Origin of the sequence: Chryseolinea lacunae, assembly GCF_016735595.1 — a bacterium.
GTDB lineage: Bacteria > Bacteroidota > Bacteroidia > Cytophagales > Cyclobacteriaceae > Chryseolinea > Chryseolinea lacunae.
In genome coordinates, this window is the sequence record NZ_JAERRB010000007.1 from 173,015 (window position 1) to 288,357 (window position 115,343).

Below are 115,343 nucleotides of genomic sequence, written 5' to 3' on the forward strand. Positions count from 1 at the left end.
TTTTCATTTCGCGCCGTGTTGACGCGGTAAATCTTTTCGTAGTCCGCATGAAAACGGTCGAACGACAATTGATAGGAAACAAAGAGTGCGATAACCAGGAAACTAAACAACGCCAGCGTGAGGCCGCCCAGTTTGAACGTGAAGTTCACTTTGCTTTTTGAAATGTGCCGATACGTTGTCTTGAAATAGTTGGCGAGTATGGCCAGTGCATTCGACTGAACCGTGAACGAGTTGCGCAGCAATATGCCCGGTCTGAAAAAACGAAGTGCGGCCCAAATGAGTCTGCGGTTGGCGCGCCGTTCGCCATGGCGTGTTTTGTCGCGTTCAAATTTCTGAAGCAGATCGCCTTCAATTTCTTCCACCAGACTTTCGGGGCAAATGGCCCGGAGAAACCGCAGAACCCAGCGGGGAGGAGTGGACGTGTTGCGCGACATAGTCAGGATATTTTTAGTTGAGGCACCATGCTCCACAGGTCGAGCCGTGTTTCTTTCATGGCCTTTAGCAAGGCAAGGCCGGCACTGGTCACGGTGAAGATTCGTTTCCTGCGGCCACCGCGTTCTTTGGTGGCACCACCTACTTTTGACTTCACATAACCCTTGTCTTCCAACCGATACAGAGTCACGTGCACGGCGCTCAGGGTAACGTCGCGCCTGAGGCGTCGTTCAATCTCGTCCGAAATGGCAGCACCATAGGCATCCTCCTGGAGTGCAGCCACGAGTGTGAGCACGAGTTCTTCAAACTCGCCAAGGTATTCTTTTGCCATTTACTTCTATTTTGTTAAGTAAATAAGCAAATTGTTTTTTCATTTGCAAATCCATCGATGCCGGGCCCAGTGGCAAAAAAAAAGTCTACCAATCAATGCTAAGAAACTAAGATACCGTAATTTTATTTTTGAATGGGGTGACACGTTCAGGTTGGCTAACAGTCGATAAATATTGGTGCCTCATTGCTCGATTCCAGCGTCATTAGAAAAGGTGTATTGTCATAATTAAGGCCTGAACGAAAGTGAAATATCTGGTTGCGCTATTCACGGTGCTATTGTTCGGTTGCGATCACGGTCAACCATCCATCATTGACATCGAGGTGCATTTTTTGCTCAAAGACAAAAGTGGTAATAATCTATATGATTCAGCCACTGTTGGTCACTATCACTTCGGCGACATTCGTGTTTACTACATGGATGGCGACAAAAAAACTGAGGTTTATCATTCCAACTATGATGCTCCACGAAATGTATTTTCAATTCAGGAAGGGCCAGTGCCAGCAATCATCAGGTTCTTTCCATATGAAGGTGCGACTTCACAAACAGAGGAGACCATCAATTTAATTCAATGGAAGGTCGGCGATGTAGACACTGTGGTAACCAAGATCAGAAAGGTTGATCAGTCAATGTTTATCGATGAGGTTACCATTAATGGAAAGGATTTGTACATAGAAGGAGTGACCACTCCGTTGGTCATGTTTGGGAACGCGTATGTCGACAGGCTGATCGAACTGATAAAGTAGACTAGAAGGAGCTTCCGGAATGTGTTTTAATAACGGTTTCGAAACAATGGGAGAAATCTAAACGAAAAAACCCGCTTAGAATTAGCTTCTAAGCGGGTTCTTTTCTTTCTGGCGGTCCGGACGGGACTCGAACCCGCGACCTCCTGCGTGACAGGCAGGCATTCTAACCAGCTGAACTACCGGACCAGTTTGTTGTTTTTGTGTGGGTGTGTCCGTTAAGGGAGTGCAAAGATAGCTTTGCCTTTGTTTTCTCCAAAATTTCGGTGGAAAATTTTAACATAAAAGTTCAGCTTCTTTTCAACATGGCTCACTTCGCGCCACTGCTTTCCTTGTGCATCAGCAGCTCCCGCGCCGGTTTCACAGCCAGGCGTGGTCGTGACCGAAGGGTGACAACCAGCAGATCGTGGTCGTTCTGGTGCGGCTTCAATTTTCGAGAGAAGAATGCTGTCTCTCACCAGTTTAGACACCGGTGGATCGTGCCGGTTTGCCGGCGCGTTCAAACGCTTCGATGTCGAGATTTCCATTGACAAAAGCTTTCCTGTGGCCTTAACCATGGAACGCGGTGACAATGATTTTTTTTGTTCTTCGGCGGTCTATGAAAATCTTTTTTTTGCGAAATATTTTTTTGATCACGCAGTCGAATTTATTTCGAAGGGAGCATTTATTGGTGTCGTAGCAGGAGAGAACGACGATGCGCTGTTCACTGAATGTTCAAAGTGAAACGCGAGGACGCCGATAATTCGAAGGAGGGCTACTGATTTTTTTACGTTTTAACCTAACTTTATTTAAGGTAGTTTAGAGTGTTGACCCTCTTCGTTAGAAGACGCAGCGACTCCGACTAACGAAAGTGCTCAAGCTTTCGTTTGCCGGTGTAAAGTATTGAAAATCAAACCAGACCCGATCCATGACAAAAGCATTTGGCTACGTGGCAGCATTGCTGTTGACAACCTTTGTAGCACATTCCCAGCAAACGCCGTCTTTCACGCCCGATGTCTATCGCGAACTTCCCCTGGGCAGCATCCGGCCGCAGGGGTGGCTTAAGGATCAGCTCGTCATCATGCGCGACAACTCTTCGGGGCATCTCGATGAAATTCATCCCAAGATTGGCAACGACAACGGTTGGCTTGGGGGCCGCGGCGATGCCTGGGAAGAAACGCCCTATTGGCTCGACGGCGCCGTGCCCTTGGCCTACCTGCTCGACGACCCCGCGCTGAAAACAAAAGTGCTGAAATACATCAACTGGACACTCGACCATCAACGGCCGTCGGGCTACTTCGGCGGCATCACCAAAGAAGAACGCGAAAAAGGAACACAGGTCACGCCCGACAACTGCGCAGCAGGCGACGACTGGTGGCCCAAGATGGTGATGCTGAAAGTGCTGCAACAATATTATGAAGCCAGCGGCGACAAACGCGTGGTGCCGTTCATGACGCGCTACTATGCCTATCAAAGCAAATCGCTGAAAGCCTGCCCGCTGGGCAAATGGACAGAGTGGGCCACCTCGCGCGGCACGGAGAACGTGATGATGATTCAATGGCTCTACAACATCAACCACGACGCAAATCTGTTGACACTGGCCAGCGAGATTGAAGCACAGTCGTTTCCCTGGAGCGACTGGCTTGGCGGGCGCGATTGGGTGATCGATGCCGCCGCCAACCAAACCGACCAACGGTGGATGAGCCGCCACGGTGTGAACGTGGGCATGGCCCTGAAAGCACCAGCCATAAACTACCAGCGAACGGGCAACAAAAAATACCTCGCCCAACTGCAGACCGGATGGAAGGATCTCATGACCCTTCACGGATTGCCCATGGGAATTTTCTCCAGCGATGAAGACCTTCACGGCAACGACCCCACCCAGGGCAGCGAGCTGTGCGCAATAGTGGAGTCGATGTATTCACTGGAAAAAATCATCGCCATCACTGGCGACATCCGCTATATGGATGCCCTGGAACGGATGACCTTCAACGCCCTGCCCACACAAACCACCGATGACTATAACAACAAACAATACTTTCAAATCGCCAACCAGGTGCAGGTGTCGCGTGGTGTGTTCGACTTCTCGTTGCCATTCGATCGTGGCATGAACAACGTGTTCGGCCTGCGCAGCGGCTACACCTGCTGCACCGCCAACATGCACCAGGGGTGGACCAAGTTTGCCACACACCTTTGGTATGCCACGGCCAAAGGTCTTGCGGCATTGGAGTACAGTCCATCGGATCTGAAAACCAAAGTGAACGGGCAAGACATTGTTATCCACGAAAAAACAAACTACCCTTTCGGCGACGCCATTGTCTTCGAGTTTGAAACGGCCACTCCGGTAGCCATGCCCTTGACCCTGCGCATTCCGTTGTGGTGCAAGGAGGCCACCATCGACATAAACGGACAATTGCCGCGCTTCGTGAAAGGAGGTCAACTGCTGACACTTGAAAACACCTGGAAAAACGGCGACAAGCTCACGTTGAAACTTCCCATGGAAGTGACCACTTCCAACTGGGCGAAGAACTCACGGGCGGTGGAGCGCGGGCCGCTGGTGTATGCACTAAAAATTGAAGAGCGGTGGGAGAAAGGAAACGAGGCTACAGAGGGCGACTACTTCAGCGTCTATCCCGCCAGTGACTGGAACTATGGTGTGCTGGAACAGATCGTGAAAAATCCTGCCACACTGAAAGTGACGGAGGTTTCTGTCGCGACTCCTTTTGTATGGAACCAGGCCCATGCGCCAATATCCATTGCCGTGCCGGCGCGAAAAATTCCGAATTGGAAATTGATAGATGGTGTGGCTCATCAGCCCATCACCACGCGGGTGAATGTGTATCAAGGCGATGTTAGTGCACAGGAGGAAACAGTGACCTTAATTCCGTATGGGTTCACCAAGGTGCGTGTGGTGGCGTTTCCGGTGGTGAAATAAGGACCCCTAATCGATACCGTTTGCGCCAGTAAGATTTAGACTTTCCGGCGCAAGCGTTTTCGGTTATGGTTGTGGCATTTTCGCCGGCGTAACGTGAATGTTATGCCAGCATGAGTAGGATAATATTTTGATAATACGTTTTTGTTTTCGTTGTCTTAAAATCCGTTGACTTTCGCGTTCGGTGAAAGCCTTTTTCTGAAGCAAATGTCGTTGCAGGAAGCAGGCGTCTGTCGAATACGTATGGAAGCAGAATTGAAATCAACCCGGCGAAAACTGAACAATGCCCTGGAGCCGATCAAGGTGATGATGGTGCATCAGAAGCACAAATTGCTGCACGACGAGTGGCTCGTATTTGTGGAGCGTACCCGGTTCAGCGTGCTCAATCATCCCGACGAATACTTCGGTACAGACCTCACCACGGTGCCGGACCTGTCTATGCTGGTAACAAAAATATTCGACGACTTCCTTTCCGAAAACAAAGGGGCGTGACCCCGTCTGTCGAAAATCTGTGATATTTTCAAAGGGCAACTGGCTGTCGCCCGGAATTGTGATTACCTTTCCGGGATTAATCTAGACTAGTGTTGAATGCGCCGGATCATATTGATTCTTTTCCTCTTTGTTAGCCGTTTTTCCACCGCACAACAAGCCTCCCAACCCTATGTGCTCCTCGTGTCGTTCGACGGCTTTCGCTACGACTATGTGTCGCGTTTTCATCCGCCGAATTTTGAGAAGTTCATTCGTCAGGGCACCGCGGCCGAAGGGTTGATCCCTTCCTTTCCAAGCAAAACATTTCCCAATCACTATACCCTGGTCACAGGTCTTTATCCCGGTCATCATGGCCTGGTAGACAATCAATTTTACGATCCACAACTGCACATCCGCTATGCCACGAAAGACAAATCGATCGTGCGCAATCCCGCGTTCTACGGAGGCACACCGCTATGGGTGTTGGCCCGGCAGCAGGGACTCAAAGCAGCATCCTATTTTTGGGTAGGATCGGAGACTGCCATCGGCGGCTATCTTCCCGACTACTATCTTTCCTATGAAGAGTCAATGCCCAACCTGAGCCGGGTGGAACAAACCCTGGCCTGGCTAAAGCTCCCCGAAAAAGAAAGACCTCACTTCATCTCACTCTATTTTTCGTTGGTAGACTATGAAGGCCACAAGACCGGCCCCGACTCCGAAGCATTGAAGCAAACCGTGTTGAAGGCCGACAGCATTCTGGGCCATCTCATGCAAGGCATCGACGCGCTTAACCTTCCCGTGAACGTGGTCATCGTTTCAGACCACGGCATGTCCGATCTCAAAGAAGGCGACGATACCTATGTGACGCTGGGCCAGCTGTTCAACATTGCCGACACCAGCGTGGTCATTTCCAATGGTGGCACACAGGCGCATCTCTACACCTCCAAACCCGATTCGCTCTATGAAGTGTTGAAGCGGCAGGAGCATAACTATACAATCTATAAACGAAGTGCGTTGCCAAAATCGTGGCACTACGATCACCCGCGCGCGGGCGACTTGCTGATGGTGGTGGAACCGGGGCATTACATCCGCCTGGTGCGCGACCCTGCGGTGATCTGGAATCCACACTTCGGCGGCCATGGTTTTGATCCCTACCGCGTGAAGGAGATGCAGGGAATTTTCTATGCGAAAGGCCCCAACATCAAGGCAGGAAAAACCATAGAACCTTTCGAAAACATTCACGTCTATCCCTTCATTGCCAAATTGCTGGGACTGAAAATTACGAGCCAGATCGATGGCCAGGAAAATGTATTGAACGCGGTGTATAAAAAATAGCCGTCCGTCTCTATTGCATGTTCCAGCCTAAGCCAGCGACAACACTTCGCCGTCGCGTGGAATGAGGCATTGACGGGTGAGTTTCTTTTCATCCACTATTTTCTGCAGGTCACTGCGTTTCAGCAGGCAGTGGTTCACGGTGTTCATGTGCACGGCAATCACCGTGGCGTTGGGCTCCTGCTGGCAGACGGTGACCACATCGTTGCCCGACATGGTGATGGGGTCGCCTTGCAGAAACTGTGCAGCGCCGGCATTCACCACTATAAAATCGGGTCTGTGTTCTTTCAAAGCATCGGCCACTTCGGTGCACCAGATGGTGTCGCCGGAAATGTAGATCCGATGCTTGTTGTGTTCCACCACAAAGCCCGAAACCTTTCCCATCTTCGCGCCAATTTCGCCTGTGCCGTGCTGGCCGCCGGTGCGGTATATTTTCAATCCTTTGAAGGTGATGGACTGCTCCACCGGCAACAGGTTTTTGAAGCCGGCCGCAGCCATGGCCTCCGTATCGGAAGGTTGGCAGATGAGCGGAAGGTCTTTGGCAATGAGTTCCTTTGCACGTGCGTCCCAATGGTCGCGGTGGGTGTGGGTCACGGCCACGGCATCAAGGTCCTGAAGAAGCGATTGAAGCGCCTTGTCGTCGAGTGGAAGGTCTACCATGGGGATGCGTTCGGTGGTGGCGGCATTGCCCACCGGGTCCATGGCGTCCTTGGAACTGAGCATGGGGTCTACCAGAATTTTAACGCCACCGGCCTCCAACAGAAATGTGGCGTGTCGCAGAAAGTGAATCTTCATTGCGTCGGTTTTTGCAGACGCTTCGCGCGCCATAAGCGCAGCACCGGGAAGGAGGGTAGCACTGCGAAGAAAATCTCTTCTGTCCATAGGGTAAAAGTATTGATGGAGTTATAAACTTTGAACCTTCACGATGGGTTTCATTCCCTTCTAAATTCACGAACTGCAAACGTTCACACGATGTTGGTTTCTATCAAGCCAATGATTCGTGCTGAAAAATCAAAACAGATTGAACATAAAAAAAAAGCAGATCCTAACGACCTGCTTTTTTCTATTTATGATTTTCGTTTCAGCCAGCGCATTCACACACACGTGCTGCAACGTTTTGCTTATTTCTTTCTCTTCAAAACCTTCTCAACAGCGGCCACAATGTTCTCGGGGCCGAGGCCGTATTTCTTCAGGAGCTGTGTGGGTGTTCCGCTTTCGCCAAACGAGTCGTTCACGGCCACCATCTCAATAGGGGTGGGGTTGAAGCGCGACAATACCTGGGCAATGCTGTCGCCAAGACCGCCGTTGATCTGGTGCTCTTCGCAGGTCACCACGCAACGGGTTTTCTCAACCGATGCCAGCACGGCTTCCACATCGAGGGGCTTAATGGTGTGTATGTTGATGAGCTCCACGCTAATGCCTTTCTCGGCCAGCACAGCTTCGGCTTCAATGGCGTTCCACACCAGGTGGCCGCAGGCGAAGATGGTCACGTCTTTGCCTTCAATCATCTTGTCGGCTTTGCCGATGGTGAAGGGACGGCCGGTGGTGAAGATGGGCCAGCTGGGGCGGCCAAAGCGCAGGTATGTCGGGCCCACGTGACTGCCCAGGGCAATCGTGGCGGCTTTGGTCTGATCGTGATCGCAGGGCACGATAACGGTCATGCCCGGGAGCATTTTCATCATGCCAATGTCTTCGAGTATCTGGTGAGTGGCACCGTCTTCGCCAAGGGTCAGACCCGCGTGTGATGCACAGATCTTAACATTCTTACCGGAGTAAGCGATTGATTGACGGATCTGGTCGTATACGCGGCCGGTCGAAAAGTTGGCAAACGTGCCGGTGAAGGGAATCTTTCCGCTAATGGTCATGCCGGCGGCAAGGCCCATCATGTTCGCTTCTGCGATGCCCACCTGATAGAAACGTTCGGGGAATTCCTTCTTGAAAGCGTCCATCTTCAGGGAGCCGGTCAGGTCGGCGCAAAGGGCCACCACACTGCCGTTTTCTTTTCCTAACTCATGTAAGCCGACGCCAAAGCCGGACCGTGTATCTTTCTTTTCGGTGAAGGTGAATTTTGTCATGAGGTGATGAACGCGTTTAAAGGTTGAAATCGATGGTTGATGCCCGCGATGAGCGTTGCGAAAGTCGCAAAAGTTTTGGACTCTTCCCACAGGCTTTTTTATAAATAATTACTTACAAAATCGGTGTCAGCAGGCGGCATATCGAGTCCACAATCCGGTAGAGGATGAAGCGGTCGGTCCACATGTTGTAGTTCAGTACCCGCGAATACTGAAGGTCTTCGTCGAAGGCCTGGTCCAGGTCGTGGCAGAACTTCGGATCATAGACGAGGGCGGCCATTTCGAAGTTGATGTAGAAGCTCCGGGTGTCCATGTTCACCGTGCCCACAATGGCCAGCTGGTCGTCTATGGTGATGGTCTTTGCATGCATGAACCCGCGCTCATACAGGAACACCCGCACGCCGCCCCGCAGCAAGGGCTTGAGGTAGGAGAACGAGGCATGCTGCACGATGTAGGAGTCGGTCTTGCCCGGCAACATCAGCTGAACATCCACACCATTCGACGCGGCCATCAGAAGGGCTGTCATGATCTGGTCTGACGGAATAAAGTAGGGCGTGGCAATGCGTATGGATTTGTTGGCGCGGTTGATGGCCGCCAGTATAGCCTCCATGCAAAACGGCCGTGGCGAGTCCGGGCCACTGGCCACCATGGTGGCGCGAACGGTGCCGTTTTCGGGGTTGCTGTTTTCGAAGTAGGGCGGCGTGAGCGGAAATGTTTTCCTGGCCGTGAAATGCCAGCTCAGCAAAAACTGCAACTGCAGCTGACTCAGCAACGGACCTTCTACCCGCATGTGGGTGTCGCGCCAGAAGAGCTTGTGTTTGCCGTTGTTCAGGTAGCGGTCGTCCATGTTGATGCCCCCCAGGAACCCCACCTTGCCATCGACCACGATAATCTTCCGGTGATCTCTGAAGTTGGCCTGCGCAGCAAAGGGAAATGTGACGGGCATGAACCGGTGCACGTCTATGCCGGCCCGCTTGAGCCTACGCACCATGCGCTTGTTGTTCTTCGACCCCATGTCGTCTATGACGAGGCGCACTTCCACGCCCGCCTTGGCCTTGCGCATGAGGATGTCTACCACTTTGCGGCCCACGTTGTCGTAGGTAAAAATGTAATACTCGATGTGGATGTGATGCTGGGCGGCCTCAAGCGCTTCGAACACCCGGGGAAATTTCTGTTCGCCGTTCACCAGCAGCTCCACCGTGTTGTTCTCGCTCAGCAAACCCTGGTGCAGGTTAAAGATCAGCTTAGCGGGTGCAATCAGGTCGCCCACGTGCGCTTCGCAGCGTTCGAACCGTTTTTCGAACTCGGGCATGTTGGTGCTCCAGAACCGTTCCATCAGGGGCAACGCACCCACGGCTTTCAGGTTGAAGATGCGCTGCTTGCGATAGTCTCTTCCGAAAAAGTAGTAAACCACCAGGCCCAACACCGGCAGAAACGTAAGCAGCATGATGTAAGCAATGGACTTGACCGGGTTCCGGTTGTCGAGCAGAATGGAGATGATGATGCCAATGTAGGCGAGGAGCAGCGGCAGCCAATACCAACCGTGGATGAGGTCATAGAGCCACTCCCAAACTTCTATTACAGGACTATTCACAACGGTGAAGATAATCCCAATTCCCGATTGAAGGCCACAAAGTTGTTAATGATTTGTTAATCGGCGAAAATCACCCAATAGGTTACAAACCCTGGTGGGGCACAGTGCGTAAAGAACAAGCAGTTAACCCGCCACCACCATGTCGAAAGAAGCCGTTCAAGAAGACACAACAAAAGCCAATCGAAAACTCCTGCTTTGGTTTGTTGTGGCCCTCATCATTGCCGTGCTGCCCTGGATTGTTGTGAGTGTCCTGTAAGTTTCCGGCTCACTTAAACACGTTCACCGACACGGTTTCGCCCGACTGCACGGCGAATTTTTTCAACCCCGTATACTTGCTGCCTGTGGTCTGCTTCACGCGGAAAACAATCTTGTATTGGCCCGGCAAAAGCGTTAGGGCAAACTGCGACTTGAGCTCGTTCAGGTTGCAAACCCATTCCTGCACACCATCATCGCGCAACACATAAAGACTTCCATAGCCCGTGGCGGTGGTGTTGAAGTTCACAACCCCCGGGGCGGGCAAAAGAATGTTCTCCGTCTTGTTGGCTTGGATGTCGATCGTGAAAATTCTGCGGGGCAGGGTCAGCGTTTCAATTTCATATTTGCCTGTGAGGTAGCGAAAGGTTTCGTTGCTTTGTTGTGTGTTGATGATCTCGGCTTTTCCTTTTTCGCGCACCACCGACTGCAGGCCATTGTCTCTTCTTCCTTCCTGTTTAATGATGAGGTTTCCCTGTGGCGCGGGGATGCGGATCACGTTGTGTTTGCCTGGGATGAGGGTGATGTTCCGTTTCACCACGGGCGGCACGGTGTTCACCGTGAGGTCATAGTCCACCACCGGGTCGATCTGCACGGTGTCGGGGCGACCGAGTTTGTCGAGGTAGTGCACAAAGTCATACATGGGTGCGCCGGTAAACGTGTTGGCAAACGTCACGTTCACATTGGTTTCCACGGGCTTGCCGCCGGCATCCAGCAACTCGATGCTCGCGGTGGTTTTGGCGAAGCTGGTTTCGATGGCTTCGTTCAGCACGTTGCTGAATTTTCCGGGCGTGTCGGCGTCGATATACTTGCCCGCACACTCCAGTGTTTTCTCCGAACGCAAGCCCAACCCGATAATGTAGGGACGCAAAAACACACCCTTCTTCTGCATGGCCCGCGACATGGCACACAAATCGCCACCACACGATTCAATGCCGTCGGTAATAAGAATCACAATGTTTCGATAGCCCGGTCCCGCCGGAAAATCGTTGGCCGATTGCTCCAGCGAATAGGTGATGGGCGTCACGCCTTTCGGCTTTATTTCCTTGAGCTTGTCGATGATGAGGCTGTGGTTTTTTCCTTTGAAGGGCACCTCCAGGTAGGTGTCTTTGCAGTTCTTGATTTCCTGTGGCGAACGGTGTCCATACACGCGCAGGGCCAGCTCGAGCTTGCTGTTGCGGCTCAGCGAATCCACGATGTGCGTGAGGATCGATTTGGCCACGCTCCACCGTGTTTGGTTGGGACGTTCCCATTGTTCCAGCATGCTGCCCGAAGCATCGAGCAAAAACAGGATGCGCGTTTTGTCGGGCAACTTCTGTTGCACTTTGGTTTGTGCCATCACGCCCTGCGCCAGGGCGCAAAGTACAACCACGAATAGCATACGTTTTAAAATACCCGCGCGAACCGTTCTCATTGGGGAAAGTTAAGATGCCGGGCCAAGGATACCAAGGGCAAGGGCATAACTGTGTTGCGCGGTAAATTCAGGCATAAAAAAAACGCAACGGCTTTGATTCACCGTTGCGCGTTGCAATGTTATTCGAAGATGGCGTCTTAATAGTCGCCCAGTGTCAATTCAAGTTGTGCGAGGGCTTTGGCCAGTTCGTCGTCGTTGGGAGCCACGCCGTGCCATTTGTGCGAGCCTACCATGTAGTCTACGCCGAAGCCCATTTCGGTTTTCATAAGGTTCATCACCGGCTTGCCTTTTTTGGCTTGTGTCTTGGCAAACTCCAGGGCCTTCACAATTTCGTCCATGTTGTTTCCGTTGCTGTCGATCACCTCCCAGCCAAATGCTTCCCATTTGGCTTTCAGGTCCAGCAAGCTGAGGATTTTGTTCACGGGGCCGTCAATCTGCTGGCCGTTATAGTCGATAGAGGCAATAACGTTGTCCATTTTGTTGTGGGCGGCATACATGGCAGCTTCCCATACCTGGCCTTCCTGCAATTCGCCATCGCCCATAAGCACAAACACAAAGCGGTCGTCGCCGGCCAGCTTTTTGGCTTGCGCGGCGCCGAGGGCCACCGAAAGGCCCTGGCCCAGCGAGCCGGATGCAATGCGGATGCCGGGAAGATGTTCGTGTGTGGCCGGGTGACCTTGCAGGCGTGAGTTCAACTGACGGAACGTGGCCAGCTCTTTCACGTCGAAGTAGCCCGAACGGGCCAGCACCGAATACCAGACCGGAGAAATGTGACCGTTGCTGAGGAAGAACATGTCTTCACCTTCGGCCTTCATGTTAAACTTGGGATCGTGTTTGAGGATGTGAAAATACAAAGCCACAAAAAAGTCCGTACAGCCCAGCGATCCACCGGGGTGACCCGATTGGCAGGCGTGCACCATGCGCACAATGTCGCGGCGCACTTGCGAAGCAATTTTCTTCAGTTGAGGGATGTCGGCAGTTTGGCTCATTGATTTCTCACAGTTTTGCTGCGAATATACCGCACGCCCTAGCCTTCACCAAATGGAGTGGGAAGAATACTTGTATTTTTTACACACCGCTTTTAACCTCTACCTAGATGATTTCCCGGACGCTGTTGCCTATGCGGGGTGGTGAGGGTTATTCATCCGGTTCGCGTTGTACCCGCTTAGCAGGTATGTACGGCTGAAGTATTTAGGAAGAACCGACAACCCGGATTTTAACCACAGATAACCCACACCTTTATAAGACTGGGTTATCTCTGGATTATCTATGGGTCATGTGTGGGTTATCTCTGGGTTATCCTACCATGTGTTTGGTAAAAACCATGGCATAGCCATGATGCGGTCAACCGCTTTCCTGGAATGACAAGAATGTAAATCTGGAGATGAGGTTAATAGACGCCCGCCGTTATTGGGTGTTACTCAAAGACGCCATGATCAAATATCCGCGACTATTTCTTTTTCGGCGCCGTTTTTTTCGCCGGGGCTTTCTTGGCGGCTATGCTCTTTTTTGCGGGTGATTTTTTAGGCGCAGTCTTCTCTGCCGGTGTGGACACGGTTTCTTTTTTCAGAATCTGATCGGTGTGATTTTTTGTGTTCACCTTCTCGATGATGTCTTCAATGACACCGGCTTCGTTGATGATGAACGTGACGCGCGCGGTGCCCATATACTTGCGGCCATACATGGATTTCTCCACCCAGGTGTTGTAGGCTTCGTGAAGTTTTTTGTCGGTGTCGGCGAGGAGCCGGAAGGGGAGCTTTTCTTTGGCGATAAATTTCTGGTGGGCCTTTTCGGTGTCGGTGCTCACGCCCAGCACTTCATAGCCTTGCTTCAACAGCACGTTGTAGTTGTCGCGGAGGTTGCAGGCTTCGGCGGTGCAGCCGGGCGTCATGTCTTTGGGATAGAAATAGAGGACGAGCTTTTTGCCTTTGAAGTCAGCCAGTTTCACGTCGTTTCCATCCTGGTCTTTCACAGAGAAAGCAGGAGCTTTGTCGCCAATTTTGAGTGCCATAGGGTTAGAGGATTTTTTGCCTGTAAGTTGATTTGTTTCCGGCATTGTCCGTCACCACCAACTCCAGCATTCCCTTCAGCGGCACCGTGTTGTCAAGGCGCTCAGACCAGATCGTTGCCGATTTGCTATCGTACATCATCAACAGCCATTTGCCGTCGATGTTTGCTTCAAAGTTTGATATTCCCGAAAGGTTGTCTTTGATCTTGAAGCGGGCGCTGGTCTTGTTCACCGACACCACGCGAATGCTCGGGGCTTCTATGTCTTTCAATATGGTGAAGTCGCCCAGCTCGCGCGTGTTGAACGCGATGCGTCCGTTGATCCACTCGCCACCCAGGTAGGTATAACCTTTGCCGGCCGTGCGGTAGACGCCGAGCTTTTTGTCCGCGACATATTCACGTCCGGGTTTCAGCGATACACTGATGCTCTTGTTCAGGGGCACGGTGCGTGTGCCGATGGTGAACAGCTCCTGACCCGACGCGTCCTTCACGTAGTCGGTGTTGAGATAAAGCGTGTCGTAGATGGCGTTCATGGGGAACTCGATGTCCATCGTGTTGCTGTAGTATTTATACTCTGTGCCCGACGGGATGCTGATGCTGATTTTGGGTGCGATCATTTTACGGCACGCACCAACGGAATCGGGAATGCCTTTTCGAAGGTCGAGTAGATAGACCGCGCGGTTGGCGTTGAAGTAGGCCGGCTCGATTTCGGTCATGGTGCCTTTTGTGAATATCTGTGCGAGGTTGTTTGTTTCCTTGCAGGGTTTTGCAATCACCAGCATGGTGTTTTCTGAAACGTCGTAGGTCAACTCGGTGCTGATGTAGGGCTCCAGTGAAATCACGTCTTTGGTGAGTGCGCTGGGTTTCAGGCGGAACGAAAGGGTGCTGGCGTTGCCGTCGCTGTCTTTCATCTTGATTTGAACTGCCGATTCTTTCGCAGGGTTCACGCTGATCTTTCCGGTTCCGGGCGATGCGCCATAGAACTTCAGGTCGTTGCCGTCGTCGATGTAGAGCTTGTAGAACCGTGTGCCCTTGTTGCGCATGGTTTTGAAATCCATGAGCGTGTAGATGGTGCGTGTCTCGGCCACGTTCAGGCGCTCGATGGCCTGGTTGAACACGACCTGACTGTCGACGCGCATTTCGATGTAGTTCACACCGCCAAAGAACTGGCTTTGCGAGGCCAGCTTGTCTTTGGCCACAAGTTCCACCCCGATGTTGCCGGTGGCGAGGATGGGGCTGGTGATTACATAGTTGTTGCCTACACGCTGGGCATAGAACTCAAATCGTCCGAAGCGGTCGTTGATGCGCGAGTTGATGTCCATCGTCTTCAGCGCGATCTTCTCGGCTGCGGGCGGAAACTTGTCGATCAGCTCGGGGAAGCCGGCGACCTTTAAGGGGTCAAGTGCAAAATTTTCGGGATCGCGAATGTCGAAGTGCAGGTGAGGACCGGTGGAACCACCGGAGTTTCCCGACAGGGCAATGGTGTCGCCTTGTTTTACTTTAAACTGGTCTTCGGTGAAGTAGAGATCAATCTCGCTGGTCTTCTTGGCATACTGTTCCTGGCGAACGTGTTTGGCCAGCGGACCGAGAAATTCGTCGAGGTGAGCGTAGAGGGTGGTGTTGCCGTCTCGGTGGGTGATGTAGATCACGTTGCCATAGCCGGAGGCGGTCATGGAGATACGCGAAATGTAGCCGCTCTTCGACGCCCTCACCGGCAAGCCGATCATGTTGTTGGTGCGGATGTCGATGCCCGAGTGAAAGTGGGTGCTGCGCAGTTCGCCCATGGTACCAGCCAGCGACCCCGGTTGCCCGGGATAGATGGGGTAGAGGTACCGCTCGTCGTCTGCCGGAAACTTTTCCAGTGGCTTGCTGAATTGCCCGTGAGCAAAAAATGGTACGATCGCAAAAAGTGCAGTTACGACCCTACTTGACTTCAAATTCCAAAAGTTTTTCATCTTCCATATAAGCTGATAACACATTGCCAATCTTGACTGGGCCAACGCCTTTTGGCGTCCCCGTAAAAATCAAATCTCCCGTCCGCAGCGTAAAAAATCTGGATAAGTACGAAATTATATAATCAAAACTGAAAAGCATAAGACTTGTGTTGCCTTGTTGCTTTATTTCTCCATCAACCTGCAAACTGAAGTTGATGTTTTTTAAATCTTTGAACTCGCCCACGGGGCGGAACGTGTTCGACAGTGGTGCCGAGCCGTTAAAGCCTTTGGCGATGTCCCACGGCAAACCTTTCTCTTTTGCTTTCTGCTGCAAATCGCGTGCAGTGAAATCGATTCCGATGCCTATGGCGTCGTAGTATTTGTGGGCAAATTTTTCCTCAATGTTCTTTCCTTCTTTACACACCCGGAGCACCAGCTCCACTTCGTGATGGATGTCTTTCGAAAACTCGGGATAATAAAACGGTGCGTTGTCGCGAATGACGGCTGTGTCGGGTTTTGTGAAGATAACGGGTTCGTCGGGCCGTTCATTGTTCAATTCCTTGATGTGCTCTGCATAATTTCTGCCGATGGCGAAGATTCTCATGGGGTGCTTACGTTTTAAGGTTCAGGTTGACTTGGGCTGGCGGGTCTGTGGCATGATGTGTGCGATAGACCAACCGGTTTCCGGCGAACAACGATTTCAAGCGCTCGATGTTCCGTGCCCAGGCTCGCCTTTGCAGACGAACAATTTCACGGTCAACTTCCAGCAAATCTATGAAACAATCCTCGCCCGGATTTGTATTTTTATGCAAAAATAAGTCATATGCTAAAGAAGCTATTCATCTTTTCCATTACTGGTTTAATACTGCTCGCCTGCGCCTCCGTGGCTGTAACAGGCCGTAAGCAATTAAGCCTTGTTTCCAATTCAGAAATCATCCCGATGGCCAACACAGAATATGCGGACGTCATCAAGAAAGGACCGCTTTCCACAAACCAGGAGCAAACGCAATTGGTGAAAAAGGTCGGCGTCAAAATACAAAAAGCAGTAGAAGAGTACATGGCCAGCAAGGGTCTGTCGTCAGAGCTTCAGGGCTTTGCGTGGGAATTTAACCTCATCGACGATCCCAAGACGGTGAACGCCTGGTGTATGCCCGGCGGCAAGGTAGCGTTCTACACAGGCATCATGCCCATCTGCAAAGATGAAACCGGCATTGCTGTGGTGATGGGTCACGAAGTGGCACACGCCATCGCCAACCACGGCCGCGAGCGCATGAGCCAGCAGATGTTTGCGCAGTATGGTCTCAGCACCATTGGCGCTGTGCTGGGTCAGAACCCAACGGCCGGTCAGCAGTTGCTCATGCAGGCGGTAGGCGCCGGCACCAACATCGGCATGCTCAAGTTCAGCCGCGAGCACGAGTCGGAAGCCGATCACATCGGGTTGATCTTCATGACCATGGCCGGCTATGACCCCAACCAGGCACCCATTTTCTGGGAGCGCATGAGCTCGATGAGCGGTGGCTCCGAACCCATGGAGTTTCTGTCCACTCACCCTTCGCATGCCACACGCATTGCCGATCTGAAAGGCTGGATTCCCGAAGCACTGTCGTACAAGAAAAAATAAGCTTGCCGGAAATATGACCCTCGGGCAACATCACATCTTAAAAAGGTCGGGCGCTATCATGCTCCTGACCTTTTCTTTTCTAACAGGGTTCGGCCAGTCGGATGAAGACGCCATCCTGGAGATCAGGGAGCACCGTAAAAAACAGGAGAAGGAGTTTCGCGACCCCGACACATCCCCGCTCGAAAAGCGCGACCGTCGCCATTTCGCAGGCCTCAAGTATTATCCCATCGATCTTTCCTATCGCGTGAAGGCCACGTTTGTGAAAACGGAAAACCCGGTGTTGTTCAAAATGCAAACTACCACCACACGGCTGCCCGAGTATGTGAAGTATGGCGAAGTACATTTCAACTTGCAGGGCAAAGACCTGGTGCTGGAAGTTTATCAAAGCCAGGATCTCAAGAAGCGGAAGGAGTATGAAGACTACCTGTTCATTCCGTTCACCGACGAAACCAACGGTGAAGAGACCTATGATGTGGGACGCTATATCGACTTCAGAATTCCGAAGGGCGACGAGGTGATTATCGACTTCAACAAATGCTACAATCCTTCGTGCAGCTACAGTCCGAAGTTTTCATGTCCCATTCCGCCGGTGGTCAATGCGGTGCCGTTGTCCGTGCGGGCAGGAGAGAAGCGTTTCAAGGAAAGTCACTAGTTTCTATTTCTTGAAACCGCGAAGCTTGATTTCGGTGAGCTTGCGTTTGGTGTCCATGGGGAAGTCGCCGTTCATCATCCATTCATAATACGCGGGCTCCTGTTTCAGCACCTCGGTGACGAGCCGGCTTTTGTGTTTGCCAAAGTTGAACATCTCTTCGCCTTTCTGATTAAAGATCATGCGCCCGGCCAGGTCTACCGTGTCGGTGGCGGTGATTTTGTGTAGCACCTCCATGTCGTTTTTGATTTCGCCCAGCTTTCGGTTCAGGCCATCGGTCACGGTTTGCCCGTCGTATCGCTCAACCTGGGCCAGCAACACTTCCAGGGTGGCCTGGGTGTCGGCTTCGGCCGTGTGCGAGTTTTTAATTTCTTTGCCCACATAGAACCGATAGGCGGCCGTGAGGGTGCGCTTCTCCATGAGGTGGAATATTTTTTGCGCGTCAATAATTTTCTTGCGCTGATAGTCGAACTCCACGTCGGCGCGAAGAAACTCTTCTACCAGAATGGGCACATCAAATTTTTGAATGGCAAAGCCGGCAAGGTCGGCCCCTTCAAAGAACCGGGCGTATTCTTTGGCCACTTCCTTAAAGCTTGGTTTGTCTTTCACATCGTCGTCGCGAAGTCCGTGGATGAGCGCGGTTTCTTCGGGGATGGGAATGCCCGGGTTGAGCACGTTCGACTTGCGGAGCACATCCCCGTTGGGCATCATTTTGATGACGGCAATTTCGATGATGCGATCGTGTGTGATGTTGATGCCGGTCGCTTCAATATCGAAAAAGCAAAGGGGGTTCCGTAGGTTGAGCTTCATGAGGGCAAACGCTTGAAAACGTGGATTAAGTCTACACTAAAAAATGGTGAAGGTCAGGAAACCTTCAGTTGGTCGGCCAACTGCACAAGGTCAAGCCCGCCAAACTGGCCGGAGCTCATGAAGAGCAAGTTCTTGTTCTTCCACGATTGTTCGAGCAGATATTTCTCCAGGGCTCCTTTGTCGCTGAACACCAGCAGGCTGGGTGCGGCAAATGCCTTCCGGATGTCGTCGTCGGTGAGCACGTCCATGCCTTTGCTTTTCATCTTTTCGGGGTTGAAATAGACGATCTGCACCTGCGCGGCTTTCATGCTGTCTTTATACTGTGGAATGAATTTCTTGTTGAGGCTGCTAAAGGTATGTAGCTCGAACACAGCCACCAGATCGCGCGAGGGCGATATCTCTTTCAACGCTTTCACCGTGGCCTTCACCTTGGATGGCGCATGGGCAAAATCCTTGTAGACCGAGGTGGACGCATAGTCTTTCACTTTCTGTAACCGGCCCGCGGCGCCTTCGAAGCTGCTGATGGCCTCGAAAAACTGTTCCTGGGTGATTCCGATTTTCTTGAGCACCTCTTTGGCACCGCTGATATTCTGGTAGTTATGGCTTCCGAAAATTTTGATCGGGTAGCGTTCCTTGCCGTTGGTGAGGAAGAACTGCCCGTTGTTGTCTGACGTGTGGGGATGGCTTTTGTAGGAAATCTCCAGCAGGTCGCCGCGTTCTTTTTTGCCGATCATGAGGGCCAGCGAGTCCTGCTCGCAATAGATGAGGATGCCGCCTTTGGGCGTGGTGTCGGCAAAGCTATCGAACTGTTTCACGTACTCTTCTTCGTCGGGAAACACGTTGTAGTGATCCCACGCGATGCCGCTAATTAAACCGATATGATGCTGATAGCGAATGAATTTTGGTGTCGGATCTAAAGCCGAGGAGAGGTATTCGTCGCCTTCAATAACAATGATGGGAGCGTCTGAAAGTTTGACGGTGTTTTCGATGCCTTTCACCTTGGCCCCCAGCACGTAATCAAATTTATGATGAAAATAGTTGAGCACATGGATGATGATGGCCGTGATGGTGGTCTTGCCGTGGCTGCCCGCGATGACCACGCGCTGTTTGTTGCGCGAGTGTTCGTAGATGTATTCGGGAAACGAAAAAATCCGCAGGCCCAGTTGCTGTGCTTTCAGCAGTTCGGGGTTGTCGAGTTTGGCGTGCATACCCAGGATAACGGCGTCGAGGTCGGCCGTTATTTTGGCCGGGTTCCAACCCTCTGTCTCAGGCAGTAAGCCATGCTGTGCTAATGTTGTTCGTGAAGGGTCAACGATCTCGTCATCCGAACCGCTCACCTCGTGGCCACCCTGCTTCAGCGCAACGGCGAGGTTGTGCATAACGCTGCCACCGATGGCGATAAAATGAATCTTTTGTTTCTTTTGCTGCATCGAAAAAAATTCCGGTTAAAGTAAATGAAAATGTTTGGTGTTTGAAAGTCCTCACCACCTGATCACTCAGCCTTCTTTGCCGGTCCGGTATCTTTCCTGGCGATTAGTTTGGGGACTTTATTAACATTTAATTTGTTGGTGAATTGTGTATAGTTTGTGGGTAGACTGATTTGTATTGATTGTACGTTTGTCGCCTTTACAAAGAAAACACGTACAACAACCACTGTATGGAGCAAGGAAGATCAACGTCGCTGAGGGTAGGTAACAAGTCAAACAAATTCGTACCGAGAGAGATCACGGAGGGTTTGGGCAAGTTACCCCCTCAAGCGCTTGATCTTGAAGAGACTGTGCTCGGTGCGCTCATGTTGGAGAAGAATGCGTTGAATTCTGTGGTGGAATTTTTGAAGCCCGAACACTTCTACAAAGAATCCCACAAAGAAGTCTACACGGCCATCATCGAGCTCTTCAAGTCTTCCGACCCGGTAGATATGCGCACGGTAGTGAACCAGTTGCGCAAGACCGGCAAGATCGAGTTGGTTGGGGGTGCTTATTTTATAGCGGAGCTCACCTCGAAAGTGAGTTCGGCGGCAAACATTGAATATCACGCCCGCGTCATCATGGAGATGGCCATCAAGCGTGAACTCATTCAGGTGTCGTCACAAATTCAGAGCGACGCCTACGAAGACACGACCGACGTGTTTGAACTGCTCGACAAAACCGAGCAATCCATTTTTCAAATCTCCGATTCCAACCTTCGCAAGAACTACGAGAGCATGCGCAATTTGATGACGCGTGCCATCCAGGAATTGCAAACCCTCAAAGAACACAAAGACGGTCTCACCGGTGTGCCCAGCGGGTTCACGGCGCTCGACCGTGTTACGTCCGGCTGGCAGCGTTCCGACCTGGTTATCATCGCGGCACGTCCCGGTATGGGTAAAACGGCGTTCGTGGTTTCTGCCCTCCGGAACGCGGCCGTGGAATTCAAAATACCCGTGGCCATCTTCTCGCTCGAAATGGCGTCTATCCAGTTGGTTAACCGGATGATTTCTGCCGAAGCCGAATTGGACAGTGAAAAAATCAAGAAAGGCACACTGGCCGATCATGAATGGACCCAACTGGTTCACAAAACCAACAAGCTGGCTACTGCGCCGGTGTTCATCGACGACACGCCGGCCATCTCCGTGCTGGAGCTTCGGGCCAAGTGCCGGAGGTTGAAAGCCGAGAACAACATCCAGATCATCGTGATCGACTACCTGCAGCTGATGCGGGGCGACCAGGGCGGTAACCGCGAACAGGAAATCGCTTCCATCTCGCGGGCGCTCAAGGGCATCGCCAAAGAACTGAACGTGCCGGTGCTGGCCCTGTCGCAGTTGAGCCGGGGTGTTGAAACCCGCGGTGGCGACAAACGTCCGCAGCTTTCCGACTTGCGCGAATCGGGTTCCATCGAGCAGGATGCCGACATCGTTATGTTCTTGTATCGTCCTGAATATTATAAGATCACCGTCGACGAAGAAGGTCTGCCCACACAAGGCATGGGTGAGGTAATCATTGCCAAACACCGGAACGGTTCGGTGGGCAGTGTGAAACTGAAATTCATTGGCAAGTATACCAAGTTTGCCGACTTCGACGAACCGGCGTCGTCATACGACAATCCATTCTCGGGCATGGTGACACGCGAGAGCCGCCTCAACACGTTTGCCCCCGACGCCGAACCTCCAATGTTGCCGCCCATGAGCGATGACGAAACGCCGTTCTAAAATTACCCTGCCGGCCAACTCCCGTTTTTTCTCGACAAGCCTCGCGTTTCACGAGAAGTGAGCCCCTACATTTTCCAACAGATCTCGCTACCTTTAGCCGGTTGATGAGACAAAACTATCGTATGCAAAAGTTTTTAGGATGGGCCGCCCTGGCATGCTTCGCCGTGGCGTGTTCAAAAGAAGAAGACCCCATTGATTGTGAGAAATCGGGATTGTTCATCAGCCTCGGCACCGTGGTTGACGCGACCGCCTGCGGCACTGCCGACGGTAGCCTGAAGGTGTTTGGCAGCGGCGGCAAAGAGCCGTATCAGTTTTCGTTGAACGGACAAACGCCCCAGGATCTCGGGCAATTTAATAGCCTTACCGCGGGCATCTATAACGTGACCCTCAAAGACGCCAACGGCTGCAGCACCTCCGTTGACAACGTGACCATTAAAGCACTCGACTTCTCGTTTGCCGCCAACATCCTCGAAGACAAGTCGTGCCTGGGCAGCAATGGGGAAGTGACCATCGACGTGAACAAAGGCAACGCGCCCTATCAGTATAAACTGGGCACCGGAAGTTTTGGCGACAGCAACACGTTTACCGGATTGGAAGCGGGCAATCACAGCATCACGGTGAAAGACAACACCGGCTGCCTGGTGACCCTGAGTGTGACGGTGCCCCGCGGTTTTTCGGGCACCAGCTGGACCACCGACATCAAGCCCATCATTGAAACCAAATGTGCGCTAAGCGGCTGCCACAACGGAACACGACCCGACCTCCGTGTTTTTGACAATGCAAAGTTGTATGCCAAATCCATCAAGTCAAAAACGCAAGACCGCAGCATGCCCTTCGAAGGGTCGCTCACCGACGCGCAGATAGCCCTCATTGCCTGTTGGGTAGACGATGGTGCGCTGGCCAATTAAAAGAAGGATCAATAATCGAATAACATTTCCTGGTGCGCGGCGTGGAGTTCGCGAAGGGCTTTCAGGTCGTTGTGTCGTCGGGCTTTTTCAATTCCCTTTTCAAAAACCTTAAGCGCCGATTCTCTTTCACCGGCTTCCTGGTAGGCTTTGCCCAGATGATAGTAGGTGGGAATGTAGTCGGCATGTTCCTCCGTGAGGCGGTTAAACAGCGCTATGCTTTTGGCGCCATCGGTTTTCTGATACTCAAGGGCCAGGGCATAGAGATTGAACGGATCAGAAGGATCGTCCGTGTAGAATTGCTCGAGTTGCTCAAGACGTGACGGCATAACGAGTATAGTTTTGAACCTTATGCGAAAATGTGAAAATCAAAACAGACTAGCAATTTAAAAGGGCACCGTGATGAAACGTTTCTCCACGTGAAACCACGCTGCTGCTGTGCGAAAAAGTTCTACGTGATCCACACCTGTAATTTTCAGGTGGTTCAATCGATCCCGGATACACGACTGCATCCGCGACTGCCTTTGTGGGTTAACGCCTCCTTGGTGAATATGTTTGAAAAAAACAGAAGTTTCGGAGTATGGCTGCCGGGTTGCGCGATGGGACAATCTTCACTAGCTTGTGAAGGCCATCCGAATGAACGGACATGACCACAACGTCGTAATGGTTAAAACACACAAGCATGCTCCCCATCGATCACTATTTTCTGAAACACGACGAGCCGACCAAAAGCTGTCTGCAGGCCCTTCGCGAAATCATGCTGGCCAGCGATAAGCGTGTAACGGAAGCTTGGAAATACGGCATGCCTTTCTATTGTGTGAACGGAAAAATGGCCGCCTACCTGTGGACGCATAAGAAATATAAACAACCCTACATCGGCATTGTGGAAGGAGCGAGTCTACACGATCCGGAATTGCTACAGGAGAAACGCGCACGCATGAAAATCCTGCTCGTCGATCCCACGAAAGACATCCCCATCCGAAAAGTGAAGCGAATATTGAAAGAGGTTTTTTCGCTTTATGACTAGATCCCTTAATTCTAAATTGTTTTACTAATCCATTTCGTCGATTGTTGTCCAAGCACAGTATCTCGCCTCGAGAACTGTTCGTTGCTTTTTTGGAACCACATAGTCCTCAAGGCGAGAGACTATGCTACGACGTAAAAGGCTTTTGCTCTCTCAAATAAGTCTTTCACGAGAAGACAGAAGAGGCGCAAAAAACAAAACCACCTTGTCTCATCCGTCAATGGAAATGAAACAAGGTGGTTGCACTTGAAGAACGCTCATACGCTACTTGCGCACGGCATCAACCGATAGATTTTATTTTGTCACCTTCAACGTCCCCTGCATAATCATGGCGTGGCCGGGATAGGTGCAGAGATATGTGTAAGTGCCCGGCTTTGTCGGCGCGGTGAAGTAGATGGTCTCTGCAGTTCCGGGTTGGATCAGGTTGGTGTGGAAGAGTACTTTGGCTGAGTTCGGGATGTAGTTCATCTGCGAACCCTTCAGTCCGAGATTGAATGCCTGGTCGCCCACTTCTTTGGCAGCACCAGGTTCCACCACCACAAAGTTGTGGGTCATGTCGTCGTTGTTGTTGAAGACGACTTTGATTTTGCTGCCTGCCTTCACCTGGAGTTCGGTCACGTCGAACTTCAGTCCGGGCTTTGTGCCGAGCGAAATCACCTGGTCAGGTTGTTTCCAATCGGCGGGCATTTTCAGTTGACGTTTGGCCGCAGCTTTGGCAGGAGCGGGGGTCTTGGTGGTGGTGGCCGTAGTAGCCGCCGTTGTTTTTTCGGGCATGGCCATGGCGTGGTGAGCATGCACCTTTTGTGCTTCTGTCAAGGTTACTTTTTCGCCTTGGGGAATAGCGTTCAGCGTGTAGTAGGCTGTGTTGTGTAGCAACGCCGTGCCATTGTCGGATGTGAAATCGGTGAGCTTCACTTCGTTGATATAGCCTTCGCGAAGGTTGTCAACCACCAGGCGCACTTTCTTGCCATCATCCGAAACGATGATGCCTTTCAATGCGCAGTTTTCGTTGTTGATGATTTCGCTGCCGTATTGATGGTGATAGTGATAGGTGAAACCATTCACTTCATAGTGCGATGCATTTTGCGCAAGGGTCTTGTTCACGGGAAGTGTGAATTCAAGTTCGAAGCCATCGGGGCGGGCTTTCACATTCTTTATTTCGAAGGGCACTTTGCCGGTCCACACCAGGCGTTGCAAAGCGTATAGTTCGGGGCCGGTGCTGCTCCATCCGCGGCTGGTCATGCCGCCAAACATGGAACCGTCGAGGCCAAAACGCAAACGGATCAACCCCGAGGCAAAACCTTCGCGAAACGGGTAGCACGCACCTTGATATTTTCCATTCACCTTCTCCAACGTCATGCGCATAATTTTGGAGTGGCCCTGGTCGCTCACAAAATACTGCCCGGCAAATGGACCAAAGGCGCCGTTGGTGGTGTCTTCCAGAATGTCGGCTGTGGAAATTCCCATGAGTGTATGCGGGAACCACACGGCGGGCAGTTTCAATTCCTTGATCACCTTGGCGGCTTCAAACATGGGTTGGCCGTTGTCTACTTTGGCCAAGTCGGCGCGCGTCAGCTTCAGGGGCGACTCCGGTTCTTTGGTCCAGCGCAGTCCTCCGGCGTTGCCGGCGAAGTCGCCTTTCTCGAGGTGGGTCACGCGACCCGAGCCAACCCAGTCGCCTTGGTTCTCGGCATAGAACACATCGCCAACAGTGTTCAGCGCAATGCCTGCAGGCGAGCGCAGGCCGGTGGCGATGGGTTCCATCGTGCCGTCTTCTTTGATCTTCAGCAACCATCCATGCCATTTGCCAAGGCCTTCGCCATAGCCGATCCAGGCCACGTTGAGCGAAACATACATGTCGCCGGCTTTGTCGAACACAGGTCCGTAGGCATACTCGTGATAGTTGCCGCTGAGATCAAATTTGTAAATGGTTTGATAGAGGTCGGCACGACCATCGTTGTCGGTGTCGGTAATTTTTGTGAGCTCGCCACGTTGTGTGCAATAGAACGAACCGTTGCGATAGTTCAGACCCAGTGTTTCGTGCATGCCCGAAGCAAAACGCGAATAGCGTGGCTCGACACCATAGGGATTTTCGATCATCCAGATTTCGCCACGACGTGTGCTCACAGCAATGCGCCCGTCGGGCAACACGGTGAGGCCGCCCACTTCAAGCTTCACATTTTCGGGAATGGACAAGGTCTTCAATTCATAATAGTCCGCTTCCGACTGCGGACGTGTGGCCTGGGCGTGGCTGTTTGTCGCGAACGCAACGAGACAAAGGCCGACAAATAAGGTTGCTATTTTCATAAGGTTGGTGTAGCGGTAAAACAATCGGTTTGCAAGGCGGGTCATTACCATAGCAAGGTGTATTTAAAGGTTGTGGGCATCGGGGCGCTCCATTCCATCACCAGTTCTTTTTTGCCGCCGTTGTCGCGAATCGAGGGTTTGATTTTTCCGGCTGCGGGCACTTTCACATAATATTTTGAATCGATCACATACACATCGCCCGACACCAGGGTTATCTGATTTCCTTCGGCGATGCGAACCAGCAACACTTTGCCCTGTGGGAATGCGCTCACACTCAGCGTGCGCGCCAGGCTTTTGCCCTGGTCTTCGGGCTGAAACGAATCTTCGAACGCAATGCCGCCATACTGATATTGAAACCGGGGATTACGTTTTTCGTCAAGACGATAGCCTTTGAAGACGAGGTCGGTGCGATCGTTCAGCGTGTCGGGCAATGCTGCCTTGATGTCGTTCACGATAGCCAGTGCACATTTGCCATTCATCGTCACCGGTGCGCCCATGGGTGAAGCCACCTGGGGTTCGCCGCGTTCATACCACATCTCGGTCACGTTCAGAAAATCTCCCTTCCAGCATTGCAGCAAGCCAGCCTGATTGAGGTCGTATGAAAAGTTTGTTCCGGCGGCATCGCCAACCGAAATGACATGCGTTTTCTTTTTGCCTTTGTAGAACATGAACGACCGGATGATCTCGGGCTCCAGTCCTGCACTCACGTTGATGAGCGGCGTGGGAGGGATGGCCGGCAGCGACGTGGGGGCGTGCAATGCCTGCGGACGTGAGTTGAGTTTGCCGAGGAACAACCCGATGCCGGAAGGTCCCCATTGGTAGGGCTTTGCATAGGTGAGCACAATTTTGTGACGACCCGGTTCCAGCGTGCGCGACGCCGCGGCATCGTCGAACCATTCGTTTTGTTCAGCAATGTCCTGGCCGTCGAGATTCAGTTTTGCGCGCCCAACTTTCTTCACCACAAACTGATATTCTGTTTTTTCTTTCAGGTCGAGAAAGCCCGTGAACACGAGCGCCATCTTGCTGGAATTGTCGGCGAGCTTTGCGTCGATTGTTTCCACGGGGCCTTTGCGCACCAGTAGTTCCGGTTTGATTTGGTCGAACTTTTCGAAGAAGCCTTCATAATATTCGTATTGAAGGTCGGCCAGCTTCACGTTGAAGTCGTTGAGCAGTGCATACTGAATGTTGCGGAAGGCCACCGGGCCGTGGTCGCCCTGAATCATGAGCGGACCTTTGTCGGCTTCGTCCTGAAGGCCGGCGGCGCGTGTGGGGCCGTTCACGATCACGTTCTCGTGGATGACCACGCCGTTCAGCACCACTTTCACAAAGCGCGCAGGGGCAATCTTCTTTTTGTTTTCGTCGAAGCGGGGACGGTTGAATTCAATTTCGAGGTGTTGCCACAGGCCGGGCGCGAGGGCTGCGTTGGTGCGGGCGGGATGTCCCTCAAAACCTTTCTTGCCTTCGGGACGCGATTCGTCCCAGCGTTCATAGAGGCTGCCGCAGTCAGTCACGTGCGGGATCTTCACCGCCCAGCTGTCGAACAGCTGCACTTCGTAGCGGCCTTGCAGGTAGATGCCGGAGTTAGATCCTTTGGGTAGCATGAAGTCGAGCGAAAGAAAGATGTCGCCATGCTCCAGTTGGGTGAAAAGGTTGGTGCCTTCCTTGAACCGTTCTTTTTCGTCGAAGGCATTGAGCAACACGCCGGTTCCTTTTTCGCTTTTCAGTGCCGGGCTATCGAAGCTTCCCGAAACAGCACCCACCACCTGCCAGTTTTTAGAGGGGGCTTTGAATGCCGACAGGTCGTTGAGGGGCACCGGCGTGAGGTTGAACGATTGATTTTGCGCTAACGCCACGCCGGCCAGCACAAACAGCAGCAGGGGCGTGAGGAAGATTCTTTTTAGCATGAATGAAAATTGGGTTGTAGAAGTTGTAATAAAAACCAAAGATATTCAAAAAGTCATTTTGACAATAAGACGAAACACTTATTTGACGCTCTTGCCTGGCGGTTTCGCATTGCCCAGAAGGGCATTAAGACCCTTTCCCAGATGTTGCGAAGGCTATATTCCACAAGCGGCTTCGGGAGCGTTCGGTAAATGCTGAATGGCGTGCGTCATGGCATATGGATGAATAAGGTTGAAGGGAAGTCTTATGTTGCTGTAGCCTATACCTCGCGTTGTGATGCGATGTATAAAAATCATGACTCATCACACCGATCAACTTTTGTAACACCTCACGCACGCTGCGTGAGAATTCTATTGTCTGCACCTGAAGCATTTTGTGTATTCAAAAAAAGAATGATTGCAGAACGCGGGGATCGCCGAAAGGCTAGGCACTGAGCGTTTATATCACTACATTAGCTTAAACCGATTTTCACCTTTATGAAACTCACATGGTTCCTATGCACTCTCTTCTTTTTGACACAGGAAGATGTGCCCTACAAGCCGAAAGAAGAATTTGAGATCAAGCTCGACTTTGAGTTTCGCACCCGTCCGCTGCCCGACCCGAACAAGGTTGACATGGAACAAACGCACAAAGAACTTTCGCGTGCTCAATCCACCGGGCCGTTGCCGTATTTGTTTTTGAATGTGCGGGCACTCACGCTACAGCCCACCGAAGTGCGCGTGCGTGTGACGAAGAACGGCGAGAAGGGCGTGCTCAACAAAAAGATCGACACGAAGACCGTGATAAAACTTGACATGGGTTATACCGACGATATCAAAGACCGCGTGTCTCCCTATGAATATACCCTCGTGTTTGTGGACGATGATAAAAAAGGCATCAGCAAAATCGTGATCATGTTTGAAGAAGACGGCACATACCTCGTTAACGGGGAGAAAAGGGGAAAGATCTGAAGGGGATGGTAGAGGCCTTTAACAATTCTTTAACAAATAGGAGTTTGCTTCTTTAATTTTTTTGCCGCTCAAGGGGCAGAGGCTCAAAGGTTGTGTAAAACTCTAGCTGCGAATCAAATTTTCTCCGTTAATTCGCACACCACCAACTTGCCACCAGAATGCGGAGGATTGTTTACCTTATATTCCTATTTCCTGTCATTGCCTTTGCGCAGTATCAAACCACTCCCGATGCCGCCCACATCAAAGCCAAGCTCAAAAAACTCAATGTGCTGGGATCTGTTCTTTACGTAGCGGCACATCCCGACGACGAGAACACGCGCATCATCACCTACATGGCCAACGACCGCCAGGTGGAGACCGCCTACCTGTCGATGACCCGTGGCGATGGCGGGCAAAACCTGATCGGCCCCGAGATCCGCGACCTGCTGGGCTTAATCCGCACACAAGAGTTGCTGGCCGCACGCCGCATCGATGGAGGCAAGCAATTTTTTACCCGCGCCAACGACTTTGGTTTTTCAAAATCAGCCACCGAAACATTTTTGTTGTGGAATAAGAACGAGATCCTTTCCGACGTCGTGAAAGTGTTCCGTCAGTACCAGCCCGACGTCATCATCACACGCTTTCCACCCGACGAGCGCGCCGGCCATGGTCACCACACGGCCTCGGCCATCCTTGCGCAGGAAGCGTTCGATGCCGCTGCCAAAACCGACGTGTTCCCCGACCAACTGACCAGCCTCACACCCTGGCAAGTGAAGCGGCTCTACACCAACACCGGCCGCTGGTGGAACACCACCATCAGCGAAAGCACACCCGGAGTGGTCACGCTCAACGTGGGTGGCTTCAGCCCGCTGCTGGGAGAATCGTTCACAGAAATTGCTGCCGAAAGCCGCAGTCAACACAAAAGCCAGGGCTACGGCTCGCGCGGTGCTCGTGGACAACAACAGGAATTTCTGGAATATGTGAAAGGGGAGAAGGCCGAGAAAGACATGTTCGAAGGCGTGAACACCACGTGGAGCCGTGTGAAAGGCGGCGACAAAATTCAACCGCTCGTAGATGCCGTCATCAAAAACTTTGACGCCGAGAAACCGGCCAACAGCATTGCGGCATTGCAACAAATCCGACAAGCCATTGCCGCACTGCAGCAGGGCGTGTGGCGCGAACGCAAGCTCGCCGAAACCGAACAGCTCATCGTGGACTGCCTCGGTCTCTTCATCGACGTGACAGCCGACAACTACTGGGTTGCACCCGGCCAGCCGGTGGTGGTGAGTTTTGAATTGATCAACCGGTCGACTGTGCCAGTGAAGCTTGAACGCATCCAGTGTGCTACGCTGGCCGTGGATTCGGCCATATCTCAACCGTTGGAAAATAATGTGCCGCTCATATTTAAACGCACCAAAGAAATAGCTCCGGCCACGGCCTACTCAGATCCTTATTGGCTGAAAGAGCCGCACAGCGTAGGCTTGTTCACGGTGACCAATCCGGCACTGATCGGCAAGCCCGAAAACGATCCGGCGGTTCGCTTTTCCTTTCAACTTACGGTGAATGGTCAGCCGCTCACACTCACGCGCGCGCTGCGCTACACATGGACCGATCCGGTGAAGGCAGAGCTTTCGCGACCGTTCGAAATTGTGCCGCCCGTGTTTGTGAACCTCACCGACAACGTGCTGGTGTTTAGCGACGAAACGCCGCGACAGGTAAATGTGAAGATCAAATCGGCAAGCGAGAAGACCGTAGCCGGAAACGTGAAGTTGCAGTTGCCCGCGGGCTGGCGATCCGAACCCGCCACGGCAACGTTCACACTTCCGGCCAAAGGCGAAGAAGACGTGAAGACCTTCACCGTATACCCATCCAAAACCGAGATCACATCCAAGTTGAAAGCCTACGCTGAAGTGGATGGCAAAATCTACGACCAGGCGTTGCTGAACATAGCCTACGATCACATTCCAACCCAAACACTGTTGCCCAAGGCCGAAGCCAAGCTGGTTCGCATCAACCTTAGGAAAGAAGGACACACCATTGCCTACATTAAAGGTGCCGGCGATGACGTGCCCGCGGGATTGCGCACCATGGGCTACACCGTGTGGGAACCCAAGAACGAGGAGCTCACTCTCGAGAACCTGAAGAAAGCCGATGCCATTGTGCTGGGCGTGCGCGTCATGAACACGCATCCACGCGCACCGTTCATCATGCCCGTGTTGCTCGACTATGTGAAGCAAGGCGGAACCCTGGTGGTGCAATATAATGTGAACGACGGCCTGAAGACCGACAAGCTCGGACCCTATCCACTCGCGCTTTCCTATGACCGCGTGACGGAAGAAGATGCCGAAGTGCGTTTCCTCAAACCCGATCATGCTGTGCTGAACACACCGAACAAAATAACCGCCAAAGACTTCGAAGGCTGGGTGCAGGAGCGGGGCTTGTACTTTCCAAAAACCTGGGATGAAAAATACACGGCCATCCTTTCCATGAACGACAAGGCCGACACCCCCAAAGACGGAAGCCTGTTGGTGGCCTCCTATGGCGAAGGTCACTTCGTCTATACTGGGTTGTCATTTTTTCGCGAGTTGCCCGAGGGCGTAGCCGGTGCCTATAAATTGTTTGCCAACCTGGTGTCGCTGGGCAAACCCAAAAAAACCGAGCCTGCAAAGTCAAAGACAAAAGCAAAATAGAATCGAGCGTTCACATTCTCCCGTACGGACAAACCACCACCAAGTCGTCATGCAATCCGAAGAAAAACCTCCTGTGTTCAAAACCTGGCGCCAATGGTATTGGCTGGTGCTGGGTGTGTTGGCCGTTCAGATCGTGCTCTATTATTGGCTAACCCAATCCTTTGCATGAACTACCTGGACTGGATTGTATTGAGTGGCACCGTGATCTTCATCGTGCTGTATGGCATCTGGAAAACGCGCGGCCGCAAGTCGATGGAAGGCTACCTCAAGGGCGACAGCACCATGAAGTGGTGGATGATCGGTGTGTCTATCATGGCCACGCAAGCCAGTGCCGTCACGTTTCTGTCAACACCGGGACAGGCCATTGAAGACGGCATGCGCTTTCTTCAGTTCTATTTTGGATTGCCGCTGGCCATGGTCATCATCTCGGTCACCATTGTGCCCATCTACTACAGGTTAAAAGTGTTCACGGCCTATGAATATCTGGAGACGCGTTTTGATTTGAAAACGCGTTCGCTGGCTGCCATTCTCTTTTTGTTGCTACGCGGCCTTTCGGCAGGCATCACCTTGTTTGCGCCGTCGTTGATCTTATCCACCATCCTGGGCTGGCCGGTGCCCATCACCACCATGCTGATCGGCACACTGGTGGTTGTTTACGTGGTAACGGGCGGCTCCAAAGCCGTGAGCCTCACACAACGCCAACAAATGACCGTGATCATGAGCGGCATGATACTGGCCGGTATTCTTGCATATAGTTTGTTGCCCCAAAACGTTTCATTTGGCGATTCGGTGAAGATTGCGGGCGAGATGGGAAAGCTCAACCTCGTGGATTTGAAGTTCAACCTCACCGATCGCTACAACATCTGGTCGGGTCTCATCGCGGGCACGTTTCTGTTCCTGTCCTATTTCGGTACCGACCAATCGCAAGTGGCCCGCTATCTGGGCGGCAGTTCGGTGACCGAGAGCAGGCTTGGGTTGCTGTTCAACGGTCTTCTCAAAATACCGATGCAGTTCATCATTCTCTTCATCGGCATCATGGTCTATGTGTTCTATCTGTTTGTTCAGCCGCCGGTGTTTCACAACCAGGTGTTGAAAGATCGCGCACTGAAAACCGAACAGGCTTCATCGTTGAAAGCCCTCGAAGAAGAATACAACACGCTCTATGCGCAAAAGCGAAAGGCGGTCGACGGCCTGGTCGCGGCCATCCACGCCGGCGACAACAAGGCCATTGTGACCTCGCGCGACGAAGTGAAAACCTGGCAGCAAAAGGAAGTGACGATACGCGACTCTGTGAAAGCCACCATCGCAAATGCTATTCCCAGGGCCAAGACACAGGACCGCGACTACATCTTTCTCAACTTCGTGCTATCCAATCTGCCACACGGCATCATAGGTTTGCTCATGGCCGTGATGTTTAGCGCAGCCATGTCGTCGATGGCGGGCGAGCTTAACGCGCTGGCGTCTACCACCTGCGTTGACATCTATAAGCGTTCTGTTCGGCAGGACAAGTCGCCGGAGCATTATGTGAAAGCCTCGCGCTGGTTCACGGTGGGGTGGGCGTTGTCGGCCATGGTGTTTGCCATGCTGGCGAGTTTTGCGGAAAACCTCATCCAGTTTGTGAACATTGTGGGGTCGCTTTTTTATGGAACCATTCTTGGCATTTTTCTCGCAGCGTTCTATGTGAAGCGTGTACACGGTCATGCCGTGTTTTGGTCGGCCATTGTGGCCGAAGGAATTGTATTATATTGCTATGCCCAAACCGACATCAACTTCCTGCTCTATAACTTTATAGGATGCGGTGTCGTGATCGGGTTGTCGTTGGTGCTGCAGCTTTTCATGCCACCAAAACCAACGGCAAGGGAGGGGCAATGAGTTTTGCTCCGGCTCACGCAGACACAAATCAGTATCCCATAAAAAAACCAAACCCCATGAAAAAAATCCTGTTTATCGTTCTGTTCTCGGCCTGCACCGCGATCGCCTTTGCACAAACCGCCGATCAAAAAGCCGTAGAGGCTGCCGTAGAAACCCTGCGCCAGGCGATGGTCAGCGGCGACAAAGCCGCGCTCGAAAACATTGCCGCCGATGCCCTGAGCTACGGCCATTCCAATGGCAAAATTGAAGACAAGGCGACGTTTGTGGCGGCATTGGTGAAGTCGCACTTCATCAAGATCGACCTGACCGAGCAAACGGTCTACATCAACGACAACATTGCGCTTGTGCGCCACAAACTCACCGGCGAGAATAACGACAACGGCACACCTGGCAAGGTGAACATTGCCGTGCTCACGGTGTGGCAAAAGCAAAAAGGCCAATGGAAACTTCTGGGCCGTCAGGCTGTGAAACTGGTCCAGCCATCCTAATCCAGCGGGATTCATCCTCACCATCAAGGGCTTTCAATCTCGCTTCAAACAAAAGCGCTGGCTGGCTTTCAACTAATATAATTAGTTTATATATTTGACAGGTCAACTAACTGATTTAGTTATGGAGAGGACGCCGCGCGACGTTGAGCGGGATTTCAAGGAGATCCACATCGAAAAAACCTGGGCGGTTTTGGGTGAGCGCTTTTCATTTAACCTGAAAGCATGGAAACAGGATTTTAGCGTGTATTGCAAAAACCAGACGCGAAACATTTCCGAACCACAGGCCTTCAGCGAATTTGGCAAGAAGAAGATAGAACCGCTGCTCAACACCATTCTGAAGCGCGAACAATATCACCCCACCTGGGCAAACCTGATGCGGTGGATTGCAAAACGTAAATGACAACTATGGAAGATATAAAACAGACCCGGTGGACCGACGACGCAATTGCCGACCTCATTCTTAAGGTGAGGAACGATTTGTTGAAGGACTTTCTCGACGATCGTTTTCTGAAAGACTACGTCGGCCAGCAATTTAAGATGAGAGACCTCTCTGCCGTGAAAGTTGAGTTTATCCGCAAGGACCTGAAAGAACTGTTTGCCACACCGATCGACCGGGCGCACTACGAGCCCATCATCAGCAGCATCCGGGAGTCAGACACAGCATCGCTCTCCGACGGCAACGAACAGTTCTTCTATGCCGAAGTAGAAAAAATACTGAAACGTCACATCTACGGATAGGCAAAAGCCTAACCAAAAGCCTGAAGTTCTCCGGACTACTTTTTTGAACAGGCAGCAACTTTTTTGAACTTTCCATCTTGCCTATTATGCCATACTGAGTTTTTTATTATTTTTGGATGAACTCTTAAATCAAAACAGCCATGTCTAAATCTCAAGATGCTAAGAAGGAAACCAAAAAGCAGCCTCTGAAGACACTGAAAGAAAAACGTGCCGAGAAGAAGGCGAAGAAGGATTCCAAAAAATAATCCTTGCTTTAAACAAAGATTACCTCTCCTGTGTGGGAGAAATAAAAAACCATCCTGGATCCCAGGATGGTTTTTGTTTTTAGGGGATATGTCCCTGTTTTTATTTCAGAGACTTCATCAACTCTTCGTTCATTTTTTGATAGTCGCGGTTGCCGGCTTTCTTCGAAGCTTCCAGCGAAGCGGTAGATGTGGCAAGGGCACCGGCTTTGTCGCCAAGGCCTTTCTGGATTCTGGCCTTTTGATAGAGGATCCAGAACGCGGTGGGGTTGGCTTCGGCTGCTTTGTTCACCCAAGTAAGGGCTTGTTTCAGGTCTTTGCCACTTTCCAGGTAATAGACTGCGGCCGAGAAATAGTTGCCGGGATCAACGGTGGTGTTCTCCTCGATCGACTTCATCACTTTCGCGTCGTAGTCAACGGCGATGCCGAATTTCACAGACGTGTTCTCCCAGGCAAGTTGCACTTTGGCAGTCTTCATGTCGTCGGAGATGTCGCCGATGTTGATGGTGAAGGTCTCCACTTTTTCAGTGAGCTTTTCGGACTTCACTTTGAAGTTTGCGGCTTCGTTGGCTTTGTCATACTTGGCGGTATTTCCACCGAGGGTAACGTCTTTGTAGAGCGAAATGGTCCACTCCGTGGCGCCGGGCCAGCTAAAGATCAGGTATTGGCCTTTGGGAACGGCAACGCCTTCCACCTTCACATCGTCGCTAAACGAAATAAGGGTGCCGCTGTTGGCGCCGGTTCTCCAGATGGTGCCATAGGGCAGCAACACGTTGGCGTCGGTGCCAAAAATTTTTCTGCCCTTCACACGCGGTCGGAAGTAGTCGATCTTAACATCGGTGAGGCCCACCACGGTGGACACAGAACCTGCTGCGCTGGGAGATGGAGTAAGTACCTGGGCATTCGACAGATAGGCGAAGCACCCGAGGGCAATGATCAATAAACACTTTTTCATGGTGGATTAATTTGGTTGTATAAAAGTTAGATGTGTTAAATTTTGGCCATCAAATTTAAAGAATCTTTTCACATCGCCCCGACATTGCGCATGAAGCTGACGGAAACCTTTTATCAACAGACCAACGTCGTGAAAGTTGCCCGCCAGTTGCTGGGCAAGGGGCTGTTCACAAACATAAACGGCATGGTGACCGGCGGCATCATTGTGGAAACGGAAGCCTATTCGTGGAAGGAGCGGGGCAGCCATGCCTACGATGCCAAAAAAACACCGCGCAATGCCATCATGTTCGACAAGGGAGGCAACGCCTATGTTTATCTCATCTATGGCATGCACTACCTGTTTAATGTGGTCACCAACGTTCCGGGCACCGCCGATGCTGTGCTGATCAGGGCGCTCGAACCCGTGGAAGGCCTCGACATCATGACCCTTCGCCGTGGCAAACTGGCCAACCCACTACATCTTACCTCCGGTCCCGGCAAGTTGACCAAAGCATTGGGCATTGACAGAAAGTGGAATGGAAAGTCGTTGCTGGATGACGAAGTTTGGATTGAAGACTTTGGCCGAAAGATCCCCTCCAAAAACATTGAAGCCGGGCCACGCATAGGAATAGATTATGCAGGCGAAGACGCAAAGCTTCCCTGGCGGTTCACCCTCAAGGGCAATCGCTGGGTAAGCAAGTAAAAGTCAAGCATCGGAATCCGTGCCGCACAAGATATGCGAGCGGTGAAGGGGATTATGGTGTCGAAGATTATATTTGCGGATTGTATCAATGAAATTCATGAGAGTATTGTTCCTAGTGGGTTGCGTGTGTACCCTCCACACATTGTCAGCCCAGCGTTTAACGAGCCAGTCGTTCCAGGCAGTCAATTCATCCTACGATGAACTCGACCCTGTGGTTAGTCCCGATGGCCGAAGCCTCTACATCACCGTGGCCAATCACCCGCAGAACATCGGTGGCAAAAAAGATCCGGGCGACATCTGGGTATCTGTGCTCACCGAAACCGGGCAGTGGTCGGCGCCCATTCACGCCGGCACCACCATAAACGACCGGGGCTACAACGCAGTGGCTGGATTTTCGGCCGACGGCAACCAGCTCATCCTCGTAAACCACTACGATGCCTCCGGTGCCACAGCACGCACACAAGGCATAGCTGTTTCCCGCAGCACAGGTGGCAACGGCTGGTCGCGTCCTGAAAACATTTCCATTCCGTATTTTCAAAACAAGTCAAGCATTCTCAGCGGCTTCATGCTGCCCGACCAGTCGGTGTTTGTTTACTCAGCCGAAACCTACGGCACCAAAGGCGTTGAAGACCTCTATGTGACCGTGAAGGGCAGTGATGGCAAATGGACCGAGCCACGAAACCTTGGCAATGTGATCAACACCCCGTTCCAGGAACTGAGCCCTTCGGTGAGCGCCGACGGAAAAACACTCTACTTCTCCAGCAACGGTCGCAAAGGTTATGGCAGCTTCGACATCTACGCCAGCAGCCGCCTCGACGACACGTGGACCAACTGGGCTGCGCCCGTGAACCTTGGCGGGACCTTCAACACCGGCGGTCGCGAACTCTACTTCCGTCCCTACGATCAGTTCGGCTATTCACTCTTCGCCAGCACCACCAACAGCGACGGCTATGGCGACATCAAAATATTCCTGTCAAACGAACCGCTTCCCACCGACAGCGCCATCATCGCGGTGAAACCCGTTGTCGACACAGTGAAGATTGTGGAATTAACCCGGTCGTATGAAGAAGACAAACGCATTCGTGTCTATGGCAAAGTGACCAATTCCAAAACCGGCGAAAGCGTGCCGGCAAAGCTCACCTTCAGTTCGGGCGCCAGGTCTGAAAATGTAGCCTCAGCGACCAACGGCTACACCATACGCATTGCGTCCACCAGCGACTATGCTGTTACCATTGAAGCGGAAGGTTTTGTGAGCACCATGGAAAAGCTGGACATGAACACCTACGAGCTGAAGGAACTCGAAATGAACTTCAGGCTCCAGCCTGTGGAAGTGGGTGTGACCGTGAACCTGAACGACGTGTTGTTCGAGCAAGGCAAAACCAACCTGCTCACACAGTCCTATCCGGAGCTCGACCTGGTGGTGTCGTTTCTGAAAACCAATCCCAAAGTGAAAATAGAACTGGCGGGCCACACCGACAATCGCGGCATACCATCACAAAACGTGAAGCTTTCGCAGGCGCGTGTCGACAAGGTGAAGGCCTATCTGGTGTCGAAAGGTGTTGATGGCAAACGCATCAGCGGCAAAGGCTATGGTGGTTCAAAGCCCATCGCCAGCAACGATACTGAAGAGACCCGTCAGTTTAACCGCCGCGTGGAATTCACCATTCGGAAGTTCTAACGACACCCAATCCAACTATGCCGTTTGGGGAACATTTGGTTGCCATACCGGCAACATGATGGTGAACGTGGTGCCGTGACCCGGCACACTTTGCACCGTTATTTTTCCACCGTGTTTCTCGATGATGCTATTGGAGATGGCCAACCCAAGCCCCGTGCCTTTCCCAACTTCTTTTGTGGTAAAGAACGGTTCGAAGATGCGGCTCAACACATCGCCTGACATGCCCTGGCCTGTATCGCTGATCGTAACAGAAACGGACTTCCCATCGGTCGACGATTGCGTCTTGATTTCAATTTTACCGTTTTCGGCAATGGCTTGTGTGGCGTTCATTACCAGGTTCATAAACACCTGATTGATTTCGCCGATGCGGCACTCCACCAGCGGGAGGTTGGGATCGTAGGCTTTCACCAATTCGATGCGCCCTTTCATTTCGCTTTGCGTCATGATGAGAGTGGCGTCGAGTTGCTCGTTCAGGTTCACACGGCTGAAGGCCTGTTGCCCTTCATGCGAAAATGTGCGCAGGCTTCTCACGATATGCGACGTGCGTTCTACGCCGGTTTGAATAGTCTTTGTCAGTTCTTTGATGTCGGTGAGCGTGCTCGAAAATCCCAGCTTCTTTTTTAATGCGTTCACAGCTTCCAGTTTGTCGGCGGGCAAATCCTGCGCCACGCCTTCATAGTGATTGACCACGGCGATGAGCGTTTCAATTTCCTGACTCAGCCCTTCCACACCATTCGAAATGAAGTTGACGGGATTGTTGATCTCATGCGCAATGCCCGCTGTAAGTTGCCCGAGCGAGGCCATCTTTTCGGAGTGAATCAATACCGCTTGTGTATACTTCAAATCCTGTAGCGACTGTTCCAGCTTGGTGTGCTGCGCGCTCAACGCTTCTTTTTGCGCGGTGATCTCCTCGTTTTGCGCCTTGATCTCTTCGTTCTGAAGGGCGATCTCCTGGTTCTTATTATACAGCTCCTGGCTGTTGCGTTTGTTGATACGGTTGGCGCGGACCAGGAACGCGACGAATAGGGTAGTGATCACCAACACCGTGCTCACCATCAGCAACGTGATGCCCTGTGTGCGCAGCGCGGCCGATTGCATGAGTTGTTTGTTTTTGAGCGCAATGTTCTCTTTTTCTTTTTCTGAGGTTTGATATTGTGCAATGATTTCGGTAATCTCGTTTGATGCCGCCACCGAGTAGATGGAGTCCTGGATAGTCTTCAAGGATTCAAAATAGGTCAACGCTTCTTTGGGATGATTCTGAACTTTGCTGATGGTGTAGAGACCGGCTAAGGCATTGGCCTGGATCTCTGCAAAATTTGAATTATGACTCAGGCCAAGCGCTTTCCGGAATGCCTGCTCGGATTTTGTATAGTCATGCCGTCGGGCAAGCAGCTCGCCCTCCAGGATATAATAAAGAGCAACCTCACGCCGTAGCTCCACATTGGGCAAGTGCTTTTTCAGGAACGTGAGCAAGGCCGTTGCGCTGTCGGTTTCGTGAAGCTTGAGGTGAACTTTGGCGTAGGCTAGCAGCGCCGACACGGAGTCGGTGGCCACTTCCGATTTGCCGGCCAGGGCCACCGCCGCGCGTGCAAAACCTTTGGCCTCGCGGGCATCGTTCAGTTCGAGGGAAGCCTCACTTAACAAGATGAAGGATTCCAGTAACACATCGTTTGTACCCGACGCTCCCTTTTGGGTCGATAGGAAAATTACGTCCTTCAGGTTGTTGATGGCCAACGGGTAGTTTCGCAATTTCATATACGTTTCGCCCAAGGCTTTCCGGGCGTTCATGAGGTTGCTGAGGCGATTCAGTTCGCGATAGATGTCGATGGCTTTCAGTTGAAGGGCAATGGCCCTGGCAAATTTTCCCTGCGCGATAAAGAGATCGCTCAGATCGGAATACGCATCGGCCATGCCGATTTTATAGCCGCGCTTTTCGGTGTCGCTCGCCACGTCTTCGTAGATCGCGATGGCCTTCGCGGTTTGTCCCTGATCGGCATACACGGTGGCCAGCAACACAAGGGTTGACATATACAAATGGCGATCTCGCGCATGAACAAAGTGCGCCAGAGCGTCTCTCAGATACGGCTCCGCTTTGCTGAGATGGTGCTCCACGATTTCAATTTCGCCCAGGTTTTTCAAACAGATTCCCAAGAGACGATGGTCGGCGTGATGTTCCTTGGCGAAGGCCAGATTGGTGTTGCGCACCTCGCGTCCCTTGGCAAGTTGGCCGCGATAGACATAGTAGGCGCCCAGAGCCTGGTTCCATAATATGGTGTATTGAACTTTCAGCTGTTGGTCGGGCAACGCTTCCGCCTTCTTCAACCCAGCCTGGATGGTGGCGAGGTATTGGTCAAGTTGATTGAGACGGAAATAGGTGATGGACACACCCTCGAGACTGCGGTGAATGCCGTCTACAAATTTTAATTGCTCGGCTTCCGCATGCTGTTTGATGAATCGGGCGTTGGCCTCTGCAATTTGTCCGCGCCAGTATAGTGCAAAGCTCTTGTTGATTTGGGCCCGCAGCGATCCTTCGCGATACGGCAAAGTTTGCGCAAGACTGTCGGCACGGTCGGCGTAGCGGTCGAGTTTGCTGAGGTCAGAATACACATTCTCTTCGGCTATGGTGTTGCAGGCGTCGACCCATTCGGTTCCGTGCAATCGCGGCAACAACACCTCCAGGCTGTCTTCAACCGGCGTGAATTGAGCCCGGCCAATCACAACGATCAGCAGGGAGGCGAAAGAAAATGCAATCCTCATAGACCCTTAAAAGATAGAGAAAAATTATGTATGCCACGCAATCCGACCGCTCGTTCAGCGGCGTTGCGTGAGTGGTTGTCTGACAAACTGAATCCAAAAAAGAAGGCCTCACGTCCGAAGACATGAGGCCCTTACGTCGTAAAAACCTGTAACGACTATTTCTTGCGATTTCTTCTTTCTTCGTCGGCTTTGCGTTTGGCTTCTTCGCTCGACTTCATGGCTTCCTGGAGCTTGTTCATGAACTTGGACTTTTTGCCACCGCCGCCCGCGGCGTTCTTCTTCTTGTTCTCTTCCATGATGGCCTTGATCTTGTCTTCGTCGACAAACCGTTTGATGATGGCTTGCTGCGCGAAGGTGACAAGGTTAGACACAAAGTAATAGAATGTGAGACCTGCAGAGAACGAGTTGAGCACGAACAGGAAAATGACGGGCATGATATACGACATCGACTTCATCGGCCCCTGAACAGACGAGAGCTGGTTGTTCTGCCATGTGTAGATCAGCGTAGACGCCGTCATCAACAACGTGAAAAGGCTGAGGTGATTGCCCAGGAACGGCACAACCCATGGAAGCTGAATGAGTGAATCGTAGGTGGAAAGATCTTCGGCCCACAGGAATGGCTGCTGACGCAACTCGATGCTGGCGGGGAAAAGATAGAACATGGCAAACAGAATAGGCATCTGCAACAACACCGGGATACATCCGCTGATGGGGTTCACACCCACCTGCGAATAGAGCTTCATCTGTTCCTGCTGCACCTTAGTCATGTCGTCGCCAACGCGTTCCTTGATCTCGTCGAGCTCCGGCTTCAGCACTTTCATTTTGGCCATGCTGAGGTAGGACTTATACGACAAGGGGAACAATACCAGCTTCAGCAACAACACGAGGATGACGATGATGAGGCCGTAGTTCGGAATGATCTTGGTGAGGAAGTGGAACACGGGGAAGATCACAAACTTGTTGATCCAATACACCGGAGGCCAGCCCAGGTAAACGTTTTTGCGGAAACCTTCCGTTACGTCGCCGGTCTTTTTATAGTCGTTGGGACCAAAGTAGAATTTGAAGTCAGCTTTGCCGCTGGCCAGTTGGCTTTTCGGAATCAGCAGGCTGATGTTGGCACGTTTCACAACCGCGCTGTCGCTTTCGGTCATGGACGTTTCCAGATTTCCACCCGCGAAGTTGCTTTTGGCAATGATCGACGACAGGAAGAATTTTTCTTTCACGGCCACCCATTTCACAGGCTGGGTCAATGCTTCCGACTCTTTGTCTTTCGAGCGGGGCGCCAGTTCGTCGAAGCCCTCGGCTTCTGAATAGTAGGTGATGGTGGTGTTAATGCGCGTGTCGGCAAGATCTTTCTCTACCGGGCGAACAATGTCGGCCCATTCAAGCGAAAGGTTGTCGCCCGAAAGTTGTTGATCCAGTCCGGTGGTGCGCAACTTGTAGCCGATCTCATGGCCCTTCGACGGGATGCTGTAGACTTGCGAAAGCTTGGCGCCGTTGCTCAGGCTGATGGTGTAGACCACTTCTGTGCTGTCGCCGTTATTGCGCTGCTCCAGTTGATAGAAGAGCGTGTACAGATCCAGCGCCTTGCCTTGATATTGTGTTTTGAGGTTGAACCCCGACGATTCGGGTGTCACCAACTTCAGCGGTTGCTGTTTGTAGGTCTTGAATTTCTTCAATTCCACTTCCTTGATCAAACCACCTTTGTTGCTGAAGGTCACTTTCAGGTCTTCATTTTCAACTACCGTAGCCGTTTCTTCGCCTTTGAAAGCCGCAGACAGATCGCCATAGGTTGCTGCCAGAATGCTGTCGGGCACAGCTGCGGGTTGTTGAATAGCATCGGGTTTGGTTTCGGCGGGTGTTGTCACCTGCGGAGCGTTTTGCGCGATAGGCTTGGGCTCGGGCGAAAACCAATAGAAGTAGGCTAGTAATAAAACTGCGATGAGTGTTAGACCAATGGCGGAATTTCTATCCATTATGCGTGTGTGTTTCTAAAGTATAAAAGACGATAAAGTACCGGATTTATTGGTAGCCCAGCAGGGTCCGGAATTTCAATTTCGGGTGAATTAATTAGAGATCTTCACTTTTTTGTGCTCCAGGGCTGCTTCCACAAATTTCACGAAGAGCGGATGCGGGTTCAGCACCGTGCTTTTCAGCTCCGGGTGATATTGCACACCAACATACCAGGGATGGTCTTTCAGTTCAACAACCTCCACCAGGTTCGATTCCGGATTCACGCCCACGGCTTTAAGCCCGGCCTGCTCCACTTGCTCCAGGTATTTGTTGTTGAATTCGTAGCGATGGCGATGACGTTCGTGAATGAGGCTTTCTCCGTAGGCAGCAAACGCCTTCGAGCCCTTTTTCAGCTTGCAGTCGTAGGCACCCAGGCGCATGGTTCCGCCTTTGTTGGTGATCTTTTTCTGCTCTTCCATCATGTCGATCACCGGGTTTTTGGTTTTGGGGTTGAGTTCGGTCGAACTCGCTTCCAGGCCCAGCACGTTGCGGGCAAATTCCACCACGGCACATTGCATGCCCAGGCAGATGCCAAAGAACGGTATTTTGTTTTCGCGCACGTGGCGGATGGTTTCAATCTTGCCTTCCAGACCGCGTTCGCCAAATCCGGGGGCAACCAGAACGCCGTCGAGATTTTTAAGAATATGATCCACAGAGTCTTTCGTCACGTCTTCCGACGAAATCCATTTCACGTTAACCTTGCAGTCGTTTTCAGTGCCGGCGTGCACAAACGCTTCGGCGATGGACTTGTAGGCATCGGGGAGGGACACGTATTTGCCCACCAGGCCCACGTTCACTTCGTTCACGGGGTTTTTCAGTTTGCCCAGAAAGGTCTTCCAGCGGTCCAGTTCAGGCTCTTCTTTAGAAGTCACCTTCAGTTTTGCCAGCACGCGCTCGTCCAGTTTTTCTTTGCGCATCAGGATGGGCACATCATAGATGGTGTCGGCATCCATGGCTTCGATCACCGAGTTGAGATGCACGTTGCAGAACAGGGCCATCTTCTTGCGGATGTCCATGGGCAGCGGCATTTCGGTGCGGCACACTAATATATCGGGTTGAATACCGGCTTCAAGCAGCTCTTTCACAGAGTGTTGGGTCGGTTTTGTTTTCAATTCTTTGGCGGCCTTCAGGTAGGGTACCAGCGTGAGGTGAATAACCATCGAGCTGTTGGGAGCCAATTCCCATTTCACCTGGCGCACAGCTTCAATGAAGGGAAGCGATTCGATGTCGCCCACACAGCCGCCAATTTCGGTGATGATGAAATCGTATTCGCCGCTTTCGCCCAGCAAAAAGATGTTGCGCTTAATTTCGTCGGTGATGTGGGGGATGACCTGAACGGTTTTGCCCAGATATTCGCCCTTGCGTTCTTTGGTGATGACGTTGTTGTAGATCCTGCCGGTGGTGACGTTGTTGGCCTGCGAGGTGCGCACATTCAGGAATCGTTCGTAGTGGCCCAGGTCGAGGTCGGTCTCGGCCCCGTCGTCGGTCACATAGCATTCGCCGTGTTCGTAGGGGTTGAGGGTGCCCGGGTCGATGTTGAGATACGGGTCAAATTTCTGGATGGTCACTTTAAAGCCCCTGGCCTGGAGCAGTTGAGCCAGGGAGGCCGCGATAATGCCCTTTCCTAAAGAAGACGTTACGCCTCCGGTCACAAAGATGTACTTGGCAGTGGTTGACATATGTTGAAAAGGCTAAAAAATTCGGGGGCAAAGGTATAGCTATCAGCTAAAACTACAAGGGGTTATGCCGAGGTTTTGCGCTTGTGCGAAGGTGATTTCGGCGGCTTCATCCGGCACTTGACGGAATAGGGCTAGACTAGGTCGGGTATTACATAAATCTTATTACCTTTGTCCTCGTGTCTGCATAAGTGAAAGCACAGTTGAGGGGAAGAACCGATGCAGACCGCCCGCCAGAAAGCGAGAGCGTGTCAGACCGAAAAAGCGCGTTGATGTGACTATGATTTTGCGGCAACTCTGGCCCTTCATTACAAATCCGGATGTACCATTATCGACATTTTTTAGCCTGTGACTTTGGTTACTTTGATTTTTTGAAACGAATACAGGATTGTCTATAGTTTAGGATTGTTTTTTGGCTTAATCGGCAATACCTGTTTAATTCGCAATTTTTAAATGCATTTGCGCATGCCTAAACTTTTACGCCTACGTTTTTTAGGGCTATTTATTCTTTCCGCCTCCCTTAGCTTGATTTCGGTTGGAGCTTATTCGCAGGGATGTCAGGGAGCTAACGGAACGGGTATCTTCCCCGGGTCAATCGCCAACATCGACAACGGTTCTATCTGCGCCAACCTCCAGACGGACGCCGGCGTGATGGTGATCCAGATCAAGAACATCGACGAGACCGGTCTCATCCAATATGATGTTGACTGGAACGACGGTTCGGCTGTTCAACGCATAAACGCAACCAAAGTTTCGGCCAACACCTACGAGGCACAACCCAACCACATGTTCCCTGCCAACGGTGGACAAGTGAAATGCGAATACAACCCGGTGGTGAAGCTGGTATACAACGGAACCGTTTGCCCCGCCAACCTCGGATCGCCCCCCCGCTTTGTGAAATGGAATACAGACGATCAGAACACCGGTCGCCTCTCGCTTTTGGAAACCGTGACCAACGTAAACGAATACCTGGTCTGCGCCGGAGCCGAAACCAACGTAACCTTTACCGACCGCTCTATTCTAAACTGCGTTCCTCCCGACCTGGTGCAGGGACAAAACGACAAACAACGCTGGAGACAATTCATCTACGGCACCACTAACACCATCACCGGACAAGTTAGAATCGGCGGAGCATCGCCCGGATTTCCCTTCAATGGTGTGGTTGACGCTTCTCCCGCATCGGTTATCAACTCGGGTTTCCCCACGGCTACTACACAAATCATCACCGTTCCAGCCACAGCGCAGGTAGGAGAGGTGTTTGAATTGCGAATGAACTACTGGAACACGTGTAACTCTTTTTTAACAAGTCGTCCTCCTGTATTCACCCTGGCCCGCATCCGTATCGTAGATCAGCCGCCGGCACCGACGGGTAACGATCAAACGGTTTGTAACGGCACAACGCCCTCCAGTTTCACCATCAACGGTGTTCCGGGTGGCAACATCGTGAACTGGTATCGCAACGTTCCCGGAAGCCCTGATGCACCCGGCGTGCTCATCACCTCCGGTACCTCTAATTCGTTAAACATCAATTCCTTGCCTGGGTATTCTAACAATACCACAGCAGGCAGATATATCGTTTGGGCCAGCTACAGACCCAACGTGGCCAACGCCCTGAACTGCGAAAGCCCCAAGATCAAATTGACACGCACCATTCGGGAAGCTATCACCGTACCGAATCCCACGACAGCACCACCAACAGAGATCTGTAATAACAACTCCTTTAATATCGTATTGCCAAACCCGGGCACAACAACATTCGGGGGGACAACAGAATATGTCTATTCAGGCGACACCGGTGTTAACATCGGATCGTCCACTGCGAATTCTGTAACCTTCAACGTGGCCGTTTCATTCACCCCGGGACAACTGTATGTGGACCGCACCGTCCGGGTGAGCCGTCGCTACACCACCAATCCGAACTGTACGTCTAACAGAGACTTTACCGTACGCGTCTATAACGAAGTAGTAGGCGGAACACTGAGCAACTTCCCGGACGTCTGCGAAGGAACTTCTGTGGGGCCCATCACTTTGTCAGGGTACGTGGGAACGATAGATCATTGGGAAGTTGAATTCAATGGAGGAGGATTTACTACTTATACAGGACCTGCTTCCGGTAACTCGATTACACCGGGCGTTCTTGCTTCCGGTCCACCTCCAAGCACGTATCGTTTCAAAGCCATCGTGAAGAACGGAACCTGTCCCACAAAAGAAAGTACGATTGAATCTGTTGCAATCACACCAAACCCCACACCACCAACGGCCGGAACAGATCAGAATTTCTGCGGCGTATTTACCTCTGACCCATTGGATGCAACGGGGTCAGGTACATGGAGTTTTGTTGGCAGTGTCCCGATTGGAAGGCCTGCACCATCGTATTCCACAAATGCTAACGATCCAACTACGCAGTTTATTATTGGTGGACCTGCGCAGGCGGGAGAGTACACAATGCGCTGGACCGTTATAATAGGGTCGTGTACATTTACGGATGATGTGGTTATTGATTTTGGCGCGAACCCTGATCCAATTCCTGTAATAACGCCAATCCCTTTCTGTGGAACTGTCGGCAAAATGACTATGCCTAACCCTTCTATAGGGACAGGGCTTTGGACAGTGACCAGCGGCTCGCCGGCGGCAATTACAATCGACGATGTCAATTCGCCCACATCCGATGTAACACTTAACGGGCCGGGTTTTGCGTATGGACCTTATACTTTAAAATGGGAGGTAACAAGCGGGCAATGTCCGTCTGTTTCTAGAACAGTAGACATCACGTTCTTCGAAAAACCGATCGCTACGGCGCCCGACATCACTGGAGTTTGCCTTCTGCCAGGTGCTGCAGTAACCACACCAATACCTTTGTCGGGGACCTATAGCGGTGGCGCTGTGTCAGGAACCTGGGCGGTTGTTACCGGCAATGGAACGATCACATCGGTGGTTAGCGGCGGCGGTAACGTGACGGCTACCTACAATGCAAACAACGCCGACTATCTGGCCGGCACGCCGATAAAAGTAAAACTGATTGCCATCCCCAGCGGCGCAAGCAACTGTTCTCCCGGCGAGGATGAAGTGACCATAACGGTTGACCGCAGGCCCGAAGTGAACGTCGGGGCCGCAACCTTGGATGTCTGCGAAAGCTTTGTGCAGATGACCGCAGAGAAACCAGCGCCGTTTGGTGCCACAGGCAGGTGGACGACTACCGGTAGCGTTACGTTTGACGACGACACAGATCCTGAAACTTTCGTGCGCAACTTGCCCGCACCCGGTGGGTCAGTTACAGTGACCTGGACGCTGACCAGTATCGGAGGAAACAGCTGTACTGATTTTAAGAACATCCTGATCAGAAGAATAACACCTCCCGCGGCAGCCAACATCACGGCCAACCTCTGCGAGGTGGCACCTGCCGGTGGCCCGGTGACAACCAACGTGTTGTTGACTGACTACGAGACTTTGGTGACCTCGATTCCCGCAGCCAACCGCACCATTCAATGGTATCAAAATGCGCCGCCTCCAGCTGGTGTGGCGGTGGCCGATCCGACCATTCAGCTCACCAACGTGCTGGACGGAAAAATTTATATCGCCGTGATTACCGAGACCGCTACGGGATGTACAAGCAATGCGTCAGTGACGGTTTCTGTAAAACCCTTGCCGGCTGCAAAAGACGGCATCGTGGCGCTTTGTGAAAATGCTTCAGGTTCGAACACGGCCGATAACATCGACCTGCTAGGCGACACACGCTATCGCGACGCCATCACCATTCCCGGTAACATAGTTTCATGGCATGCCACGCCTGGCGATGCCCAAAATAACGTGAACCCGATCACAACACCCATCGTTTCCGTTATTGGAAGCCTGGATGTGTTTGCCCGAATTACTTACTCAACGGGCTTGACCTGCCCCACGGTGGTGAAGCTGACTTTACAAGTGACAAGCATTCCCAGCATCACCGAAATCACAGGTCCTGTCAACGTCTGTATGGGCGCCAACGGACAAGCTCCCAATACGCTTCCTTTCCAAACCTATCAGGTGCCCAGCGTGCCGGGGGCTAAATATCACTGGGATATTCCTACAGGAGCAGGGGAGTTTATCCTCTTTGCCGGTGGAACGGTGAATGACTTCTATGCCTTGATTCAATTCCCCTACGATGCCGTGCATGCCGATCTCGACATCAAGCTGACCGTTGAATTGAATGCGTGTAGCCTGGTGGTTCCCTTCAAGACCGTTCGCCGAAGTGCGCAGCCGGTAGCCCCGACAATTGCCGGCCTTGAAATGGTCTGTGAAAATGAAAGCGGTGTTCAATACTCCATCGTGGGCCCCAACGGAAGCTCGGCTTACACTTGGGATATTTATAGACAATCCGACAATTCTACAGGGGGTGCCTTCATCATCAGCGGGCAAGCCACAGACAAGATCTTTGTAGAATTCACAAACGAACCTGTATACATCAAGGTGAAGGAGTCTGACAACGTATGTATCAGCCCTGAAACGCCTCCCTATAACATCGCGGTGAATCTTCGCCCCATTTTACTGGACAACGATCAGGCTGTGTGTAGCGATTCGCCTACTGGAATTGTATTCGCCGAAGATCCGGCGAGCCCTGTGCTTATCGATTTCTATACCATTACCAGCGCGGTGTATCCTGCCGGGGTGATTTACAAGGTGCCCGCGGGCCCGGAAGCTTTCCCGCAAACGGATTTGCCTGCCGACTTCCTTCAGAACCACGTGTTCAGAAACCCTTCGGCGTTGCCGTTGCCGGTGAACTATACCGTGGAGCCGTTCACCAGAACGCCTTTTCCGAGCAATCCCGCCACGTTCAAACGATGCGTTGGTACGGCTCAAGTCATTACCGTGAATGTGAAGCCCGAGCCGCAATTACCCATCGGGCTGAAGAAGGCGATTTGTAGCGACACGGAAACGGCCATCACGCTGCTTTCGGTTAGCAACACTTTCCCCGCCGACCGGTTTATCTTTACGAACATTCAGATTCCTGCCGGCGTAACAGCCGCCACCCCCATTCCGACCGTTGGAACCGTTCCTGGCGGACCGCTCTATACCGACAACGCCATCTACAACAACAAATGGATCAACTCAACACAAGGCAATCAAACGGTGATCTACACCATTGTGCCCTTCAGCCAGACCTTGAACTGTTCAGGAGCAGGCGTAGACATTGAAGTAGTGATCCACCCGGATGTGGCCATGAATCCTGTTAGCGATGCCGTGGTGTGTAGCGGAGAGTTGGTGAACATCAACTTTACGGCGACAAACACGGATGCCGAATTCCTCTGGTCTGTGAAAAATTATCCGAGCGACATAGGCGTGAGCACGGGTGCCGGCGCGGGCGATATCGACGTGGCCACCAACCTTTTCTTCACCACGCTGAACACCGGCCTGGACCAGGATGTGGACATGAGCGTTTACGCACAAAACTCTGCGCTTGAAGGCGGTTCGGCTTGTACCAGCACTCCGGTTCCTTTCAAGATAAAAGTGCTGCACAAAACCATCGCGAAGAGCCCGACACCGATTGAAGCCTGTTCGGACACGCCAGGTGGCAACACCTTCACGGCCGATCTGAAGGCCATAGAGCCCAGCATCACCACCGTTCCCACAGCAACCATTGCTTGGTATAGAACCAATCCCGACACAGACCCCGCGGCCATCCTCATTCCGCCGGCAAATCTCACGGCGTATGTCGTGACCGATCAGGTGCCTGTCTTCGCTCAAGTGAGCGACGGCGCATCCGTTGGGTCATCAACACCCGGATGTCCGGTGGTGGCTACGGTGAAGTTTAATGTAAACCCCGGCGTTCGCCTGGATACGGTGAAGACGCATTTGACTTGTAATAACATTTTAACGGGTGCCATTCAGGTAACGGTTCTGTCAGGAACAGCGGGCGCCACGGGCTTCCGCTACTCTTTGGATGGCGCGCCTCCCATTGCCACAACAGCGTCGACTTTCACCTTCAGCTCGCTGGCGGCAAAAACGAACTACTTTGTGAACGTTGAAGACTCGAAGGGATGTAAGGCAACCATCACCGACATCAACATCAAACAGCCGGCGCCATTGGTGGCCAACCTGGTCGATGTGAAGGATGTTACTTGTTTCCTGGGCAACAACGGCCGCATCGAAGTGTCGGCAACGGGTGGCAATGCTCCGTATACTTTCACGCTGCTGGAAACCGGCGCGGCCAATAGCACGGGCGTTTTCACGGGCCTGGTGTTGGGATCGTATAACGTGGGCGTTGTGGACAACAAAAGCTGTCCGCAGGCAGTGGTTCACGCCGACATCAAACAACCGACGCAAGTTGAAATTCAGGATCCGATCTTTGTAACCGACGAAAGCTGCCGCGACCGCAAGGACGGAAAACTTGAAACCGTATTCTCGGGTGGTGTTGGACCGTATACATTGACTTTGTCAAAACCGTCGAGCCCTGGCGATCCTGCCTATCCCATCATTGTTCCCAATGTTGGTGACCCCGTGGCAGGAGGAACCTATACGTTCCTTAACCAGGCTGGCGGTAGCTACCGGTTGGTGGTGACCGATGCGCAGGGTTGTGCTTCGAATCCGAGAAACGCATTCCTTATTAATCCTCCTGACTTCCAGGCAGGTTTCACGGGCCCCGATCAGGCTGTTTGTGAAGGATTTGATCCTGCCGTTATTGGGGAACTTGCACCGGCAACAGGTAGCGGAACTACGCACTATACCTATCGTTGGGAATTTAATGACGACAACCCGGCTACTGCCGCCTCGTGGTTAAACCTGACGGGTGTGACAGATTCCATATACAATCCTGGCGTGTTGACGAAGACTACCTACTTCCGCAGGTTTGTGACAGGAGGACTTTGTGGCGAAAAAATGACTCCTATGACCACCATTACGGTCAACCCTACGCCTAAGGTACAATTTGGATTCGATGAGCCCGTTTGCCAGGGAGATGCGTCTAAAACGGTAACCGTTTCTTTGCTGGTAGGAACCGCGCCGATGTTCTTTGACTACACGGTGGACTATGCCGACGGAACTTCCGAAATCAACACTTCCGTATTGGGCAACGCAACATACCTCATCAAAATCCCGAGCTTCCAGCAGGACCAGACGTACACACTCACAAAGCTTAGGGATTTCAACAACTGTTTTGCCGATCTCAGCACTGTGCTTCCGGTGAAGAAGACCCTGCAAACGCTCAACACCGACTTCACGATTGTGACGCCGGATCAATGTGCCGACAAGCCATTCGAATTCCAGTTCAATGCCGAGGCCAATGTGAGCTATGTGCTGAACTTTGGCGATGGTCACAAACAGATTGTACCCAACACAACAGGCCCTGCGGCGCTCTCCATTCCATACACCTATCCGTCCACATCGGTCGATGTCATCAAACCCTACGACGTGACGTTGGAAGGGCAGGGATCGTGCGCAGGAAGCACCACCAAACCGGTTAAAGTGTTCCCCATCATCGCGCTCAACATCGCGGCAGGCGACACGATTCTGTGTAGCGGAGACGACATCACGTTCAAAGACAATTCACTGGGAGTGAACACGGTTTCGTGGTACTATCACGTGGTGGGAGAGACCGATAAGTTTGACGAATACACCGGACCTCAAAAATCGCAGGTTACGTTTGTGATGACCAACAACACCCTGCAAAATCCCCTTATCTATGAGGTGGTGTATCATGCCGAAACTCCTCAGGGTTGCAGCGTGGATTATACGAAACAGGTGAAAGTGTATCGTCGCCTCACGGCCAGCTTCACACATTTCCCCGATCCGCCATCGCCGCTCATCGGGGGCATATCGACCGTGCAGTTCACAAACCTGACGCCGATCGATGCTGACTTCTCTTACACATGGGATTTTGGTGACGTGCGGGCGAAGCCTTCGGGCGCCAGCACAAACCCGACGCCTCCAGCGGTAGACTACACAGAGCCAGGGCCGAAGACCGTGAGATTGTCAGTATTCAACTTCAAGTCCTTTGCCGACGACAATAAGGTTTGTCAGAGTGTGTTTGTTGATCCACTCACCATCAACCTGGGCACGTTAACTGCGCTGTTCACCGCGACGCCGCTGGCCGCGTGTTTCCCGGCCGACATCAGCGTCAAGAACCTTTCAGAAGGAGCCGACACGTTCCTCTGGCAATTGTTTGATGAGACGGGTCTGGTGAGCACTTCGCCGCTGAGCGAGCCGGTGTTCCGGATTTTGAGACCGGGTAAATATTCGATCTACCTCACAGCCTATTACCATACCGACCCCAGCGACTACAGAACGTATCAGGTGAAGGGTATCGAAATTTACGACTCGCCTTCCGCACTCTTCCAATTGCGTCCGAACCCGCTTTATGTTCCCGACACAGAGATGCAGACCTTTAACCAGTCGCTGCGTGCCAGTCAGTATGCATGGGATTTTGACGACGGCGAAACGTCGACCGAATTCCAGCCTCGACACTTGTACAAGCTTGAAGGCAAATACATGGTGACGCTCATCGCGGGCTACGACAATGGAAACAAGGACATCAACGGCGATGGCATCCTCGATGGAAACGTGATCTGCTACGACACGGCCAAGCAGGAACTGGTGGCCCTCGACGGCGGCTTCATCAAATTGCCGAACGCGTTTACACCAAGCCCTAACGGATCTTCAGGCGGTGTGCCGGGCAACGGCACGTTCAACGACGTGTTCCTGCCCATCACACGAGGCGTTGAAGAGTTTGCCATGCAGATCTTCGACCGGTGGGGAAATCTTATCTTTGAAAGCAAAGACAGAAACATGGGCTGGGACGGCTACGACCGGAATGGCAAACTTATGCCGGCGGGGGTATACGTCTTCAAGCTAACCCTGCGGCTATCCGACGGGCAACGAACAACGAAGATTGGCGACGTGACCTTAATACGGTAAACCTTGTTATGCCCTGGGATGGTCTATAATCCCAGGGCGTACTTTTTGACATGGAATTTTGAATGATGAAATTTTGATTTACTGAGCGAATGAAAAAACTTTTACTCATCGTTTTTGTCTGGGTTGGTCTTACTACCGCGGATGCACAGGATCCGCAATTTTCACAATATTATCAGGCACCGCTTTACCTTAATCCGGGATTCACGGGCATCACGCCGCAGCAGCGTTTGGTGCTGAACCACCGCATCCAATGGCCAAGCTTGCCGCAGGCATTTTCGACCTTTGCCTTCTCGTATGATATTTTTGTGAACGAATTGCGCAGCGGGTTCGGCGTGCAGGTCACCACCGACAAAATGGGATCGGCCGGATGGCGCACCACAACGGCCAGCCTGCTGTATTCTTATAAAATCAAACTCACCGAAAAGATCGTGTTCTCGCCAGGCCTCTCGTTTGGCTATGGCACCAACGGGCTCGATCGTTCAAAACTCAGGTTGGGCGATGGCCTTGAGTATGATGGCATTTCGCTTGACCCTGAGTTGAACAAACTCGGTCGTCAAAGCTATTTCGATTTTGGTTCGGGCTTCCTGCTCTATTCCAAAAGCCTTTGGCTTGGGGCATCGTTTATGCACATGAACCAACCCAACCTTTCGGTGCTGAACGACGTGAGTCGCCTCGGCATGAAGACGGCCGTGCACGGCGGGGTGCGCCTGGATCTTAGTGGCAACGTACGCAACAGATCACGAGCTTCTTATCTAACCCCCTCGTTCATCTATCGCATGCAAGGGGGTAGCTTCACACAGCTCGACCTGGGGTTGAACTATCACATCGATCCGATCTCAGTAGGGATCTGGTATCGTGGTAAACCGTTCCAGAAGTCGGTAGTGAATACCATCACGCAAGACGCGTTGATTCTTTATCTGGGTTTATACTTCAAGAGCCTCACCATCGGCTACAGCTACGACTTCACCGTATCGGAATTGCAGACGGCGTCGGGCGGCGCGCACGAAATATCGATCGTCTACGAATTCAATTCGAAGCCGTCGAACAAGAGCGTGAAGAAAAAGTATAAGCTCATTCCATGCCCGACCTTCAACAGCAAGGACGGATTCTGGAACTAGGCCGAGGCAGTCCATTTTTCATCAGGCGCTGGACAAAAGATTGGTCGCGATTTTTCTGACCAGCTAGCTATTCGCGTATCGTTACCTACCTTTGCGAAAACTTTTTTTGTCGCAAATGAATCTTGCTGCGTCACTAGACCATCCCATTTTTAAGCGCATCGGTGCCGTGGCAGACCGGCTCAACCTGAAAACCTATGTGGTGGGCGGGTATGTGCGCGACCTGCTGCTGAAGCGCCCCTCCAAAGACATCGATTTCGTGTGCGTGGGCAGCGGCATCGGGTTGGCTCAGGAGGTGGCCCGCACACTGGGGCCGGATGTGCACGTGGCCATCTTCAAAAACTTTGGCACCGCCCAGGTCCGTTTCGAAAATCTGGAGCTCGAATTTGTGGGCGCACGCAAGGAATCCTACCGCAGCGACTCCCGCAAACCTATCGTGGAAGACGGCACCCTCGACGACGACCAGAAGCGCCGCGATTTCACCATGAATGCCCTGGCCATCAGCCTTAACCACGAGGATTTTGGCGAACTCATCGACCCCTTTGGAGGCCAGGAGGACATGCGCAAGAAAATGATCCGAACCCCGCTCGATCCGGCCATCACGTTTTCCGACGATCCCCTTCGCATGATGCGCGCCGTTCGGTTTGCCGCACAGCTGGGCTACGACATCGAGGCCGACACGTTCCAGGCCCTCAGCACACAGGCGGGTCGCCTCAAAATTGTGTCGCAGGAGCGCATCACCGACGAACTGAACAAGATCATCGCAAGCCCAACACCTTCCTACGGTTTCAAGCTCCTGTTTCACAGCGGGTTGCTGGTGCAGTTTTTTCCTGAACTGGTAGCGCTGCACGGCGTGGAATATGTGGGCAACCGGGCGCATAAAGACAACTTCTTTCACACGCTGCAGGTGCTCGACAACGTGGCCAAGGAATCGAACGATCTCTGGCTGCGATGGGCTGCCATCCTGCACGACATCGCCAAACCGGCCACCAAGCGCTACGACAAAGACCATGGCTGGACGTTTCATGGCCACGAAGACCGCGGCGCCCGGATGACCCCCGGCATTTTTAAACGTCTCAAGCTCCCCATGAACGAGCACATGCTGTTTGTGCAAAACCTGGTGAGGCTGCACCTGAGACCCATTCCGCTTGCCAAAGAAGTGACCGACTCGGCCGTGCGCCGTCTCCTTTTCGATGCCGGCGACGCGATTGATGCGTTGATGACACTCTGCCGCGCCGACATCACATCCAAAAACCTGGAGAAGGTGAATCGCTTCCTGAAGAACTTTGACCTGGTGGAGCAAAAGATTGCCGAGGTGGAACAGAAGGACCACATCCGCAATTTCCAGCCTCCCGTCACCGGCGACCAGATTATGGTCATGTTTAACCTTCCGCCCGGGCGCATCATCGGCGACATCAAGGAGCAGATCAAAGAAGCCATCCTGGAAGGCGAAATCCGGAACGACAAGGAGGAAGCCATGGCGTTGCTCCTGAAAATCGCCGCCGAAAAAGGGTTGGTGCGGACAGACGATGCCGTTCGGGAGCAACCCAATCCATAGACCGTTCACGGTTTTCTTCGTTCCCATGCAACCATTTCCTTTCTACCTTGTCCTTAGAAACTAAAGACGAGGCTTATCCTTTGGATCAACCGGGATTAAACATTCACTACGAACTGATTGTGCGCTGCAAGGCCGGCGACAGGGATGCGCAATACCGTCTCTATAAGCTGTATTCAAGGGCCATGTACAACGTAGGCTATCGCATCACCCGAAGCGAAGAGGAAGCCGAAGACGTGCTGCAGGAAGCCTTCATCAACGCCTTTCGCAACCTCGACAGCTATCGCGGAGATGCGTCGTTTGGCGCCTGGCTGAAGCGCATTGTCGTGAACAAGGCCATCAACGCTCTCAACAAAAAGAAACACGAGGCCATACCCGACGACGAGCAGTGGGATGTTGCCGAGGAGGAGGCACCCGTTGACTATGGTGATGAATTGACGGTTGAACGTGTGAAACGTGGAATAGAACAATTGCCCGATGGCTACCGCGCTGTGCTCTCGCTATATTTGCTGGAGGGCTACGATCATCAGGAGATCGCCGAGATTATGAACATCAGCGAGTCAACATCAAAGTCACAGTTGAACCGCGCCAAAAGTAAATTACGAGCCTTGTTGCTCAATATCCACCAGTAGGGGAGGACGCTAAAAAAAGAATGTTATGAAAGATGCGCTGGAAGATTTTGTCAGGAAAAACCGGGAGGCCTTCGATGATAAGGAGCCGTCTGAAAAGGTGTGGAAAAATATCGCTGTTTCTACGGCGGTAGGCAAGCGAACATCCGTATGGAATTCGGTCGGACTATGGCGCGCAGCTGCGGTGGTGTTCATGGCTCTTTCCGGCTATCTGCTCTGGCAACAAGTGCGCGTGCAAACCAAGCCCGCACACACCGAGGTTGCCGCGAACGACTTCAAGGATGTGGAAGCGTTCTATACGAAGCAGATCTCTGAAAAAGTGGAGATGATTGACGAGTTTCAAAAGAACGAAGGGCTTAATGGCTTCACGCAGGATTTTCAACAACTAGAAGCCATGTATATGGTGCTGAAGGAAGAAATGAAAACGAGTCCCAGTCCCAAGGTGAAAGATGCACTGGTGCTGAACCTGCTGATCAGAATCGATTTGCTCAACCAACAGCTTCACATGCTGGAGAAGCAATATAGCAACAAGCATGAGAAAGAAAATAAGGCGAAAGCTGTATAGAGGAAAAGATTCTACGCTTTCGCTTCGTTGTGTTCTGAATGTTAAGGAAAATTTAAGGTTGCATTTCTTCAAGGCTATAAATGCAAAAAGGCCCAGCGTCTCTGGGCCTTTTTGTTTACCTAAACCTAAACCTATGAGAAGAATTACTCTACTCAAGGAATACTAACGGCACTCGTGGGAGTAGGTTTCAGTAGTTGAAAAAAAAATCATTCTTTTTTCAATTTGTCTTTAAACACCTTCTTAAACTTTTCAACCTTGGGTTGGATAACATATGCACAGTAAGGAGCGTTACCATTCAGGTTGTAGTAGTTTTGATGATAGTCTTCGGCTACGTAGAACTCAACGGCAGGGGAGATCTCTGTCACGATGGGGCGGTCGTATACCTGTTCCTGTGTGAGCTTCGCTTTATAGGATTCTGCTAGCTGTTTCTGTTGATCGTTGTGATAGAAAATTACCGAACGATACTGTGGGCCTTCGTCGTTGCCCTGCTTGTTTAATGTTGTAGGGTCATGTGTTTTCCAGAAGATTTCCAGGAGCTCGTCATAGGTGACCTTCTGGGGATCGTAGGTAAGTCGGATCACTTCGGCATGCCCGGTCAACCCGCTGCATACTTCTTTATAGGTAGGATTTTTCACCTTGCCCCCGGTATATCCGGATTCAACTTTTTCAACACCGTCAACATTTTGGAACACCGCTTCGGTACACCAGAAACAGCCTGAGCCAAATGTTGCCAGCTCCAGACCTTCCTTTTGAATAGAATTTGTCATTTTCTTCGATACAGTTTTGTTTTTTTGACCACACGAAATGCCTGCGAACAGGACAATAAGCGCTAAGGATATGAGGATGGATCGCATATGTTGTGATTTGTTTACTTAACCTAGATACGTGCAAAATAGTTTGGTTGGATTTCGCAAACTGTCGCCGGCACAACAAATCCCCGAAATGTTTAGAAGGTCCCCTGAACATGGGGGTATATTCATAACACAAATCGATACGGCTAAATTCCATTCTGGTTTTTTATAGTCCGTCCGAATCCTAACCCGGAGCTTGCTTCAATTTGAAGTTATGCGATGCTTTGATTCGTCTTGCTACTAAGGTCCACAAAAAAAAGCACCCCCGGATGCAGGTGTGCTTTCCTTAATAACGTTAAGGCTACCGGTCAGTAGCTTTGGTAGAAACTCTTCACGGAGGGGATAAGCTGATTGTAGATAGGCTTCGTGAATTCGAGAAACAAATCCTGCGGGTTAGGCGGTTGTTGTTCGCGAAGCTTGCAAATTCTCAGTTGCTCGTCGGTGAGTGCCCGTTCGTCGCCGTTGAAGCGGGCCCACTGGCTCACCCAAACATACTCGCCACTAAACTTACGGTGCGTCAGCACACCGTTGGTTTTGGCGTCGACCACCACCATGCTCAGCAAGCCATTCGACGATAGCTCTTTGCGATAGGTGGTGAGTTTGGCTTTCACCGTGTTATAGACCGGGATAACTTTGCCATTCACTTTTGTTTCGCCCACCTTCACGCTGTCGCGCGTAACGGTTTCTTCTTTCTCGCGCATCAGCGTGTTGCCCACAGCGAAGTCGTCGAACTGAATGCGCATGATCTGGTCGGCTGCCGGCAGATTGGCAATCTTGGCTTCTTCCGGTGTGTAGAATTGGATGAAGGATTGTTCCGGATAGTTGTTATGCAGAAACTCCTCCACCTTATCCTGGAAAAATCCACCGCTCAGGTTGTAGCGCGCCGGCACCGGGATTTGTTCGATAACGACTTTTAATGTCGCCTCGAATTTGGCTTTCGCCAGATATTCGATCACGTCTTTATAGCCGGGCACAAAAGTCTGCGCATCCGAGAAGTTGAAGAAGGCTTTGCGGGCTTCCATCCGGTTCCCCTTCATGAGCGCGTCGATGCCGGCGTTATAGCTTTCGTCGGCCGCCTTTTCTTTGAGCGGACCAATTTCGGCGTAATAGTTTTTTGGACTGGGCACCACCTTTTTGCAACCCGGGCATTGCCGGATGGCTTCATAGAGGGCATTTATCTGATCGTAGGACTGGATGGCGTTTTTCCATTTAAAGGCCGAGTTGGAGGCGATCTGATTGTTTGCTTCGCCTTCGAAGTACTCCACCGCCAGGGGATAGGCGCTCTTCAGGGTTTCCAGCGATTTGGAGTGATCCGGATTTTGCCGCAGTCTCGAAACGGATTTCATCACGGCGCCATAGTAGTCGCCACGTTCAAAAGCCTGTTTTCCCGAACTGCAAGCCAAAAGGGTGAGGAGTGATAGGAGGGTCAGTACACGTCCTGTGTTCATAAATGTTTTGTGTATTTGAATGTCGAAAGGTAGTCAGTAGTTGGTGAAAATGTAAGCTTAGGTATAGCGTAAACGCCCCAGTGCGACCCTCTTTTGATCGAAAAAATTACATACGTTTCAAGGAGGGTAATCTTTCGGTTTCTGTTGGGGGGATTGGCCTGACTAATCCAGGTCGGCCTGCACCACATCGTCTTTGTCGTCCACAAACCGCACGCAGAACGCCGCGATGAATAGCAGCATCCCCGCCATCATGATGCTGTATATGGCATGCGAGTGGAAGAAGTATTTCACCACAGGGCCGCCGGCCAGGCTCGTCACAATCTGCGGCAGTGTGATAAAAAAGTTGAACATACCCATGTAGATCCCCATTTTGTGCATGGGCACCGAGCCGGCCACAATAGCGTAGGGCATCGCCAGGATAGCCGCCCAGGCCACACCGATGCCGACCATGGGAAAGATCAGCATGATAGGGTCGCTCACAAAATAGATCGACACAAGGCCAATGCCCCCTGCAAAAAGCGAAAGCGAATAGGCCATCTTTCTCCCAAGCTTGAACGCCACGTAAGGCAACACAAGGGCATACACTGCCGACACGCCGTTGTAGATACCAAAGAGGCCACTCACCCAGTTGCCCGCATCCTGGGCGGCTGGTGAACTGTTGTCGCCCACCGGCAAACCATACACGTGCGTTGACACAGCCGAGGTGGTGAACACCCACATGGTGAACAATGCCGACCACGAAAAAAATTGTACCAACCCAAGTTGCTTCATGGTTCTGGGCATCCCAACAAAATCGCGCACGATTTCAGAAAAGCGAAAACCGTGGCTGGCATGTTGATGATCTTCGGATGGATGTTCTTTGGTGGTGACCACCGTCCACAAAATGGCGAGAAGAAAAACAACGGCACCCACATAAAACGAAAGTGTGAGGTTGAATGGAACCTCACCCACCGGCGCATTCTTCTCCACCTGAAAAAATTCTGCAAAGATGTAGGGCAACCACGACCCGATCACGGCACCAAGCCCGATGAGACATGTCTGAATAGAGAACCCCAGTGTGCGTTGTTCAGAAGGAAGCAAGTCGGCCACCAATGCACGAAACGGTTCCATGGCCACATTGAACGATGCATCCATCATCATCAGAATGCCCGCACCAACGTATAGCGGAGGCAGGATGCTCACCAGCAAATTTGCATTGGGCATGAACAGCAATGCACCTGCCGCCAGAATGGCCCCGGCCAGAAAATAAGGTCTTCTTCTTCCAAGCGACGTCCACGTGCGATCGCTATAGTATCCAATGATGGGTTGTACAATCATGCCCGTGAGTGGCGCAGCCAGCCAGAACCAGGAGAGATGCTCTACCTCAGCACCAAAGATGCCCAGGATGCGTGATGCATTTCCGTTCTGTAGCGCAAAGCCAAACTGGATTCCGAAAAATCCGACGCTCATGTTCCAGATTTGCAAGCGCGTGAGGCGCGGGCGTTCGGGTAGGGTGGTCGTGGTCATGGCAAGGGTGGCGACTGCGAAAACAGCCGCCGGTCTTTAGTTGTGGTCGTACACTAAAGTCTATAAAACCCTTGAGATTCCCAAAGAAGTTTTTTGCGGTTACCAGCGGATCACGATAGCCCCGCTGCTATAAGGCAACGACAAACCGTGAACATCTTCTTGCGGTGCCGGCTCCGGATCATAGATCGGATCAAATTTTTCGAGCGGCGAAAAGAACCGGTTCACGCGGTGCTCCAAAGATTTGTCTTCGTTGTTCACGCGCACTTGCCTGCCGCCTTTTTCCAACCCGTGAACAATCACCTCCAGATTTTTCCACGGTGCCGCATAGGTGCCCTCCGACGCTTCCAACCGGAGTTGCCGTTGGTTGTCGTCGTAGGATATTTCACGTTTGGCATAGGCGTCGGTTTGATACGCGAATGTGCTGCCGTCGTCGGTGTAGTATGAGAAGGTCGAGGAGGCCCCGGTGTACACATGCAGAATAAGCGTGTCCGAAATTTGTTGCGTGTGGTTGATGGTGGGTTGCATGGGAAGCAACGCGCCGGCTTTCACAAAAACGGGGAGACGGTGCACCGGGCATTCCACAATAATTTCGGCGTTGCCTTGAAACGTCTTTCCGTCGTAGAGTGAATACCACTTTCCTTCCGGCAAATACACTTTCGCCAGATCTTTCGTGCTCTCTACCGGTGCAACCAGAATGGATGGTCCGAAGAGATATTGATTGTAAAACTGTCCGTCGTAAATTTTATGATCGAAGGCATAGTCCAGCACCAGTGCGCGCTGCACGGGCATGCCGGTTTGAACAGCCTCATAGAACAAGCTGTAGATATAGGGCAACAGCTGATAGCGGAACTTGATGTAGTTGCGCGAGATCTGTTCTGTTTCTTCGCCATAGGCCCAGGGCTCCGAGTCGCGACTGTTGATCATGGCATGGCCGCGGAAGAAAGGCGCGAAGGCTCCGATGGAAACCCAGCGTGCATAGAGCCGGGTGTTGGCATCGCCCACAAAACCGCCCACATCATAGCCTGCAAAGGCAATGCCGCCAAGGCCCATGTTAGACACCATGCGGGCGCCCATAATCATGTGCTCGTCGTAGGCCACATTGTCGCCGGTCCACACGGCGCCATAGCGTTGCACGCCGCTGTAGCCGGAGCGGGTGAGGTTGAACGGACGTTTGCCTTTCAGTAATGCTTTGGTTCCTTCGTAGGTGCTTCGTGCCATTTGAAAACCATAGAGGTTGCGGCCCCGGCGCATCGACGATTTGTCGCCATCAAAATCCATTTCAATATTTTCGGGGAGCATGTGTCCCCAGGTGGCAATTTCATTCATGTCGTTCCAGAAGCCTTCCACGCCCAGGTCGATGTAGTCCTGGAACTGGTCTTGCCACCATTGCCTGGCCTTGGGGTTGGTGAAGTCGGGAAAGTGACACCAGCCCGGCCATACCTGCCCGCTATAGTTGGTGCCATCGGGATATTTAATGAACACATCTTTTTGCACGCCGTCGTCGTAGGCCGGGTAGCCTTCCTCCACTTTAATGCCCGGGTCGCACATCACCACCACCTGAAAGCCCAGGGCGCGCAATTGTTCCAGTAATTTTTTGGGGTCGGGAAAATCCTTTTTGCTCCACGTGAAGATCTTGTATTGCTCCATGTAATGGATGTCAAACACAATCACATCGGCCGGAATGTCTTTGTCGCGAAAGGTGTTGGCCAGGGTCAGCACTTCCTTGTCGGGATAGTAGCTGTAGCGGCACTGTTGAAAGCCGATGCTCCACAACGGCGGCATCTCCATTCTTCCGGTCAGGAAGGTGTATTGCTTCACGATGTTGGCTACCGAAGTGTCGTGAATGAAATAGTAGTTCATTTCGCCGGCATCGGCCGCAAAGCTGGAGAACCGGTTGTTGGAGGCGCCGAAGTTGAAAAATGATTTATGCGAATTGTCGAAGAATATCCCGTACGCCAAAGAATGATGAAGTCCGATGTAGAATGGAATGGTGACATACAAGGGATCGGTGCCTGTTGAATAGGCAAAGCTATCGGTGTTCCAGTTCGTGTATCCCTGGCCGCGGCGGTCGAGGGGGCCTGTTTTCTCGCCAAGGCCAATGAAGCGTTCACCATCCTGCAATTTCTTATAAGTAGTTACCTGGTCGCCGTTCCAGCTAGTGCCAAACGCGACATCGTCTTCGTTGATGATGGCGAGGTCGGTTGTTTGAAAGGTGAAACGCACCGGGTGCTTGGAGACGACCACGCGTAGGGCAGGGGTGGTAACAATCAATGCCTGGGCCTCGTCCGAAACCTGAAACTCAGTTGCCTCCGGCGTGCCCACCACGGCATACGAAAAGTCTTCGAATCCCCGGTCATCGGGTGTCACACTGATGCGCAGCGTGTGGGCGTTGTAGACCAGAAGACGGAAGCTTCCGTGATCGGTTTCGCCCTGTAGCCCGCCCGTAATTTTTGTCCATTGCTTCAATGTGCCGAGAGAACGGCTGAGAGAATTCTGTGAGGTTTTTGCCATGTGCTGGAGTTGTCGGTTACGCCCTGAGTAAATATACTGAAGAACCCCTATACTTCGCAGGAGCCCGGATCACAAGAAACGATTTCGGCTATAAAAAAATACGCAGCGAGGTTGTCGCTGCGTATGCTTTTGGTTGAATGGATCAACGCTTATTTTTTAGCTTTTCCTTTTTTCAGGGAAGAGTCGCGCACGATGAGGCGTGTTTTGAGCACTTTTGTTTCCGGCGCAGGATCTTCGTTGTCTTTCGACTTGAATTCGATCTGGCGGATCAACAGCTTGGCAGCTTCCTGGCCCATTTCAAAACCGGGCTGATCAACCGAAGTCAACGGTGGCTCGAGCAATGCGCTAAAGAACCAGTTGCTGAAACCAACCACGGCAATGTCTTCCGGAATTTTCAACCCCGCTTCCTTGATGGCCTGCATGGCACCCATAGCGGCAGGGTCGTTTGTGGCGAAGATGGCATCCGGACGCTTGGACGATTTCAACAGGATTTCGGTAGCGGCCTTTCCTTCTTCGATGGTTCCAAGTGGACAGGATACAATGAGGTCCTTATCTACGGCCACGTTATTGTCTTTCAAGGCTTCGAGATATCCTTCGAGGCGTTGTTTGGTGATGCCCAGGTTTGGAGGGCCTTCAAGGTGGGCAATGCGCAGGCAGCCCTGGTCGATCAAATGCTGCGTAGCTTCTTTGGCGCCGCTCAGGTCGTCTACGATGACGGTGCTGGAGTTGGCGTTTTCATATACACGGTCGAAGAACACCATGGGCACGCCTTTGGCGAGAATGCTTTCGATGTGCTCGAACGAACTGGTTTCGCGCGACACGGAGATGAGCATGCCATCCACACGGCTATTAAAGAGCGCCTTGATGTCGGTCTTTTCGCGCTGCAGCGATTCGTTGGATTGGGTGATGATAACGTTATAGCCGGCGCTGTAGGCCACGTCTTCAATACCGCTGATTACTGTGGAGAAGAAGAAGTGAACCAGTTCGGGGATGATAACGCCCAGGGTATTGGTTTTGCTCTGGCGCAGGCTCAGGGCGACAATGTTGGGCTGGTAGTTGAGTTTCTCCGCCAGTTCATTCACCGCTTTCTTGGTCTGGGGGCTGATATCCGGGTGATCTTTCAATGCCCGTGATACAGTGGAAGGAGAGATGCCCAACTCGCGGGCAATGTCTTTAATGGTTACCTGATTGTACTTCATACTGCAAGTTTAAAAATACTGGAGACAATCACCGCAATTCGTTGCGCAATTTTTTGAATATCTCCGCAAACGATTGATAAATGTGTCACTAGAGTGCCTGAAAAATCCCAAAACGACAATCGTGTCCCACGGGATCCGCCGCCGGGTTGGGGGTAGTCGAAACGTCACCAATACACGCAAAATTGGATATTTTAATTTTAGGAAACGTTTGCGGTTTCGATTCCTATAAAAATATTCGCTTTTTTGTGACTAATTCTGGCGGACTTTCTAGTACCTTACGATGGAGATTTAATGAGGATTTGTACCCCTTGTTGGACCTCTTATTTATTTCTAACCCAAACAAAAACCGTATGACAAAATTTTATCTGTGCCTAAGCAGGTATCTGGCGGTTTTACTCGTCCTGGCCTCGACTGTGGCCTGGTCGCAAAGTAAGACTGTGACAGGGAAAGTGACTTCTTCAGAGGATGGAGGCACTTTGCCGGGAGTGAACGTTGTTGAAAAAGGAACAAGCAATGGAACGATTACCGATGTGGAGGGGAGATTCTCTATCACAGTCGGAAACGAATCAACGCTGGTATTTTCATTCGTGGGTTTTAAGGCCCAGGAGGTAGCAGTAGGAGGCAGGTCATCTGTAGACATTGTTATTGAGCCAGATGTGACGGCGCTCTCCGAAGTGGTGGTTATTGGTTATGGTCAGATCGAAAAGAAAGATGCAACAGGCGCGCTGGTTTCGTTGAAGCCGGGCGACTTCAACGGTGGGGTAATTTCATCTCCGGAACAACTTATTCAAGGACGTGCGGCTGGTGTACAAATTACATCGGCTAGTGGAGAACCAGGTGCTGGAGTGAACATCCGCATTCGGGGAACGTCGTCTGTGCGCGCGGGGTCAAATCCCTTGTTCGTTGTGGACGGTGTGCCACTCGCGGGCGATGACGTGACCAGTGGAGGATCAGGAGCAGGCCTTGGCATGAGTTCCGCCAGAAATCCTCTGAACTTTATTAACCCAAACGACATTGCCAGCATTGACATTTTGAAGGATGCTTCGGCCACGGCTATCTATGGCTCAAGAGGAGCAAACGGTGTTGTCTTGATCACTACAAAGTCAGGCAAAGGCGGAAGCAAAGGTTCTGTTGATTATTCCTATAACTTAAGCGTTGGAAAAATCACCAAGAAATACGACCTCCTGAATCGCGACGAGTTCTTAGCTGCCTATACGTCTTTCAACACACCCGCAGCGGCCGCAGCGCTGGATGGCGGGGCAAACACCGATTGGCAAAATGAAATTTTACGCACCGCCGTCACCCACCAACACAATCTCTCGTTTGGTGCCGGTGACAAAACCAGTAACTACAGATTTTCTGTTGGCTACATGGATCAGGAAGGCATTGTGCGCATATCAGGCTTGAAGCGCTACACAGCCAGATTTAATGGCAGCAAGAGTTTCATCAATGACAAATTGAAAATATCAACGCAATTGACATTGTCGAACACCAAAGATAGTGGTGCTCCCATCACAGATAATTCCGGTTTTGAAGGCGATTTGTTAGGCTCTGCACTAAAGGCTAATCCCACTCTCCCCGTGAGAAAGCCGGACGGCACGTTCAACCAGATCAGCACAAACGAGCCTAACCCGGCGGCGATTCTTGCCTACACGCGTGACAACACAAACACGCTTCGCGCATTGGGAAATATCTCAGCCGAAGTACAGATTGTAAAGAACCTTAGCTTCAAGTCTGTTGTCGGCTTCGACCGCTCCATGTCAACAAGAAAGACAGCACTTTCGAAAGATTTGCTCGTTTCGGGTGTAAAAGATGCGGGTGGAAGATTGTTCATCAACGACATTCAGACCAGCAACGATCTTTGGGAAAACTATTTCACCTATGACAAGAAAGCCGGCGATATAAGCATAAACGCCATGATTGGTTATTCATACCAAAAATTCAACAAAGCGACAGCGGCCTATCAATTCGCAAACTTCAAAACGAGCGACCTGGATATGATGATCAACAACTTTGCATCGGCCGATCAAAAGCCCACAGGCGATCCTGTTGCCGGCTATAAAGTTGGTGCTGTTGGAACAAACTCGTCTAACGTAACAGACGAATTGCAATCATACTTTGGCCGCGTGAATGTTGGCTTGAGCAACAAATACATTGTCACCGCCACGTTAAGAGCCGACGGTTCAACCAAATTTGGTGGCAATAACAAATACGGCTATTTCCCCTCCGCTGCTGTGAAATGGAGAATCATAGAGGAGCAATTCACCCCTAAGGCATTCTCTGACCTCAATTTGCGTGTAGGTTATGGCATTACGGGTAACCAGGACATCCCCCACAATTTGTATGACAAACGTCAACGGTTTGGCGATTGGGGCATGAACAACACACGCGACATTCAGGTGGGTAGTATTGGCGATGTTGCGCAAGACAATCCCAACCTGAAGTGGGAATCTACTTCTCAATTTAACGTGGGTATCGACTATGGATTCTTTGAGAACAGATTGAGAGGTAGCCTTGACTACTATCACAAGAAAACAAATGACCTGCTTTTGCAGATCTCTGTTGCACAACCTTCTCCAGTAAGTTTCTACTGGACCAATGTTGATGCATCGGTGATTAACAAAGGTATTGAGATTTCTCTCGAAGGCGATGTGGTTGCCAACGACAATTTCAAATGGACTGTTGTAGCAAATGCTGCTTTTAACAGCAACATGGTTAAAGACTACACGGGCATCATCAACACCGGTCAAATTAACGGACAAGGTCTTAGCGGCGCTTATGCCCAACGGATCTACGGCGATCAGCCGCTGTTTGCCTGGTTTGTTCGTGACTTTGTTGGCTACAATGAAAATGGAATCGCGCAGTACCGCGACAACGACGATCGTCAGAAGTTCGTTGGCAAAAGCCCTATTCCCAAAGCGAATGCTGGTTTAACCAACAACTTGAAGTATAAGCACTGGGATTTTAGTGTCTTCCTGAACGGTCAGTTCGGACATTATCTCTATAACAATACAGCCAATGCGTTCTTCACAGCAGGAGCGCTGGCCAACGGCAGAAATACCACGAAGGATGTTGTGGGTAATGGAGAGGGACGATTGAACTCGCCTGACGTTTCCACAAGATTCCTGGAAAATGGTTCATTTGTGCGTTTGCAAAACGTGACGCTTGGCTACAACATACCTGTGGCTAATACGGTAGTGCAGTCTTTACGTGTTTTTGTTACCGGACAAAATCTTTTTGTGATAACAAACTACACCGGTCAAGATCCTGAGGTGAATACCAATAAATCATTGGATGGAGTTCCTTCCTTGAATATTGACTATACATCCTACCCAAGATCCAGAACATTTACATTTGGCGTAAACGCTTCCTTTTAACCAAGACTTGATTGTATTATGAATAAGAGAATTTTTTCAAAACCTTTTTTGTCTGGCTTGCTTGGTGCGACGCTCATGTTCTCAGCATGTACAGATTTGAAGAATGCAGAAACGGATTCCGTGATTGTAGGTTCCGGAGGCGCTAGCGAGAATTTGGATCCGGCAGCTCTCCTCGATGCGATCTATAAATCAGATATCGGCTCGATCACCGATCAAGCCGGGATATACTCGCTTTATGAACACACAACCGACGAAATGATTCCACCAACCCGTGGAACGGACTGGGGCGATAATGGTGTGTGGAGACAATTGTATCAGCACACCTGGGATCCTACCCACGCCTATGTCTTAGGTGCCTGGAACCAGTTGAACCAACGGGTTTACAAGTGCAATCAGATTCTGGCGGCTAAACCGTCGCCCGAGCAGGCAGCGCAAGCCAAGTTCTTGAGAGCCTTCTTTATGTGGCATGTGATGGACTTGTTTGGACAAGTTCCCTTCAGAAACTACGGAGAAGGAGTTGACGTGAATCCCCAGGTATTCACACGTTCTCAAGCCCTGGAATTTGTTGTGAAGGATTTGACAGAAGCGCTTCCCAATCTTGCTTCGAAAGGCCCGGACCCACAAAACTTTGTGCCCACAAAGGCCGCCGCAAATGCCATGCTGGCAAGAGTGTTCCTGAACAAGGCCGTTTATCTCTCCGAGGTGCCGGAAGGTCCCTATACGTTTGCCAAAGCAGACATGGATAAGGTAGTGGAATATGTCGACGCAGTTACCGACGAAGGTTACTCTTTTGAGGATGACTATTTCATGAACTTCTCAAAGAACGCCTCGAAGGAAATTATCTTCACCAGTTCTTCGGGCACGCCCGAAAACAGATATCGGATGACGTTGCATTATGACAACAAACCTGATGGATGGAATGGTTTTGCAACACTTGCCGACTTCTATGGAAAATTTGATGCAAACGACGAACGTCGTGGCAGATATCCAACACCCGATGGAACGGAATTTTCGGGTATTGCCAGGGGCTTTCTAGTAGGTCAGCAATACAACGACAAGAACGAACAGGTGATCAACTCTCGTAGCAAGAAGCCGTTGGCGTTCACTCCCGAGGTTCCTCTTGTTGGTGCGTCTACAGAGCAAGGTATTCGTGTAATCAAATACCATCCCTCGGATAAAGGTCAGTATATCCTGTTGCGATACAGTGATATTTACCTCATGAAGGCGGAGGCCATTTTGCGTGGTGGCTCGGGCGATAAGACCGCATTGGAACTGGTTAACGATTTGCGTGCATCGCGCGGCGCATCTGCCCTTGGCTCACTCGATGAAGCCGCATTGCTCGATGAACGTGGACGTGAATTATATTGGGAAGGCTACCGTCGTGTAGACCTTGTTCGCTTTGGATCTTTTGGAAAGACCTGGCAGGACAAGGACAACGCTGATGGTTATCGCGTGCTCTTTCCGATTCCTCAACAAGCCATTGACTCCAATCCTAACTTGACTCAGAATTCTGGTTACGCTGGAGCAAAATAAGTTCTGAAGGAGTATTGAAATGAAAAGAAAAGAAGGCAAGTTCGATTTACTTGCCTTCTTTTTTTATTTTTCCGTCTTCTAAAGACACAAATGAGATGTGGAAATTTTACGTAATCATACTTGTGGGGCTGTGCGCCTGTGGCGGTCAGCAAGAAGCAGCGAAAAAGAACCCGAACACCCTCTTCAAACTGCTCACCCCCCAACAAACCGGGATTGACTTCCAAAACACCTTGACCTCGCAGGCGGATCTTGATGTTTTTCGGTACCGGAATTTCTACAACGGGGGTGGCGTGGGCATTGCCGATTTTAATAACGACGGATTGCCCGATGTTTACCTCACCTCCAACATGGGGGAAAACAAACTCTACATCAACAAAGGAAACCTGAAGTTTGAAGACATTACGCGCAAAGCCGGTGTGGCCGGAGCCAAATCTTGGTCGACGGGCGTGAGCATTGCCGATGTGAATGGCGACGGCTGGCTCGACATCTACGTAAGCAACTCGGGCGACGTGAAGGGCGGCAATCGCGGCAACGAGCTGTTCATCAACAACGGCAACCTCACCTTCACCGACCGCGCCGAAGAATTTGGACTGGCCGACAAAGGCTTCACCACACACTCTGCATTTTTTGACTACGACAAAGACGGCGACCTCGACTGCTACATTCTCAATAACTCCTTTCGCCCGGTTTCGACACTCGGCTACAAGAACCTGCGCCATCAACGCGACGAGTTGGGTGGCCACAAACTCTACCGCAACGACGATGGCAAGTTTGTGGATGTGAGTGAGGCCGCGGGCATCTATGGCAGCGTTATTGGCTTTGGCCTGGGCGTGACCGTGGGCGACATCGATCAGGACAACTGGCCAGATCTCTACATCTCCAACGACTTCTACGAGCGCGACTACCTCTACATCAACAACCACGACGGCACATTCTCTGAACAGATAGAAAAATACATGGGCCACCTCAGCATGTTCTCGATGGGAGCAGACCTGGCCGACATCAACAACGATGGTTGTTCCGATATCTTCTCTACCGACATGCTTCCCGAAGAAGACTATCGCCTCAAGACGCTTGTGGCGTTCGAGACGTATGATGTTTATCAACTTCGTCTTCGAAATGGATACTATCATCAGTTCATGCGCAACATGCTGCACCTGAACGAAGGCGATGGCACCTTCAGTGAAATAGGGCAACTCGCCGGCGTGTCGGCGACGGACTGGAGTTGGGGGGCGCTCATTTCGGATTTTGACAATGACTCGAACAAGGAGATTTTTGTTTGCAACGGCATTTATAAAGATCTCATCAATCAGGACTTTGTTGAGTTTTTGGGAAGCAGCGAAAACATGCGCTCGGCCATTGAAGGAAAGAAAGTGGACTTTAAGGAGTTTGTAGACAAAATGCCCTCGCAAAAAATGAGCAACTACATGCTTGTGCAATCGGGCGATTTTGAATTCAAGAATCAGTCAAAAGCCTGGGGCCTGGACGAACCGAGTTTCTCTAACGGCGCAGCCTATGGTGACCTTGACAACGATGGTGACCTCGATCTGATTATCAACAATGTGAACCAGGAGCTCTTTGTCTATCAAAACCGCGCCGACTCGTTGCTGCACAACACGTCGTTGCGCATCGGCTTTAAAGGCACGGACAAGAACACGTTTGGTCTGGGGGCAAAAGTGAAGGCCTTTGCCAAGGGTCAGATCATCTACTTTGAAAACATGCCCATTCGCGGCTTTCAATCCAGCATGGACTACACCATGGTGATTGGAACCGGAACGCTTGCATCTGTGGATAGCCTAACCGTTACGTGGCCCGACAACAAATTGGAAATCTTGCGCGACGTAAAAACCAATCAGAAGCTCGTACTCGATCACGCCAACGCTAAAGAAATAAAAATAAAGTCTGCAAAGAAGGTGCAGCCTTTGTTTGCTGAAATTGCCGACACGACAGTGCAACATATTGAAAACGACTTCAATGAATTTGATCGCGACAGGCTGTTGTATCACATGCTCTCTACCGAAGGACCGGCGCTTGCCGTGGCCGATTTGAACAACGACAAGCTTGACGACTTCTATCTGGGCGGATCGGTGGGTCATGCCGGTGCACTCTATGTTCAGCAACCGTCGGGTAAGTTTGAGAAACATCAGCCAGCGTTGTTTGAAGCCGACTCGTTGTCGGATGCTGTGGACGCTGTGTTTTTTGATTTTGATGGCGACAAGGATCTCGACCTTTATGTGGTGACCAGTGGGTCGGAACAAGCCTCTCTGGGTCTTCCGTTGCTCGACATTCTCTATGAGAACCAGGGTCTTAAAAAAGGTGTGCCGCAGTTTGTGAAAACAGAAAAACGTATGCCCGCCATTTATCAGGCAGGAAGCTGTGTGAAGCCGGTTGACATCGATCACGACGGCGACCTCGACTTGTTTGTGGGCACGCGCATGCTGCCTTCCTACTACGGTCTGGCGTGCGATCAGTTTATTCTGCTGAACGATGGGAAAGGGAATTTCAAAGATGCCACCGCTGCCTGGGCACCGCAGTTGAAACATGCCGGCATGGTGACAGACGCGCGCTGGTTCGACTATGATCACAACGATTTTCCGGATTTGATTTTGGTTGGAGACTGGATGTCGCCAACGCTCTTTCAAAACGACGGCAAGAAACTTACAAAGGTTGACAACATTCCCGGCCTCGAAAAAACCGAAGGCTGGTGGAACACCATTACGTCGGCAGATCTCGATGGCGATGGCGACGAAGATTTTGTGTTGGGTAACCTGGGAAGAAATTCAAAATTCAAACCTACTGTGGAGCATCCGATCACGCTCTATGTAAACGACTTTGATCAGAATGGTTCGATCGAACCCATCTTTGCTTTTCAGAATGAGAGCGGAGAAGAAGTCCCGTTTGCGTTGCGTCAGGATATGATCAGGCAGATGAGCAGTCTGAAAAAGAAATTTGTCTACTACAAGGACTACGCGCAGAAATCCATTAAAGACATTTTTGATCCTGTGCTGTTGGAGAAGGCCACGCGTCTCAACTTTAATGAGCCCAACACACTGGTGTTGATGAACCAGGGTGCGAAAGGTTTTGAGCGAAAGGTGTTGCCCGTGCAGGCACAATTTTCGCCGGTGTTTGCCATTGATGTGGCGGACGTGAACCACGACAAAAAGCCTGACCTTATTTTGGGCGGAAATCTATTTTCGGTGAAGCCAGAGGTGGGACGATATGACGCTCTTCATGGTCTTGTGTTGACGGGCGACGGTGCTGGTAATTTCACGCCATTGCATTCCCAACAATCGGGCATAAAACTGAATGGACAGGTTCGTCACATCGTGCGGCTGCGAACGCGCGTCGGCAATGTGGTGGCCTTTGTGCGAAACAATGATTCGATAAAATTTTATAAAGAAAACAAGTGATGTTTAGGAGTTTTATACAGTATAGATTTCTCTTCCTGATAGCGGGTTGCCTGATGGCTTGTTCTGAAAAGAATGACAAGAAGTTCAGGTTTGTGCCGTCGTCTGAATCGGGGATCACCTTCAGGAATGTGTTGAAAGAAAGTGTTGAGTTCAACATATTCAACTACATGTATTTCTACAACGGCGGGGGCGTGGCCACTGGCGACGTGAACGGCGACGGTTTGCCCGACATCTATTTCACCGCCAACCAAGACCCGAACAAGCTCTATCTCAACCAGGGCGACTTCAAGTTCAAAGACATCACACAGGAGTCGGGCGTGGAAGGGTTTCACGGTTGGACCACCGGCGTGACCATGGCCGATGTGAACAACGATGGCAAGCTCGACATCTATGTTGGATACCTCGGCGACTACCTCATCTTCAAAGGAAAAAATCAACTGTTCATCAACGAAGGCAACGACGCCAACGGCGTTCCTAAATTTACGGACCGTGCCATGGAGTTTGGGCTTGACCTGGTGGGCTTTGCCACACAGGCATCGTTCTTCGACTACGACCGCGATGGCGACCTCGACATGTTTATGCTGAATCACTCATTGCACGAGAACGGCACGTTTGGCATGTCCAAAAACTTAAAGTACCAATCACATCCACTCGCCGGGGACAAACTGATGCGCAACGACGACGGTCATTTTCTTGACGTGACCAAAACCTCGGGCATCCTCGACAATGCCATTGGCTACGGGCTGGGTATTGTGGTGAGCGATGTGAACATGGATGGATGGCCCGATGTGTATATCGGAAACGACTTTCATGAAAATGACTATCTCTACATCAATCAGAAAAACGGAACCTTTCAGGAAGTGCTGGAGAAACAAATGAACCACACCAGCCGCTACACCATGGGTGTTGACTTTGCCGACTTTAACAACGACGCCTTTCCCGACCTCATGGCCATGGACATGCTTCCCGAAGATCCCTTCATCCTGAAGGCTTCGGCTGCCGAAGATGCCTATGATCTTTTTGATTTCAAGCTTCGCTACGGCTACAACTATCAATACACCCGCAACGCCCTTCAGCTGAACAATCAGGATGGAACCTTTAGCGAGATCGGTCTCTATGCAGGCGTGTCGGCAACAGACTGGAGTTGGTCTACGTTGTTTGCCGACTTTGACCTCGATGGGCAGAAGGACATCTTCATCTCCAACGGCATTCTGCGCCGTTCGAACGATCTGGACTATATCAACTTCATCACCACCGACTCCATTCAGGATGCCATCAAGTTCAACCTGAGCGAGAAACATTTGAAGCTGATTGAAAAGATGCCCAAGATCAAGCTGGCCAATTTCCTGTACCGCAACAACGGCGACTCAACGTTCACCAATAAAGCTATTGAATGGGGTCTTGACAAAATCTCCTACTCTCATGGAGCTGCCTATGTTGACCTGGACAACGATGGCGACCTTGACCTGGTGACCAACAATGTGGAAGACGAAGCTTTTGTGATGGAAAACCTTTTCCGCGATAAAAACAAAGCGGCTCAGCAAAACCATTCGCTCAAGGTTGTGCTGAAGGGTGCTTCAGGCAACCTGTATGGACTGGGCACAAAAGTTTTTCTGTACCACGGTGGCAAAGTTCAACTGCAGGAATGTACACCCGTGAGAGGCTACCAAAGCGCGGTAGACACCCGTATGATTTTTGGCACAGGACAAAATATAACCATCGACTCGGTGGTGGTGGTGTGGCCCACGGATGCCTGTGAAGTTTTGAAAAATGTAAAAACCGATCAGGTGCTGGAAGTGGCTCAGGAAAACGCGAAAAGCAAATTTGACTACGGTGCCTTTCACCATGCAAAGCCATTGTTCGAAGAGACCACGGCTGCGCTGGGAATTGATTTTGTGCATAAGGAAAACAAGTTCGTGGAGTTTACGCGTGAAGCCCTGTTGCCACACATGCTGTCGGCCGAAGGACCGGCGGCGGCGGTGGGCGATGTGAACAACGATGGCCTCGACGATATTTTTATTGGCGGTGCCAAATGGCAAACTTCGGAGCTTTACGTTCAAACCAAACAAGGCACGTTTCTCAACTCGGTGCAAAAAGTGTTTGCGCAAGACAGTGTGCAGGAAGACGTGGACGCAGCCTTTGCCGATGTGGACGGCGATGGCGACCAGGACCTGATTGTGGTGACGGGCGGCAATGAATTTACAGGCAACTCGGTTCATCGTCAACCCAAGCTTTATACGAACGATGGCAAGGGAATTTTTGCCGCTTCGAAAGGCCTTCCGGAAATGTACATCACCGGATCGTCGGTGAGCGTGAGCGACTTCGACAGCGACCACGACCTTGATCTGTTTATTGCCGTGCGAACCATTCCCTACAAATACGGCGAAGAGCCCGACAACTATCTGCTTCAAAACGACGGCAAAGGAAACTTCACCGACGTGACCGCCGAGGCTGCCCCGGCACTGAAACATTTTGGTTTTATCAAACAGTCGGTGTGGGCCGACATCGACAACGATAAGGACGAGGATTTAATACTGGCGGCCGAGTGGAAGCCGGTGACCATACTGATCAACACTGGCGGAAAACTTTCTCCGCTATCACTGGCCGGTTCGGGTCTTGAGCAATCGAACGGATGGTGGAACCATGTGGCGCTGGCCGATTTCGACACAGACGGCGACCTCGACATCATTGCCGGAAATCTCGGACTGAACTCCACTCTGAAGACGTCGCTGACAGAGCCCGTCAGAATGTACTATTCCGACTTCGATGCCAACGGAAGTTCCGAACAGATTCTGACACACTACACGCACGGAAAAGAATATCCCTACTACACCCGCGATGAAATGGTGAAGCAGATGCCAGGACTGAAAAAGAAATACCTGTCATCAAACAAATTCGCAGCGGCCACCTTCAAAGACATTTTCAACGAAGACACTTTGAAGAAGGCGAAGTTGTTTGAGGTGTTCACGTTCGAGAGCGCCTATGTGGAGAACAAAGGCAACGGAAAGTTTGTGGTGAAGCCACTTCCTTCGTCTGCACAATTTTCAACGGTCAACGCAACTGTCACGGAAGACTTTAATCATGATGGCAACCTCGATGTTTTTGTGGCTGGTAATTTTTATCCCATCAACATCCAGATGGGCCGCTATGATGCTAGCTATGGAACGTTGCTATTGGGCAATGGCAAGGGAGCTTTCACCGCCGTGCCCAACAAAGATTCCGGCGCCTGCCTGAAAGGCGAGATACGGAAACTGAAACCTGTGAAAGCAGGGGAGAGGATTCAGTATGTCGGCTTCCGGAACAACGACACCCTGGTTTCGTTTTCTTTGAAAAAATAGCCCGTGAAACTCCGGGCACTAGGGCTTTGTACCGCGTGACGTTGGTTTGGGATGTTCTGTAAAAGGGGAGTGGTGGTTACGCGGTTCCGCCAAAAGATTTCGGGTCTCCGCTTGATCCGCAACGGTTTGTTTCTTTTTTTTATAGCCGTCAACTGATACCTTTGGATAGTACACCCCATACATGCGCCCAATGAAGAATTTTTTATGGAAAGGCCTTTGCTTGGGTCTTTTGTTCGTTTCGTGTTCGAAAGACCATTCGGATTGGAAGACTGAAGCTCAGAACCCCGAGTTTTTGCACCGTTCGGTGAAGCAGGTCACCGACGTGATCGTTCACGATATCTTTTCGCCCCCCGTGGCATCGCGTATCTATACCTACATGAGTGTTGCGGGCTATGAAGCGGCGATTCACCAGGACAAAAAATTTGTGACCTTCGCCGGCCAGCTCACCGGGCTGCAACCACTTCCTCAACCTAATCCAAACGAAGAATATTGTTACCCGCTGGCGTCGGTGCAGGCCATGCTGAAAGTGGGCCGCACGCTGGTGTTTTCCGAAGATAAAATGGATGAATTCTACGCCAAGCTGATGCAGGAATACAAAGACACCGGCATGCCCGACGATGTGTTTGATCGATCGGTGGCGTTTGGCATTGCGGTTGCAGACCATGTTGTCGCGTGGTCATCGAAAGACAACTACAAGCAAAGCCGTTCGTTTCCCAAATATTCCATCCTCGACGATCCTGCCACCTGGAAGCCAACGCCTCCGGCCTATATGGATGCCGTTGAGCCTCATTGGAACAAGATCCGTCCTTTTGCTATCGACTCAGCATCGCAGTTCAAACCGAAGCCCCCCACGGCATTCTCGGTGGACAAGACGAGCCAGTTCTTTAAAGAAGCCCAGGAAATTCGCGACCTCGGCGCGAATCTCTCGGAAGAGCAACGCGAAATTGCGTCGTTCTGGGATTGCAATCCGTTTGTGATGAATGTGAAAGGGCATGTGATGTTTGCCACGAAAAAGATTTCGCCGGGCGGCCACTGGATGAACATCACGCACGTGGCATGCTCCTCCAGCAAAGCCGACTTTGTGCACTCGGCCGAAGCCTACGCACGCGTGGCCATCTCGTTGGTGGATGGTTTCATCTCCTGCTGGGACGAAAAGTATCGCAGCAAATTGATTCGCCCCGAAACCTACATCAACCAATACATCGACGAGAACTGGGTGCCGCTGTTGCAGACCCCGCCCTTCCCCGAATACTCCAGCGGACACAGTGTGATCTCCGGAGCATCGTCGGTCACGCTCACCAAATTGTTTGGCGACAACTTCGCGTTTGTCGATTCCACGGAACTGGAGTTTGGATTGACGCGACGCACGTTTCCCTCGTTTGCCAAAGCCTGCGAAGAGGCCGCACTCAGCCGCATGTATGGCGGCATCCACTACCGTCCGGCGTGTGAAAACGGACTGGCTCAGGGCCGGGCCGTTGGTGCCTACATCGTGCAAAAGATCAAAACGCGCAAGGAAGATCTGGCCGAAGCCAATTGAGACGGAGCGGACATCGTTGTTACGGCACGACGTGTAACCTTACGGCTATATTAATCTTTCGAACGGTTATGAAACAATCGATTTCGGTTCGCTATATTGACGCTAACCAAACCGACTGTTATGAGTCCTTACTACGCTGAATTTATCGGCACCCTCATCATCATTTTGCTGGGCGACGGCGCCGTGGCGGGCGCCTTGCTGAAAGGCACCAAATCGGAAAACGACGGCTGGCTCACCATTGTGATGGCCTGGGGCCTGGCGGTGACGCTGGCCATTTTTGCCGTGGGCCGCATCAGCGGAGCGCACCTCAATCCCGCCATCACCATCGCGCTTTATCTCACCGGAGATTTTCCCCAGGATAAAGTGGCGGGCTACATCATCGCGCAGTTTGCCGGAGCCTTTGTAGGCGCCATTCTCGTGTGGCTGCATTTTCTGCCGCACTGGGAACGCACCGACAGCGCATCAAAGAAGCTTGCTGTGTTTTGCACGGGTCCGGCGGTTCGGTCAACACCGGCAAACCTGGTGAGCGAAGTGATTGCCACGGGAGTGCTGGTGTTCGCCATTCTCTTCATTGGCGCCAATGAGTTTGCCGCCGGCATCAACCCGCTCATTGTGGGCGGTCTCATCATCTCCATCGGTCTCAGTCTTGGTGGCACCACGGGGTTTGCCATCAATCCCGCGCGCGACCTTGGGCCACGGCTGGCGCACTTCATTTTGCCCATCCCCGGCAAGGGTTCGTCCGACTGGTCCTATAGCTGGATACCCGTGGTAGGGCCGGTGCTGGGTGGCGTGTTGGGAGCCTGGATGTTTAAAGCATTGTTTGTTTAATTCTAAAGCATGAAATACATCATCGCCCTCGACCAGGGAACCACCAGCTCACGGGCCGTGCTCTTCGACGAGCATGCCGACATCAAGGGCATTGTGCAGCAGGAATTCCGGCAGATCTTTCCGCAGCCGGGCTGGGTAGAACACGATCCACACGAGATCCTGAGCACACAACGCATGGTGCTGGAAAAGTTGATACAGACGCACAACGTAGACGCATCGTCTATTGCGGCTATTGGTATCACCAACCAACGCGAGACCACGCTGCTGTGGGATAAAAAAACCGGAGAGCCTCTCTACAACGCCATTGTGTGGCAAGACAAACGCACCGCGCCGCTATGCGAGGCATTGAAGGCAGAAGGCCTTGAAAATCACGTGCGCGAACGCACGGGTCTGGTGATTGATTCATACTTCTCTGCCACCAAGATCAAGTGGATACTCGACGCTGTTCCCAACGCGCGCGAACGGGCAAAGCGGGGAGAGATCGCCTTTGGCACCGTAGACACCTGGCTCATCTGGAACCTCACCAACCGCAAGGTGCACGCCACCGACTATTCGAACGCGTCGCGCACCATGCTGTTCGACATTCACACGCTCACGTGGGACAAGACTATGCTGGCCGCTCTCGACATTCCGGAATCTATTTTGCCCGAGGTGAAACCCTCGTCGCATCACTTTGGAAACTGGACACACAACGGTGTTGACATTCCCCTGGCGGGCGTGGCCGGCGATCAGCAAGCAGCCTTGTTTGGTCAGGCCTGTTTTTCGCCGGGCATGGCCAAGAACACCTATGGCACCGGCTGCTTCATGCTCATGAACACGGGCACCAAGATTCAACAGTCGCGCAACGGGCTCATCACCACCATTGCGTGGGGCCTTGACGGCAAAGTCGAGTATGCACTGGAAGGCAGCGTGTTTATTGCCGGCGCGGCAGTGCAATGGCTGCGCGACAGCCTTCATCTTATCGATCAATCAAAAGACTCGGAATACTTTGCGGCAAAAGCACTCGGCTCAAACGACGTTTATGTGGTGCCCGCCTTTGCGGGATTGGGTGCGCCCTATTGGGACATGTATGCCCGCGGGGCGATCTTTGGATTGACACGCGACACAGGCAAGGATCACATCATCAAAGCCACCCTCGAGTCGCTGGCCTATCAGACCAAAGACATCCTCAACGCCATGCAGGAAGACGCCGGGCTGACGCTGGCCAGTTTGAAAGTGGATGGCGGCGCCTGTGCCAACAACATCCTGATGCAATTCCAGTCCGACATTCTGGGCACCGAAGTCGAACGACCAGAGATCATCGAGTCTACCGCGTTGGGTGCGGCCTACCTCGCCGGCATACAGGTGGGACTTTGGAAGAAAGAAAGCATCACGTCGAACCGTAAAATTCAGAAACGCTTCACACCCCAGATGGACGAGGCCACCCGCGTCAGGCTCTACAAGGGCTGGACAAAAGCTGTGGAGCGCACAAAAGGATGGGTGGACTAGAGCGTTACTAAGATTATATCATCACTAAACAAAGCTTCGTGACTCCGTACTCATACCACGACCGCCCCATCCTGCTTCGCCAGTTGGCTACCGAAGAATTCGACCTGGTCATCATTGGTGGTGGCATTACCGGCGCGGGCATTGCGCTCGATGCCGTTACGCGCGGCCTGAAGACTGCACTGGTAGAGAAGAAGGACTTTGCCTATGGCACCAGCAGTCGTTCCACAAAGCTCATCCATGGCGGTCTGCGCTATCTGAAGCAACTCGAGTTTGGATTGGTGAAGGAAGTGGGCAGCGAGCGCGCCGTGGTGCACGCCCTGGCGCCACACCTGGTGGTGCCCGAAAAAATGCTGCTACCCCTTTCCGAAAAGAAAGGTCTTGGCTATTGGCTCACGTCCATTGGGTTGAAAGTATACGACCTGCTGGCCGGTGTGAAAGCCGAAGACCAGCGCAAAATGCTCACCAAGGCCCAGACGCTTCGCCATGAACCGCTGCTTAAAAAAGACGACATCAAAGGCGGCGCCATCTATGCCGAATACCGTACAGACGACGCACGCCTCACCACCGAAATCATAAAAACCGCCGTGAGCCACGGAGCCGTTATCCTGAACTACACCCGCGTGCTTGAATTCCAATACGCAGCCGAGAAAGTAGCCGGCGTGATGGTAGACGACGAACTGACGGGCGAACGCTACACCATCAAGGCCAAAACCGTGGTGAGTGCTGCCGGCCCGTGGGTAGATGAACTGCGCGACATCAACAAATCGAAAAGCGGCAAGCGGCTGCACCTCACCAAGGGTGTGCACATTGTGGTGCCACACAGTCGCTTCCCCGTGAAGCAGGCCATCTATTTTGATGTGGAAGACGGCCGCATGATCTTCGCCATTCCCCGCGGGCGGATCACCTACATTGGCACGACAGACACCAACTACAATGGCGACAAAGACGAGGTGTTTACTTCGCCGGAAGATGCACACTATCTTATTCAGGGCGTCAATGCCACATTTCCATCGGTAGGGCTATCGGTCGCCGACATCGAGTCGAGCTGGGCGGGGCTTCGGCCGCTTATTCACGAAGATGGCAAGTCGGCGTCGGAGCTTTCGCGGAAGGACGAGATCTTTGAATCTCCCACGGGCCTCATCTCCATTGCCGGGGGCAAGCTTACGGGCTACCGCAAAATGGCGGAGCGCGTGGTGAACCTGGTCATCAAAAATCATTTTCAGCAGAAAACCCTGAAGCCAAGCCAGACACAAAAGCTGTGGCTGTCGGAAAAGCATTTTGCCAACACCCGGCAGGTGAAGGATTTTGCGCGTGAATTGCAACGACGACTGGCACCCCTTGCCTTGCCCGACCACACGGCGGCCTACCTGGTGGAGAACTATGGCTACCAGGCTGAAGCCATTGTGCGCCGTGCCGAGATCGGGGCCAGCGGAGAACCGTCGGCCGACCTGGCCTTGCTGAAGGCTGAGTGGTGGCATTGTGTGCACGGCGAGATGGTGTGCACCCTGCAAGATTTTTTTATTCGCCGCACCGGCCTCAGCTATTTCAACCGGCAGCGTGTGCTTCAATGGCAGGACGCGATGGCCGCCGAAGGCAAGACGTATTTCAAGTGGGACGACGCGCGTGTGGCTCAGGAGCTGACGGATCTGAACACTTTCCTCGACTCGCTCACACGCTTTCGCACAGCGCCATTCTAAACATCATTCCATCGCTTTTGTTTAACCGATCCGTGGGGCCGACAGGTTCGCTATGCGCTTCGCATTCGATTTTAAAATTAAGATTTAATCAACGATTGATTTTCAGATTAGACTCTTAAATTACGGTTGGAAAACGATTGTTCAACAGTTCATGACGAGTAGCAAAAAAAGCATGGGAGATGAAAAGAGCCTCTGGGGTGTAGACCTTGGCGGCACGAAAATAGAAGGTGTTATTTTAAAATCGGCTGCGAATCCCGAAGTGCTTTTTCGCCATCGTCTTCCCACCGAGGCCGACCAGGGCTACGCTCACATCCTGGACCAAGTCAAAAAACTAATCGACAAAATGCAAGCCGAGGCGGGCTATCTTCCCGCGCACATCGGCTTTGGCACGCCGGGAACTTTGGACCCGAAGCGGGGCGTAATGAAAAACTGCAACACCGTGGTCATGAATGGCCAGCCCATGAAAGTTGACCTCGAAAAAATGCTTGGCGTGAGAGTGGAGATGGCCAACGATGCCGATTGTTTTGCCCTGGCCGAGGCGCGCTATGGCGTGGTGAAAGATCAGTTCCCGGACGCCCGCGTGGTGTTTGGCGTCATTCTCGGCACCGGCGTTGGCGGCGGCATTGTGGTGGATGGAAAAGCGATCATCGGCCTGCAGGGCATAGCAGGGGAGTGGGGTCATAATTTTCTCGACGAATCGGGCGGCCCGTGCTATTGTGGCAAGACCGGTTGCGTGGAAAAAGTGATTTCAGGACCCGCGCTCGAAAAATATTACTTCAACGAAACAGGAAACAAAAAGCCATTGAAAGACATCGTGGCCCTGGCCGAATCGAAAGTGGACCCCACCGCGCAGAAAACCATGTTGCGTCTGGTTGAATTCTATGGCAAGGCACTGAGCGTGATCGTGAACATACTCGACCCCGACGTGATTGTGATTGGCGGCGGCGTGGGCAACATCGACTTGCTCTACGACCGCGGTCTCGACGCTTTGCGCAAGTATATCTTTAACACTTCCCTGGACACGCCCATAGTCAGGCCGTTGCTGGGCGACAGCGCCGGCGTGATTGGCGCAGCATTTCTGGTGAGCTAACGACATTCCCCAAACTTTCAGAGCGATATGAAACGAATAGCAGTGCTTGGACCCATACCCCGCGATCACATTGTGACACACCAGGGTGATCTGATTCAAAAATGGGGATGCGTGACGCACCCCGTCATCGCTTTGTCAGTGCTGGCCGGCGATCGCATCGAAATCATTCCCGTTTGCCACATCCGCCAGGTGGACCTCGACAACGTGAAAGAAGTGTTTCGTGGCTACGAAGGTATCAACACCAAACAGCTCACCACCAAAAACGACCAGGGCGACATCATCAGTCTGAGGTTTCTCGATATGAACAATCGCGTAGAGCGGCAAACCGGTTTTATGGACCCCATTCTTCCCGCCGACGTGAAAAGCATTCTCAACTGCAAAGTGTTTGTGTTCATTCCTATCAGCGACTATGAAGTGTCGCTCGACACCCTGAAATATCTGAAAGAAAACAGCAAGGGCACCATCATCTTCGATGCGCATGGTCCCACCACCGCCTGCCTCTTCAACGGCGAGCGGCAACGCAAATTCTGGGTCGACCGCGACCAATGGCTCCCCTACATCGACGTGCTGAAAATGAACCTGGAAGAAGCACATGCCTCCTGGTTCAAAAAAGAATATGAAACCAGCGATTACTATACCGACAGTGACGAAGTGGACCGCGAGGAGCTGGCCCGGTTTGCCACGCATTGCCTCAACATGGGCGTGAAATGCGTCTATATCACTGTTGACTCACGGGGTTGCCTGACCTACTACAAAGAGAAAGGCAAAGTGAAGGAAGAGATGGTGCCCGCCGTGAAAGTAGACAACGTTGTGGACACCACGGGATGCGGCGATTCGTTTGCCGGTGGCGTGGGCTTTGGTCTTTTGCAGAAACCCACAGACTATATAGGCGCCGCGCGCTATGGAAATGCGTTGGGTGCATTGCGTACACAGGGAAAAACGTTTGCAGTATTTAAGTCGCTGGAAGAAACGAATAAACTGATCAAGGAAACGTACTTTTAACAAACCCAGCGAACGTCACACTCACACTTCGGACCTAAACTAATCCCACATTGACATTGATTAAGGCATGTATTTTTGACCTGGATGGCGTAATTGTAGACACGGCGCACTATCACTTTCTGGCGTGGAAGCGACTGGCCGACGAACTCGGCATCGCGTTCACCCCGGAAGACAACGAACGTCTGAAAGGTGTGAGCCGCATGGCGTCTATGGACATCCTGCTCGAGGTGGGTGGCGTAACACTTTCGGACCACGACAAGGAACGGCTGGCCAACAAAAAGAACACCTGGTTTGTTGACTATGTGGAGCGCATGGTTCCCGAAGAAATATTTCCCGGCGTGAAACAGCTCATTGAAAAACTGAAAGAGAAGGGCATCAAGATCGGCCTGGCCTCCAGCAGCAAGAACGCGAAAACGGTGCTGCAACGCCTCTATGTGGAGCCGCTGTTCGACGTGGTGGTGGACGGAACCATGGTGAAGAACTCGAAGCCCGATCCTGAAATATTTCTGCTGGCCGCATCGCGTCTGGGCATTGCGCCTGCCGACTGCGTTGTGTTTGAAGACGCCGAAGCGGGCGTGGAAGCCGCCCTGGCCGCGGGCATGAAGTGTGTGGGGATAGGCTCGCGCGATCAGCTGGGAAAGGCCGATCGGGTGATCCGCACCACCAGCGATTTTCAAGCCGCAGACCTCGCCACCCTGGCACACTAACAACGAACCTGGCCCCAACCTCTATAAATCTTTAAAAGAATCTAACGCTGCGCTATGAAGCAATACCTGAAGCATCACGAATGGCATATCATTGAAGAAGGCCTCGACCCGCACTACAACAAAATATCGGAAAGCGTTTTCAGCATCGGCAACGGCCGCATGGGACAACGCGCCAATTTTGAAGAAGAATATTCCGGCGAAACCCTGCGCGGCAGCTATGTGGCCGGCGTATACTATCCCGACAAAACGAGAGTAGGGTGGTGGAAAAACGGCTATCCCGAATACTTTGCCAAAGTGCTGAATGCCCCCAACTGGATCGGCATCCACATCACCATCGACAACCAGAAGCTTGACCTTGCCAAATGCAAGGTGGAAGACTTCCGCCGCGTGCTCGACATGAAGACCGGCCTGCTGTCGCGAAGCTTCGCCGCCACGTTGCCCGACGGTAAAAAAGTGAAGGTTGAATCGAAACGTTTTTGCAGCATGGCAAACGGCGAGGTGGGCGCGATTCGTTATGCCATCACACCCCTCAACTTCACCGCCAAGACCACGCTGTCGCTGTATGTGGACGCCGATGTGGTGAACAAAGACTCCAACTACGACGAGAAGTTCTGGGAAGAAGTGAACAAGGAAGCCACCGAAGGCAGAGCCATTGTGACGGCCCAGACTAAAAAGACATTCTTCCACGTCACCACCGGCATGCAATATGTGATCACCAACGACGGCAAGAAAGCAACGTTCGATCGCGTGAACATAGAGCTGCGCGAGAAGTATGCGGGCAACGTGATCCAGCTCGATTTGCAGGAAGGCAAAGAGCTGGTAGTCTACAAATACGCCGCCGTGCTCTCGTCCGAAAACCACGCGAAGGATGCGCTCGTTACAGCCTGCGCCAAGGTGCTGACCGAAGCCGTGGCAAAAGGTTTCGACGCGTTGTTCGAAGACCACGCGCGCGTTTGGGCGCACAAGTGGGACGGATGTGACATCACCATCGAAGGCGACATTGCCGCCCAGCAAGGCATCCGTTTCAACATCTTTCAACTCACGCAAACCTACACCGGCGAAGACGAACGCCTCAACATCGGACCCAAGGGATTTACGGGCGAGAAATATGGAGGAAGTACCTATTGGGACACCGAAGCCTATTGTTTACCCTTCTTCCTCGGCACAGCCGAAGAAAAGGTGGCTCGCAACCTGCTGGTGTATCGCTACAAACACCTGGAGCGTGCCATCGAAAACGCCGGCAAGCTGGGCTTCAAAGACGGCGCAGCACTCTATCCCATGGTGACCATGAACGGTGAAGAATGTCACAACGAATGGGAAATCACCTTCGAAGAAATTCACCGGAACGGTGCCATCGCGTTTGCCATCTTTGACTACATACGTTACACAGGCGACGATGCCTACCTCGCCGAGTTCGGATTGGAAGTGCTGCTGGGCATATCACGATTCTGGTCGCAGCGCATCACATGGTCGTCTGACAGAAACCGGTTTGTGATGCTGGGGGTGACCGGTCCCAATGAGTATGAGAACAACGTGAACAACAACTGGTACACCAACACCATTGCCACGTGGACCTTGCAATACACACTCGACGCGTTAAACCTTGTGGGCAAAAGCAACCCGTCGCGTCTCGCGGAGATCATTGCAAAAACAAACTTCAAAGAGACAACAGAAACCCATCGCTGGAGAGAGATCATCGCGAAAATGCACTACCCGCACGACGAAAAACGCGGCGTGTATTTGCAGCAGGACGGCTTCCTCGACAAAGAACTGTTGCGCGTGAGCGACCTCGGAAAAGACGATCGCCCCATCAACCAGAAATGGTCTTGGGATCGCATTCTGCGTTCGTGCTTCATCAAACAAGCCGACGTGCTGCAAGGCATATTCCTTTTCGAAGAACGCTACGACATTGAAACTATACGTCGCAACTTCGACTTCTATGAACCGATGACGGTGCACGAATCGTCGCTGTCGCCATGCGTGCACGTGATTCTGGCGTCGAAGCTGGGCTATAAAGAACGCGCCTACGAATTTTATCTGCGCACCTCACGCCTCGACCTCGACGACTACAACAACGACACGGAAGACGGTTGCCACATCACTTCGATGGCCGGCACGTGGATGAGCATAGTGAAAGGCTTTGGCGGCATGACCGTGAAAGACGGCACACTGCACTTCAATCCATTCACACCAGATCAATGGAAATCGTATTCGTTCCGCCTGGAGTTCCGTGGTCGCGTGATCAAGGTAAAAATTTCTACCGACGCTGTGGAAACGGAATTGGAAACGGGCGAGCCGCTGGAGATATTCCTGCATGGCAAGCCGGTGTTGTTGAAGAAATAATGTAGAAAGTCATGTACATGCACGAAGCATGCTTCACAATAGGAGAGGCTTGTTCCGAAACGGACAGCCTCTTTTTTTGTAAACAGGAAAATCAATATTTCTTTATCTTAGCAGACGCTCATCTAAAGTTTCTGTTATGGCAATCGAAATCCCTACCACATGGACACCCGTGCGCAAACTGGTGTTCCGATTCGCCTTCCTTTATTTCTTGCTCTATACATTTCCCGCTCCGGTCGGCATGTTTGTGCCATGGCTGAATTTTCTAACCACCGGCTTTTGGGACGCTGTTGTCGTATGGACGGGACATTCTGTATTTCACGTTGACATCACCGTGCGGCCAGCCGGAAGCGGCGACACCACCTGGAATTATGTTCAGCTATTTTGCATCATCATCTTTTCGTTGCTGGGCACCGTGGTGTGGTCGATGGCCGACCGCAGGCGGGCAGACTATAGTCGGCTCTTTACGGCTCTCACCATTTGGCTGCGCTACTACCTGGCCATGCATTTAGTATTTTATGGAACGGCAAAAGTATTCAAGACCCAGTTTCCCTTTCCCATACACGAACAACTGATGACCCCCATGGCCATGATGTCGCCGATGGGACTGCTCTGGAGGTTTATGGGCTACTCCACATTGTACAACATCTTCACGGGCGGCTGCGAAGTGCTGGGTGGACTCTTGCTTTTCTTTCGAAGAACCACAACGCTTGGGGCACTGGTGAGCGTGGGCGTGATGATCCACGTATGGATTCTGAATCTGAGCTACGATGTGCCGGTGAAACTCTTCTCGGGCCACCTGACACTGATCGCCATCTTCCTGCTGATGCCTCAACTGCGCCGTCTCACAAACTTCTTCGTTCTCAATAAACCGGTAGCCCCGGAAGTGATCGTGCCGTTGTTTGAAGGACGGAAGGCGCGCTGGTTCATGCTTGCCGGGAAACTTATCATGATCGGATTTATTGCCGGCTTTGGCGTGGTTGGCAGTATAAACAACAGGGCGGAGATAGACGCCTTCCATGCGAAAGCAAAAGCCAGGTCCGAAAGTGCCGTGGGCACATATGAAGTGATCGAGCAGCGCACCAACGGTGTGGCCATACCCACCGAAAATGCTACCGCACGCTGGAAACAAATTTCAGTGGCCACCACCGACCGTGCCACCGTGCACTACATGGACGGCGCCGAAATCCAATGGCGTTTCGCTGCCGATTCGGTGCGCGCAAAAATGAGTCTTGTCAGCTTCGACTACTCCACCATCTACCAATTCAAATACAAAACCCAGGCAGGAAACCTCTATGTATTAAAAGGAACTATGAACGGCGATTCCATTCACATACAGATGCGCAAGAATCCCGGAGGAAAGGAACAGATGCCATTGACAAGCCGTGGATTTCATTGGATAAATGAGTTTCCGTTCAATCAATAAAACATTCCCCACTGGCTACAAGGTCATGTTATGATGAAATGTTATCTTGCGCTAATCTTCAAGCTTTGTGAGTTATGTTTCGTGCCTTTTGGTTTCTCAGCACAGTGTCGGTTTTGATCACCTGTGTATTTCAATGTTCTTTTGCCCAATTGTCCCAAAACTACAAATCACTGGCCGTGTCGGGTGGGAGAGATCTAAAGCTCATTGGAGCCCTGCGCGATCAACTTGGCGATGAATTGAAGCGCATTGAAAAAAAGGAACGAACGCCCTACGTCATCACCCGCTACAACCACAACACGCAAAGCCTTGTCAAGTTGGTAAAGGCACGGCGCGTTGTTAAAAACGACACCCTTCAGCGCGTTGTCGACCAGACATTCGACAGCTTGCTGCACAACACGCACCTAAGAAGTAAACCCCGGCGGGTGCTCATTGTGAAGTTGCCCTATGGGAATGCGATGTGTATGGGAGAAGGAACGTTCCTGATCACCACGGGGTTGCTGGGCCGTATCACAAACGAAGCCCAGCTGGCCTTCACGTTGGCGCACGAAATAGCCCACTACGAGCTAAACCATGTGCGCGACCGGGTATTGAAAGCGGCGAAAATGGAATATGAGAAAAAGGCCAGACAGGCGATGGTGAAGATATTTCGCCCCACCAACGTGGTGGGCCTGAATGAACTTGACTCGCTTCGAAAATTGGTCTATACCATGAGCCGCTTCAGTCGCGAGAACGAACGCGAAGCCGACTCGGTGGGTCTTGTTCTGATGCGCAACGCAGGCTACCAACCCCAGGAAAGCATTAGCCTGCTTTCGGTGCTGGATTCGATTGACTACACCAAGGAAAGACTGGGATACAAATTGTTTGTTGAATTCGACTTCGCCAAATATCCTTTTCAAGACTACTGGCTTCGCGACAGGCCCAGTGTTTACTCAAAAATGAGCGCTGATTATTTTCTCTTTTCACGCGACTCCATTCAGTCTCACCCCGAAATTGTGCAACGCCAAAATTTGGTTGATAGCACAATTGACCGAGCAGGAGCCTGTCACTGAAGCCGAAGCCAACCCGGCGCTACTGGACAGTGCCATTCAGTTGGCCGAGTTTGTTGATTTGGAGACAGCAACCGAAGCCCGACGCTACGACTATGCCATGCTGTTGGCGTTAGAGCTAAAAAACAGATACAGCCGAAACCGATACCTGGCAACGACCATCAGCAAAATACTGGTCGACCTCTACGATGCGAAAAACGAAAACCGCATGCGAGAGTACGTTCCATTCTATGTGTCTGGCCACGGCGATGAGCTCCGCATGATGAACACCTTTCTTCACAACATCTCCAAGGAAGAAACCGGCGAAATCGCCTTCAACTTTCTCAACAACCAAACCAACTTCAACCCCGACGATCCGGAACACTACCTGATGCTCTGGAAAATCTGCGACGTCACAAAACGCGAGACGGTGAAGGCCAGAGTGAAAGAGCGGTTCAAAACCCGGTTCGGAAAAACAAAGTACTATTTTCAGTACTTCGATAAAATGATCTAGTGCAACAAATCGATTGTCGTTGTTTGGCGTGACCTTGAGTCATCAGATCTTGACATCCGTGAATACTTATATCAAGCTTTCACCGGCAGAAAAACTTCCGCCATCATACACCGTGCGCTGCCACCACCGTTGCGCTCAATGGTGTCGAGGTTTGAATGTATAATGGGGTTGAACGTCTCAATGGCCGACACCTGTTCTGCCGACAACGCCCGAAAGGCTTGTGATGACATAATCAAAAACTTCTTACCCGCCTCATTGTTCACCTGGAGCATGTTGCCCGCGAAGTGATTCATCTGGTCAAGCGTGATGTCGATGATTGTTTTCCCGGTCTTTGAAATAGCCTCGACGGTTGCTTTCCGCTCGGTGGCATCGGGAATGGAATCAAGACAGATCACCACATACTGATCGGCCACGCACATCATCACGTTGGTGTGATAGATGGGATATCCGTTGGCGTCTGTTGCTGTGAAGGCCTGGGATGTATAGCCAAGCTTTGCGCAAAACTCTTTCAACACGTTTGCGTCTGTGCGTTGTGAAAGACAGGCGTATGCAATCTTGTTCTCGCGGTCCAGCACCATGCTGCCGGTACCTTCCAGGAAAATGTCTTTGTTCTCGTAGGGGGAGAGGTCGACGCGGTGATGTATCACGAATTGTTTTTGCAGTTGCTCCAACACATGCGGCTTGCGTTCCTGGCGACGGTTCACGGCATACATGGGGTAGAGCACCACGCTGCCGTCGTCGTGAAAAGAGATCCAGTTGTTGGGGAAAATTGAATCGGGAGTATGCGGTTCGGGTGTGTCGTTCACCACGGTCACGTCAATTCCGTTTTGGCGGAGCAGGGTCACAAAGTTGTCGAACTCGGTCAATGCCAGCTCCTGGGCGTTGGTATCTTGCGTTGATTGAAAGGCATTGTTCACGGCCGTCTGCGTGTTGAACGCAAACTGCACGGGCCTAATCATCAGCAGGTGCGAAGTGGTTTGTGCGGACATGGTTACAAATGGTTTCGAATGTCTTACTTGATTTCGTCGCGTAACAAAGGCAAGCTCATGCAATGAAAACCGCCGCGTGCCCGCGACAGCTCGGCCGACGGCATGAGAATGACGGTGTCTTTCAGATCTTCAACACGCACTTTGCCCGACTCCAGGTCAGCCAGCAGCTCGTGCACGTGAACCACCTGAAACCCTTGCGCCATGAAAGCCTCGGTTGTTTTGTCGTTGCGATCATAGCCCAACACCACACCTTCTTTCAGGGCGAGAACGTTGCACGAATCGGTCCACTGTTCGCGCACGTCGTATGGAAACTCGCTGTTGCCCGAATAAATGAAAACCGTTTTCTCGGAACTCTTCAAGTCCACTTCGCTGATGTTGATCAGCAGATCTTCGAGTGTTTCAAAGTATACAGGCCGCTCAATGTCGTGGCGATTAAATTGAACGATTTTGATGGGGTCGTCTTTTTTCTTGCTTTCCAGAATGCGTTCCACAGGATCGGCATCTTCTTTCTTAATGCTCTTGCGCGAGAAGTTACCCAGCATCACCCACACGTTGCGTTTCACCTGTGTGAACACGGTGTCGATGTGCATGTAGTCGCGTTTTTTTGGAATGCGCACCACCGTTACCTTGTCGACAATGCCCCGTGCGAACAACAGGTTCACCACCTGGTGCGCGGCTTCCACCGTGGTGCGTTCGCTCACGCCCACCAGCAGGTGATTGTGGTTCACCATCATCACGTCCCCACCTTCCAGCGTCACTTTTTTGTCGTCGCTTTCTTTGGGCATCAGGAAGTGATGCGAGGTGTCTTCTATCTCGATGATCTTGTTTTCGAAACCGGCAAACAAGGCGTGATTAAAAAAGATATACTTGGTGAGCAACGCTTCACGCGTGCGTGCTTTTTTAGCAGGACGGTTCAGCAGGATGTGATCGTTCACCACCACACCAATGTCGCGCGTGAAGATGAAGTTAGGGATGGGCGCGAACAGCATGCTGCCATCTTTCAACGTGCCGCTGATGAGCACTTTCGACAGTTCCACATTGTTGAGCTCAAACAATTTCTTTTGCGTCTCATACGAGCAAAACTCGATGGCACAAACCGACGCCACCAGTTTCAACTTGATGGTATTGTCTTTCAGAATGTCGGCCAGGAGCCATTGCAGTTCAATAACATTTTCCGAACGGTGAAAACCTTCGTCGTCGGGTTTGTAGAACGTGCGATTGCTTTCGGGCGAATCAATAGTATTAAGTCTTCCTTTTATTTTTTCCGGATCAAGAAAGTAGAGCAGGATGCGTGTATAAAAGTCGTATTCTTTTTTGCGGATGGTGTCGAGGTGCACGATGTCTTCAAACAACCAGTCTTGTGCTTTGGAGGGAACAACTTTTCCGAGGCTGCTATCGGGACTGTGAACAAGCAGGCGTCGCAGGGTTCCAATCTCTGAATTGACGTGTAATGCTTTCTGGGACATAATGAGAAAATAAAGGCCCCAAGGAACAAACGGCTTTTTTAATTTACAAACGGCGTGTAAAAATTTCTTAGCAAAGTGAGTTTAAACGATTTAAAGCCTGATTATTTTTCCCTGCATCAACAGACCTTCCGAACCTTTCAAGCGATAATGATAAAGTCCCGCCCGCAACGCGTGAGTATTCAGTTCAATTTTTCCCGCCAGTGAAGCGAGTGCTTCTTCTTGCCACACAACGCTTCCTTGTTCATCCACCAACTCCAGCGAATAGCTCCGTTGTGTTTCGGGCAAGTTTTCAATCACGAGCGACTTGTCGAACGGGTTGGGATAGATACGAACACCATAACGTTCGTCTTTGATGCCGGTCACCGTGCCATCGCCTCCGTTGTCGCCTTCGTCGGTGCTGGGCTCGAGCGTTACCTCCTGAAGAATAAGCTTCACCCACGCGGCATACATCTTGCCCGACGGATGCAGTCCATCGTTGGCCACAAGGTCGGGTTCATCCAAACCCCGTCGCGAAATGTCGGTGATGTTATAGTACTTCACACCCAGCTTAGCCGCGATGGTTTTGTTGGTCGCATTATAGACATCAATGCCCTGGCTGATCACAGCCTGCTGGCCTTTCCCAAACGGTGTGTAACCATAGTCAGGAATGGAGACCACAAAAACATGTTTTTTGTTTCCACCAGCAAGTGCAATGGCGGTGTTCAGAAGCTCTTCAAATTCGGGTGCGTAACTCTCTACCGACTTGCCCTGGTAATAGTTATTCACACCAATGAGCAGCGACACAAGATTATAGTCCGGCGAAAGCTTTGCGGCGGTGATCGCGTTTTTCAAATTGTCGGTACGCCAGCCCGTGGTGGCAATGATTTTCGGGTCGAAGCACTCCAGGCCTTTCAACTGAAGGGCATCGATCAGTTGCTCGGGCCAGCGCTCTCTCACCGGCACGCTTTCGCCAATGGTATACGAATCGCCTAACGCCAGAAATTTAACTTTCTCTGTAATGATGAGTTGCTGTGCCATGCCCGGAGAAGATAACAGCAGCAATATCACGATAAGTTTTTTCATACTCAATCAAACCCGTGGGGCGGTTGTTTGTTCGATATACGCAAAAAACAAAGAGGATGGTTTTTGGCCATCCTCTTTTAGTTTCGTAATGATGATTATGTCTTATGCCGCTACGGCTGCTTTCTTGCGTCCGCGCATATAAACAACCAGCCCGATAAAGGCCACCACCAGCATGATGGGGATGATGAGGGTGGCTTTGATTACTTCCGGACCAGCAACCATTTGCGCGTTCACAAACGCGGTGGCCTCGGTGCTTCCTGCTGCGGCCGCCTGATAGGCTTTCACATCGGCTCCTGCGGGAAGGTTTTTGGCAATGATGTTATCATAGAAGCCCCCCATAAATGTGGTGTAGATCGAAACGGCAAACATGCCGGCACCGCCCATGAGGTTCATGCCCACAGCGCCCGACTTGGGCACGTTCTCCGACACAAAGCCGAGCATGGTAGGCCAGAAGTAGCACACACCAATACCAAACAACAGTGCGGCCACGAGAAGCATGTTGCCCGAGGCTGTACTCATCAGGTAGAGGCCAAGCGCCGCCAGTATAGCCGATGCCAGCAGTACGCCCGCCGGTGAGAAGCGGTGCACAATCGGCTCAGCAAATCCACGCCCGATCACCATGATGCCGGTGGTAATGGTCAACAGAAGCAACGAGTTGCTTGTGGCGTTGGACAGCAACAGGCCGACCCACTGGTTGGTGAACAATTCGGTGATGGCCGTTCCGAACATACAGATGAACATGAAGATGAATAGGGGAGTGAACACGGCTTTATACATGTCGCCTGTCGATACGCCGGAGGCAACGCGTTCGGTCACCGGAAAGTCAAGCTTCAGGAACATGTAGCCATAGGCCAGGGTGGGTATAAACATTGTGGCCACCTGCACTTGCCAGCCCAGGCCGATGTTGTCGAACAACATCACGATCAGCGTGCCGATCACAATACCGCCCGGAAACCAGAGGTGGAAGTGGTTGAGTTTTGTCGTCTTGTTGTCGGAATAGATAGTGGCCACCAGGGGATTACACGCGGCTTCCACCGTTCCGTTGGCGATGCCAATCAACAGCGTCGACAGGAAGAGTGACCAGTAGCCGTTGGCAAACACAGTGAGGCCGATGCCCAGAAGGTGAAACAGGAAGGCAATGATAAGAAGGCGTTTCATGCCGATGATGTCAACCACAAAACCACCGATCACAACCGCGAGCGGGAATCCCCAGAACGCGGTGGCGGCTATCGTGCCGAGTTGTTGTGCATTGAGACTGAATTCAACGCCAAGTCTGTTTAGAATACCGGCCCGTATCCCGAAGGAAAGCGATGTCACCAGGAGCGACATACAACTTGCCCAAAAAAGGCTGGAGCGGTTTATACTCTTCTGTTCCATGATAAAAAAGGTTTAAGGTTATAGGATTATAGGGTGTTTCAATGTGACGCGTTAAGATGCAGTTAAAAATTATCCCTTGCAATAGAGGCCGCGCGCAAATATGCCCTTGCAAAGGATTGCAATCTACAAGAATTGATGAATTCTTATAGTCCCGATGACTATCAACGGCGAATTTTCAGGATGACGGCTGTAGTTGATCTGAATACTACAAGATAGCGTCGGAGTTTGTTGTACCATCACTTTCACAACTCAAACATAAATCCATTCTCTTTCAAGTTGTTATAGGTCTTCTTATCGAACCGGTACAGGCTGGCGGCGCGATGCGAAACGTCGGTCTGTTTTTCCTTGCAGGGCTCCAGCAGGTTCATGCGCATCAGCTTGCGGCGGAAGTTGGGCTTGTCCAGTTTCTTGTCGAGGATGGCCTCATACAATTCCTGTAGTTGCAACAGGGTGAATTTCTTGGGAAGCAGGTTGAACCCGATGGGCTCGTGGCGCACCTTGTGTTTCAGGTATTGCAGACCTTCGTTCAGGATTTGCGCGTGGTCATAGGGCAGTTCGGGCACTTCGCTGATTTTGAACCAGCGTGCATCGGCTGCCGTGAACCCGGGGTGCAGCGTATAGTTCTCCGGCTTCACCAAGGCATAATAGGCAATGGTAATTACGCGCTTGGTAGGGTAGCGGTTCGCGTTGCCAAAAGCCTTCAATTGCTCGAGATAGATGTTTGAAACACCGGTGAGGTCGTTCAGGATACGTGTCGCGGAATCGTCGGTGCTTTCGTTGTATTTGATCCAGCCGCCGGGGAGCGCCCACTTGCCTTTGCTGATGCCCTCGCCGTGCTGCACCAGCAGGATGTCGAGCTCGCTTTTCTTAAAACCAAAAATGAGACAGTCGATGGAAAGTGCATCGATGATGGAGTCGGATGAAGGGTCGTTTATCATAAAGCCACGGGAAAGGTATAAAAATAATTTCATCCGACTTGTAGTCAAATGTACTATAAGTTATATATTTACCCGCACTTTCAAACGATTGTATTTTTCTATATTGATATACTTATGAAGCAATACCTGCTGGGATACGACCTGGGAAGCTCCTCTATTAAAGCCTCATTGATCGATGCGGCCACCGGCCAGTCGGTGGCCTCGGCGCAATCGCCGGCCGAAGAAATGCCGATGCTGGCGGTTAACCCCGGTTGGGCCGAACAGGATCCTGACATGTGGTGGGAACACGCCGTGAAAGCATTGCAGGCTACATTAAAGAAGTCGGGAGCAAAGGCCGACGAGATTGTGGCGATCGGCATTTCCTATCAGATGCACGGCCTGGTGTGTGTGGACAAGGATCAGAAGGTCTTGCGTCCGTCCATCATCTGGTGCGATAGCCGTGCCGTGGACATTGGCCGGAACGCCTTTCAATCGCTCGGCGCCGACTATTCACTGAAGCACCTCCTGAACTCGCCCGGAAATTTCACCGCCTCCAAACTCAAGTGGGTGAAAGAGAACGAGCCCAAGGTTTTTGAACGCATTCACAAGGTGATGCTGCCCGGCGATTTCCTGGCCATGAGACTCACCGGCGACATTGTGACAACGGCTTCCGGATTGTCGGAAGGTATGTTTTGGGACTATGAAACCGGCGCACCCTCGCAGCAGCTGCTGTCGCTCTACGGCATTCCGGCCGACATGCTGGCCACCGTGGTGCCCACATTTTCCATACACGGTCGTGTGAACAAAGCCATGGCCACCCAACTGGGCCTGAAAGAAGGAACTCCCGTGAGCTATCGCGCCGGCGACCAACCCAACAACGCTTTCTCCCTGAACGTATTGAATGCCGGCGAAACCGCTGCCACGGCGGGTACCTCGGGCGTTATCTATAGTGTGACGGACAAGAACGCCTACGACCCCAAGTCGCGCGTGAACACTTTCATCCACGTGAACGATCAGAAACCCGTGAAGAGCAACGGTGTGTTGCTCTGCATCAACGGCACCGGCATCCTCAATAGCTGGCTACGCAAACAGGCGCAGTCGGGTGGAGCGCCCTATGAATATGACAAAATCAACGCCATCGCGTCCGAAGCTCCCATTGGTGCCGACGGCCTCAGCATCCTTCCGTTTGGCAATGGTGCCGAGCGCGTGCTGGAAGACAAAAACGTGGACGCTTCTTTTCACGGTCTCAACTTCAATCGTCACGGTCAGGCCCACGTGTTTCGTGCGGCGCAGGAAGGCATTGTGTTTGCGTTGAAGTATGGCTTCGACGTGCTGCAAGGCATGGGGCTGAAAACAAACGTGATTCGCGCTGGCCAGGCCAACATGTTTCTGAGTCCGCTGTTCCGCGAAGCTTTTGTGAACACGATAGGCGCCCCGTTAGAATTGCTCGACACCGACGGTGCCAAAGGTGCGGCGTTGGGAGCGGGCGTGGGGGCGGGGGTTTATGCTTCGTTCGAAGAAGCGTTTAAAGGCCTCAGGATCATTCGCACACAAGAGCCGGACACAAAACTCACCGAACCTTATAAGGCATCGTATGCGCAATGGATGAGCCATCTGCAAAAGGCCATCTGATTTTTAGCAGGATCACCAAATCAAGAATAACAACACGTAATTGAACCCAACAGTAAAAAACTCAAATTCATGAAACTTACACTCGGAGACAAAGAATACTTTAAGGGCATTGGCCCGATAAAGTATGAAGGCAAAGAATCGGACAACCCGCTGGCGTATAAATTTTATGATGCCAAAAAGAAAGTGGGTAAAAAAACGATGGAGGAACACTTTCGTTTCGCCATTGCCTATTGGCACACCTTCTGCGGCACCGGTGGCGATCCGTTTGGACCCGGCACCAAAAATTTTGCCTGGAACAAAAGCGGCGATGCCGTGCAACGCGCTTACGACAAGATGGATGCCGCCTTCGAATTCATCACCAAGATAGGAGCACCCTTCTATTGTTTCCACGACTACGACCTGGTGGACGAAGCCCCGACCCTGAAAGAATCGGAAGAGCGCATTGCCAAGATTGTGGAGTATGCCAAGAAAAAACAAAAAGCTTCGGGCGTGAAGTTGTTGTGGGGAACAGCCAACCTGTTCTCGAACCCACGCTACATGAACGGCGCCGCTACCAATCCCGACTTCAATGTGGTGTGTCACGCAGGTTCACAAGTAAAAACTGCACTTGACGCCACCATCGAATTGGGTGGATCGAACTATGTGTTCTGGGGCGGTCGCGAAGGCTACATGTCATTGCTCAACACCGACGTGAAGCGCGAGCTCGAACACATGGCCAGCTTCCTGCATGCCGCCAAAGACTATGCGCGCGCACAAGGTTTCAAAGGCACGTTCCTCATCGAGCCCAAGCCCATGGAACCTTCGAAGCACCAATATGATTTTGACTCCGCGACGTGTATTGCCTTCCTGCGCGAGTTCGATCTGATGGAAGATTTTAAATTAAACATCGAAGTGAACCACGCCACCCTGGCACAACACACCTTCGATCACGAACTGCAGGTAGCCGCCAACGCCGACGTACTGGGAAGCATCGACGCCAACCGCGGCGACAACCAGAACGGCTGGGACACCGACCAGTTTCCGAACAACATCTATGAGTTGACGGAGGCCATGCTGGTGATCTTGCAATCGGGAGGTTTCAAAAACGGCGGCGTGAACTTCGACGCAAAAACCCGTCGCAATTCCACCGACAACGCCGACGTGTTCTATGCCCACATCGGTGGCATGGATGCGTTTGCCCGCGGCCTCATTGCCGCCCAGGCCATCCTGGACAACGGCGAGTACACCAAGCTGCGCAAAGCACGCTACGCATCGTTCGACTCCGGCAAAGGCAAGAGCTTCGAACAAGGCAAAGTGGGTCTTGAAGAGCTGCGTAAACTCGCGCACAAAAACGGCGAGCCCGAGCAAATCAGCGGCAAGCAGGAATACTATGAGAACCTGTTGAACAAGTTTATCTAGTAGTTCATCACAGATAAAATAAGCTAAAGGTCATTCAACCGCCCGTCGTGTTGAATGACCTTTGTTTTTTTGGGCCACACCCTCGCGATACCATTTTGTTCTGTACATTTGAGCGCAAACCTGAATCCCTCATGAAAACAATCGCGTCGCTTCTGCTCCTCGCCATTTCCTTCGCAGCAGTCTGCCAGGGAAACACGTCGTATGGAAACTTTAAACTGGCCGACCAGGAAATCCTCTATCAAAAAGTATTCGCCCAGGATTCCATCACCGCTGAAAAGCTAAGCGAATTCTACAAAGCCCAGACCTATGTGGCCAACCTCCAGACCTCGGGCGACGAAGTGACCTTCGACATGAACGACATCGTGGTAGACTATAAAAAATTCCAATTCACCCAGGTCGCCACACCACCCATCATCCAAACCGGAAAGTACTATGGCAAAGTAACTGTAGGGGTGAAGGACGGAAAGTATCGGGTCACCGTGCGGTCCATCCAAATGACCGGGGACATTGGCTACAAGAAGATTCCCGCCAAAGACAACCTCACCAACTACGCCGCCAAAAACAACGGCACCATCATGAACCCCGAATGGTGCAAACCCAATACACTCGGGTTGCTCGACAAATCGTTCACAGACAAACTTCAGTTTGTTGATAAGGCAAAGAAAAAGGATAGTGATGATTGGTAGTTCGGAGTGAGTCCTTAGTCTTGAGTATTTAGTATTGAGACTTTTTTTGAGGATGCGCATTCAGAATAGCATCAACCAACCCCTAAGCTTTTTAAATTACTCCATCCAGACTTCAGACTAACCCAGCATAGTCCTCGAAGCGAGACTATGCTCCGACATGGCTTTGAATTTTTACTCAATACTAACTACTCAATACTCAAGACTAAATTACTCAAGACTAATCAAGTTATCCAATGCAACGTCTTGGGCTCCACCGGATTCACAAACGGCGTCTTGTTCTGCTGCGACAAATCCCACTGGCGTTTCAGTTCGTGATACCACCGCGCTTGTGCGTCGGGTTCGCCAAGCAACATCAGCGTGGGTTTTGACTGCAGGCCTTCGCCCAGCTTTCGGAAAATTCCCAGGTCCTGGTGAATGAATTGTTTGCCCAGTTGGCGCAGGGGCCACCAGATGAATTTCACAAAACCCAGTGTGGTATAGAAAATGTGATTCAGCTCCGTTTCGTGATCGTTGATGGGCGTGAGGCACGTGATGGACACGATCTCGTTTTCCCCGACTTGTATATGCTCCGTTCGGATGCCCGGAAGCTGGAAATTGATTTCTGTAGACGTTCCGCCTTTCAAAATAGAATAGCCTTTCGAGTTCGACGACGGCGTGTGGCGCGACATCTTGAAGCCGAGGTCAACCGGCTCGAACTTCTTTTCCTTTAGCCTCAGATTTTTTGACGACCGCCAATACCACGATTGGTGCACAAAGGTGACGTGTGCCGGATCGATGAGGCCAATCACGCTGTGGTCGATGTCGGCAGGCATGGTCACTTTTTCTACGAAGAGGAATTTTTTCTCGGGCGATAACAGCAGGTTGGGCACCCACTGATCGGCGCCACTGAGGTCGGCCTTGTTCTGCGGCACATAGATCCAGATGGTGCCGTTCACTTCCCGGCAAGGATATTTGAAGACTTTGATCTTTCGCGTGTCGAATTTGTCGTCGGCCAGCGCGGGGATGCTGGTGCATGCGCCGGTGTTGTCGAACTTCCAGCCGTGATAGCAACATTGAATGCACTTGCCGTCGTACCAGCCTTTGGAGAGGGGCACGCCACGGTGTGGGCAGTTGTCGCGCAGGGCGAAGGGCACATCGTTTTCATCTCTTCCGAAAACCACTTTTTCTCCCAGAATTTCCTTTGCTACGAGTTTCCCCTGCTTGAGAAATGAGCCATGCATTGCGAAATACCAGAGGTTTTTCAGGAATAGGGATTCGGTCATGAAAAAAACTTAAAGCCGTGTCGTCAAAGAAAGGATTAAAGCACTAGTTTGCCAAACCATAAGGATGAATAAATCATCAAAAAATTTAATGCCGTCAACCCAATCCGCAATCGATTTCGATAATATTAATTCTTTATTTTTAACATTTTAATCCCTTACTTGAACCAAACAATTCTAACCTAATGAAAAGAAAATTACGCATGGGCATGGTAGGTGGCGGACTTACCTCTTTTATTGGCCCCGTTCATCGTAAAGCCGCCGGTATCGATGGAGAAATCGAATTGGTATGCGGCGCTTTCAGTGTGGTTCCCGGCGAGTCAAAACAAACCGGAGAAGCACTCTACCTGAATCCAAATCGGGTATATGAAACCTACCAGGAAATGTTTGAGATCGAGAAGACACTTCCTCCCGATCAGCGCATAGACTTCGTATCCGTAGTAACGCCCAACCACGTGCACTTTGGTCCTTCCAAACTGGCCCTCGAAAGCGGCTTCCACGTGTTGGTTGAAAAGCCCATCGCATTCTCGCTCGACGAAGCGAAGACCTTGCAAAAAGTAGTTTCAAAAACAGGTCTTATCCTGGGTCTTACCCATACCTACACCGGCTATCCGTTAGTAAAAGAAGCCCGTAACATGGTGAAGACAGGCAAATTGGGTAAGATCAGAAAAGTATACGTTGAATATCCTCAAGGCTGGCTCTCCACACTGCTGGAAGGCACCGGCAACATGCAGGCATCGTGGAGAACCGACCCCAAGCAGTCGGGCATGGGCGGCGCCATTGGCGACATCGGCACGCACGCTGCGAACCTGGCCGAATACATCACCGGCTCCAACATCACCGAAATCTGCGCCATGCTGAACGCCGTGGTGAAGGGCCGCAAACTCGACGACGACGCTTCCATGCTTATTAAGTTCGACAACGGTGCAACCGGCGTACTCATTGCTACACAGGTTGCTGCTGGCGACGAAAACAACCTCAACATCCGCGTCTATGGCGAAAAGGGTGGTCTGGAATGGAAACAGGAAGACCCCAACACCATGATCGTGAAATGGCTAGACCGTCCGAAAGAAATTGTTCGTGCAGGTCAGAAATACCTGTCCGACGATGCGAAAGCATTTACACGCACGCCCGCCGGTCACCCCGAAGGATACCTCGAAGCGTTTGCCAACATTTATCGCGCGTTTGGAAAAGCCGTGCGCGACTACAAGCCTGGCAAGAAGATCAATGCAGCGAAATACGACTTCCCCGATGTGGAAGACGGTGTGCGCGGCATGAACTTCGTGCAAACGGCCGTGAAGTCGGCACAGTCAACACGCAAATGGACAAAGCTGAAATAAGCTTGTCCTTTCCTGAAATGATGTCAAACCAACAGTCTTCAGCTTCTTCATGAAAACGATAAAAGGGCCTGCGATCTTCCTGGCGCAATTCATGGGCGATCAGCCGCCATTCGATAACCTGAAAACCATTTGCAAATGGGCCGCTTCGCTAGGCTATTCAGGCGTGCAGATCCCCACGTGGGACAGCCGCTGCATCAACCTGCAAAAGGCAGCCGAAAGCAAAGACTACTGCGATGAACTGAAAGGCATTGTGGAGTCGGCCGGGCTTCAGATCACCGAACTGTCCACCCACCTTCAGGGCCAATTGGTGGCCGTGCATCCTGCCTACAACGAAATGTTCGACGGCTTTGCGCCCAAGTCGGTTCGTGGCAAACCTGCGGAACGCACAGCCTGGGCGGTAGATCAATTGAAATATGCGGCCAAAGCCAGCAAGAACCTCGGGCTGGCAGCACACGCCACCTTCTCGGGTGCACTCATGTGGCACACGGTCTATCCCTGGCCACAACGCCCCGCGGGACTGGTAGAAGATGGTTTCAAGGAACTGGCGAAGCGCTGGTTGCCGATCCTGAACGCGTTCGACAAATCGGGCATCGATCTTTGCTACGAAATTCACCCCGGCGAAGATCTTCACGACGGCATCACGTTCGAACGTTTCTGGGAAGCCACGGGCAAGCACACGCGGTGCAACATCCTGTATGACCCCAGTCACTTCGTGCTGCAGCAACTGGACTATCTTCAGTATATCGACTTCTATCACACCTTCATCAAGATGTTTCATGTGAAGGATGCCGAATTTAATCCCACAGGCAAAAGCGGCGTGTATGGCGGCTACCAGGACTGGGTGAACCGTCCGGGACGTTTCCGTTCATTGGGCGATGGCCAGGTGGATTTCAAATCGGTGTTCTCCAAACTAACGCAATACGGCTACGACGGCTGGGCGGTGCTGGAGTGGGAGTGTGCCATCAAGCATCCTGAACAGGGAGCGGCCGAAGGTGCACCCTTCATCAAAGACCACATTATCCGCGTAACGGAAAAGGCCTTCGACGATTTTGCTGCGACCGGCAAAGACGCGAAGTTCAACAAGAAAGTGTTGGGCATTTAAACCCATAGTTTAGTAACAACAGATCAATACGTATTTATTAATTCGAAACCATCCATGAAAAAAGTATTTGTAGTAATCGCGCTGGTGAGCATAGCCAGTTGGACCCTGACATCGTGCGGCGGATCAAAGAAGGAAACAGAAACAGAAGAAACAAAAGATGAAGCAGAAGCGCCCGAGCTTGCCGAGCCCAAGACTGATTCTGCCGACGATTTGATCAAACAAGGTCAGGCCCTGGTGGATGCCAGCGATTGCAAAACCTGCCATCACCCCACCAACAAAATCGTAGGCCCTTCGCACACCGACGTGGCGAAGAAATACGAATTCACAAAAGCCAACGTGAGCATGCTGGCCGACAAGATCATCAACGGCGGCAGTGGCAACTGGGGTGAAATCCCGATGTCGCCACACGCCGACCTGAGCAAAGGCGACGCCGAGAAAATGGCGATGTACGTGCTTTCGCTCAGCGGCAACAAACCGAAAGACTAACACTTCACAACCGTCAGCTTCTGCCCAGAAGCTGACGGTTTCTTTTTACAATCGATTTCGCAACCAAAGACCTCTCACCAACAACCCATGAAGAAAACTTACCGGGCCTACGCCCTGCTGCTCGTCCTCGCATGCTTCGCAGGAAACGTGGCTGCCCAAAACACCCTGACTGCTCAGGAAAAGAAAGACGGATGGAAACTGCTGTTCGACGGCAAGACCACCAAAGGCTGGCACAACTATAACAAGAAAACCATTGGCCAGGGCTGGAAGGTAGCCGACGGCGAGCTCTATCTCGACAACTCCACCAAAGAAGGCCGCGGCGACATCGTGACCGACGGCGAATATCAGAACTACGAGTTCAGCTATCAATGGAAGATCGACTCGTGCGGCAACAGCGGCGTGATGTTTAACGTGGTGGAAGACCCCGCCCAAAACGCACCTTACCACAGCGGTCCCGAAATGCAAGTGCTGGACAACGACTGTCACAAAGATGGCAAGATCGTGAAGCACCGCACCGGCGATCTGTACGACCTCATCTCGTCGTCGAAAGAAACCGTGCGCCCTGTAGGCGAATGGAACGAAGCACGCATCGTTTCGAAAAATGCTAAAATGGAATTCTGGCTCAACGGCACCAAAGTGGTGGAGTTCACCATGCACACGCCCGAGTGGGATCAATTGGTGGCCAACAGCAAATTCAAAACATGGCCTGTGTTTGGCAAATCGCTGAAAGGCCACCTGGCCTTGCAAGACCACGGTGACAAAGTGTGGTTCCGCAACCTGAAAATCAAAGAACTGAAATAAGAAAAATCCGGCCATGGGCACACGGAGAGACCACGCCGTGCCTATGCACCGACAACTGCTTCGACAATGCATAAACTAAACTCATACCTGTCTATCGCGGTGCTTTTTTGCCTGCTGCTCTCCTGTGGCGAAAAGCAACCTCCGCGTGTTCTGGTTTTCTCGAAAACCACAGGCTATCGACATGAATCTATCGGCACGGGCAAAATCGCGTTGATGGAGCTTGGAAAGAAGAATGGCTTTGAAGTTGATACAACCGAAAACTCGGCCCTTTTTAATGAAGAAAATCTCAAACGTTACCGGGCCGTAATTTTCCTCAGCACCACGCAGGATGTGCTCGACCCGGTGCAGCAAGTGGACTTCAAACGCTTCATTGAAGCGGGTGGGGGATACGTTGGCATTCACGCCGCGGCCGACACCGAATATGAATGGCCTTGGTATGGAAAACTGGTGGGCGCTTATTTCAAAAGCCACCCCAAACAGCAGGAAGCGATGTTCCGCAAGGTCGAAGACTTCGGACCACACCCCAACACGCTTCCCAAAGAGTGGAAACGATTCGACGAGCTCTACAACTACAAACACATCTCGCCCGACATCAAGGTGATCTATAACCTCGACGAAAGCACCTACACCGGTGGCGAGAATGGCGAGAACCATCCCATTGCATGGTATCACGAATTTGAAGGCGGCCGCTCGTTCTACACCGGCATGGGCCACACCAACGAATCGTATTCCGATTCGCTTTTCCTGGACCACCTGCTCACGGGCATTAACTACGCCATTGGCGACAAGGCTCCCGACTACAGCAAAGCAAAGTCGGTGCGCGCCGTGGAAGAAAACCGGTTCACCAAAACCGTGCTCGACTTCAACCTCGACGAACCCACCGAAATGGCGGTGTTGCCCGATGGCAAAGTGTTGTTTCTGGAACGCAAAGGCGAAGTGGTACTCTACACACCGGCCGACGGCAAGCTGACCACCGTGAACAAATTTAACGTGTGGACAAAATCGGAAGACGGCATGATTGGCCTGGCCGCCGATCCGAACTTTGCCGAAAATCACTGGCTCTACATTTTCTATTCGCATCCCGATAAATCGGTGAACGTGTTGTCGCGCTTCGAATTCAAAGACGACAAAGTGGACATGACCACCGAGAAACAATTGCTGGAAGTGGCCACGCAACGCGAAACCTGTTGCCACACCGGTGGCTCGTTGCTGTTTGATGCAAACGGAAACCTGTTCATCTCCACCGGCGACAACACCAGTCCATTTGCTTCCGATGGCTTCAGCCCTTCGGACGAAACACCGGGACGTGCGCCGTTTGATGCACAGAAGTCATCCGGAAACACCAACGACCTTCGCGGTAAAATTCTGCGCATCCATCCCGAGAAGGATGGCACCTACACCATTCCGGAAGGAAACCTCTTTGCAAAAGGCGAAGAGAAAACCCGTCCTGAAATTTATGTGATGGGCTGTCGCAATCCCTACCGCATTTCCCTTGACGCCAAGACCGGCTATCTGTACTGGGGCGAAGTGGGACCCGATGCCGGCAAAGACGATTCGCTTCGCGGACCACGCGGCTACGACGAGTTGAACCAGGCGAAGAAGCCCGGCTACTTTGGATGGCCCTATTTTGTGGGAAACAATTTCCCGTATGCGAAGTATGATTTTGTGAACAAGAAAGTGCTGGCCAAGTGGGATCCCGCAGCGCCGATAAACGAATCGCCCAACAACACGGGCAAGCGCGAGCTTCCTCCGGTGAGCCCCGCGTTAATCTGGTATCCCTATGCAAAGTCCGACGATTTCCCGATGGTGAAGGAAGGCGGACGCAATGCCATGGCGGGCCCGGTATACTACAGCGAGAACTACAAAGGCGTGGCCACAGCGTTCCCGACTTACTTTGACGGCAAGCTGCTCATCTACGACTGGATCAGGAACTGGATGTTTTTGGTGACGATGGACGCCTCGGGTGCCATCCTCGACATGGAGCCTTTCATGCCCCACACCAAATTCAACAACATCATCGACATGGCCTATGGGCCTGATGGCAAGCTCTACATGATTGAATATGGAACGGCGTGGTTCAAACAAAACCTTGACGCACGCCTGGTGCGCATCGACTACAACGGTGGCAACCGTCCACCGGTGGCAGTGTTGGCGACCGACAAAATCGCGACGTCGGTTCCGGCCACCATCCAATTCACCACCGAAGGCACAAACGATCCTGACGGCGACGCCATCACCTATCAACTTGAAGCCGAAGGCAAGACGCTGACCTCAACCGATGGCAAGTTCTCGGTCGACTTCAAGAACCCCGGCGCTCAAACGGTGAAGCTCACGGTGAAAGACGACAAGGGCGGCACGGCCGATGCGCAGCTGAAGCTGACATTGGGTAACGAAATGCCCGTGGTGAAAGCCGAGATTCTCTCCGGCAACAAAGACTTCTATTTCCCCGGAACACCCGTGAAATATGCTGTGACCGTAACCGACAAGGAAGACGGCTCAACAACCGATGGCAAGATCAAAGGCGAAGCCGTGACTGTGACGTTCGACTATCTGAAAGGTTTCGACATCACCGAAATTGCACAAGGCCACCAGGTGCCTACGGCCGAATTGCCGGGCAAAGCGCTCATCGAAAAAAGCGATTGCAAGTCGTGTCACATCATCAATCAGAAATCAGCCGGACCGAGCTATAAAGACGTAGCCGAGAAATACAAAGGCGACGAAAAGGCTCTGGGCATGCTGGCATCCAAAGTGATCAAAGGTGGCGCAGGCGTGTGGGGCACCATCGAAATGGCAGCCCACCCGCAGGTGAGTGTTGACGACGCCAAGAAAATGGTGGAATACATTCTCTCGCTTGCCGAAGAGAAGAACGTGGTGAAACTTCCACTGACTGGAACGGCCACCCCGGGCAAAGAACAAGACGGTGCCTACATGCTGACGGCAACCTACTTCGACAAAGGCGCCAGCGGAGTGCCCTCGCTTTCGGGCAGCACCGCGGTTGTGCTGCGCAGCCCGATGTTGACGGTCGACCAAATGGAAGACGTTAGCATCGCCGGCAAACTGAAAGCCGACAAGGGCCAGTGGGTGCTTCAGAATGTGTTGAACAATGCCCACGGTGCTTTCAAAAACATCGATCTCACCGGCGTGAAAAAAGCAACGCTCATCGCCTACATTCTGGCCGAACAAACCGTGGGCGGCGAGATTGAACTTCACCTTGACAAGCCCGATGGAAAGTTGTTGGGCAAAGTAAACATCACGGCGCCGCTGATGTCGAAGGTGTCGGTGAAGTTTGCACCCGAAAACGGTCGTCACGATTTGTATGTAGTGTTTAAGAATGCCACGAGCAACAAGCCCATGTTCTACTTCAGCGGTGTTCAACTCGACAACAAATAAAAGCTCAAACCCAAACTATAACCTAACCTAATCTTAAGTGCCATGAAAAGAAGAGAATTTGTACAAACAGCATCGTTCGCAGCGGTCGGTTTGTTATCACTGCCCTCGTTTTTGGCGGCGGGAAAAGCAACCAAAACCCTGGGGCTGCAACTCTATACGTTGCGCGACACCATCGGAAAAGATCCTAAGGGCGTGCTGCAGAAAGTAGCCAGCTTTGGCTACAAAGAACTGGAAGCCTACAGCTACAAGGATGGCCAGATCTTTGGAATGGCCTATGGCGAATTCAACAAGTTCGTGAAAGGCCTGGGCATGAAAGTGACCAGCGGTCACTACGGCCTCGACATGATTAAAGGCGACACCTGGCAGAAAGCCGTGGAAGATGCCAAGAAAAACGGCCAGGAATATATGGTAGTTCCCTACATCCAGGAACCCGATCGCAAAACGATCGATGCCTACAAACAAATCTGCGCCGACCTGAACAAGGCAGGCGAAGTATGTAACAAAAGCGGCATCCGCTTTGGCTATCACAACCACGCTTTCGAATTCCAAACCGTGGACGGTCAAATTCCTTACGACGTGATGCTGGCCGAACTCGATCCGAAAAAAGTAGGTCTTGAAATGGACCTCTTCTGGGTGATCAACGCCGGACAAGATCCGCTGCAATACTTCGCAAAATATCCGGGCCGTTTCGAACAATGGCACGTGAAAGACATGGACAAGAACGACCGCGGCCGCAACGCCGATGTGGGCACAGGCTCCATCGACTTCAAGCCCATCTTTGCGCAGGCAAAATTGTCGGGCATGAAGAAGTGGTATGTAGAGCAGGAGACCTACCCCGGAGCGCCCATCGACAGCGCAGCGGCTTCTGCAAAATTCCTAAAAACCATTCTTTGATTTTGTTTCTCGTTTTTTTGTTTTTTTGTTTTGTTTACAGGTTAATGCAAAGGTGTCGGGTCCAATAGCCCGACACCTTGCTTTTTCCGGATAGTCCTTAAACACTTTTCTATGCGTATTGTAAATTTCATCCTGGCGATCATGTTCCTGGCATTTGCATTCCTGCAACTGAACGATCCCGACCCGGTGATCTGGATTCTGATCTATGGTGCCATGGCCGTGGTTTCGATCATGGCGATTTTTGAATTTTATCCCCTCAAGTTCATCATCGGCCTCACCGTGGTGTATGTGGGCTATTCCCTGCTCTACATTCCCGGTGTGGTGGAATGGCTGCAGCAGGACGATCGCTCCGCCCTTTTCAGCGACGTGGCCAAGATGGAACATCTCTACATCGAAGAGTCGCGTGAGTTTCTGGGGTTGATGATTTGCGTGGCGGTGCTGATTTTTTATTGGATGCGTGCCACCAAATTTTCGAAACGATAGGAACACACCAACGCAAACGATTTCTGTTGAGACAGCATACAAAGCTGTCTTTTCTTTTTTATATTCAAACCTATGAGACGACCACTTTTTTGCCTGCTCACATTGTCTATTTTTATCGGCTGTTCAACGCCTCCAAAAGAAAAAATCCCACCGCTTGCCACCATGGAAAAATCGTCTGGTAAAATCGTCATCTACCAATTGATGACCCGCTTGTTTGGAAACAAAAAGACCGTGAACAAACCCTACGGCACACGCGACGAAAACGGCGTGGGCAAGTTCAACGACATCGACGACGCGGCATTGAAATCGATCAAAGACATGGGCATCACCCACGTGTGGTACACCGGCGTGCTGGAACATGCCGTGCTTACCGACTACACACCCTTCAGCATTCCCCTCGACGACGCCGATGTGGTGAAGGGCCGCGCGGGTTCGCCCTATGCCATCAAAGACTATTACGACGTGAATCCCGACCTCGCCATGAGCGTTCCCAACCGCCGCGAAGAGTTTGATCGCCTGCTGGAACGCACCCACCAGGCCGGCCTGAAAGCCATCATCGACTTTGTGCCCAACCACGTGGCGCGACACTATCACTCCGATGCCAAACCCACCGGCGTGAAAGACCTGGGCGAAGGCGACGACAAGGCCGTGGCCTTCCGCGCAGCCAACAATTTCTATTACCTGCCGGGACAATCCTTCCAGGTTCCCAAAGACTATGTGGCGCTTGGCGCCAACAATACCTTTCCCACCAAAGACGGCAAGTTTGACGAAACACCCGCCAAGGCCACCGGCAACAACGTGTTCTCGGCCGCGCCGGGCCTGCACGACTGGTTCGAAACGGTGAAGCTCAACTATGGTGTGGATCAACAAAATCAAAAACACTTCGACCCCATACCCGACACGTGGGTGAAGATGAAAGACATCCTGCTGTACTGGACAAGCAAAAAAGTGGACGGCTTCCGGTGCGACATGGCCGAGATGGTGCCCGTTGAATTCTGGGGCTGGGTCATTCCGCAGGTACGCGCCGCGAATCCCGACATCATCTTTATCGCCGAAGTATATAACCCGAACGAGTATCACAACTACATCGAGAACGGCAAGTTCAACTACCTCTACGACAAGGTGCAACTCTACGACACGCTGCGCCTTCTGGTGCAGGGCAAGGCAACAACACCCTCGATCCATGCCATTCAGCAACACCTGTCGGGCATCAACGACAACATGTTGCACTTCCTGGAGAACCACGACGAGCAACGCGTGGCATCACCGTTCTTTGCGGGCGACATGTGGAAGGCCGCGCCCGCCATGGTGATCAGTGCCACCATCGATCGCGGGCCCGTCATGATTTACTTCGGACAGGAAGTGGGAGAGCCGGGTGCGGGCGCCGCAGGTTTTCAGGCCAACGACGGCCGCACCACCATCTTCGACTACTGGGGCGTGCCCGAACACCAGAAGTGGATGAACGGTGGCAAGTTTAACGGCGACTCGCTGAGCGCCGAACAAAAACAACTTCGCCAATTCTATGCCGATGTTTTATCGCTGGCCGGCAGAAACATCGCGCTCACGCAAGGCGAATACCTCGACATCACGGCGCACAACATCAACGCCGGAAACTTCACGGGCAACACCAGTGCGTTTCTGCGCTACTCGGGCACGGAACGCCTGCTGGTGTTGAACACCTTCAACGCCACCACGCAGGAAATCAAAGTGCAGCTGCCCGCATCTGCCGTGACGGCGCTGGGGCTCGACACGGAGGGAAGCTACATTGCACGCGACCTGTTGTGGCGCGAAGCCGAGGTGGGCTTCAGCAAAGACTTCACCTTCACACTCACGTGCAAACCCTACAGCTCCTACATTCTGAAGATTAAATAAACGCCACCATGTTCGCTCGTTTCACCTGTGTTGCTTTGTTCTGTTCATGGGCGCTCTGGTCGTGCAAGCCGCCGGAAGTGAACGTGGCCACGTGGCCGCAAGGGGTAAAGTATGAAGTGTTTGTGCTCTCGTTTGCCGACGGCAACGGCGATGGCAAAGGAGACCTGAAAGGACTAACGGCCAAGCTTGACTATCTGCAAGACCTCGGTGTGAACGGCATTTGGCTGATGCCCATCATGAACGCGCCGTCGTATCACAAGTATGATGTGATGGACTACAAAAGCATTCATGCAGACTATGGCACACCCGAAGATTTCAGAGCGTTTATCGCCGAAGCACACCGCCACGGCATCAAGGTGATCATCGACCTCATTCTGAACCACACCGGCACAGAGCATCCGTGGTTCAAAGGGGCCACGCAGGGAAAAAACAATCCCTACCGCCACTACTACGTGTGGGCAAAGAAAGATTCGATACGCACACAGATGGCCAAGAAAACAACGTCGTTCGATTCGGACAACATCACCCAATGGCACCCCGTGAACGGCGACACGCAGGCAGAACATTACTACGGCTATTTCTGGGCCGGCATGCCCGACCTCAACTTCGACAACCCCCGCGTGAAGCAGGAATTTATGGAGATTGGAAAATTCTGGTTGTCAGACATGCAAGTGGATGGCTTTCGCCTGGATGCAGCACGTCACATCTTTCCGACAGACAGAGCAGCCGACAACCACGCCTTCTGGCAGGAGTTCCGGCAGGCCATGCAATACCTCAAACCCGATGTCTACCTGGTGGGCGAGGTGTGGGCCGATGCAAAAGAGGTTGCTCCCTACCTGAAAGGATTGCCGTCGCTCTTCAACTTCGACATGGGCTATGCCATCACCGACGTGGTGAATGCCGGGCGAGACACCATGAAGTTGATTGAACGCTACAAACGCATCAGCGACTATTACCGCGCGTCGACACCCGAATATACCGACGCGATCTTTTTGAAAAATCACGACCAGAATCGAATCCTGAGCGAGTTGGGTGGCGACCCCGGAAAAATGCGGGTAGCCGCAGGGATATTAATGACGTTGCCCGGCACACCCTATGTGTATTACGGCGAAGAGATTGGCATGCTGGGCAAGAAGCCCGACGAATACATACGCGAACCTTTTGTGTGGGCTACAGACGACAAAGCGAAGGAAAATCTGCAAACATCGTGGGAACAACCCAGGTATTCGACGGCGCAAACCGTTACACCGGCGAGCCTGCAACAAAACGATCCGGCATCGCTCTACAACGCCTACAGAAATCTTATTCACTTCAGAAATTCAAGTAAAGCCCTTACCTTCGGAACCATCGACCCATCGGGTGTGAACGTGGCCGAAGTGGTGAGCTTCAAACGGACACACGAAGGCGAAACGGTGCTGGTGCTGCACAACGTTTCGGATGTGGAAGTAACGGTGACGCTGGAGAACAGCAACGCCGCATTCAATACGATTGTGTTCGACAGCAACGGAACAACAAAACTAAACAACGGCGAGCTGACCTTGCCGGCATATGCAACGGTAATTTTGAAACCTAAACAGGCATGATCATAACAAAAGGAAAATCGCGCGTCGTCATCGAAAATGTTCAACCCCAGGTGGATGGTGGATTGTATCCCGCCAAGCGCACCATCGGCGAACGCGTGACGGTGACCGCCGATATATTTGGTGATGGCCACGACCACATCCGTGCCCACATGCTCTACAGAAAAGAAGGAGCAAAACAATGGAATCACCAGGAGATGACCCCGTCGTATAACGACACATGGTTTGCCTCGTTCACGGTAACCGAAAAAGGCGCCTACGAATTCACCGTCATGGCCTGGGTCGATCACTTCGACACGTGGTATGACGGCTTCAAGAAAAAAGCGACGGCCAAGGTCGATGTGCACGTAGAACTTCAGGAAGGCGTGAACCACCTGAAGGCACTGGGTGGCGACAAGAACGATACACTTAAAGCCGCCATCGGCCAACTGCAAGGCGACTACACCGCGGCCATCCATTTCGTGCAGGGTGAAGCCTTTGGAAGGCTGGTGCACGAGCATCCCCTCATTCAACACGAAACCACCTATGACAAAACGCTTCGCGTGGTGGTGGAGCACGTCAAGGCAAACTTCAGCGCCTGGTATGAACTCTTTCCGCGGTCGGCATCGCTCGACGGCAAGCATGGCACCTTCAAGGATGTGATCAAGCTGTTGCCGCGCGTTTCGGCCATGGGCTTCGACGTGCTCTACCTGCCGCCCATTCATCCCATTGGAAAAGTGAACCGCAAGGGCAAGAACAACAACGTGCGCGCCGAACTTGGCGAACCCGGTTCGCCCTGGGCCATCGGCAACGACGAAGGCGGACACAAAGCCGTTCACGCCGAGTTGGGAACCTTGGTCGACTATAAGAAGTTGATCGAAGAAGCAAAGAAGCTCAACATCGACATCGCACTCGATCTGGCCTTTCAATGCGCACCCGATCATCCCTATGTGAAAGAACATCCCGAATGGTTCAAGCAACGGCCGGATGGTTCGATTCAATACGCTGAAAATCCTCCCAAAAAATATCAGGACATCTATCCATTCAATTTTGAAACCGACCAGTGGATGGAATTGTGGGTGGAGCTGAAGTCGGTGATCACCTTCTGGATTGAACAGGGCGTGAAAATTTTTCGCGTTGACAATCCTCACACCAAACCCATTCCGTTCTGGGAGTGGGCCATTGCCGAAGTGAACAAGGAATATGAAGACATCATCTTTCTTGCCGAAGCATTTACCAAACCAAAAGTGATGGCGTCGCTGGGAAAGATCGGCTATACACAGAGCTACACCTATTTCACCTGGCGCGTCTACAAGTCGGAAATTATTGAATACATGAACGAGCTGGTGCACGGCCCTTCACGAAACTATTTCCGCCCGAACTTCTGGCCCAACACACCCGACATTCTGCCCTTTCACCTGCAACAACAAGGCGAAAACATTTTTATACTCCGCCTGGCTCTTGCCGCTACACTATCGTCGAACTATGGTGTGTATGGGCCCGTGTATGAATTTTATGAGAACGTGCCGGTGCAGGGGAGGGAAGAATATCACGACTCCGAAAAATATGAAGTGAAGCACCACGACTGGAAGAAAACCAGTCGCGCCACCGACATCATGTATATGATCAACAAAGCGCGCAAAGAAAACGCCGCATTGCAGTCTACATGGAATCTGAATTTCTGCACCATCGAAAACGTGAACCTGCTGGCCTACATCAAAGCCACCGACGATCTGTCGAGCATCATCCTCACGGTGGTGAACCTTGATCCCAACGGGCGGCATTCGGGCTATGTGCAATTGCCCAAGAGCCTGTTGAAACTGGGCGATCGCATCAATGTGAAAGTGCACGACCTCATCACCGACGAACACTATACCTGGACGCAGGAATGGAACTATGTGGAGCTGGATCCCTACAAGTTGCCCTTCCATTTATTCAAAGTTGAAGTTCACGAATCCTATCTCTAAAATCGCATGAGCAATCCTCTCAAGAACAACGATGCGCTTTGGTTTAAAGATGCCATCATCTACGAAATCTCTGTTCGTGCCTTTTTCGACAGCAATGCCGATGGCATCGGCGACTTCCAGGGCATCATTCAAAAGCTCGACTACCTCGAAGACCTCGGCATCAACACGCTGTGGCTGCTGCCATTCTATCCATCGCCGCTGAAAGACGACGGGTTCGACGTGATTGATCACTGCGACGTGCACCCCGACTATGGCACGCTGGCCGACTTCAAACAATTTTTGAAGGAAGCACACCGTCGCGGCATCCGGGTGATTACAGAGTTGATCCTGAACCACACATCCGACCAGCATCCCTGGTTTAAGCGCTCACGCAAGGCCAAGGCAAACTCGCGCTACCGCGACCTCTACGTGTGGAACGACACGGCAGAAAAATACAAAGAAGCCCGTGTCATGTTCACCACCGAAGAGTCGACCA

82 protein-coding genes, 1 tRNA gene and 1 pseudogene (2 of these 84 running past the window's edge) are annotated in these 115,343 nt (G+C 51.8%); 52 read left to right on the forward strand and 32 right to left on the reverse strand.

Features of this window, described 5'->3' with window-relative positions; all coding sequences use genetic code 11:
• Together JI741_RS20215 and JI741_RS20220 are read right to left on the reverse strand one after the other, a co-directional pair.
• Positions 1–434, reverse strand: partial view of an FtsX-like permease family protein gene (locus JI741_RS20215; protein ID WP_202012915.1) — the 5' portion only. It extends 2,197 nt beyond the left edge of the window; 434 of the gene's 2,631 nt are visible here — the first part of the coding sequence; its start codon is at positions 432–434; the stop codon falls past the left edge of the window.
• Positions 435–436: 2 nt separating this feature from the next.
• Entirely contained in the window at positions 437–763 is a 327-nt protein-coding gene (locus JI741_RS20220; RefSeq protein WP_202012916.1) for a PadR family transcriptional regulator, read from the reverse strand.
• 242 nt (positions 764–1,005) lie between these two features.
• Here JI741_RS20220 and JI741_RS20225 point away from each other — a divergent pair, with 242 nt between their 5' ends.
• A complete protein-coding gene (locus tag JI741_RS20225; RefSeq protein ID WP_202012917.1) occupies positions 1,006–1,506 on the forward strand; it encodes a hypothetical protein in 501 nt (166 codons plus the stop codon).
• Between the two features lie 109 nt (positions 1,507–1,615).
• Here JI741_RS20225 and JI741_RS20230 read toward each other — a convergent pair.
• Together JI741_RS20230 and JI741_RS20235 are read right to left on the reverse strand one after the other, a co-directional pair.
• A tRNA-Asp gene (locus JI741_RS20230) sits at positions 1,616–1,692 on the reverse strand.
• A 29-nt stretch (positions 1,693–1,721) separates the two neighbouring features.
• Positions 1,722–2,030, reverse strand: coding sequence for a hypothetical protein (locus JI741_RS20235; protein WP_236676185.1), 309 nt, complete (start codon positions 2,028–2,030; stop codon positions 1,722–1,724).
• 16 nt (positions 2,031–2,046) lie between these two features.
• On the opposite strand from JI741_RS20235, the gene JI741_RS32605 reads away from it, so the two are divergent.
• The 4 genes from JI741_RS32605 to JI741_RS20250 all read left to right on the forward strand — a co-directional run bounded on the left by JI741_RS32605 (position 2,047) and on the right by JI741_RS20250 (position 6,217).
• Positions 2,047–2,226 carry a hypothetical protein gene (locus JI741_RS32605; protein ID WP_236676186.1) on the forward strand — a complete coding sequence of 60 codons (180 nt, stop codon included), beginning with the start codon at positions 2,047–2,049 and terminating at the stop codon, positions 2,224–2,226.
• Between the two features lie 184 nt (positions 2,227–2,410).
• On the forward strand, positions 2,411–4,417 hold the full coding sequence (locus JI741_RS20240; RefSeq protein ID WP_202012919.1) for a beta-L-arabinofuranosidase domain-containing protein: 2,007 nt from the start codon (positions 2,411–2,413) through the stop codon (positions 4,415–4,417).
• Positions 4,418–4,657: 240 nt separating this feature from the next.
• Positions 4,658–4,906 (forward strand): hypothetical protein, encoded by a 249-nt coding sequence (locus JI741_RS20245; RefSeq protein WP_202012920.1) that lies wholly within the window; start codon positions 4,658–4,660, stop codon positions 4,904–4,906.
• A gap of 96 nt (positions 4,907–5,002) precedes the next feature.
• Complete coding sequence (locus tag JI741_RS20250; protein ID WP_202012921.1) at positions 5,003–6,217, forward strand: alkaline phosphatase family protein; 1,215 nt, start codon at positions 5,003–5,005, stop codon at positions 6,215–6,217.
• Between the two features lie 27 nt (positions 6,218–6,244).
• On the opposite strand, the gene JI741_RS20255 is transcribed toward JI741_RS20250, so the two are convergent.
• From JI741_RS20255 to JI741_RS20290, 8 genes and pseudogenes are all read right to left on the reverse strand, one after another.
• Positions 6,245–7,096 (reverse strand): MBL fold metallo-hydrolase, encoded by an 852-nt coding sequence (locus JI741_RS20255; protein ID WP_202012922.1) that lies wholly within the window; start codon positions 7,094–7,096, stop codon positions 6,245–6,247.
• Between the two features lie 239 nt (positions 7,097–7,335).
• Positions 7,336–8,289, reverse strand: coding sequence for a transketolase family protein (locus JI741_RS20260; protein WP_202012923.1), 954 nt, complete (start codon positions 8,287–8,289; stop codon positions 7,336–7,338).
• Positions 8,290–8,401: 112 nt separating this feature from the next.
• Positions 8,402–9,880: a cardiolipin synthase gene (cls, locus tag JI741_RS20265; RefSeq protein WP_202012925.1), complete on the reverse strand. Its 1,479-nt coding sequence runs from the start codon at positions 9,878–9,880 to the stop codon at positions 8,402–8,404.
• Positions 9,881–10,145: 265 nt separating this feature from the next.
• Complete coding sequence (locus tag JI741_RS20270; RefSeq protein WP_202012926.1) at positions 10,146–11,513, reverse strand: vWA domain-containing protein; 1,368 nt, start codon at positions 11,511–11,513, stop codon at positions 10,146–10,148.
• 170 nt (positions 11,514–11,683) lie between these two features.
• Positions 11,684–12,535, reverse strand: a complete 852-nt coding sequence (locus JI741_RS20275; protein ID WP_202012928.1) for a transketolase — start codon at positions 12,533–12,535, stop codon at positions 11,684–11,686.
• 575 nt (positions 12,536–13,110) lie between these two features.
• Positions 13,111–13,557: pseudogene (bcp, locus tag JI741_RS20280) on the reverse strand (thioredoxin-dependent thiol peroxidase); the annotation flags it as partial.
• Positions 13,558–13,561: 4 nt separating this feature from the next.
• A complete protein-coding gene (locus JI741_RS20285; protein ID WP_202012930.1) occupies positions 13,562–15,490 on the reverse strand; it encodes a M23 family metallopeptidase in 1,929 nt (642 codons plus the stop codon).
• The gene (locus tag JI741_RS20290; RefSeq protein ID WP_202012931.1) at positions 15,477–16,091 is read right to left on the reverse strand and encodes a fumarylacetoacetate hydrolase family protein; all 615 of its coding nucleotides are present in this window, start codon (positions 16,089–16,091) and stop codon (positions 15,477–15,479) included. The genes JI741_RS20285 and JI741_RS20290 overlap by 14 nt, the downstream gene beginning before the upstream one ends.
• Positions 16,092–16,310: 219 nt before the next feature.
• Between JI741_RS20290 and JI741_RS20295 the strand changes: the two genes are divergently transcribed.
• Together JI741_RS20295 and JI741_RS20300 are read left to right on the forward strand one after the other, a co-directional pair.
• Positions 16,311–17,108, forward strand: coding sequence for a M48 family metallopeptidase (locus JI741_RS20295; RefSeq protein WP_202012932.1), 798 nt, complete (start codon positions 16,311–16,313; stop codon positions 17,106–17,108).
• A 58-nt stretch (positions 17,109–17,166) separates the two neighbouring features.
• Positions 17,167–17,760: a DUF1684 domain-containing protein gene (locus JI741_RS20300; protein WP_202012933.1), complete on the forward strand. Its 594-nt coding sequence runs from the start codon at positions 17,167–17,169 to the stop codon at positions 17,758–17,760.
• 3 nt (positions 17,761–17,763) lie between these two features.
• Here the strand turns inward: JI741_RS20300 and JI741_RS20305 are convergent, their stop codons facing one another.
• Positions 17,764–18,567 carry a 3'-5' exonuclease gene (locus tag JI741_RS20305; protein WP_202012934.1) on the reverse strand — a complete coding sequence of 268 codons (804 nt, stop codon included), beginning with the start codon at positions 18,565–18,567 and terminating at the stop codon, positions 17,764–17,766.
• A 53-nt stretch (positions 18,568–18,620) separates the two neighbouring features.
• Entirely contained in the window at positions 18,621–19,997 is a 1,377-nt protein-coding gene (locus tag JI741_RS20310; protein WP_202012936.1) for a UDP-N-acetylmuramate--L-alanine ligase, read from the reverse strand.
• A gap of 227 nt (positions 19,998–20,224) precedes the next feature.
• On the opposite strand from JI741_RS20310, the gene dnaB reads away from it, so the two are divergent.
• Together dnaB and JI741_RS20320 are read left to right on the forward strand one after the other, a co-directional pair.
• Positions 20,225–21,754, forward strand: a complete 1,530-nt coding sequence (gene dnaB / locus JI741_RS20315; RefSeq protein WP_202012937.1) for a replicative DNA helicase — start codon at positions 20,225–20,227, stop codon at positions 21,752–21,754.
• A 122-nt stretch (positions 21,755–21,876) separates the two neighbouring features.
• Positions 21,877–22,662 (forward strand): hypothetical protein, encoded by a 786-nt coding sequence (locus JI741_RS20320; protein WP_202012938.1) that lies wholly within the window; start codon positions 21,877–21,879, stop codon positions 22,660–22,662.
• Positions 22,663–22,670: 8 nt separating this feature from the next.
• On the opposite strand, the gene JI741_RS20325 is transcribed toward JI741_RS20320, so the two are convergent.
• Complete coding sequence (locus tag JI741_RS20325) at positions 22,671–22,988, reverse strand: tetratricopeptide repeat protein (protein ID WP_202012939.1); 318 nt, start codon at positions 22,986–22,988, stop codon at positions 22,671–22,673.
• Between the two features lie 353 nt (positions 22,989–23,341).
• Between JI741_RS20325 and JI741_RS20330 the strand changes: the two genes are divergently transcribed.
• On the forward strand, positions 23,342–23,686 hold the full coding sequence (locus JI741_RS20330) for a DUF1801 domain-containing protein (RefSeq protein ID WP_202012940.1): 345 nt from the start codon (positions 23,342–23,344) through the stop codon (positions 23,684–23,686).
• A 291-nt stretch (positions 23,687–23,977) separates the two neighbouring features.
• On the opposite strand, the gene JI741_RS20335 is transcribed toward JI741_RS20330, so the two are convergent.
• Both JI741_RS20335 and JI741_RS20340 read right to left on the reverse strand, forming a co-directional pair.
• Positions 23,978–25,990 carry a plastocyanin/azurin family copper-binding protein gene (locus tag JI741_RS20335; protein WP_202012941.1) on the reverse strand — a complete coding sequence of 671 codons (2,013 nt, stop codon included), beginning with the start codon at positions 25,988–25,990 and terminating at the stop codon, positions 23,978–23,980.
• A 44-nt stretch (positions 25,991–26,034) separates the two neighbouring features.
• Complete coding sequence (locus JI741_RS20340) at positions 26,035–27,894, reverse strand: 3-keto-disaccharide hydrolase (protein WP_202012942.1); 1,860 nt, start codon at positions 27,892–27,894, stop codon at positions 26,035–26,037.
• Positions 27,895–28,368: 474 nt separating this feature from the next.
• On the opposite strand from JI741_RS20340, the gene JI741_RS20345 reads away from it, so the two are divergent.
• From JI741_RS20345 to JI741_RS20370, 6 genes are all read left to right on the forward strand, one after another.
• The gene (locus JI741_RS20345) at positions 28,369–28,842 is read left to right on the forward strand and encodes a hypothetical protein (protein ID WP_202012943.1); all 474 of its coding nucleotides are present in this window, start codon (positions 28,369–28,371) and stop codon (positions 28,840–28,842) included.
• Between the two features lie 158 nt (positions 28,843–29,000).
• Entirely contained in the window at positions 29,001–31,511 is a 2,511-nt protein-coding gene (locus JI741_RS20350) for a PIG-L family deacetylase (protein WP_202012944.1), read from the forward strand.
• Positions 31,512–31,676: 165 nt separating this feature from the next.
• A complete protein-coding gene (locus JI741_RS20355) occupies positions 31,677–33,383 on the forward strand; it encodes a sodium:solute symporter family protein (protein ID WP_202012945.1) in 1,707 nt (568 codons plus the stop codon).
• Positions 33,384–33,439: 56 nt separating this feature from the next.
• Positions 33,440–33,871: a nuclear transport factor 2 family protein gene (locus JI741_RS20360; protein WP_202012946.1), complete on the forward strand. Its 432-nt coding sequence runs from the start codon at positions 33,440–33,442 to the stop codon at positions 33,869–33,871.
• A gap of 121 nt (positions 33,872–33,992) precedes the next feature.
• On the forward strand, positions 33,993–34,271 hold the full coding sequence (locus JI741_RS20365) for a hypothetical protein (RefSeq protein ID WP_202012947.1): 279 nt from the start codon (positions 33,993–33,995) through the stop codon (positions 34,269–34,271).
• 5 nt (positions 34,272–34,276) lie between these two features.
• Positions 34,277–34,609, forward strand: a complete 333-nt coding sequence (locus JI741_RS20370; protein WP_202012948.1) for a hypothetical protein — start codon at positions 34,277–34,279, stop codon at positions 34,607–34,609.
• A 345-nt stretch (positions 34,610–34,954) separates the two neighbouring features.
• On the opposite strand, the gene JI741_RS20375 is transcribed toward JI741_RS20370, so the two are convergent.
• Entirely contained in the window at positions 34,955–35,806 is an 852-nt protein-coding gene (locus JI741_RS20375) for a DUF2911 domain-containing protein (protein WP_202012950.1), read from the reverse strand.
• Positions 35,807–35,896: 90 nt separating this feature from the next.
• Between JI741_RS20375 and JI741_RS20380 the strand changes: the two genes are divergently transcribed.
• Both JI741_RS20380 and JI741_RS20385 read left to right on the forward strand, forming a co-directional pair.
• Positions 35,897–36,487 (forward strand): DNA-3-methyladenine glycosylase, encoded by a 591-nt coding sequence (locus tag JI741_RS20380; protein WP_202012951.1) that lies wholly within the window; start codon positions 35,897–35,899, stop codon positions 36,485–36,487.
• 97 nt (positions 36,488–36,584) lie between these two features.
• Complete coding sequence (locus tag JI741_RS20385; protein ID WP_236676187.1) at positions 36,585–38,165, forward strand: OmpA family protein; 1,581 nt, start codon at positions 36,585–36,587, stop codon at positions 38,163–38,165.
• Between the two features lie 15 nt (positions 38,166–38,180).
• Here JI741_RS20385 and JI741_RS20390 read toward each other — a convergent pair whose 3' ends face one another.
• The 3 genes from JI741_RS20390 to pyrG form a co-directional block, all read right to left on the reverse strand.
• Positions 38,181–40,922, reverse strand: a complete 2,742-nt coding sequence (locus JI741_RS20390; protein ID WP_202012955.1) for an ATP-binding protein — start codon at positions 40,920–40,922, stop codon at positions 38,181–38,183.
• A gap of 155 nt (positions 40,923–41,077) precedes the next feature.
• On the reverse strand, positions 41,078–42,898 hold the full coding sequence (gene yidC, locus JI741_RS20395; protein WP_202012956.1) for a membrane protein insertase YidC: 1,821 nt from the start codon (positions 42,896–42,898) through the stop codon (positions 41,078–41,080).
• A gap of 90 nt (positions 42,899–42,988) precedes the next feature.
• Complete coding sequence (gene pyrG / locus JI741_RS20400) at positions 42,989–44,614, reverse strand: CTP synthase (protein WP_202012957.1); 1,626 nt, start codon at positions 44,612–44,614, stop codon at positions 42,989–42,991.
• 462 nt (positions 44,615–45,076) lie between these two features.
• Here pyrG and JI741_RS20405 point away from each other — a divergent pair, with 462 nt between their 5' ends.
• The 5 genes from JI741_RS20405 (at position 45,077) to JI741_RS20425 (ending at position 57,361) form a co-directional block, all read left to right on the forward strand.
• Complete coding sequence (locus tag JI741_RS20405) at positions 45,077–53,497, forward strand: DUF8696 domain-containing protein (RefSeq protein WP_202012958.1); 8,421 nt, start codon at positions 45,077–45,079, stop codon at positions 53,495–53,497.
• Positions 53,498–53,586: 89 nt separating this feature from the next.
• On the forward strand, positions 53,587–54,615 hold the full coding sequence (locus tag JI741_RS20410) for a PorP/SprF family type IX secretion system membrane protein (RefSeq protein WP_202012959.1): 1,029 nt from the start codon (positions 53,587–53,589) through the stop codon (positions 54,613–54,615).
• A gap of 115 nt (positions 54,616–54,730) precedes the next feature.
• Positions 54,731–56,170 carry a CCA tRNA nucleotidyltransferase gene (locus tag JI741_RS20415; RefSeq protein ID WP_202012960.1) on the forward strand — a complete coding sequence of 480 codons (1,440 nt, stop codon included), beginning with the start codon at positions 54,731–54,733 and terminating at the stop codon, positions 56,168–56,170.
• Between the two features lie 47 nt (positions 56,171–56,217).
• Positions 56,218–56,799 carry an RNA polymerase sigma factor gene (locus tag JI741_RS20420; RefSeq protein WP_236676188.1) on the forward strand — a complete coding sequence of 194 codons (582 nt, stop codon included), beginning with the start codon at positions 56,218–56,220 and terminating at the stop codon, positions 56,797–56,799.
• 25 nt (positions 56,800–56,824) lie between these two features.
• Complete coding sequence (locus JI741_RS20425) at positions 56,825–57,361, forward strand: hypothetical protein (protein WP_202012961.1); 537 nt, start codon at positions 56,825–56,827, stop codon at positions 57,359–57,361.
• A 206-nt stretch (positions 57,362–57,567) separates the two neighbouring features.
• Here JI741_RS20425 and msrA read toward each other — a convergent pair whose 3' ends face one another.
• The 5 genes from msrA to JI741_RS20450 all read right to left on the reverse strand — a co-directional run bounded on the left by msrA (position 57,568) and on the right by JI741_RS20450 (position 64,876).
• Complete coding sequence (msrA, locus tag JI741_RS20430) at positions 57,568–58,128, reverse strand: peptide-methionine (S)-S-oxide reductase MsrA (protein WP_236676189.1); 561 nt, start codon at positions 58,126–58,128, stop codon at positions 57,568–57,570.
• 392 nt (positions 58,129–58,520) lie between these two features.
• Entirely contained in the window at positions 58,521–59,660 is a 1,140-nt protein-coding gene (locus JI741_RS20435; protein ID WP_202012963.1) for a hypothetical protein, read from the reverse strand.
• A gap of 162 nt (positions 59,661–59,822) precedes the next feature.
• Positions 59,823–61,166: an MFS transporter gene (locus JI741_RS20440; protein WP_236676190.1), complete on the reverse strand. Its 1,344-nt coding sequence runs from the start codon at positions 61,164–61,166 to the stop codon at positions 59,823–59,825.
• A gap of 99 nt (positions 61,167–61,265) precedes the next feature.
• Positions 61,266–63,677 carry a glycoside hydrolase family 31 protein gene (locus tag JI741_RS20445; RefSeq protein WP_202012964.1) on the reverse strand — a complete coding sequence of 804 codons (2,412 nt, stop codon included), beginning with the start codon at positions 63,675–63,677 and terminating at the stop codon, positions 61,266–61,268.
• 149 nt (positions 63,678–63,826) lie between these two features.
• Entirely contained in the window at positions 63,827–64,876 is a 1,050-nt protein-coding gene (locus JI741_RS20450; RefSeq protein WP_202012965.1) for a LacI family DNA-binding transcriptional regulator, read from the reverse strand.
• A 350-nt stretch (positions 64,877–65,226) separates the two neighbouring features.
• On the opposite strand from JI741_RS20450, the gene JI741_RS20455 reads away from it, so the two are divergent.
• The 15 genes from JI741_RS20455 (at position 65,227) to JI741_RS20525 (ending at position 90,188) form a co-directional block, all read left to right on the forward strand.
• Positions 65,227–68,253, forward strand: a complete 3,027-nt coding sequence (locus JI741_RS20455) for a SusC/RagA family TonB-linked outer membrane protein (protein ID WP_202012966.1) — start codon at positions 65,227–65,229, stop codon at positions 68,251–68,253.
• A gap of 18 nt (positions 68,254–68,271) precedes the next feature.
• On the forward strand, positions 68,272–69,786 hold the full coding sequence (locus tag JI741_RS20460) for a RagB/SusD family nutrient uptake outer membrane protein (RefSeq protein ID WP_202012967.1): 1,515 nt from the start codon (positions 68,272–68,274) through the stop codon (positions 69,784–69,786).
• 95 nt (positions 69,787–69,881) lie between these two features.
• Positions 69,882–73,196 (forward strand): VCBS repeat-containing protein, encoded by a 3,315-nt coding sequence (locus JI741_RS20465; RefSeq protein ID WP_202012968.1) that lies wholly within the window; start codon positions 69,882–69,884, stop codon positions 73,194–73,196.
• Positions 73,196–76,534, forward strand: coding sequence for a VCBS repeat-containing protein (locus JI741_RS20470; RefSeq protein ID WP_202012969.1), 3,339 nt, complete (start codon positions 73,196–73,198; stop codon positions 76,532–76,534). The genes JI741_RS20465 and JI741_RS20470 overlap by 1 nt, the downstream gene beginning before the upstream one ends.
• Before the next feature lie 190 nt (positions 76,535–76,724).
• Positions 76,725–78,071 carry a vanadium-dependent haloperoxidase gene (locus tag JI741_RS20475; protein WP_202012970.1) on the forward strand — a complete coding sequence of 449 codons (1,347 nt, stop codon included), beginning with the start codon at positions 76,725–76,727 and terminating at the stop codon, positions 78,069–78,071.
• A 96-nt stretch (positions 78,072–78,167) separates the two neighbouring features.
• Entirely contained in the window at positions 78,168–78,899 is a 732-nt protein-coding gene (locus tag JI741_RS20480) for an MIP/aquaporin family protein (RefSeq protein ID WP_369411836.1), read from the forward strand.
• Between the two features lie 9 nt (positions 78,900–78,908).
• On the forward strand, positions 78,909–80,387 hold the full coding sequence (gene glpK / locus JI741_RS20485; protein ID WP_202012973.1) for a glycerol kinase GlpK: 1,479 nt from the start codon (positions 78,909–78,911) through the stop codon (positions 80,385–80,387).
• A 38-nt stretch (positions 80,388–80,425) separates the two neighbouring features.
• Positions 80,426–82,084: a glycerol-3-phosphate dehydrogenase/oxidase gene (locus JI741_RS20490; RefSeq protein ID WP_202012975.1), complete on the forward strand. Its 1,659-nt coding sequence runs from the start codon at positions 80,426–80,428 to the stop codon at positions 82,082–82,084.
• A gap of 151 nt (positions 82,085–82,235) precedes the next feature.
• Positions 82,236–83,174: an ROK family protein gene (locus tag JI741_RS20495; RefSeq protein ID WP_236676191.1), complete on the forward strand. Its 939-nt coding sequence runs from the start codon at positions 82,236–82,238 to the stop codon at positions 83,172–83,174.
• Positions 83,175–83,201: 27 nt separating this feature from the next.
• Positions 83,202–84,176, forward strand: a complete 975-nt coding sequence (locus JI741_RS20500) for a carbohydrate kinase family protein (protein ID WP_202012976.1) — start codon at positions 83,202–83,204, stop codon at positions 84,174–84,176.
• A gap of 50 nt (positions 84,177–84,226) precedes the next feature.
• Complete coding sequence (gene pgmB / locus JI741_RS20505; RefSeq protein WP_202012977.1) at positions 84,227–84,883, forward strand: beta-phosphoglucomutase; 657 nt, start codon at positions 84,227–84,229, stop codon at positions 84,881–84,883.
• Between the two features lie 54 nt (positions 84,884–84,937).
• On the forward strand, positions 84,938–87,226 hold the full coding sequence (locus JI741_RS20510) for a glycoside hydrolase family 65 protein (protein WP_202012978.1): 2,289 nt from the start codon (positions 84,938–84,940) through the stop codon (positions 87,224–87,226).
• 136 nt (positions 87,227–87,362) lie between these two features.
• Entirely contained in the window at positions 87,363–88,649 is a 1,287-nt protein-coding gene (locus JI741_RS20515; protein WP_202012979.1) for a hypothetical protein, read from the forward strand.
• 74 nt (positions 88,650–88,723) lie between these two features.
• A complete protein-coding gene (locus tag JI741_RS20520; protein WP_202012980.1) occupies positions 88,724–89,698 on the forward strand; it encodes a M48 family metallopeptidase in 975 nt (324 codons plus the stop codon).
• Positions 89,661–90,188 carry a hypothetical protein gene (locus JI741_RS20525; RefSeq protein ID WP_202012981.1) on the forward strand — a complete coding sequence of 176 codons (528 nt, stop codon included), beginning with the start codon at positions 89,661–89,663 and terminating at the stop codon, positions 90,186–90,188. The genes JI741_RS20520 and JI741_RS20525 overlap by 38 nt, the downstream gene beginning before the upstream one ends.
• Before the next feature lie 71 nt (positions 90,189–90,259).
• Here the strand turns inward: JI741_RS20525 and ctlX are convergent, their stop codons facing one another.
• From ctlX to JI741_RS20550, 5 genes are all read right to left on the reverse strand, one after another.
• Positions 90,260–91,177, reverse strand: a complete 918-nt coding sequence (gene ctlX / locus JI741_RS20530) for a citrulline utilization hydrolase CtlX (RefSeq protein ID WP_202012982.1) — start codon at positions 91,175–91,177, stop codon at positions 90,260–90,262.
• A 23-nt stretch (positions 91,178–91,200) separates the two neighbouring features.
• Positions 91,201–92,643 carry an arginine deiminase family protein gene (locus JI741_RS20535; RefSeq protein ID WP_202012983.1) on the reverse strand — a complete coding sequence of 481 codons (1,443 nt, stop codon included), beginning with the start codon at positions 92,641–92,643 and terminating at the stop codon, positions 91,201–91,203.
• A 90-nt stretch (positions 92,644–92,733) separates the two neighbouring features.
• On the reverse strand, positions 92,734–93,705 hold the full coding sequence (locus JI741_RS20540) for a GDSL-type esterase/lipase family protein (protein WP_202012984.1): 972 nt from the start codon (positions 93,703–93,705) through the stop codon (positions 92,734–92,736).
• Positions 93,706–93,807: 102 nt separating this feature from the next.
• On the reverse strand, positions 93,808–95,082 hold the full coding sequence (locus JI741_RS20545; RefSeq protein ID WP_202012986.1) for an MFS transporter: 1,275 nt from the start codon (positions 95,080–95,082) through the stop codon (positions 93,808–93,810).
• Positions 95,083–95,324: 242 nt separating this feature from the next.
• On the reverse strand, positions 95,325–96,020 hold the full coding sequence (locus JI741_RS20550) for an NUDIX hydrolase (RefSeq protein ID WP_236676192.1): 696 nt from the start codon (positions 96,018–96,020) through the stop codon (positions 95,325–95,327).
• Positions 96,021–96,134: 114 nt separating this feature from the next.
• Between JI741_RS20550 and JI741_RS20555 the strand changes: the two genes are divergently transcribed.
• The 3 genes from JI741_RS20555 to JI741_RS20565 all read left to right on the forward strand — a co-directional run bounded on the left by JI741_RS20555 (position 96,135) and on the right by JI741_RS20565 (position 99,715).
• Positions 96,135–97,631, forward strand: coding sequence for a xylulokinase (locus tag JI741_RS20555; protein WP_202012989.1), 1,497 nt, complete (start codon positions 96,135–96,137; stop codon positions 97,629–97,631).
• 69 nt (positions 97,632–97,700) lie between these two features.
• Positions 97,701–99,029 carry a xylose isomerase gene (xylA, locus tag JI741_RS20560; RefSeq protein WP_202012990.1) on the forward strand — a complete coding sequence of 443 codons (1,329 nt, stop codon included), beginning with the start codon at positions 97,701–97,703 and terminating at the stop codon, positions 99,027–99,029.
• 131 nt (positions 99,030–99,160) lie between these two features.
• A complete protein-coding gene (locus tag JI741_RS20565; RefSeq protein WP_202012992.1) occupies positions 99,161–99,715 on the forward strand; it encodes a hypothetical protein in 555 nt (184 codons plus the stop codon).
• A 221-nt stretch (positions 99,716–99,936) separates the two neighbouring features.
• Here JI741_RS20565 and JI741_RS20570 read toward each other — a convergent pair whose 3' ends face one another.
• Entirely contained in the window at positions 99,937–100,977 is a 1,041-nt protein-coding gene (locus JI741_RS20570) for a Rieske 2Fe-2S domain-containing protein (RefSeq protein ID WP_202012994.1), read from the reverse strand.
• 182 nt (positions 100,978–101,159) lie between these two features.
• Here JI741_RS20570 and JI741_RS20575 point away from each other — a divergent pair, with 182 nt between their 5' ends.
• From JI741_RS20575 to treS, 11 genes are all read left to right on the forward strand, one after another.
• Entirely contained in the window at positions 101,160–102,314 is a 1,155-nt protein-coding gene (locus JI741_RS20575) for a Gfo/Idh/MocA family protein (protein ID WP_236676193.1), read from the forward strand.
• 49 nt (positions 102,315–102,363) lie between these two features.
• Entirely contained in the window at positions 102,364–103,416 is a 1,053-nt protein-coding gene (locus JI741_RS20580; protein WP_202012995.1) for a sugar phosphate isomerase/epimerase family protein, read from the forward strand.
• A gap of 54 nt (positions 103,417–103,470) precedes the next feature.
• Positions 103,471–103,902: a c-type cytochrome gene (locus tag JI741_RS20585; RefSeq protein WP_202012996.1), complete on the forward strand. Its 432-nt coding sequence runs from the start codon at positions 103,471–103,473 to the stop codon at positions 103,900–103,902.
• Between the two features lie 87 nt (positions 103,903–103,989).
• Positions 103,990–104,703 (forward strand): 3-keto-disaccharide hydrolase, encoded by a 714-nt coding sequence (locus JI741_RS20590; RefSeq protein WP_202012997.1) that lies wholly within the window; start codon positions 103,990–103,992, stop codon positions 104,701–104,703.
• 66 nt (positions 104,704–104,769) lie between these two features.
• Positions 104,770–108,093: a ThuA domain-containing protein gene (locus JI741_RS20595; protein ID WP_202012999.1), complete on the forward strand. Its 3,324-nt coding sequence runs from the start codon at positions 104,770–104,772 to the stop codon at positions 108,091–108,093.
• 42 nt (positions 108,094–108,135) lie between these two features.
• Positions 108,136–108,987, forward strand: a complete 852-nt coding sequence (locus JI741_RS20600) for a sugar phosphate isomerase/epimerase family protein (RefSeq protein WP_202013001.1) — start codon at positions 108,136–108,138, stop codon at positions 108,985–108,987.
• A gap of 111 nt (positions 108,988–109,098) precedes the next feature.
• Entirely contained in the window at positions 109,099–109,470 is a 372-nt protein-coding gene (locus tag JI741_RS20605; RefSeq protein ID WP_202013002.1) for a transmembrane 220 family protein, read from the forward strand.
• 72 nt (positions 109,471–109,542) lie between these two features.
• A complete protein-coding gene (locus JI741_RS20610) occupies positions 109,543–111,342 on the forward strand; it encodes an alpha-amylase family protein (RefSeq protein ID WP_202013003.1) in 1,800 nt (599 codons plus the stop codon).
• 8 nt (positions 111,343–111,350) lie between these two features.
• A complete protein-coding gene (locus JI741_RS20615) occupies positions 111,351–112,925 on the forward strand; it encodes an alpha-amylase family glycosyl hydrolase (RefSeq protein WP_202013005.1) in 1,575 nt (524 codons plus the stop codon).
• Complete coding sequence (locus JI741_RS20620; protein WP_202013007.1) at positions 112,922–114,868, forward strand: alpha-1,4-glucan--maltose-1-phosphate maltosyltransferase; 1,947 nt, start codon at positions 112,922–112,924, stop codon at positions 114,866–114,868. The genes JI741_RS20615 and JI741_RS20620 overlap by 4 nt, the downstream gene beginning before the upstream one ends.
• Before the next feature lie 6 nt (positions 114,869–114,874).
• On the forward strand, positions 114,875–115,343 hold the 5' portion of the coding sequence (gene treS / locus JI741_RS20625) for a maltose alpha-D-glucosyltransferase (RefSeq protein WP_202013008.1). Its footprint extends 2,870 nt past the window's final position; 469 of the gene's 3,339 nt are visible here — the first part of the coding sequence; its start codon is at positions 114,875–114,877; the stop codon falls past the right edge of the window.

Coding starts and splice junctions, on each gene's coding strand:
- JI741_RS20550 (WP_236676192.1), bottom strand. CDS start 96,020: ATGATAAACGACCCTTCATCCGACTCCATCATCGATGCACTTTCCATC.
- JI741_RS20220 (WP_202012916.1), bottom strand. CDS start 763: ATGGCAAAAGAATACCTTGGCGAGTTTGAAGAACTCGTGCTCACACTC.
- JI741_RS20445 (WP_202012964.1), bottom strand. CDS start 63,677: ATGGCAAAAACCTCACAGAATTCTCTCAGCCGTTCTCTCGGCACATTG.
- JI741_RS20620 (WP_202013007.1), top strand. CDS start 112,922: ATGATCATAACAAAAGGAAAATCGCGCGTCGTCATCGAAAATGTTCAA.
- xylA (WP_202012990.1), top strand. CDS start 97,701: ATGAAACTTACACTCGGAGACAAAGAATACTTTAAGGGCATTGGCCCG.
- JI741_RS20500 (WP_202012976.1), top strand. CDS start 83,202: ATGAAACGAATAGCAGTGCTTGGACCCATACCCCGCGATCACATTGTG.
- JI741_RS20510 (WP_202012978.1), top strand. CDS start 84,938: ATGAAGCAATACCTGAAGCATCACGAATGGCATATCATTGAAGAAGGC.
- JI741_RS20375 (WP_202012950.1), bottom strand. CDS start 35,806: ATGAAAAAGTGTTTATTGATCATTGCCCTCGGGTGCTTCGCCTATCTG.
- JI741_RS20425 (WP_202012961.1), top strand. CDS start 56,825: ATGAAAGATGCGCTGGAAGATTTTGTCAGGAAAAACCGGGAGGCCTTC.
- JI741_RS20325 (WP_202012939.1), bottom strand. CDS start 22,988: ATGCCGTCACGTCTTGAGCAACTCGAGCAATTCTACACGGACGATCCT.
- JI741_RS20235 (WP_236676185.1), bottom strand. CDS start 2,030: ATGGAAATCTCGACATCGAAGCGTTTGAACGCGCCGGCAAACCGGCAC.
- JI741_RS20475 (WP_202012970.1), top strand. CDS start 76,725: ATGAAGAATTTTTTATGGAAAGGCCTTTGCTTGGGTCTTTTGTTCGTT.
- JI741_RS20470 (WP_202012969.1), top strand. CDS start 73,196: ATGTTTAGGAGTTTTATACAGTATAGATTTCTCTTCCTGATAGCGGGT.
- msrA (WP_236676189.1), bottom strand. CDS start 58,128: ATGACAAATTCTATTCAAAAGGAAGGTCTGGAGCTGGCAACATTTGGC.
- JI741_RS20355 (WP_202012945.1), top strand. CDS start 31,677: ATGAACTACCTGGACTGGATTGTATTGAGTGGCACCGTGATCTTCATC.
- JI741_RS20460 (WP_202012967.1), top strand. CDS start 68,272: ATGAATAAGAGAATTTTTTCAAAACCTTTTTTGTCTGGCTTGCTTGGT.
- JI741_RS20465 (WP_202012968.1), top strand. CDS start 69,882: ATGTGGAAATTTTACGTAATCATACTTGTGGGGCTGTGCGCCTGTGGC.
- JI741_RS20370 (WP_202012948.1), top strand. CDS start 34,277: ATGGAAGATATAAAACAGACCCGGTGGACCGACGACGCAATTGCCGAC.
- JI741_RS20580 (WP_202012995.1), top strand. CDS start 102,364: ATGAAAACGATAAAAGGGCCTGCGATCTTCCTGGCGCAATTCATGGGC.
- JI741_RS20290 (WP_202012931.1), bottom strand. CDS start 16,091: ATGAGAATCTTCGCCATCGGCAGAAATTATGCAGAGCACATCAAGGAA.
- JI741_RS20260 (WP_202012923.1), bottom strand. CDS start 8,289: ATGACAAAATTCACCTTCACCGAAAAGAAAGATACACGGTCCGGCTTT.
- JI741_RS20310 (WP_202012936.1), bottom strand. CDS start 19,997: ATGCAGCAAAAGAAACAAAAGATTCATTTTATCGCCATCGGTGGCAGC.
- dnaB (WP_202012937.1), top strand. CDS start 20,225: ATGGAGCAAGGAAGATCAACGTCGCTGAGGGTAGGTAACAAGTCAAAC.
- JI741_RS20415 (WP_202012960.1), top strand. CDS start 54,731: ATGAATCTTGCTGCGTCACTAGACCATCCCATTTTTAAGCGCATCGGT.
- JI741_RS20545 (WP_202012986.1), bottom strand. CDS start 95,082: ATGGAACAGAAGAGTATAAACCGCTCCAGCCTTTTTTGGGCAAGTTGT.
- JI741_RS20350 (WP_202012944.1), top strand. CDS start 29,001: ATGCGGAGGATTGTTTACCTTATATTCCTATTTCCTGTCATTGCCTTT.
- glpK (WP_202012973.1), top strand. CDS start 78,909: ATGAAATACATCATCGCCCTCGACCAGGGAACCACCAGCTCACGGGCC.
- JI741_RS20275 (WP_202012928.1), bottom strand. CDS start 12,535: ATGAGCCAAACTGCCGACATCCCTCAACTGAAGAAAATTGCTTCGCAA.
- JI741_RS20365 (WP_202012947.1), top strand. CDS start 33,993: ATGGAGAGGACGCCGCGCGACGTTGAGCGGGATTTCAAGGAGATCCAC.
- JI741_RS20320 (WP_202012938.1), top strand. CDS start 21,877: ATGCAAAAGTTTTTAGGATGGGCCGCCCTGGCATGCTTCGCCGTGGCG.
- ctlX (WP_202012982.1), bottom strand. CDS start 91,177: ATGTCCGCACAAACCACTTCGCACCTGCTGATGATTAGGCCCGTGCAG.
- JI741_RS20610 (WP_202013003.1), top strand. CDS start 109,543: ATGAGACGACCACTTTTTTGCCTGCTCACATTGTCTATTTTTATCGGC.
- JI741_RS20590 (WP_202012997.1), top strand. CDS start 103,990: ATGAAGAAAACTTACCGGGCCTACGCCCTGCTGCTCGTCCTCGCATGC.
- JI741_RS20440 (WP_236676190.1), bottom strand. CDS start 61,166: ATGACCACGACCACCCTACCCGAACGCCCGCGCCTCACGCGCTTGCAA.
- JI741_RS20600 (WP_202013001.1), top strand. CDS start 108,136: ATGAAAAGAAGAGAATTTGTACAAACAGCATCGTTCGCAGCGGTCGGT.
- JI741_RS20585 (WP_202012996.1), top strand. CDS start 103,471: ATGAAAAAAGTATTTGTAGTAATCGCGCTGGTGAGCATAGCCAGTTGG.
- JI741_RS20495 (WP_236676191.1), top strand. CDS start 82,236: ATGACGAGTAGCAAAAAAAGCATGGGAGATGAAAAGAGCCTCTGGGGT.
- JI741_RS20565 (WP_202012992.1), top strand. CDS start 99,161: ATGAAAACAATCGCGTCGCTTCTGCTCCTCGCCATTTCCTTCGCAGCA.
- JI741_RS20360 (WP_202012946.1), top strand. CDS start 33,440: ATGAAAAAAATCCTGTTTATCGTTCTGTTCTCGGCCTGCACCGCGATC.
- JI741_RS20390 (WP_202012955.1), bottom strand. CDS start 40,922: ATGAGGATTGCATTTTCTTTCGCCTCCCTGCTGATCGTTGTGATTGGC.
- JI741_RS20595 (WP_202012999.1), top strand. CDS start 104,770: ATGCATAAACTAAACTCATACCTGTCTATCGCGGTGCTTTTTTGCCTG.
- JI741_RS20240 (WP_202012919.1), top strand. CDS start 2,411: ATGACAAAAGCATTTGGCTACGTGGCAGCATTGCTGTTGACAACCTTT.
- JI741_RS20380 (WP_202012951.1), top strand. CDS start 35,897: ATGAAGCTGACGGAAACCTTTTATCAACAGACCAACGTCGTGAAAGTT.
- JI741_RS20295 (WP_202012932.1), top strand. CDS start 16,311: ATGCTAAAGAAGCTATTCATCTTTTCCATTACTGGTTTAATACTGCTC.
- JI741_RS20575 (WP_236676193.1), top strand. CDS start 101,160: ATGAAAAGAAAATTACGCATGGGCATGGTAGGTGGCGGACTTACCTCT.
- JI741_RS20455 (WP_202012966.1), top strand. CDS start 65,227: ATGACAAAATTTTATCTGTGCCTAAGCAGGTATCTGGCGGTTTTACTC.
- JI741_RS20535 (WP_202012983.1), bottom strand. CDS start 92,643: ATGTCCCAGAAAGCATTACACGTCAATTCAGAGATTGGAACCCTGCGA.
- JI741_RS20245 (WP_202012920.1), top strand. CDS start 4,658: ATGGAAGCAGAATTGAAATCAACCCGGCGAAAACTGAACAATGCCCTG.
- JI741_RS20335 (WP_202012941.1), bottom strand. CDS start 25,990: ATGAAAATAGCAACCTTATTTGTCGGCCTTTGTCTCGTTGCGTTCGCG.
- JI741_RS20330 (WP_202012940.1), top strand. CDS start 23,342: ATGCTCCCCATCGATCACTATTTTCTGAAACACGACGAGCCGACCAAA.
- JI741_RS20300 (WP_202012933.1), top strand. CDS start 17,167: ATGCTCCTGACCTTTTCTTTTCTAACAGGGTTCGGCCAGTCGGATGAA.
- JI741_RS20385 (WP_236676187.1), top strand. CDS start 36,585: ATGAGAGTATTGTTCCTAGTGGGTTGCGTGTGTACCCTCCACACATTG.
- yidC (WP_202012956.1), bottom strand. CDS start 42,898: ATGGATAGAAATTCCGCCATTGGTCTAACACTCATCGCAGTTTTATTA.
- JI741_RS20570 (WP_202012994.1), bottom strand. CDS start 100,977: ATGACCGAATCCCTATTCCTGAAAAACCTCTGGTATTTCGCAATGCAT.
- JI741_RS20555 (WP_202012989.1), top strand. CDS start 96,135: ATGAAGCAATACCTGCTGGGATACGACCTGGGAAGCTCCTCTATTAAA.
- JI741_RS20405 (WP_202012958.1), top strand. CDS start 45,077: ATGCCTAAACTTTTACGCCTACGTTTTTTAGGGCTATTTATTCTTTCC.
- JI741_RS20615 (WP_202013005.1), top strand. CDS start 111,351: ATGTTCGCTCGTTTCACCTGTGTTGCTTTGTTCTGTTCATGGGCGCTC.
- JI741_RS20250 (WP_202012921.1), top strand. CDS start 5,003: ATGCGCCGGATCATATTGATTCTTTTCCTCTTTGTTAGCCGTTTTTCC.
- JI741_RS20255 (WP_202012922.1), bottom strand. CDS start 7,096: ATGGACAGAAGAGATTTTCTTCGCAGTGCTACCCTCCTTCCCGGTGCT.
- JI741_RS20340 (WP_202012942.1), bottom strand. CDS start 27,894: ATGCTAAAAAGAATCTTCCTCACGCCCCTGCTGCTGTTTGTGCTGGCC.
- JI741_RS20450 (WP_202012965.1), bottom strand. CDS start 64,876: ATGAAGTACAATCAGGTAACCATTAAAGACATTGCCCGCGAGTTGGGC.
- JI741_RS20305 (WP_202012934.1), bottom strand. CDS start 18,567: ATGAAGCTCAACCTACGGAACCCCCTTTGCTTTTTCGATATTGAAGCG.
- JI741_RS20605 (WP_202013002.1), top strand. CDS start 109,099: ATGCGTATTGTAAATTTCATCCTGGCGATCATGTTCCTGGCATTTGCA.
- JI741_RS20540 (WP_202012984.1), bottom strand. CDS start 93,705: ATGAAAAAACTTATCGTGATATTGCTGCTGTTATCTTCTCCGGGCATG.
- JI741_RS20345 (WP_202012943.1), top strand. CDS start 28,369: ATGAAACTCACATGGTTCCTATGCACTCTCTTCTTTTTGACACAGGAA.
- JI741_RS20410 (WP_202012959.1), top strand. CDS start 53,587: ATGAAAAAACTTTTACTCATCGTTTTTGTCTGGGTTGGTCTTACTACC.
- pyrG (WP_202012957.1), bottom strand. CDS start 44,614: ATGTCAACCACTGCCAAGTACATCTTTGTGACCGGAGGCGTAACGTCT.
- JI741_RS20520 (WP_202012980.1), top strand. CDS start 88,724: ATGTTTCGTGCCTTTTGGTTTCTCAGCACAGTGTCGGTTTTGATCACC.
- JI741_RS20435 (WP_202012963.1), bottom strand. CDS start 59,660: ATGAACACAGGACGTGTACTGACCCTCCTATCACTCCTCACCCTTTTG.
- JI741_RS20270 (WP_202012926.1), bottom strand. CDS start 11,513: ATGCTATTCGTGGTTGTACTTTGCGCCCTGGCGCAGGGCGTGATGGCA.
- JI741_RS20515 (WP_202012979.1), top strand. CDS start 87,363: ATGGCAATCGAAATCCCTACCACATGGACACCCGTGCGCAAACTGGTG.